This window comes from Streptomonospora salina, from assembly GCF_014204715.1.
GTDB classification, from domain to species: domain Bacteria; phylum Actinomycetota; class Actinomycetes; order Streptosporangiales; family Streptosporangiaceae; genus Streptomonospora; species Streptomonospora salina.
In genome coordinates this window covers 165,995-280,643 of sequence record NZ_JACHLY010000002.1, presented here as the reverse complement: position 1 = coordinate 280,643, position 114,649 = coordinate 165,995, and the positions used below count along the sequence as shown (strand labels likewise).

Sequence of the window (114,649 nt, the reverse complement as noted above, 5' to 3'; positions counted from 1 at the left end):
GCGTTCTTGGCCCGCTCCCGACTTCGTCCGCCTGCCCGGAAACGGCGGCCCGCTCCGCGTCCACGACACCGTCACCGGCGCCGTCCGCCCTCTCGACCCCGGTCCCACCGCCCGGATGTACGTCTGCGGGATCACTCCCTACGACGCCGCCCACATCGGCCACGCTTTCACCTATCTCACGTTCGACCTGGTGCAGCGCGTGCTCCGCGACTCCGGCCATCGTGTCGACTACGTGCAGAACGTCACCGACGTCGACGACCCGCTGCTGGAGCGCGCCCGCGACAACGGCGAGGACTGGCGGGAGCTGGCCGAGCGCGAGATCGGCGTCTTCCGCGACGACATGGCGGCGATGCGGATCCTGCCGCCCCGCGCCTTCGTCGGCGTCGTCGAGTCGGTGCAGCTCATCGCCGATTTCGTCGACCGCATCCGCGCCGCCGGCGCCGCTTACGAGCTCGACGGCGACATCTACTTCTCGGTCGGCGAGGCCGAACGGTTCGGCGAGGTCAGCGGCCTGGGGCGGGAGGCGATGCTGGAGCTGTTCCCCGAACGCGGCGGCGACCCCCGGCGGCCCGGAAAGAAGGATCCGCTGGATTGGCTGCTGTGGCGCGCGGAGCGCCCCGGCGAGCCGGCATGGGACACCCGGCTGGGGCGCGGCCGCCCCGGCTGGCACGTCGAGTGCAGCGCCATCTCGCTGACCGAGCTGGGTGCGGGCTTCGATCTCAACGGCGGCGGCGACGATCTGGTCTTCCCCCACCACGAGATGGGCGCCGCCGAAGCGCGCTGCGCCACCGGGACCGGCCCGCACTCGCGCGCGTACATGCACGTGGGCATGGTCGGGCTCGACGGCGAGAAGATGTCGAAATCGCGCGGAAATCTGGTCTTCTCCTCCCGGCTGCGCGAACAGGGGGTGGACCCGATGGCCGTGCGCACGGCCATGCTGCCGCACCACTACCGCACCGCCTGGCAGTGGAGCGACGAGGTGCTGCAGCAGGGCGCCCGGCGGCTGGAGCGCTGGCGCGCCGCCGCCGACCTGGAATCCGGCCCGGACGCGGGTCCGGCGTTGGAGCGTGTCCGTGCGGCCCTGGCCGAGGACTTGGACACCGCGGCGGCGGTGTCGGCTCTGGACGCGTGGGCCGACAGCGCACTGGCCGGCGGGGGCGCCGACCCGGCCGCACCGGCGCTGATGCGCGACATCGCCGACACCCTGCTGGGTGTGCGGCTGTAAGGGGGTCTGCGGCGCAGAGCCCGGTCGGCGGCGGCCTGCGGACGGGTCGGCGCCGGCCGCTCGGCGCGGCGGACTGCGCCGGATCGGTTCCGCACCGGGGCGGCCGGAAGCGGACGCGCTGGCCGTGTGCGTCACGGAAGCGGCCGTGTCCGTGGTGTGATGGTGGCTATGACCACCCCCACACAGCAGAGTCCCGCAGCAGCCCTCGTCCAGGCGTTCGTCGCGACCGGGGACGGCCTCGCCGACCGCGCCGACCTCGCGGCGTTCCTGCGCAAGCACCGGTTGGCGGCCGAGGGGTCCATCCCCATCACGATGGCCGATTTCGAGGAGGCCGTCTCGCTGCGCGACGCGTTTGCCGCGCAGCTGCTCCGTGCCGGGGGAGCCGGGTACGACGACGAGGCGATCGCGCGGGGCCAGCGCATCCTCGACGGTCTGCGGGTGACCGTGCGGCTGGAGCCGCCGGAGGACCCGCTGGAGCTGCTCGCGCCCGCCGTCGTCGACGAGGTCCGCCGCGGCCTGGCACGCATCGCGGCGGCCTGGGCGGCGGTGCTGGCCACGGGAGAGTGGCGCGGAATCCGGGTCTGAACGCGGGCCGCGGCACGCCCGAACCGGCGCTTCGCGCGGGCGGCCCCTGCCGCGGCGGCCGCCGTGCGGCAGTGGGACGGGACTCCCACCGGTGCCGGGCGACGAGCCCTCGCGGCGGCAGGGGGAACCCGCGCTCGAAGGCCGGTCTCAGCCGCGGCCGCGCCGCTTGAGGTAGCGCTCGAACTCGCGGGCGATGGCCTCGCCGGTGGCCTCGGGAAGCTCGGCGGCGTCCTTGGCCTCTTCCAGGCTGCGCACGTAGCCGGCGATGTCCTCGTCCTCGGAGGCCAGTTCGTCGACGCCGCGCTCCCAGGCCCGTGCCTCCTCGGGCAGGTCGCCCATGGGAACGGTGAGATCGAGCACGTCCTCCACCCGCCGCAGCAGCGCCAGGGTGCCCTTGGGGCACGGCGGCTGGGCGACGTAGTGGGGAACCGCCGCCCACAGCGACACCGCATCCAGACCGGCGGAGCCGAAGGCGTCGTGCAGCACACCGAGGATTCCGGTGGGGCCGTCGTAGGAGGTGGGCTCCAGGTGCAGGGAGCCGCGCAGTGCGCTGGGCGAGGTGGTGCCGGTGATCGGTACCGGCCGCGTGTGCGGCGAATCGGCCAGCAGCGCGCCCACCAGGACGATCCGGCGCACGCCGAGCTCGCGGGCGATGGACAGCAGGTCGCCGGCGAACCCCCGCCAGCGCATGTTGGGTTCGGGGCCGCTGACCAGTACGACGTCGTTGCGCGCCCCCTTGGGGCGGGCGATCGATACGCGCGTGGTGGGCCAGGAGATGCCGCGGTGCTCGCCGTCGACGACGGTCCCGCGCGGACGCGAAACCTGGAAGTCGTAGTAGTCGTCGGGCTGCAGCGACAGCAGCTCGTCGGCGTCCCAGGCCGAGGCCAGATGCTCGATGACCGCGCTCGCGGCCTCGCCGGCATCGTTCCAGCCCTCGAACGCGGCAACCATGACAGGCTCGACGAGCTCGGGTGCGCTGTCGAGCTCGGCCACTGACCGCCTCCTCACGTTTCCCGGTCCCGGACGCCGCGTCCTTCGGCGGATCCGGTCCAGTCGTCGGATCTACGGCGCGTGAAGCCCACGCGCCATACAGACCTACCACGCGTGCCTGCGGCGGCGACAGCCGACGGGCCGCCGGTCGCCGCGCCTGCCGCGCAGAGGGCCGCGACCACCCTATGGCTCAGGCCGCGACGGGCATAACCGCGAAGCGCCGCACGTTCATCCCTGACGGGCGCAGCGCCGCTGTGGCCCTGAACACATGCCCTCTGACCTGCGTTTTCGTGTCCGAAATGCCCGATGAGGGGACCCGCACCCGGAAGCGCGAAGCGGACGACACTACAGTTGACGATTATGAGTTCTCGACTCTCCTTCCGTGATGCCCTCGCCCAACGTGTCCTCGTCGCCGACGGCGCAATGGGCACGATGCTTCAGGCCCATGATCTCGACCTCGATGATTTCAGCGGGCTCGAAGGCTGCAACGAGATCCTTAATGTGACTCGGCCGGACGTGGTGCGATCCACGCATGCGGCCTTCTTCGACGTAGGCGTCGACTGTGTCGAGACCAACACCTTCGGCACCAACTACGCCGCGCTCGGAGAATACGACATCCCCGAACGCACCTACGAGCTCGCCGAGGCCGGCGCCCGCCTGGCCCGCGAGGTCGCCGACGAATACACGACACCTGACCATGCCCGCTACGTCCTGGGCGCGGCCGGACCCGGGACCAAACTTCCCTCTCTCGGCCACATCGATTTCGCCACCATCCGCGACTACTACGAACAGTGCCACCGCGGCCTCATCGAGGGCGGCGCCGACGCCATCCTCGTCGAGACCTGCCAGGACGTTCTGCAGACCAAGGCGGCCGTGGTCGGAGCCCAGCGCGCGCGCCGCGCCATGGGCGTCGACATTCCGATCATCGCCCAGGTCACCATCGAAACGACCGGAACCATGCTGCTGGGCTCGGAGATCGGCGCCGCGCTGACCTCCTTGGAGCCGCTCGGCATCGACGTGATCGGCATCAACTGCGCCACCGGCCCCGCCGAGATGAGCGAGCACCTGCGCTACCTGTCCCAGCACGCGCAGGTGCCCATCTCCTGCATGCCCAACGCCGGGCTGCCCGAGCTGGGCAAGGACGGTGCCGTATACCCGCTGCAGCCCAGCGAGCTGGCCGACGCCCACGACTCCTTCACCGGAGAGTTCGGGCTGAACCTCGCCGGCGGCTGCTGCGGCACCACGCCCGAGCACCTGGGCAAGGTCGTCGAACGCGTCGGCGGCCGCGGCGTCAAGGACCGCAAGCCCGTCCACGAAGCGGCTTCGGCCTCGCTGTACCAGTCCATCCCCTTCCGCCAGGACTCCAGCTACCTGGCCGTGGGCGAGCGCACCAACGCCAACGGGTCCAAGAAGTTCCGTGAGGCGATGGTCGAGGAGCGCTACGACGACTGCGTGGAGATCGCTCGCGACCAGATCAGCGACGGCGCCCACATGCTCGACCTCAACGTCGACTACGTCGGCCGCGACGGCACCGTCGACATGCGGGAGCTGGCCTCGCGCCTGGCGACCGCGTCGACGCTGCCGATCATGCTCGACTCCACCGAGCCCAACGTCATCGAGGCCGGTCTGGAGCAGCTCGGCGGCCGCGCGGTCATCAACTCGGTCAACTACGAGGACGGCGACGGCCCCGACGCCAAGATGAAGCGGCTCATGCCGGTCATCAAGGAGCACGGCGCCGCGGTGGTCGGGCTGACCATCGACGAGGACGGCCAGGCCCGCACCGCCGAGTGGAAGGTGCGTGTGGCCAGCCGCCTCATCGACGAGCTCACCGGCGAGTGGGGGATGGACCGCGAGGACATCATCATCGATGCCCTGACCTTCCCGATCGGCACCGGCCAGGACGAGACCCGGCGCGACGGCATCGAGACCATCGACGCCATCCGCGAGATCAACCGGCTCTACCCGGGCGTGCAGACCACCCTGGGCCTGTCCAACCTCTCCTTCGGCCTCAACGCGGCAGCGCGCATCGTGCTGAACTCGGTGTTCCTGCACGAGTGCTCCCAGGTGGGCCTGACCTCGGCGATCGTGCACGCGTCCAAGATCCTGCCGATGAACCGGATCCCGGACGAGCAGCGCGAGGTCGCGCTGGACATGATCTACGACCGGCGCACCGAGGACTACGATCCGCTGTCGAAGTTCCTCGAACTGTTCGAGGGCGTCGACGCCCAGGCGATGAAGGAGTCGCGCGCCGACGCGCTGGCCCAGCTCCCGCTGTGGGAGCGGCTGGAGCGCCGCATCATCGACGGCGAGATGAACGGCATGGACGCCGACCTGGACGAGGCGCTGACCGAGCGCCCGGCCCTGCAGATCGTCAACGACACCCTGCTGGCGGGCATGAAGGTCGTGGGCGACCTGTTCGGCTCCGGCGAGATGCAGTTGCCGTTCGTGCTGAAGTCGGCCGAGTGCATGAAGACCGCCGTGGCCCACCTCGAACCGCACATGGAGAAGTCGGAGGACGACGAGGGCAAGGGCCGCATCGTGCTCGCCACCGTCAAGGGCGACGTGCACGACATCGGCAAGAACCTCGTCGACATCATCCTCTCCAACAACGGCTACGACGTGGTCAACATCGGCATCAAGCAGCCGGTGTCGACCATCCTGGAGACCGCCGAGGAGCAGAAGGCCGACATCATCGGCATGTCCGGCCTGCTGGTGAAGTCCACGGTCATCATGAAGGAGAACCTCGAGGAGATGAACTCCCGGGGGATGTCCGAGAACTACCCGGTGCTGCTGGGCGGCGCTGCGCTGACCCGCTCCTTCGTCGAGGAAGACCTCGCGGACATGTTCGGCGGCGAGGTCCGCTACGCCAAGGACGCCTTCGAAGGCCTGCGCCTGATGGACGCCTTCATGGACTACAAGCGCGGTGTCGAGGGCGCCGAGCTGCCCGAGCTGCGCAAGCGCAAGGTCAAGAGCGGCGCCAAGCTCGATTTCACCGCGCCCGAGGACATGCCGGCGCGCAGCGACGTCGCCACCGACAATCCGGTACCCACCCCGCCGTTCTGGGGCGACCGGATCAGCAAGGGCGTCCCGCTGGCCGACTACACGGCCTACCTGGACGAGCGGGCGACCTTCATGGGCCAGTGGGGCCTCAAGGGCTCCAAGGGCGACGGCCCCAGCTACGACGAGCTGGTCGAGACCGAAGGCCGGCCGCGCATGCGGGCCTGGCTGGACCGCATCCAGACCGACGGGCTGCTCGAAGCCGCCGTGGTCTACGGGTACTTCCCCTGCTACAGCGAGGGCGACGACCTGGTCGTGGTGGACGAGAAGAGCGGTGACGAGCGCGTGCGCTTCAGCTTCCCGCGCCAGCGCCGCGACCGCCACCTGTGCCTGTCGGACTACTACCGGCCCAAGGAGTCCGGTGAGCTCGACGTGCTTCCGCTGCAGGTCGTCACGGTCGGTTCGGCCATCAGCGGCGCCACCCAGGAGCTGTTCGAGAAGAACGCCTACCGCGACTACCTGGAGCTGCACGGGCTCTCGGTGCAGCTGACCGAGGCGCTGGCCGAGTACTGGCACACCCGCATCCGCAAGGAGTTGGGCTTCGCCGGCGAGGACCCCGACGAGCTCGAATCGTTCTTCAAGCTGGGCTACCGCGGCGCCCGCTTCTCGCTGGGCTACGGCGCGTGCCCCGACCTGGAGGACCGCGCGAAGGTGATGAAGCTGCTGCAGCCCGAGCGCGTGGGCGTCAAGCTGTCCGAGGAGTTCCAGCTCGTCCCCGAGCAGGCCACGGACGCGATCGTGGTCCACCACCCGGAGGCGAAGTACTTCAACGTGTGACCCGGTAAGGCCGGTGCCGCTCCCTCGGCGGGGCGCGCCGGTGCTGCGCGGCGCCGCCGGCACGGCAGCGGGATCGCCTCCCGCCCGCCGTGCCGGCGGCGCCGCGTTTTCGTGGAACACCTAGATCGGTGATGGGGGTTTGGTGGCCTGGTCAGTGGTCGTAGGCGATCAGTGACCGCTTGATCGGGGCATCGATCAGCCAGTTGTGCCAGATCGCGGCGTTGAGCGCGCAGATGCGCTGGCAGGTGCGCGCCCAGAGCCCTTCAGTGGTGCGCGCGGCGTGGCGCTCCAGCCCCAGCTGGTTCTTCAGCGTCCAGATGACCGCCTCGATCCGCTGGCGCAGCCACCCGGGAAACGAGGGGTTCTCGGGCTCGTCCGCGCGGGCCGGGCGGAGGAGCGGATGGCCCAGCCCGGCCGCGGCGCTCTCGATGCCGGCCCCGGCGAAGCCCTTGTCGCACACGATCGGGCCCGGCCCCGGTGCGGGCGGCTGGGCGTGGAGCAGGTGCAGGGCCTGCTTGCGTTCGTCCAGCTCCTTGGGGTGGGCCAGGCTGAAGGCGCAGACCGCCCCGTCGGCGGTGGTGACGAGCATGAGCTTGGCGCCCCAGTAGAAGGCGTGGTGGGAGGCGTCGCGGCCGTATCCGGCGATTTCGCCCAGGCCGGAGCGGTTGACCGTGACCCGGGAGGCGCCGCAGCGCAGCGGGGTGCCGTCCATCAGCCGCAGCTTCTCCTGCCAGGTCGGAACCGCCCGGGCCAGCCACATGGAGGCGGCGAGCAGGGCCGGTGCCGCATCGCGCAGGTGGCGGTTGTACTCGGACTGGCCGGGCAGGCGGGGGAAGAGGTGGCCGATCCGGTCGGGTGCGGCGCGCATCCAGTGGCGTTCGGAGTCGCAGCGCAGCAGGGCTTGGGCGATGGCGACGCAGACGAGTTCGGCGTCGGTGAGCAGCCGGGCGGGGCCGCGTTTTCCCGGTTTCCTGCCCGAGGGCAGGACGTGGTCGTCCAGGTGGACGTAGAGTGCGGTGAGAAGGGCGTCCAGGTTCGTGTTCACAGCTTGAGCATGGGCGCCCTTCGTCATGTCCGCAGGAGTTCCGACAAACTCCCATCAACGATCTAGGGGATGCGCCCGATGTGCGGGGCTGGACGCGGATGCAAGACTGGAGGCATGCCGGAACAGTTGCCCATCGCAGGTCCGATGCTGGGAGCCGCACTCACCGTGGTGGGGCTGATCGTCTCGTGGATCCTCTGGCGGCGCCGCGGCGCCGCTTCGGGGCTGCGCGGCGTCGCGTGGTCCCTGCTGCCGCTGGCCGCGGGCCTTATGGGGCTCATGACGATCCTCTGGCGGCTCGTGACCGACCTGGTCGGGTTCTTCGTCTCCCTGGCCTTCAACCCGATCGTGTGGGCCGGCGTCGTCGTGGCGGGCCTGGCGGTCGTGCTGTGGGTGGCGTCGGGTGTCATGCGGGCACGCGGCGTCGGCGTGCGCACCGGCGCCGCAGCCCCTGCGGCCGAACCGGGCCGCGGGGCGGCCGGGTCGGTCGAGTCCGCGGCCGGTGCCGGCGGCGCCGCCGCTGCGGGCGCCCAGGGGGCTGCGGACGCCCAGGGTGCGAAGAAGAAGCAGCAGCAGGCGGGCGGCGACGACGACTTCGGAGACATCGAGGACCTGCTCCGCAAGCACGGGATCGAGTAGCGGCCCCGCCGCTCGGGCGCGGACCGCGCGGCGTGTGCCCGCTCCGCGCCCGGGCGCAGGCGCCCGTGTGCCGCCCGGGCCCGGGCGCGGGCCGGCGTGTGCGCACCGGCGAGTGCGCTCGCCCCCGGTCCCCGCGCGCCGGATGGGCCGGATGGCGCGGTGCGCCGCAGAGCGCTCCGTCCGGGCGCGCCCCGCATGGGGTCGGCGCCGCGCGGCTTCCGCTCCGGCCGGCGGCGGGAAGCGCATCCCGAATCGCCCCGGGTTGCGGCCGCTGAAGTAAATTTTCCCCACGGACGGGATCTATGTCCTTAGTTTCCGTTTATTATGGCTTAAGACTTCGGTTAAGTCCCTGACCTGGGGCGTGGTCGTAGGTGACCGCCGTCTTCCGTTGTACACACACGGTCCCGGCGTGCGCGCGCGGAGTCACGTCACGTCGAGTGACGGATCCGCGGTACTCGCGTCACGATTGGGCTACATCGTCGGATTTTGGACGTTCGGTGTTGTACTGCGGCGTACATTGATCGCCGTGCCGCATTGGACCGGCGGTAACGGTGCATCTGTCCACGTTTTCACGGGTCCAGCGGAGAACTCTGCTACACGGGCTCGCGGGGCATCCTCCGCGGTTCGTGCCGGCGCGGAGTCCGGGCGCCTACGCCCACCGGGCGTGTGCGCCTCACGGGTGTGCCGGGTACCTCCGGCATCTCCCGAACGCAGAAGACTGTGCCGCCGTACAGGGCGGGACTAGTGGGGGAGTAGTGGTGCCATGACCGCGCCGTTGGACGAACCGGGGGCGACCGAGCAGGCTCAGCCCGACGCTGACGCCGAGTCCGGCGGCGTCCGCGACCGCGGACGCTCCCTGGGCCAGATCGCCTGGATGCGGCTGCGCAAGGACCGGGTCGCGATGACCGGAGGCGCGTTCGTCGTCCTGATGGCGGCGGTGGCGCTCTTCGCTCCGCTGATCGTCGGCCTGCTGGGGCAGCCGCCCAACCAGTGGAACCGCGACATGCTCGACCCCGCGCTGGGCACGCCGATCGGCGGCATGGGCGGTATGAGCGGGGACTACCTGTTCGGCGTCGAGCCGGTGACCGGCCGCGACATCTTCAGCCGCATCGTCTACGGCGCCCGCATCTCCATGCTCATCGGGTTCCTGGCCACTCTGGTCTCGGTGGTCCTCGGCACCGTCATGGGCATCATCGCCGGCTACTTCGGCGGCTGGGTCGACTCGCTGATCAGCCGGCTCATGGACATCTTCCTGGCCTTCCCGCTGCTGCTGTTCGCCATGGCCCTGGTGGGCGTGCTGCCCGACGCCGCGTTCGGCCTGGAGGACAACGCGCTGCGCATCGCGATCCTCGTGTTCATCATCGGGTTCTTCAATTGGCCCTACATCGGCCGCATCATCCGCGGCCAGACCCTCAGCCTGCGTGAGCGCGAGTTCGTCGAGGCCTCGCGCAGCCTGGGAGCGGGCAACTTCTACATCCTCCGCAAGGAGCTGCTGCCCAACCTGGTGGCGCCGATCCTCGTGTACTCCACGCTGCTGATCCCCACCAACATCCTCTTCGAAGCCGCCCTGTCCTTCCTCGGTGTCGGCGTCGAGCCGCCCACGGCCACCTGGGGCGGCATGCTCTCCGAAGCGGTCGACTACTACGACTCCGCGCCGAACTTCATGCTCGCCCCCGGACTGGCGATCTTCCTGACGGTGCTGGCGTTCAACCTCTTCGGCGACGGTCTGCGCGATGCGCTCGACCCTCGCACACAGTCCTGACCGACCACGGATCCGCACAGGTGCACCGCACCCGACCGGTGCCCGCACCACCGATCGCGTAGAGAAAGGCAAACGCCAGTGAGTAAGAAATGGCTGGGCCTCGCCGCCGCCGGTACATCGGCGGCGATGCTCCTGACCGCCTGCGGAGGCGGCGGCGGTAACGAGGACGGCGGCAGCGACGTCTCCGTCGACGACTCCGCGATCAGCGGCATCGTCGACGAGAGCACGGAGCAGGGCGGGACCCTCAACTACGCCCACTCCGACCAGTTCGACTCGCTCGACCCCGGCAACACCTACTACGCCGCCAACTGGGACTTCACGCGGTACTTCGCCCGCACCCTGGTGACCTACGAGCAGAAGCCCGGCGAGGCCGGCCTCGAACTCGTCCCCGACCTGGCCACCGACCTCGGCGAGGTCAGCGACGACGGACTCACCTGGACCTACACCCTCAAGGAGGGCCTGAAGTTCCAGGACGGCTCGGACATCACCGCCGAGGACGTCAAGTACGCCATCGCGCGCAGCAACTTCGCCCCCGAGGTCCTCAACAAGGGGCCGAACTACTTCAACACCCACCTCGACGCCGGCGGCTACGAAGGCCCCTACGAGGACGGCAACCTCGACAACTTCTCCGGCATCAGCACCCCTGACGACCGGACCGTCGAGTTCCACCTGAACGAGCCGTTCGCGGAGTTCGACTACCTGGCCGCCTTCCCGCAGACGGCGCCGGTCCCCGCCGACGCCGACACCGGCGACCAGTACCAGACCCAGGTCGTCTCCAGCGGCCCGTACCGGTTCGACGGCGAATGGACTCCCGGCAAGCAGCTCACGCTGGTGCGCAACGAGGAGTACGACCCCGAGACCGACCCCCTGACCCGCAACCGCCCGGACAAGGTCCAGGTGCAGTGGAAGCAGGAGGAGAACGACCGGGACAAGCGCCTGCTCAACGGCGACCTGCACATGGACGTCTCCGGCGTCGGCGTGGAGGCCTCCGCCCGCCAGGACATCCTGCGCGACGACGAGCTGAAGGCCAACGCGGACAACCCGCAGACCGGCTTCCTGCTGTACTTCGCGCTCAACTCCAACGTCGAGCCGTTCGACGACCGGGCCTGCCGCGAGGCCATCCTCTACGGTGCCGACAAGACCGCCATGCAGGGCGCCTGGGGCGGATCCATCGCCGGCGACATCGCCACCAACATGCTGCCGCCCTCGATCCCGGGCTACAAGGACACCGACCCCTACGGCACCGAGGGCCAGACGGGCGACGAGGCCAAGGTCGACGAAAGCCTCGAAGAGTGCGGCATGGCCGACGGCTTCTCCACCAACATCGCCTACCGGTCCGACCGGGACAAGGAGAAGAAGGCCGCCGAGGCCCTGCAGCAGTCCCTGAAGCAGTACGGCATCGACACCGAACTGAAGGGCTACCCGGCCGGCACCTACACCAGCGAGCAGGCGGGCTCGCCCGCGTTCGTCGAGCGTGAAGAGCTGGGCATCCTCGCCTACGGCTGGGGCGCCGACTGGCCCTCCGGCTACGGCTTCCTCCAGCAGATCATGCACGGCGACGCCATCAAGGACGCCGGCAACGCCAACCTCTCCGAGCTGGACGACCCGGAGGTCAACAAGCTGCTGGACCAGGCGGCGACCACGGACGACCCGACCTCCCGCGAGGAGATCTACGCCGACGTCAACGCCCTGGCCATGGACTCGGCCACGTTCCTGCCCTACCTGAACCAGAAGGCGCTGCTCTACCGGCCCGAGGGCCTGAGCAACGTCTACTTCAGCGAGGCGTACAAGATGTACGACTACTCCGCGCTGGGGCTGGAGCAGAACTGACCCTTGATCCGGCCGGGCCCCCGCGCACCAGCGGGGGCCCGGTCCCGGGTCTGTCACCGGTGCGCGACGGCCACAAGCCCGGCCGCACCCCCGGCATTCTCACTCGTAGCAAGGCAGGTGAAGGCTTCGGCCGCCCGCTGTGATCCGATACATTCTCCGCCGCCTGGTCGCGGGCGTCGTCCTCCTGCTCGTGGTCACCATGGTCGTGTTCGCGATCTTCTTCCTGGTGCCGCGCCTGGCCGGCATCGACTCCGACGGGCTGGCGGCCCGCTACGTCGGCAAGTCGCCCAGCCCCGAGGCCATCGCCGCGGTCAAGGAGCGGCTGAACCTCGACGAGCCGATCACCGTGCAGTACGGGGAATTCGTCTCCGGACTCGTGACGGGTACGGAGTACGACAGCGGCACCGACATCATCCACTGCGACGCCCCGTGCTTCGGCTACTCTTTCAAGACCAACACCGAGGTCTGGCCGCAGCTGATGGACCGGTTGCCCGTGACCGGTTCTCTGGCGATCGGCGCCGCCGTGATCTGGGTGCTGGCCGGCGTGTCCATCGGCGTGCTCTCGGCGCTGCGCCGCGGATCCCTGCTCGACCGGGCGGCGATGATCACCGCGCTGGCCGGCGTCTCGCTGCCGATCTTCTTCACCGGCCTGGTGTCACTGGCACTGCTGAGCTACTACTGGCCGATCTTCCCGCCGGGCGGCAGCTACACCGGCATCACCGAGAACCCGCTCGCCTGGGCGCACGGGCTGGTCCTGCCCTGGGTGACCCTGGCGTTCCTCTACGCTGCGATGTACGCGCGGCTGACCCGCGCCGGCATGCTCGACACCATGGGCGAGGACTTCATCCGCACCGCCCGTGCCAAGGGCCTGCCCGAGCGCACGGTGGTCACCAAGCACGGCCTGCGCGCCGCGCTGACCCCGATCATCACCATCTTCGGCCTGGACTTCGGGCTGATGCTGGGCGGGGCGGTGCTCACCGAGAGCACGTTCTCCCTCCCCGGCCTGGGCAAGTTCGCCGTCGACGCCATCCGCGGCAACGACCTGCCGGTGGTCCTGGGAGTCACCCTGCTCACCGCGGCGTTCGTGGTCGTGTGCAACCTGATCGTCGACGTGCTCTACGCCTGGGTCGACCCCCGCGTGCGCGTAGGCGCCTGAGGCAGGGGGAAAGCCATGCCGATTTCCGTGTCCAGCACCGCAAACACGCCCGCAGGGGCCAACCGGACCGAAGGTGAGGCGGCCATGACCGATCCGGTCGTCAGCGTCAAGGATCTGCGGATCACGTTTCCCACCCTGGAGGGGCGGCTCACCGCGGTGGACGGCCTCTCCTTCGACGTCCCCGACGGCGGGGCGGTGGGCATCGTCGGCGAGTCCGGTTCGGGCAAGAGCGCCACGTCCCTGGCGCTGATGGGCCTGCACCGCGGCACCAACGCCGACGTCACCGGCGACATCACCGTCGCCGGCACCAGCATCAACACCGCGAGCGACACCCGGGTCCGCGCCATGCGCGGCAACGACATCGCCATGGTCTTCCAGGACCCGATGTCCTCGCTGCACCCGCAGTACACGATCGGCAACCAGCTGATCGAGGCGCTCAAGGTGCACCGGCCCGGCGCCTCCGCCTCCGACGCCCGGGCCCGCGCCGTCGAATCGCTGGACCGCGTCGGCATCCCCGACGCCGCCAAGCGGATCAACTCCTACCCGCACGAGTTCTCCGGCGGCATGCGCCAGCGCGCGCTGATCGCCATGGGGCTGATGTGCGAACCCACGGTGCTGCTGGCCGACGAGATCACCACCGCCCTGGACGTCACCGTCCAGGCCCAGATCCTCGACCTGCTCGACGACCTGCGCAACGATCTGGGGATGTCGCTGATCCTGGTCAGCCACGACCTCGCGGTGGTGGCCGGGTCGGTCGACGAGGTCCTGGTGATGCAGAACGGCGGCGTCGTCGAACGCGGCGACGTGCGCGACGTCCTGTCCGCGCCCGCGCACCCCTACACCAGGTCGCTGCTCGCCGCGGTCCCGCGAGTGGACGTCTCCCGCGCCCAGCGCCGCGCCCAGGTGCGCGCCGAGCGCCTGGAGCCCGCCTCCGAAGGCCAGGGCGAGCAGGCCCAGCGAGCTCAGCGCGCACGCCGGCGTGCCGACGCGGAGGCGGCCGAGCAGCGCACCGGCGCCACCGCCAAACCGGAGAAGAGCGACGAGGACGCGGCGCTGCTGTCGGTGCGCAACGCCCGCATGCGCTTCAAAGTCCGCGGCGGTCTGCTGGGCGGTGCCAGCGATTTCTACGCCGTCGACGACGTCTCCTTCGACCTGCACCAGGGCGAGACGCTGGGGATCGTGGGCGAGTCCGGATCCGGCAAGAGCACCCTGTCGCGGATGATCACCCGGCTGCTCACCCCCACCTCCGGAGAGATCGCCTTCGAAGGCCGCGACATCACGCGGCTGTCCGAGCGCAAGCTGCGCCCGCTGCGCCGCGACATCCAGATGATCTTCCAGAACCCGTACTCGTCGCTGAATCCCCGCGTCACCATCGGCGACAGCATCGGCGCCGGCCTGCGGGTGCAGGGCGAGACCGACACCAAGCAGATCCAGCGCAAGGTCCAGCAGCTGCTGGAGCGCGTAGGCCTGGAGGCGTCGCACTACAACCGCTTCCCGCACGCGTTCTCCGGCGGCCAGCGCCAGCGCATCGCCATCGCCCGCGCCCTGATCCTGCGGCCCAAGCTGGTCATCTGCGACGAACCGGTATCGGCTCTGGACGTGTCCACCCAGGACCAGGTGCTGCGGCTGCTCGACGAGCTCCAGGACGACTTCGATCTGACCTACATCTTCGTCGCCCACGACCTGGCCGTGGTCCGCCAGGTCAGCGACCGGGTGGCGGTCATGCGCCAGGGCGAGATCGTCGAGCTGGACCACAGCGACACCGTCTACGAGGCGCCCCGGCACGACTACACCCGCGAGCTGCTGACAGCGGCCCCGGTCCTCGACCCGGTCGAAGCCAAGCGGCAACGGGAGCAGCGCGCCGAACGCCGCCGCGCGTCGACCGCGGCATAGGCCGGCCGCACCGGCCGTGACCGTGTGCTCGGCGCCGTCCGCGGCGCCGAGCACACGGCCGCCCGCTACCGGCGGCCGCCCCCGGCGACGGCGTCCCCGTCCTCGGCGCCGGAGCCCGGGCGCAGCAGCGCCTCGGCGGCGATCCACACCGAAGCGACGGTGTGGATCGCGAGGACGATCCCCAGCGGAGGGAACGTCTGCTGCAGGGCCGCGGTGCGTTCGGGATCGCCCACCAGCAGGATCAGTGCGCCCAGGACGCCGGCGCCGACCGCGCACGCCGCTACGCAGCGCAGCCACGCGGCGGCTTCGCGCCGCACGGCCGGTATGCCGCGCTTGGGCGGTCGCGTCGGCGGCGGCCCGCCGGCGAAGCGATGGGCGAAGCGCACGTCGAGCCAGCCGACGACGCTGCTCCCGTAGGCCACGGTGAAACCGAGGTAGAGCGCGCCCAGACCGTGCGAGGAGTCCGCCGTCCCGCCCAGCGCCAGATGCACCGCGATCACCGCCAGCAGTACCAGGTCGACCAGCGGTACCGACACCAGGAGCGCGCTGCTCAGGCGGCTGCGCCGCAGTACGTAGCGGGCGGCGAGCCCGCCTGCCGCGAATATCCAGAACAGCGCTTCGCACGCCAGGATCAGCCCGACGATCACAGCGATCCCCCTTACGCCCGCGCGGGCAGTCGATGTCCCCAGCATCGCGGGCCGCCCCCTCCCCGGGGATCGTCGCGGGTAGGGAGATCCCTGCGACGTTGGATGTACGCATCCGCGGGCCGCACGTGCTGGGATGGAGCCGTGAGAGGACGACCGCCCGGCCGCGAGCTGCTGGACCACCCGCTGCTGGGTGGCCGCGCCTACCTTGGAAGCGCCCTGTGGGCGGGGGCGATGTTCGCGCTGGGACTGCTGCTGTGGGGCGTGGGAGCCTACTTCTGGCGCGACGGCATCGGTCCGCACTGGCTGCTGGCCACCCTGGCCGCCGTCTGCGGTCTGATGCTCTTCCGGCGCACGGCGCCCGGCGCCGTCCTCGGCGCGGCGACACTGGTCCTCGCGGTCGACGCCGCGATCGGCCCCTCCTCCGCTGTGATCATCGTCTACGGCGACGCTCTGTACGCGGCATGCGTGTGGGGCCGGCGCCGATCGGCCGACACGGTGCTGGCCCTGGTCTGCGCGGGCGGGGTGGCGGTGACCGCGTCGCTGGCGGCGGCGCTGATGCTCGGAGCCTTCCGGGGCGGGCTACTGGAGCTCGTCCAGGTGATCGGGCTCTACGTCCTGGTCTTCGCCAGCCCGGTCATCAGCGGCCTGAGCGTACGCGAACACCGTCAGCGCACGGCTTTGGAACGCGAGCGGGCCCGCCAGATCGAGCGGATGGCCGAACTGGACCGGCGCAACGCCGTGACCGAGGAACGCGGCCGGGTGGCCCGCGAGCTGCACGACGTGATCGCCAACCACCTCAGCGCCGTTGCGGTGCAGTCCACCGCCGCCCTGTCGATGCGCGAGGCCGATCCTGCGCGGATGCGCCGAATCCTGGGAGTGATCCGTGACAGCAGCCTGCACGGCCTCACCGACATGCGTGCCATGATCCGGGTGCTGCGCGACGAGGAGGGCGGATCGCACCTGGATGCGGTGACTCCCCGGCTCTCCGACGCCGACCGGTTCTTCGCCGATGCCCGCGAAGCCGGGGTGGAGGTGGAGGTCGCCTGGCCCGACGGCGTGCCGCCGCTGCCTCCGCGCGCCGACGCCGCCGCCTACCGGGTGCTGCAGGAGTCGCTGACCAACGCGCTACGCTACGCCCATCCGAGGCGGGTCGAGGTGGTCGTGGACGTTCGGGCCGGCGATGCGGTCGGACGGGGGAACGGCCGGGAGGACGGGATCGGCGCGGGCGAGACTTCCGGGGGGCGAACGCTGGTCGTGAGCGTGAGCAACGGCGTCGCCGAGGCAGGGGAGGGGGCGACCGGGGTGCTCCACGGACAGGGCGCGGGAGCGGGGCTGACCGGGATGCGCGAGCGGGTGCTGCTGCTCGGCGGACGGTTCAGCGCGGGTCCGGTGGACGCGCGGACGTGGCGGGTGCGGGCCGAGATACCGCTGTCGCCCGCGGAACAGGCGTCCGGCGCCGAGCCGCGTGGGTCGGCCGCGGACGGCGGTGCCGCCCAGGACCCGGGCGGTGCCGGCGCGGCGGAGCGCCCTGCAGGAGCCGAGGACGGTGTGCGGTGATCCGGGTGGTGGTGGCCGAGGACCAGTGGGCGGTGCGCTCGGGCCTGGTGATGATCCTGGACGCCGCCGACGACATCGAGGTCGTCGCCGAGGCCGCCGACGGCGAGGAGGTGGTGGCGGCCGCCCGCCGTACCGGCTGCGATCTGGTGCTGATGGACGTGCGGATGCCGCGCAAGGACGGCATCGCAGCCACGCGCGAACTCGCCGGGTCCGGAACCGACGTCCTCATCTTGACGACCTTCGACCTCGACGAGTACGTCTTCGGCGCGCTGCGTGCCGGAGCCGCGGGTTTCCTGCTCAAGAACATCGAGGCCGACGGCCTGACCGATGCGGTGCGCGTGGTCGCACGCGGCGAGGGCATGATCGCACCGGCCGTGACGCGCCGCCTCATCAGCACGTTCGCCGGAGCCGGAGCCGGAGACGGCGCGGGCATGGGCGCGGGGCAGCCCGGCGCCCGAGCCGCGAGCGGACGCGTCCTGCCCGCCGCCGCGTCGGTGGCCGAGTTGACTCCACGCGAACGCGAGGTGCTGGCCTGGGTGGGCGAAGGGCTGTCCAACCGGCAGCTCGCCCGGCGGCTGGGCATCACCGAACCCACGGCCAAGACCCACGTCAGCCGCATCCTGGCCAAACTGGATCTGCAAAGCCGCGTGCAGGCCGCCATCGCCGCCCAGGAGCTCGGGCTGACCCGCTAGGGGTGCGCGTCCATCGCCGGGTCGGAGCTCTAGGGGCGCAGCGACGCCAGCAGGGAGTCGAGCCCGTCGGTGAACCGGCGCCGCGGGTCCAGCTCGATGCCGCTCAGCGCCGCCGTGTGCGGGAACCGGCCGTCGACCACCGCCGGATCCCGCGCGGGCAGCCCGTTGGCGCGCACTTCGTGGATGACGGCGCCGGTCACATAGGAGTCCAGCGCCGCGGCCGCCTGGACCGCGTCGGCGCCGCCGAGTCCGGCCTCGGCGAACGCGGCGTAGTGCAGTTCACGCGTGCGCAGCGCGGCTTCGGTGTCGGGGCGGCGGTGGATGAACAGCGGCAGCGCCTGGGCGTGATCCAGCAGGGCGCGTCGGTAGTCCAGCGCCCAGGTCCGCAGGCGCTCGTCCCAAGACCTGCTGTCGGAGGGCTCTCCGGCCCCGCCGGCGGCGCCGTCCTCCCCGCCCGGCCCGACCTCCCCGGATTCGGCGTCCGCATCGCCGGGGGAGCCGCCGGAGACGTCGCTGATATGGGCCACGATCGCCTCGAAGAGCTGCTCCTTGCCCAGCGGGAAGTGGTGGTAGATCGCCATGGCCTCGACGTCGAGGGCGTCGCCCAGTCGGCGCATGGTCAGCCGGCGCAGGCCCTGGCCGTCGATGATGCGCAGGGCCTCGGTGATGATGCGGTCGGCGCTGAGGCCGGCGTTGTTTCGGGTCACGTCCGGATCCTAGGATTACTACGTAAAGGCGGCTGTTACTGCATCCTGGCCTCGCCAGGTGATCTCGACCCCTCTAGAGTGGAAGCGCCGACGCCCTCGGCGCGTCCCCTTCGTACACTCAATCGCACATCGGGAGCGAATATGGCCTTGGGACAGCGAAAAGTCGACGACGCCGCGCGCACGCGCCTCGCCGAGGACCGGCACGAAGCCGACCGGCTGCCGGAACTGCTCCGCGCGGTCGCCGGGGCCGAAGAACGGCTCGCCGAGGCACAGCGCGCCGACGCCGGCGTCCAGGAGCTGAACCGCCGCGGCGTGGAGCTGGACACCGCTCTGACCGGGGCGATGCGCGCGGCCTACGCCCAGGAGCGGGTGCTGATCGGCGCGCGCGGCTATTCCGACGGCATCTACCGCCGCAAGCGGCTGGCCACCCGCGACGTCCGCCGCGCGACCGAGACCGCCGAGCGCTTGCTGACCGCTCGCGAACAGCACCGCCTGCACGGGATCGAGCAGGTGCCGCGCGACCCCGCAGCGGTGTGACGATGTGCGCCGCTTGCTTCACGGTGGGACGATCGGGGCAGGCGTTCGCGTGCACGCCGCAGGCACCGCGCAGGTTACAGGGAGTGGGGGGCGAGGATGCCGGACGCGATCCGGATCGACCCGACGTCGAAGGTCCCCCCGTATGAGCAGATACGGGCGGCGGTGGCCAACGCGGCCGCCAACGGCGACTTGCCCGTGGGATACCGGCTGCCGACCGTACGCGCGCTGGCCGAGACCCTGTCGGTGGCCGTGAACACGGTCGCACGCGCCTACCGTGAGCTGGAGCAGGCCGGGGTCGTCGAGACGCGCGGCCGCTCCGGCACCTACATCGCCGCCGGCGGCGACTCACAGCGCGCCGAGGCGGTCGCGGCGGCCCGCAGCTACGCCGACGTCATCGCGAAGCTGGGACTGGACCGCGGCGAAGCGCTGGAGATCGTCCGCGCCGCCCTGCGGAGCCGGGAAGCCGAAGTGTAGCGAGCCGCGCCCGGCTTCGCGGGGCGGGCGACGTACCCCCGGTTGACGACCGGGGCGGGAGGCAGTCGGCGCACGGCCCCCGCAGCGCGTTCCGGATGCGCGAGGGGCGGCTCGTCCTGGCCGAGCAGCAGGTGAAACGGTACGGGTCCGCCCGTCCGCGGTCGGCGGTGAAGCAGGACGCCGCTGCCGCGAGGCGGTCCGCCTGAGCGGGGCCGCCCCATCGGGACGGTGGGAACCCCCTCCTTCAGGAGGGGGAGGACGTCACCTCCGGGTACCGACCACGCTGACGAGGTAGAACAGGAGCGTCCCCACCCAGACGAGGACGAGGCCCGGGGCGCCCATGATGCCGCCGCAGATCGCGCTCAGCGGGATCAAGAAGCACATGGCCACGAGGCCCATGGTCATCCGCGGCGTCCAGCCGTGGTCGCCCTTCTTCTGGGGTGCCGAGCGCGCGTCGGGCCGCGTCGGGCCCACTCCGGCTTCGGCGAGGCGGCGGCCGACCCGTTCGTCGACCGACGCGTCGAGCCGTTCGACGATCGCGGTGGCGATCGCGCCGTCGTACTCGGGGCCGAGTTCGCGTGAAGCCCGTAGCGAGGCGGCGACGTCGGCGGCGGCACCGGTGTCGGCCGCGTGAGCCGGGGAGGCGGGATCGGTCGGGGCGGCGTCGGTTTCGTGGACCATGACCGTATTCTCGCCCCCGCGCGGGCGGCGGTCACCCCCCGCATGGGGATCTCCGGGCAACCTCGGGGGTGACCCCGAGTTCCGGGAACCGGGCGAAGAAGGCGCGAAAAGACCCCGTGCCCGCACGGTGGCGGGCACGGGGTCTGTCGTCCGGGGGCGGATCGGGTGCGGCCGCCGCCCGGTCAGCTCGCGAAGTCGAGCAGCTGCTGGGCCCGGCTGGGGTGGCGCAGCTTCGACAGCGACTGCTTCTCCAGCTGGCGGATACGCTCGCGGGTCAGCCCCAGGTGCTTGCCGATCTCGTCCAAGGTCCGCGGGCGCCCGTCCATCAGCCCGAAGCGCAGCGACATGATCGTCGCCTCGCGCGGTTCGAGGTCGTCCAGTGCGCTGCGGAGCTGGTCGGCCATCAGCTGCCGGTCGACCACCTCGGAGGCCTCCGAGGCGTCGATGTCCTCGATGAGGTCGCCGATGCGGGTCTCGCCGTCCTCGCCGATGGTGGAGTCGAGGCTGATGGGCTGGCGGGTGATCCGCAGCAGTTCCTCGATCTGCGACGGCGACTTGTCCAGCTCCTTGGCCAGCTCTTCCGGCGTGGGTTCGCGGCCCAGAGTCTGGTGCATGTCCCGCTCCAGGCGGCTGACCTTGCTGAGCAGTTCCAGTACGTGCACGGGCAGTCGGATGGTGCGGGCCGAGTCGGCGAAGCCGCGCTGTATGGCCTGGCGGATCCACCACATGGCGTAGGTGGAGAACTTGAAGCCCTTGGTGTAGTCGAACTTCTCCACGGCCCGGATCAGGCCGAGGTTGCCCTCCTGCACGACGTCCAGCAGCGACATTCCGCGGTCGCTGTACTTCTTGGCGACCGAGACCACCAGCCGGAGGTTGGCCTCCAGCATGTGCTGCTTGGCGCGCCGGCCGTCGTCGGCGATCTCGGTGAGGTCCTCGTGGTCCTCTGCGCTGAGCTCCTCGGGGCCGGGAGACTCCTCGAGGGTGCCCAGGCGGTATTCGGCGTAGAGCCCGGCCTCGATCCGTTTGGCGAGGTCGACCTCCTCTTCGGCTGTCAGTAGCTGGCGGCGGCCGATAGCCTTCAGGTAGGTGTGGACGGAGTCGCCCATGGCCGGGGACTGGTCGTCGAGGTCGGCCTCGGGAGCCTCCGGCTCCTGCGTGGGCAGGCTGACGCTGACCTCTTCGGTATCCTCGGATTTGGCCTCGTCGGCCTCGCGGGGTGCGGTGTCCAGCGCCTCCTCAAGCGCTTCGTCCTCGGCGTCGGCGTCGACGGACTCGACCGCTGCGTCGCCGCCCCCGTTGGCGAGCCGCACGCCTGCGTCGGCGAGTTCCCGCAGGATGGAGCGGCCGTCGGCCGGGCTGATGCCCGCAGCGGTGAACGCCGCGCGGAGCTCCGCAAGGGACAGGTGTCCCTGGGAGCGCCCCCGGGTGATCAGCTCGTCCAGTGACGACGCGGACGCGACATCCTTGCCGGCTGCGGTATCCGCCACCGTGGCAGAAGTGGCTAGGGCAGTGCGCGACATGAAGGCACCTCCCTCCCTTCCAAGACGTAAGGCGCGTGGCGGTAGGAGCCCGCCGGTTTCGCACGCCACTATGTCTAACGCGTCAGAGAGTCAAATGTTCCCGGTCTCGATTGGATCTCGCGGGACGTGGTCTAGATCACGCTCCGATGCGGCGTGGGCGGCTCCGGGGAACGGGTATTGGCGTATGGGTGCGCGGCCCTTTCGGCGCGGCCGCACAGCTGCGTCCGCAGGGCCGGTGCCGACCGATCCGCACCGCCCACCTCCTTCGTCGCGAGGGGTTGGATTCGGTGCTTTGGTAGACGCCTGCCCGGCGTGCGAAGTTCCGCCGTTAGCGGATCCGTTACCGAATGATCGCGGTCACCGATCATCCTGCCCGCGGGCGGTCGCGTCAATCGCGCTCGACAGCCTGCCAGCGCAGGGCCGCCAGGTCCGGTTTTCCCGAGGTCAGCAGGGGCAGGCTGGAGCGGATCTCCACCTCCCGCGGCGCCGCGTAGCGGGGCAGGTGCCGCGCCACCCACGTGCGCACCTCCTCCAGCCCGGGCGGGGCCGCCGGGTCGACCGGCACCACCACCGCGGCCACGCGCTCGCCCCACTCGGGGTCGGGGCGGCCCACCACGGCGGCGTCGGCGACCGAGTCCATTCGCATCACCAGTGCGGCGACCTCGGCCGGGACCACCTTGTGCCCGCCGGTGTTGACGACGTCGTCCAGCCGGCCGCGCACCGCGAGCCGCCCCCGGTCGTCGAACCCGCCCAGGTCCCCGGTGCGCAGCCACGGCGCTCCGTCCTCGCCCGACACCAGGGCCTCGGCCGTCGCGCCGGGATCGCGGCGGTAGCCGGCGAAGAGCGTGCGACCGCCCAGCAGGATCCGGCCGTCGTCCTCAAGGCGCACCTGCACGCCCTCCAGCGGCTCGCCGTCGTAGACACAGCCGCCGCAGGTTTCGCTCATGCCGTAGGTGGTGACCACCCGGCCGCCGGCTGCGCGGGCGGCCTCCAGCAGGCCCGGCTGCGCGGCGGCGCCCCCGAGCAGGATCGTGCCGAACGCCGACAGGTCGCAGCCGGCGTCCACGAGCCGGCGCAGCTGGGTGGGCACCAGGGAGACGTGCGGGCGGTGGCGCTGCGCCGCGCGCGCCGCCGCGGCGGGCCCGAAGGGCTCGACCACGGGTTCGGTGCCGGCCGCCAGGGCGCGCACGAGAACGAGGAGCCCGGAGATGTGGGTGTGCGGCAGGACGCACAGCCACCGGTCGCCGTCGGCGGCCCCGATGCGCCGCAGCGAGGCGCGGGCCGAGGCGAGCAGGGCCGGCGCGGGCAGTTCGACGCCTTTGGGCGCACCGGTCGACCCGGAGGTGGCGATGGTCAGGGCGGTGTCCTCGCCGGTGCCGCTGCCGCCGTCCAGGGCCGTCACGCCTTCGGGGGTGCGCAGCGAGGAGGGGCGCATCGCCGCCAGCACGGCCTCCAGACGGGGCCGGGGCAGAGCGGGGTCGAGCGGCAGCAGCGCGGGTCCGCGCTGCTGCAGGGAGTCGTCGAGCAGGTCGGTGAGTTCGGCGGGCTCCACGCCCATCACCGCCTGCAGAGGTCGGTCGGCCACGTCGGCCCAGCCTAGCGCCGCAGCGCGGCCCGTGCGGCTCCGGGCGCGACCGCGGTGGCGGGGTGCGACCGTGTGCGCCGAAGCGATTAGGGTTGGCCTGCGGCGGGTCCGGGCGCGGCGCCGGCCGACCGGACCCCGGCACCAGGCGATGACGCAGCGAAGGAGATGACGGCAGTCGTGAGTGGCGTGGAGTGGCAGAGGTCGGGCGAGTACACCGACATCATCTACGAGACCGCCGAGGGGATCGCCAAGATCACGATCAACCGGCCCGAACGCCACAACGCCTTCCGGCCGCAGACCCTCTTCGAGCTCCAGGACGCCTTCAACGCCGCCCGCGACGACTCCGAGGTCGGTGTGATCATCTTCACCGGGGCCGGGGACCAGGCGTTCTGCTCCGGCGGTGACCAGAAGATCCGCGGCGACGACGGCTACATGGGCGACGACACCGTGGCCCGCCAGGGGATCGGCCGGCTCAACGTGCTGGACCTGCAGGTGCAGATCCGCCGGCTGCCCAAGCCCGTGGTGTGCATGGTCGCCGGCTGGGCCATCGGCGGCGGCAACGTGCTGCAGGTGTGCTGCGATCTGACCGTCGCCGCCGACAACGCGAAGTTCGGCCAGACCGGGCCCAAGGTCGGCTCCTTCGACGGCGGGTACGGATCGTGGCTGCTGGCCCAGACGGTGGGACTGAAGAAGGCGCGCGAGATCTGGTACCTGTGCCGCCAGTACAGCGCAGAAGAGGCGCGCGAGATGGGCATGGCCAACACCGTCGTCCCGCTGGAGCGCCTGGAGGAGGAGACCGTCGCCTGGGCGCGGGAGATGCTGCAGAAGTCCCCGCTGGCCCTGCGCATGGTCAAGGGTGCCATCAACGCGGTCAGCGACGGCGCGGCGGGGATGCAGCAGTTCGCCGGCGACGCCACGATGCTCTACTACATGAGCGACGAGGCCCAGGAGGGCCGCGACGCCTTCAAGGAGAAGCGCAGCCCGGAGTTCGACCGCTTCCCGCGGCGTCCCTGAGGGCGGTCGCGGCCACCGGGCCCGCCGCCGGGCGCGGCGGGCCGTGTGCGGGCCCCGGGCCGGGCCGGCGCACCGCAGCAGGACCACACCCCGCGGGAGGCGGATTGGCCAGCTTGGGCGGCCGGAGCGGCACGGCCGAGGCGCGTGCGTTCGCTATACCGATGCGCACGCGCTTCCGCGGGCTCGACGTGCGCGAAGGCCTGCTGGTGCGCGGCCCCGCGGGCTGGGGCGAATTCTCGCCCTTCCCCGAGTACGGCCCGAGCGAGTGCGCCCGCTGGTGGGCGTCCTGCCGCGAGGCCGCCGACGAGGGATGGCCCGCTCCTGTGCGCGACCGGGTCCCGGTCAACGTCACCGTGCCCGCCGTGGATCCGGAGCGGGCGGCCCGCATCGTGGCCGAGGGCGGGTGCTCCACGGCCAAGGTCAAGGTCGCCGAGGCCGGGCAGGGGCCCGCCGACGACATCGCCCGGGTGGAGGCCGTGCGCAGCGCCATCGGTCCCCGCGGGCGGGTGCGCATCGACGCCAACGGTGCGTGGAGCCCCGACACCGCGGTGCGGATGCTGGCCGCTCTGGAGCGCTTCGATCTGGAGTACGTCGAGCAGCCCTGCGCCACGCTGGAGGAGTTGGCGCAGGTGCGCCGCCGCACCGCGGTTCCCGTCGCCGCCGACGAGTCGATCCGGCGCGCCGAGGATCCGCTGCGTGTGCGTGCCGCCGGCGCCGCCGACATCGTCGTGGTGAAGGTGCAGCCCTTGGGCGGGGTGCGCGCCGCGCTGGAGGTCGCCGAGGCCTGCGGGCTTCCCGTGGTGGTCTCCAGCGCCGTGGAGACCTCAGTGGGGCTGGCCGCCGGCGTCGCGCTGGCCGCCGCCCTGCCCGCCCTGCCCTATGCCTGCGGGCTGGCGACGATGCACCTGCTGGAGGACGACGTGACCGCCGCCCCCCTGCTCGCGCGCGGGGGCACGGTTGCGGTGCGCCGCCCCGGCGTGGACGCCGACCGGATCGCCGCCGTCGAGGCCGACGCGGCCCCGTGGCTGGAGCGGGCCGAAGCGGCCCGCCGCGCCGGGCGCGCCGCCCCGGAGGCCGACCGGGGAGCGAGCGGCGGTTGACCGAGCCTTGGGCATCCGCCGGTGGAACGCGTGAGATCGGGTACGCCTTTCGGTGAGCAGGTCGCGCCGCGTTCGTCGGAGAGGGGGAGGGCGCGCCCCGGTGCGAACAGCCGGCTCCGGCCGCCGAGAACACGGCGATTCCGGTCACACTCGCGGGATCCGTCCGCCGGCGGGGACGGATCCCGCGCCGCGATCCGTTGCAGTGCGGGGACCGGAGGCCGCGGGCGCTACGTCCCGTTCCGCCGGGCGCCGGCGGGACCCGAGCGCCGAACGGCGGTTCCCGCCGCCGAGGCGGCGGGAGCGGCGGCGGGACACCGAGAGGGGCCGGGGCCGCTGACGGGCCGGCAGATGGACACACCTGACGAACTGAGAGACACCGCATGAACCCGTCTACCGCTCTGGCGCGCGTCCTCGTCGACGAACTGGCCCGGTGCGGGCTGTCCGAGGCCGTCGTCGCGCCGGGGTCGCGCTCCACGCCCCTGGCGCTGGCCCTGGCCGGCCACCCGGACATCCGGGTGCACGTCCGCGTCGACGAGCGGTCGGCTTCCTACCTCGCGGCGGGCCTGGCCCGCGTCCAGCGCCGCCCGGCCGCCCTGGTGTGCACGTCGGGGACCGCCGCGGCCAACTTCCACCCCGCGGTGCTGGAAGCCGACGAGAGCAGTGTTCCGCTGCTGGTGCTCACCGCCGACCGTCCGCCGGAGCTGCGCGGCACCGGCGCCAACCAGACCGTCGACCAGATCGGTCTGTTCGGTTCCGCGGTACGGATGTTCACCGAGGTGGGCACCCCCGATCGGGTTCCGGGCATGGCGGCCTACTGGCGGTCGCTGGCGTGCCGGGCCTGGGGCGCAGCCGAAGGCGCCGACCGCCCCGGCCCCGTGCACCTCAACCTCGCCTTCCGCGATCCCCTGGTGCCCGAGACGCCGCTGCCCGACCCCGGCGACGCGCCGGACGCGGCCGAGAGCGCCGCCCCGCTCCTGGAGGCCGGCGACTGGCCCGACCGGCTGGGCGGGCGCGCGGGCGGCGGCCCGTGGATCGAGTTCCGCCGCGGCCCCGGTGAGCCGGCACCGGTCGAGCTTCCGCCGGTGGAGCGCGGGGTGGTGGTCTGCGGCGACGGCGACTACGACCCGATCCCTCTGCTGGCGCTGGCCGCCGAGACCGGATGGCCGCTGCTGGCCGAACCCACGTCCAACGCGCGCCGCGGCGAGGCGGTCTCGGCCTACCGCCATCTCCTGGCCTCGCCGCGGTTCGTGGCCGAGCACGAGCCCGAGCTCGTCGTCACCGCGGGCCGGCCCGGGCTCTCCCGCCAACTGCTGTCCTACCTGGGCCGCGCGCAGCGCCACATCGCGGTCGGCGCCCCGTGCTCGTTCGCCGACCCCGTGCGTACCGCCACCGACGTCGTTCCGGCCGTGTCCGCCCCCGCCGGCGCCCGGCCCGACACGCCGTGGGCGCGCTCCTGGCAGGAGGCCGAGAAGCGGGCGCGCGCCGCGATCGACGCGGTCCTCGACGCCGACGAGGCGCTCAGCGAAGTCCGCCTCGCCCGCGACCTCGCGGGCCACGCCCCGAACGGTTCGCTGCTGTTCGCCGGATCGAGCATGCCCATCCGCGATCTGGACTCCGCGATGAGCGCCCGCTGCGGTGCGCGCATCCTCGGCAACCGCGGAGCCAGCGGCATCGACGGCACGGTGTCGGCGGCCGTCGGCGCCGCACTGGCCCACAGCAGCGCAGGCGGGGGCGGCGCCTACGCGCTGCTGGGCGACCTGGCGATGCTGCACGACCAGAACGGGCTGGTGCTGGGCCCCGGCGAGCCCCGCCCGGACCTGGCGGTGGTGGCGGTGAACAACGACGGGGGCGGGATCTTCTCCGGCCTGGAGCAGGCGGGCCACCCCCGCTTCGAGCGGCTGTTCGGCACCCCCCACGGCGTCTCGATGGAGCGGATCGCCCAGATGGCCGACGTGCCCTACACCCGTCTGGAATGGGCCTCCGATCTGCCTAAGGCGCTGCTCGGCGAAGGGCTGCGGGTGGTCGAAGTGAGCACCCGGCGGACCGATTCCGCGGCGCTGCGCCGCACCGTGCAGCGGGCGGTCGACGCCGCCCTGCAGGACTGAGCGGCCGGGGCCCGGGCGCGGCAGGCGGCGCGCTGCTGCTAGCTTTGCGGATTATGCGGTATCTGCGCCATATCACCGGCATCAGCACCTGGCGCGACGGCGACGGGCCCGTCGCGCCCGCGTCGTTGCGCAGCGAGGGCTTCGTGCACGCCTCGCCGGACGACGCCACCGTGCTGGCCGTCGCCAACGCCGTCTACGCCGACGCCGCCGAACCCCAGCTCGTGCTCATCGTCGACACCGAACTGCTCGACGCCGAGGTGCGGTGGGAGGCCGCGGAGCCGGCCCCGCCCCCGGGCGTGGCCGACGACGCCCGGTTCCCGCACATCTACGGGCCCGTCCCCCGCGCTGCGGTGGCGGGCGTGCGCTACCTGCGCCGCGACCCCGGAGGCGTGTTCGTCTCGGTCGAGGAGCGCGGTTCCACAGCCGAGCTGCTCGATCTGCTGCCCCACCCCGAAGGCGGCTGGTACCGCCAGACGTGGACGGCCGGCGCGGCGGTGCGCCCCGAGGGCTATCCCGGCGAACGCTCCACCGCGACCGGTATCCACTTCCTGCTCAATCCGGGAGAGTACTCGCGCTGGCACCGGGTCCGCTCCGACGAGATGTGGGTCTTCAACCGCGGGGGGCCGCTGGAACTGGCCCTGGGCGGCGTCGGCGAGCGCCCCGAGGAGGAGGCGCGCCTGATCCTGGGCCCCGACCTGGAGGACGGCCGGCGGCTGCAGGGCCTGGTTCCCGCCGGCACCTGGCAGGCCGCCCGCCCGCTGACCGCGCGGGAGGTACTGGTCAGCTGCTTCGTGTCACCGGGATTCGACTTCGCCGACTTCGAGGCCGTGGACTAGAACGGCGCCGTTGCAGCGGGACCCGGCGGCGGGGCGCGCCGGGCGCCCGGCCGGGTCGTGGACCTTCCGGCTCAGTCGGTCAGGGCTTCGCGCATGACCCGCAGTTTCGCGTCGGCTTCGGCCACCTCGGCGTCGGGGTCGGAGCCGGCGACGATGCCGCAGCCGGCGAACAGCCGGGCGCGCGGGCCGCGCACGTGGGCGCAGCGCAGAGCGATGGCCCACTCGCCGTTTCCGGAACCGTCGATCCAGCCCACCGGGCCGGCGTAGCGGCCGCGGTCCATGCCCTCCAGATCGCCGATCAGCTCCATGGCCGCGGTCGTGGGGGTGCCGCCGACGGCCGCTGTGGGGTGCATGGCCGCCACCACGTCCAGGGTCGAGGCGCCCGGCCGCAGTCGGGCGCGGGCGCGGGAGGCCAGGTGCTGGACGTTGGCCAGCCGCAGCAGGCCGGGCCGTTCGGGCGCCTCGACCGTGGCGCACAGCGGTGCGAGTGTGGCACGCAGCGAGTCGATGGCGTAGCGGTGCTCCTCGCGGTCCTTGGCCGAGGATTCGAGCTCGTCCGCCAGGCGCGCGTCCTCCTCGGGCGTGGCGCCGCGCGGGCGGGTTCCGGCCAGCACGAGCGAGGCGACCTCGTCGCCGTGGCGGCGCAGCAGCAGCTCCGGGGTGGCGCCGACCATGCCGTCCACCGCGAAGGTGTAGCAGTCGGGGTAGTCGCGGCCCAGCCGCGTCAGCAGCGTCCGGGGGTCGATGCCGCTGCGGGCCTCGGCGACGACGTCGCGGGCCATGACCACCTTGTCCAGCTGCCCGGCGCGGATGCGCTCGACGGCCGCACCCACCGCATCCCGCCACGCGCCGGCGGAGAGCGATCCGGTGCGCCACGTCAGTGGACCCACGGGCGCGGGGGGCGGCGCGGCGCCGCCGGTGTCGGGAGGCGGTTCGCCGGCGGGGGCGATGGTGGTGAGCCAGGAGCGCCCCCACCGGCGGCCTACGACCACACGCGGCACGACGAGCACCGATCCCGGCGAGCGGGCGTCGAACGAGAAACCGCCGAAGGCGACCAGGCCGGTTCCGGGAAGTCCCACCGCGTCGCCGGTTCCGGCTCCGGCCGCCAACCGCTCCAGGGCCGCCGACGCCGTCGAGAAGCGCCCGGTGCCCCGCGGCGCCTCTTCGGCGGCCAATTCCACGCGAACCGCTTCGCCCCAGCCGACCAGGCCTTCGCCGCCGCGCAGCCAGGCCGTCGGGGCGGTCGGCGGCAGGTGCGCGATCAGATCGGGCGCCGCGTCCAGCGGCACGGTGCGCACGTTCAGGGGCGGCAGCTCATCCAGGGCGGCGGTCACAACCGATCATCCTAAAAGCCGGCACGCCCTGCCCCGACCGGGGTGCGGCGTCGCCTCGGCGCTGCGGCCGGTTTCACCCGTGCCGTCCCGCGGGTGCGGTGCGAACCGGCACGGCCGTGTTCATCCGGAACGGACCCACAGGCCACCGCGCCCCCGTATTCTTGTCTGCACTGCATAAAAAGGGAGTGACGGGGAGGTAAACCGACAAATGCGACGGTTGCTGCTGAGTGTCGCGGCCATGGCCGCGACAGCGCCGCTGCTGGGAGCCTGCGTCCCGTGGTCGGACCCCGGATCCGGAGACGGTGCCGACGATCCCCGAACGCACGCCGCCATGCCCGCCCCCGGCCAGTGCGACACCGACCCCGCCGCCCCCAAGCGGCAGATGCGCGGCGCGTGGTTCACCACTGTCCGCAACATCGACTGGCCCTCCGAACCCGGCCTCGACGCCCGGGAACAGCAGAGCGAACTGGACGACCTGCTCGACCGCGCCGCCGGGCTGGGCCTCAACAGCGTGTTTCTGCACGTGCGCCCCACCGCCGACGCCCTCTACGCCTCCGAAAAGGAGCCCTGGGCGCGCTACCTCACCGGCGAGCAGGGCGGCGACCCCGGCTACGACCCGCTGGCCTACGCCGTCGAGCAGGCCCATCGGCGCGGCCTTGAGCTGCATGCCTGGTTCAACCCCTACCGGGTCGGGTGGAAGGACCCCGACCTGGAGAACCTCGCCCCCGAGCACCCCGCCAGGCAGCACCCCGATTGGCTCGTCGAGTACGGCGACGAGGGCTACCTGGACCCCGGCAACCCCGACGTGCGCGCCTGGGTCACCGACGTCGTGCTCGACGTGGTCGAGCGCTACGACGTCGACGGCGTGCACTTCGACGACTACTTCTACCCCTACCCCGGCGACGGCGAAGAGTTCGACGACGACAGCAGCTTCCGCGAGCACGGCGGCGACTTCGACAGCCGCGCCGACTGGCGGCGCCACAACGTCGACGCCCTCGTCGCCGGTATCCACGAGCGCATCCAGCAGACCCGTCCCTGGGTGCGCTTCGGGATCTCCCCCTTCGGTATCTGGCGCAACGCCGACAGCGACCCCGCCGGGTCCGACACCGCCGGGCTGGAGTCCTACAGCGCCCAGTACGCAGACACCCTCACCTGGATCGAGGAGGGCACGGTCGACTACATCGTCCCCCAGCTCTACTGGCAGCGCGGCTTCGACACCGCCGACTACGCCGAGCTCGTGCCCTGGTGGTCCGAGCAGGTCGCCGGAACCGGCGTCGACCTCTACATCGGCCAGGCCGCCTACCGCGTCGGCGACGAGGGCTTCCGCGGCGCGGACGCGCTCTCCCGCCAGCTCGACGTCAACGCCGAGCACGGCGAGGTCGGCGGCGACGTGTACTTCTCCATCAGCGACCTGACCGCGACCGGCCGCGCCGCGGAGGCCATGGCCGCCGTCGGCGACGCGCACTACACGCGGCCGGCGCTGCCACCCGCCTCCGACTCGGCCGGAGAGGCGCCCGATCCGGTCTCGGAGCTGACCGCCGAGCGGGTCGGGCCCGGCCGGGTGGACCTCGCCTGGACCCCGGTCGACGGCGCCCGCTTCTACGCCGTCTACCGGGTGCCCGGCGACGGCGGCGACCCCTGCGACCTGGCCGACGCCGACCACCTGATCGGAACCACCGGAGCGGGCGGCGACGGGCCCGCCTTCACCGACGACGCCCCTGCCGACGGACCGGTCCGCTACCACGTGACGGTGCTGGACGACTACCGCGCCGAGAGCGGTCCCGGTCCGGCGGCCCGGGTCTCGCCGGGCTGATCGGGCCTGCCCGGACGTCCCGTGCCGCGCCCGGCCGCACCGCGCAGGCGCCGGGCGGCGGCCGCCGGCCCCGGGACCTCGTATTCGGCTACGAATTCGGCGCGCCGATGCGTGTTCGGCGTCCGCGCGGTTAGAAACCTGTGAAGAGCGGCGGCCGTTGCGCGCGACCGGCGGCCGCCCGGCCCGTCAGCGGCGAGGAGGGTGCGGTGTCACTGCGTGAGAACGAGCGGCGGATCCTCGCCGAGATCGAGCAGGCGCTGGCCGAGGACGATCCCGACCTCGACGAGCACCTGAAGGGTTTCGGAATCGACGACCCGTCCGACGACGAGGAGGACCGGCCGGGGCGCGGCGTCCTGCTGCTGCTGATCGGCGCGGGAGCCCTGGTGCTGTGCGCCCTGCTGGCCGGGATCTACTTCAGCGCCCCGGTGCAGGGCACCGAACCCGCCGCCCCGGCGTCGTCTCCCGCGGGCCAGGGCGTGCCCGGTGCGGGAGGCGGCTGAGGGGCCGCTGCGGGACGGTGCCCGCGCCCGGAGCCGCGTACCGGCGGCTCCGGTGCGCACGTGGGATCACAGCGCGTCGAGGAACGCCTTCGCCAGCGGCGCCGCCGCCCCCGAGCCGCTGTCGCCGTCCTCCACGACCACGGCGAAGGCAACGTCGTCCTCGTAACCGACGAACCACCCGTGGGCGGGCAGCTCTTCGCCCTCCTCGGCCGTGCCGTACTCGGCGGTGCCGCTTTTGCCGTGGACCTCGCCGGTGAACCCGACGTTCTGGGCGGTGCCCTCGGTGACGACGGCGCGTGTCATGTCGCGCAGGCTCTGGGCGTTGTCGAGCGGCCGGGGCTCGGGCCGCTCGGCCGGCGCGGGGTCGGTCACCAGAAGCGGCGCCCGCCACGACCCGTCGGCCACCGCCGCGGGCAGCGACGCCAGATGCAGCGGCGACGTGAGCACTTGGCCCTGGCCGATGCTGGAGGCGGTGAGCAGGCTGACGCTGTCGGGCTGGGGGAGCGAGGGCTTGAAGACGTCGATCCCGCTCGCGAACCCGGTGTTGAACCCGAAGCGTTCGGCGCTGTCCAGCAGCGACGCCCCGTCGAGGCGGTCGGCGACCTCCTGCACCAGGGCTGTGTTGCACGACGTGGCGAAGGCCTCGGTGACCGACTGGGCCCCATAGGCGGCGTCACCCGCGTTCTTGTAGGTGCGTCCCCCCACGTCGACGGTTTCGGGGCAGGACATCTGCGCGCCCATGCCCATGCCCGAGCTCAGCAGAGCGTGGTAGGAGATGATCTTGAAAATGGACCCCGCCGGGTATTGGCCCTCCAGCGCGCGGTTGAATCCGCCGGGGACGTTGGCCGCAGCCAGCACCTCGCCGGTGGACGGGCGCACCGCCGTGATCGCGGTCGGCTTGGACTGTCCCACGATCGCTTGTGAGGCCGCCGCCTGCACCGCCGGGTCCAGGCTGAGGGTGACGTCCGTGCCGTCGGAGCCGCCGAGGGTCGCCACGGTGGGGGCGTCCTCCGGCAGGTCCGCGGACTCGGTTCCGGTTTCGCCGATGCGGATGGCGGTGGCCGCCTTGCCGGCCAGGCGCTCCTCGTAGGACTGCTGGGCCCCGCTGACGCCCACCGGGTCGCCGGCCTGATACGCCGGTCCCAGGTCTTCCAGGTCTTCTTCGGAGGCCGTGCCGACCTCGCCTACGATCATCTGCACCGACCCCGAGGCGCTGCCGTCGTCGAGGCGGCTGCCGTCGGCGGCGAGCACGTGCCCGCGCTCGCCCCACTGGTTCGTGCGCATCAGGGTCTGGCCGTCGCCGAGGTCGGGGTGTACGGCCGCGGGACTGAAGTCGACCTTCCACTCGCCGTCGGTGTGCACCAGCGGCAGCTCCCCGGAGTAGCTCCACTCGCCGGCGCTGCTCAGGTCGAGGGTCGCGTCGAAAGCGGCGGTGGCGGTTCCGTCGCCTTCTTCTACCGGGCCGGTGCTCACCTGGACCGCGTCGACGCCGAGGTTCTCGTCGAGTCGGCCGAAGACCTCGGCGGGCTCGCCGCCCTCGGCGAGGCCGGCCATGGCCGCGTAGTCCTGGGAGTTCCACGCCTGGGCGTAGGAGGTGACGGTGTCCTCGGGCTGGGGCATGGTCAGCACGTACCAGGAGGCGCCGCCGCCGACGAGAGCGAGGACCACCGCGGCGCCGACGACGCCGACGATCAGGCCCGTGCGCGAGCGGCGCGGCTCGTCGGCCGGGTCGGGGGCGCCGCCGGTGTAGGCGGGCTCGAAGCTCGGGGGGACCGGGGGTCCGCCGTAGTCCCCGCTGTCGCCGCCGGCCGGGGTGGAGGCGGGTACCCGCCCCTCGGATGCGGCGGCCTGGGCGCCGTGGGGAGCACGGGTGTATCCGTCGTCGGCGGGCCGGGCCTGCCCGGCGGAGCCGGGAGCGTGGCCGTAGCCGGGCGTCGTGCTCTGCTCGGGGGCGGTGCTGTGGTCGGGTGCGGGGGGCTGGTGGTTGTGGGGGGAGTGGGTGTGTCCGCCGCCGGTGGAAGCGGCGGGGTCGTCGGGTGTGCCGGTGTGGCCGGGTGCCGTGTTGTGGTCGGGGGCCGGTTCGCGGGGGGTGGCGGCGTTGCCGTGGAGCGGGGTTTCGGGGGCGGCGGGCCGGTGCTCGTCGGGTGCGGCGAAGGGATCGGCGCTCAGAGGCGGTTGGGGCGTGTCGCGCGCGGGGGCGCCGGGAGGCGCGGTGGCGTGGCCGTAGCCGGGCGTCGTGCTCTGCTCGGGGGCGGTGCTGTGGTCGGGTGCGGGGGGCTGGTGGTTGTGGGGGGAGTGGGTGTGTCCGCCGCCGGTGGAAGCGGCGGGGTCGTCGGGTGTGCCGGTGTGGCCGGGTGCCGTGTTGTGGTCGGGGGCCGGTTCGCGGGGGGTGGCGGCGTTGCCGTGGAGCGGGGTTTCGGGGGCGGCGGGCCGGTGCTCGTCGGGTGCGGCGAAGGGATCGGCGCCGGACGGCGGCTGCCCGGGCGCACCGTCGGCTCCCGGCGCCTGCGGAGCGGGAGCCGGGATCGTGTACGGGGAGGAGGGCGAGACGGGCTGCCATCCGGTCGACCCCGGCGCCTGCGCAGCGGGACCGGGAGTGTGGGGCTTCTGCGGCTCGGCGGCGGAGGCCGGCGGACCGCCGGATCCCGGCTCCGGGGCAGGGGCGCTGTACGGCTCCGCGCTCGGCTCGGGGGGACCGGAACGGCCGTCGTACTCGCCGGACGGGGCGGCGGAGGAGGGCTCACCCGGCCCCGAAGGGCGCCGGTCGTCTTCCACGGGGCACGTCCTTCCGAACAACACCGCCCCGCGTTCCTGAGCAGAAGCGCGGGGCGGGGACGAGGGTGGGTGGCCGGTGTGGCGGTCGCCTCTCGGCGCGCGGCACAACGCGGCTCCGAAGTCCGTACGGCCGCCCGGCGAGCGGGCGCCGCACGCGGTATTCCGCGAAGGCAATAGGTGAGGCCCGGGGGACACTTGCTACCACACCGACCACTGGCGACCTTAACCCATCACATCGCCGTCTGTGCCGCAGGGGCGGGAATCGGCGGCGGTAATCCGCGTCACATCGGGCGGGTGCGGCGCCGGATCAGCCGTGCTCGGCCGCGGAGGGCTCCTCGGAGCGCGCGATGCGCGTCATGTCCTCGCGCGTGCGCACCTTGACCCGCTTGCGGTCGCGGTCCGCCCCCAGGGACTCCTCGTGGGCCTCAAGGCGCTGCCATCCCTCCCAGCTGGTGTGGGCCACGCCGCGCTCCTCCAGCAGGCGCAGGAACGCCTCGGGGTCGGGCTCGGCCGCCGGCGCGAGGTCCGCGCGGTCGGCCACCAGGTTGGTGACGGTCTCCAGCGCGTCGCCCTTGGTGTGGCCGATGAGGCCCACCGGTCCGCGCTTGATCCAGCCGGTGGTGTAGACGCCGGCGACGGGCCGCTCGTCGAGGTCGAGTACCCGGCCGCCGTCGTTGGGAACGACGCCGCGCTCGTCGTCGAAAGCGAGGTCGGCCAGCGGGGATCCGAGGTAGCCCACCGCGCGGTAGACGGTCTGCACCTCGTGGTCGATGTATTCGCCGGTGCCGCGGACGTCGCCGTCGCCGGTGAGCTCCATGCGCTCGGTGCGCAGCCCGCACACGCGGTCCTCGCCCACCACTTCGGCGGGCCGGTGCAGAAAGTGCAGGTGCAGCCGCCGCGGCTCGCCGCGCGGGTCGCGGATGGCCCAGTTCTGCAGGATCTTGACGTTGGTCTTGACCTGGTTGGACTCCTCGATCGCGGACATGCTGGCCGCGCACAGGTCGAAGTCCTCGGGGTCGACCACGACCTCCACGCCGGGCTGCTTGTCCAGCTCGCGCAGCTCCATGGGGGTGAATTTGGCCTGGGCGATGCCGCGGCGCGCGAAGACGTGCACGTCGGTGATGTGCTTGGCGGCCAGCGACCGGTGGACGTTGTCGGTGATGTCGGTGCCGAGGAGGTCGTCGGCGTCCTTGGCCAGCATGCGGGCCACGTCCACGGCGACGTTGCCGGCGCCGATCACGGCGGCGGAGGTGCCGTCGACCCGCCATCCGGGGTCGACGTCGGGGTGGCTGTCGTACCAGGAGACGAAGTCGGCGGCGCCGTAGGAGCCGGGCAGGTCGATGCCGGGGACGTCCAGCGGGCGGTCGCGGTCGGATCCGGTGGCGAAGACCACGGCGTCGTAGTGGCGGCGCAGGTCCTCCAGTTTGAGGTCGCGGCCGTACTCGACGTTGCCCACGAAGCGGATCTCGGGCTTTTCCAGCACCTTGTGCAGGGCGTTCTGGATCTGCTTGATGCGCGGGTGGTCGGGTGCCACACCGTAGCGGACCAGGCCGTAGGGGGTGGGCAGGCGGTCGAGCACGTCGATACTGACCGGGGTCCCGGACGCTGCCAGCGTCTCGTCCTTGGTCAGCAGGTCGGCCGCGTAAATACCGGCGGGGCCGGACCCCACGATTCCCACGCGCAGTGGTCGCGTCATTGGCACATCTCCATAAGTCGCGTCTGCTCGGGGCCGCGACGCGATCACCCGGGCACGCTTGACGAGGTTAGGCTAACCTCATTGTTGCTTCCGTGTCTAAAGCCTACTAAACCGACTATGAAGATAGGCAGCCTGCCCCGAGCGGCGCGCACCGGGGGTGCGGCCCGTTCCGGTCCGTATCCGCCCACGTCAGCGGCGGCGTCGGGCCCGTAAGGCGCAACACCGCTGCGCGCCGCACTAAGCCGGGGCGCGGCTGTGGATTACCTCACGCGGGGAGCTGGAGCGGTGCCGGGCGCCGCAGGTGAAGCCGCCGGGATCGCGGCGCTCCGGCGCGATCGGGACCCGGCCGCGGACGGGAACCGGTCCGCAGCCGCGCGCCGCCCCTGCCCGCGGCGGGCGCGCCCGGCGAAGGGCTCAGGATCCGCCCCGGTCGAGCTCGGCCTTGACCGAGGCCGCATAGCGCGGAACCTGCGCCTGTCCCGACAGCCCCCGGACGGCGGCCATGACCGCGTCGGTCGCCGCCCGGCGCGAGCGCGCCTTGCCCTGCTCGCCGATCCAGGGGGACAGATCCACGGGCGGACCCACCCGGATGCCGATACGGCGCAGAGCCGGCACGCGGCGGCCCCGCGGCAGGATCCGGTCGGTGCCCGCCAGTGCCAACGGCACCACCGGTGCGCCCGAAGCCAGGGCCAGCCAGGCGATTCCGGTCTGGCCGCGGTACAGGCGGCCGTCGGGGGAGCGGGTGCCCTCGGGGAAGATCCCGAAGGCGGCGCCCCCGCCGAGGACCTTCCGGCTCTCCTCCATGGCCGCCTGGGAGGTCTGGCCGGGGCTGCGGTCGACGGCGAGCTGGCCGATGGCGCGCAGCGCACGCGCGAACGTGCGCTGGGCGGCGTTGCCTTCGGCGAACAGCTCCCGCTTGGCGATGAAGGTCACCTGCCGCGGCACGGCCACGCCGATGAACAGCGGGTCGATGTTGGACAAGTGGTTGGACGCGAGGATGACCGGCCCTTCGGCGGGAATGTTGTGCATGCCCTCCGTGTGCAGGGGCCAGGCCGCTCGGGCGGCGGGCGCGATCACCGTCTTGGCGGCTGCGTACAGCTCCACGGCTGGTGTCCTCTTTCGAAGCGGGGCGGGCCGGCGCCGGTGCGGGCACGGCGGGGGCGTCGGCGCGGTGCCGACGGCCTGACCTTATCGGTGCCCGGTACCGGACCGCCGAGCGCGGCGCCGTCCGCCCGGCGCACCCCGCCTCTGCCCCGGTGCCGCCGCCTCCCCTTACCATGGGGACCGTGCAGGACGAGGGGGCGAAGGCGAGCGGCGGGGCCGACGATCCGAATCCGAGCGAGCCCGTCTGGAACCCGCCCACCCGTGTGCGCGCCCGCGTGGCCGACCGCCCGCGCCAGCGCGTCGACCTGACGGCACTGTTCGGGCTCTCCTCGGGAGGCTGGGCCTGGAGCATCGCCGTGAAGGCCGCCGTCGCGATGTCGTCGTCCTTCGGACTGGCCGTCCTGCTGTTCGACCCGAGTGTGGCCACCCTGGCCGCCTTGGGCTCGATGACGGTGCTCTACGAGCGCGAGACCCCCTACCGCTACCGGTCGGTCGCGCTCGCACTGGTGGGCCTCGGATTCGTCGCCTGCGTCGCCGTCGGCTCGCTTGCCGCGTTCGACCCGTGGGCGGCGGCGGTGACCATCGGGGTGGTCGCCGGTGTGGTGACCTGGCTGTGCCAGGCCCTGCGCGTGGACAAGCCCGGCCCGCTGTTCTTCGTGCTGGTCTGCGCGATCTCCACCATCGTCCCCGGCGGTCCGGCCGACGTGCCGGTGCACGCGCTGGTCGCCGCGCTGGGCGCGGGCGTGGGGTGGGCCGTTTCGATGGCCGAAGGCCTGATGCGCAGCCGCCACCCCGAGCACCGCGCCGTCGCCGACGCGTTCCGGCAGCTGGCGCTGCTGCTGCGGGCGATCGGCACGCCGCGCCTGGACCACGTCCAGCACGACGCCTCGGTCGCCGTCGCCAACGCCTGGCGCATCGTCCTGCTCAGCCAGACCCGCGGCTACCGCGACAGCCCGCCGGCGGCGCGGCTGCGCGCTCTGCTGCGCTGGGTCTCCGACATCCACCTGGCCGCGACCGACGTCTCGCTTTCGCGGACCGACCGGCTGCCGGCCGTGGCCGCGGACTACGCCGACGCCCTCGCCGCCGCGGTGACCAGACCCGAGCTCACCCCCGACGAAGCCGAGCTGGACGAACTGCGCAAGGGGCTGCGCCCCCGCTCGCTGGAAGGGCGCCTCTACAGCCGGCTCGGCCGGGCCGCGCAAGCGGCGCGCCGCCGCGAGCACGAGCCCGAAGGGCGCGGACTGGCGCTGCACGACACCCCCTACCCGCCGCTGCTGCAGTCGCTGCGCTCCAGCCTGACCGCCGGATCGCTGGTGCGCCCGACCGCGCTGCGCATGGGCATCACCGTGGCCGTGGCGGGGGTCGTCGGACTCGCGCTGGGCATCGAGCGGTTCTACTGGATCTCGATCACCGTCACGGCGGTGCTGCAGGGCGGAAACGTCGTGCTGACGGTGAACCGCTCCCTCCAGCGTGCGTTGGGAACCCTGGTCGGCGTGGTGATCGGTGCGCTGGTGCTGAGCGCGCCGCTGCCGCTGGCCGCCACCGTCCCCATGGCGGCCTGCTTCATGGGTGTCGCCCAGCTCGTGGTGGCGCGCAACTTCTTCTACGCCAGCGTCTTCCTCACCCCGATGGCGCTCGTCCTCGCCCATACGGCCGCACCCCACCCGGTCGAGCAGCTCGCCCAGGCGCGCATCGTCGACACCCTGCTGGGGTCGGTCGCCGCGATGGCCGGCGCCCTGCTGCTGTGGCGGCGCGCCTCCGCGGCGCGGCTGCCGCGGACCATCATCGACGTGCTCGACACCACCCGCACCGTGCTGCTCGCGGTGCTCGACCCCGACGAGGAGCCCGGCCCCGCCCGCACCTACCGGCTCCGCCGGGACCTGCGCTCGGCCCTGGTGAGCCTGCGCGGCGTCTACGACAGCGCGATCGGCGACGTCCCGCGCGCCAACACCACCCGGCCGCTGTGGCCGGTCGTGGTGGCCGCTCAGCGCGCCGGGTACCTGGCGCTGTCGGCACTGGCCCTGGAGAACCCCCCGACCGCGTCCCACATCACCCTGCAGCGGCTCGACCTGGCCTTCGACGAACTGATCTCGGCGCTGCGGGACCGGCGCACGCCGCGCCTGGGCGCGCTGCCCCGGCTGGTGGACTACCCCCGCATCAACATGGAGCTGCGGGCCCTGTCGTCGGCGACGCGCACGGCCGTTGCCCAGGACGCGCGCACCGCCGAGCGCGAGCACGCGCGCCGCGCCCAGCGCGAGCACCGCCGGGCCCAGGAGGAGGTCGACGCCGACCTGTGAACCCGGCGCGGCGGCCGCGGAACCCTGCCGCCGCCGCGCCGCGGACCTCCTACTGCACGATGGCGAAAGCCCGCACCGGGAACGTCGCCATACCCCGGATCTTGACCGGGACGGCGAAGAAGGCGAACCCCGTCTCGGGCAACCGGTCCAGCAGGCACAGGTGCTCGACCACGGGGACGCCCGCGGCCAGCAGCAGCGAGTGCACCGGACGCGCCCCCTGGCTCTGCGGCGACGTGTCGTCGATGTTGACCGAGTCGATGCCCACGAGCGCGGCGCCGGCGTCGACCAGGGCACGCGCCGCGTCGGCGGTCAGGTAGGGGTGCTCGGGCGAGCCGTAGCGCTCGGAGCGCCAGTGCCGGTCCCAGCCGGTGCGCAGCAGCACGGCGCGCCCGGCCACGTCGGCGCCCGTGACGTCCTCGGCCGTGATCGCCCGCTCGTCGCTGTCGCGCCGGTCGATCACCGTGCCCGGCAGGTCGGCGATCTTCTCCAGTTCCAAGTCGGCGAGGTCGGCGCCGTCCCGGTAGCGGTGCGCCGGTGTGTCGAGGTAGGTGCCGGTGTTGGAGACGAGGGAGATCCGGCCGATGGTGAACTCGGTGCCCTGCGCGTAGGTCGCCTGCGACTGTTCGAAGGACAGGTGGTCGTCGATGTCCGGCCCGGGCAGGCCGGGATAGGTGGTCATTCCCGCCGTGATCTGATGGCTGACGTCGACCAGCTGTGTCATGGATCCGCCCTCTTCTCTGCGCGTCCCGGGGTCGCTGCCCCCGGTGCGGGGGCAGAGGTCTAGACCAAACTTTAGCGCCGGAGCCCCGCACGGGGGCCGGCCTCCGCCGGAAAACGCCGCCGCGGCGCGCGGCGCCTCAGCCGGAACCGTCGGCCGAGCGTTCCGGAGCGGACGCGGTCTCGGCCGGCACCAGCGCACGCAGGCGTTTCAGGTCGGCCAGCGCCTCGTCCAGCTGCCCCTCGGCGCGCTCGGCGCGGTGCAGTGCCTGGGCGCGCGCGTCGTCGACGGCGGCCAACCGCGCCGCGGCGTCCTGCTTGGCTTCGCTCAGGGCGTCGGCGGCCGCGGACTGCCGGCGCGCGGATTCGGCCCGGTGGTGCGCGCGTTCCTCCTCCGCGGCGGCGCGGGACCGCTCCAGCGCCTCGGAGGCCCGGTCGCGCTCGCCCGCCAGGGTCTCGACGCGGCCGCGCAGCTCGGCGGCCTCGGCCTCGGCCCGTTCGGCGCCGCGCCGCTCCTCCTCGGCCCGCCGGTCGGCCTCCTCGGCGGCGCGGCGCCGCTCCTCCAGCCGCTCCTGCAGCGCCGCCTCCTCCCGCCGGGCCCGCTCGCGCACCTCGGCCAGCTCGGCCTCGGCCCGCTGCCGCTCGGTCTCGACGCGTTCGGCGGCCGCGCGCTCCGCCGCGTCGACGCGGCGCTGGGCCTCGGCGAGCCCGGCCTCGTACTCCGCACGGGCCGCGTCGCGCTCGGCGCCGGCGCGCTCGGCCTCCCCGGCGGCGCGGTCGCGCTCGGCCAGCGCGTCCCGGCGCCGCGACAGGGCCTCGTCGGCCATGCGCTCGGCCGCGCCCGCAGCCGAGATCGCCGACGCCGCCGCTTCTTCGGCGCCGCCGCGTGCCTGGTCGGCGGCCCGGCGGCGGTTGTCGGCCGCCAACCGGGTCGATTCGGCCTCGGCCACCCGCCGCGCGGCGTCGATCCGCGCCGCCTCGACCTGGGCCTCCACACTGGCCGGATCGGTCATCGTGGCGAAGGCTTCGCGCGCGGTGCCCAGTGTCGCCGCGAGCTGCTCGGCCTGGACCGAGAAGCGGGTCAGCAGGTCCTCGGCGCGCAGGCGCGCCTCGGTGACGGGACCGGCCCCGGCCGACGACGGCGCCTGATCGCCGGGCGCGGGCTCCGCGCGCGCCTCTTCGACCGTGCCTTCGGCCGTCTCCTGCTCCAGCCGCTGGCGCTCCCGCCAGGCCCGCCAGCGGGTGTGCTCGGGCAGGTCGCAGTACTGCGACGGCCTACCGGGCGAGGAACTGCGCGGCACGGGGCGTGCGCAACCGGGGAAATTGCAGGTGTTCGCGTCGCTTGCCACGCAGCCGAGCCTAGCGGCACGGCGCCGCCGGCGCGGTACCCCGGCCGTGCGCGGCGCGGCCGGGGCGGTCTCGTTGACGCGCTCCCCCGGCTGAAGCCGGGGGATTCCGGCCCGCACCGCATCGCGCGGCACGGCCATGGCTTCCCGCTTCATCGACCTGTGCCGACCGTGAGGCCGGTCTCACCCGGTCTCCACGGGCTTTCGAGCCTGACGGCCCCGTTCCCGCCCGTCCGGCGGTACCCGACGCGCACACGTTGCCAGGCGCTGTTTCGCCCTGCGGGCGAATCAGCGTGCCGCGCCCCGCTACGCGGGAGGGTCGGCTACACATCCGCCGTTCACGGCCGAGCACTGCCGACGAAGCGGTAGCGCGTCCCCACCGCCGGGGGAGCGGCGTCGAGCTCGGCCAGATCTTCAGAGGTGAGTTCGACACCGGCCGCCGCGGCGTTCTCGGCGAGGTAGCGCGGGGTCTTGGTGCCGGGGATCGGCACCACGCATCCGGCCTGGGCGCGTGTCCAGGCCAGGGCCACCTGACCGGGGCCTGCGCCGCGTCGCTCGGCGATGCGGCGGATGGCGTCGGTGATCGCCCTGTTGGCGTCCAGCGCGTCGGGCTGGAAGCGCGGGTTGGTGCGGCGCCAGTCGCCGTCGGCGATGTCGTCGGCGCTCCTGAAGCGCCCGGTCAGGAAACCGCGCCCGAGCGGCGCGTAAGCGAGGAAGGCGATGCCGTTCGCTTGGCAGTAGGGCACGACGTCGGCCAGGGCCTCGGGGGTCCACACCGAGAGCTCCGACTGCACCGACGCCACCGGGTGGACCGCCGACGCCCGCTCGATCTCCGCGACCGACACCTCCGAAAGCCCGATGCGCCCCGCCTTGCCCGCGGCGACCGCTTCGGCCATGGCCGCCCAGCTCTCCTCGATCGGCACCTCGGGGTCGACGCGGTGCAGCTGGTAGAGGTCGACCCGGTCGGTGCCCAGCCGGCGCAGGCTCGCGTCGATGCTCGCCCGGACGTGCTCGGGGCGCCCGTCGTTGCGGCGCCCCAAGGGATGGCGCCCGTCGGCGACCAGCCCGACCTTGGTTGCCAGTACCGCCTCGTCGCGCCGGCCGGCGAGCGCCGCGCCCACCAGTTCCTCGTTGGTGCAGGGCCCGTAGACGTCGGCGGTGTCCAGCAGGTTCACTCCGGCGTCGAGGGCCTGGCCGATCACCGCGGCCGAGGCCGCGTCGTCGCGCCCGTGCGGGTCGTAGCCGTGCGACATGCCCATGCACCCCAAGCCGATCGCGCCGACCGCGGGTCCGCCGGTACCGAGTGTGTTCGTGGCGAGCAACGGCCCGCCTCCTTCCGTCAGCCGCACTGCGAGGTCGGTGCTGCGCCGCGGAGCGGCGCCGCGCCCCGAACCCTGCCGCTTGGAGCGCGCTCCAGGGCAAGCGCGGTGCCCCGAACGGTGCGGACCGTCCACGGGCCGCGGTTAGATTCGACGGTATGAGCACCGCGCCGACGCAGGGACTGTCGATCTCCGAAGCCGCCGACCGCACCGGGCTCTCCGCCGACACCCTCCGGTACTACGAGCGCATCGGGCTGATGGACCCCGTTCCGCGTTCGGCGTCGGGCCAGCGGGTCTACGGCGAGGGGGAACTGGACCGCTTGGAGCTGATCAACCGGCTCCGGGACACCGGCATGCCGATCCGGGGGATGCTCGAATACGCCCGGCTCGTCCGCCGGGGACCGGAGGCGGCGGCGCGGCGGCGCGGCATGCTGGTGGAGCACCGGAAGCGGCTGCGTGCGGAGATGGAGCGCACGGAGGAGACCGTGCGCTATCTCGATTACAAGATCGGTGTCTACGACGAACTCCTGGCCGGGGAGGCCGACGACCGGCCCGCGGCCGGGGGCTGAGCGGCGCGGAATCCCGGGCGCGGGGCCTCTCCGCGAACGCCGGGGGCACACGCGCGAGGGCACCGCCCGTCCCGGGCGGTGCCCTCGCGCGTGTGCCGCGGGCCGCTGCGCCCTAGTCGTGGCCGCCGAAGCCGCCGATGCGGCTGACCATCGTCGTCACGAAGGGGCGGAACCCCTCCTGCTCGAAGAACCGGATGTCCTCGGAGCTGGTGGCCAGCGCCGTCAGCTCCAGGTCGTGGATGCCCATGGCGCCGACCTGGCTGCGCAGCTCGTCCAGCAGGCCCGATCCCACGCCCGTGCCGACGTGGTCGGGGAGGACCGCCAGGGTCTGCACGACGGCCACGCGCGAGCCGCGGTCCCAGGAGCCCTGCTGGTTCTCGCGGATCGTCACCATCGCATAGCCCACCGACACGCCCTCGCGCTCGGCCACGACGGCCAGCGTCTCGGGCTCGTGCAGCCACGCCAGGTACTGCGCACGGCGGCGGCGCCAGGACTCGTCGGCGTTCACCCGGGTGATGATGTCCTCGAGGTGCGGTGCCGTGGATTCGTGGCGCTCGTGCAGCGCCGCCCACAGGCCGGCGAGCTCGTCTACGTCGCCGGGGTTCAGGTACCGGAAGCGCAGCGCCGGAACTCCACCGCGCGGTTTGGTCGCCAACGAAGTTTCCATGTTCTTTCCACCCGTTCTCGATGCGTCCGCGCACCCCGGTCTCGCCGAGTCTGCCCCCGTGGCACAGACCGAGCGGCGAGGTGGGCTGTGTTTCGACCGTACGTCCCCGGTGAGCGCAATGCCGCCGCGACACGAGGAAAAGGTGGCAGTGTCGTGACGTTAAAGAAAGATCGTGCGATCTTCACGTCCTGCTCCCTCGTTGGGGCCGCCGGGGAATCCGGAGGGTCGGTGTCCGCGACCGTCCCGGCCGCGGCTACCCCCGGGGCCGCCCGGTCCAACATGGATGGCAGTGTTGGCCCACCGCGGTGGGCGCCCTGCGCGGCGTCCGCCGGCCGTGCGACGAGGAGGCGAACCGCCGTATGAGCGACCCCACTCCCGACCCCGCCCGGGCGGTCGAGCCCGGCCGCACCACCGTGCTCGCCCCCGGCGGCGTCGGCGGGCTGCTAGCCGGAGCGCTCGCCCGCGACGGCCGCGCCGTCACCGTGGTCGCCACCGAACCCACCGCCGCCCGCATCGCCGAGCACGGCCTGCACGTCGACTCCGCCGTACTCGGCCGCTTCCGCGCCGACGTCCCCGCCGTACCGGTCGCCGGCGAACCCGCCGACGTGCTGGTGGTCGCCCCCAAGGCCACGGCGCTGGAGGCGGCTCTCGAGCGCGTCGCTCCGCACCTGGCCGCGGACGCGCTCGTGGTCCCGCTCCTCAACGGCTACGAGCACCTGGACCTGCTGCGGTCGTACTATCCCCGCGCCCACGTGCTGGGGGCCTCCATCCGCGTGGAGTCCACCCGCACCGAACCCGGCCGCATCAGCCAGACCAGCCCGTTCGCCGCGCTGGACATCGCCTACTCCGGTGCGCCGCCCGAGCGGGTGGAGGGCCTGGCCGCGGCGCTGCACTCGGCGGGGCTGCAGGTGCGGCTCAGCGACGACGAAGACGCCGTCCTGTGGCGCAAGTACCAGTTCCTTCTGGCCACCGCGCTGGTGTGCACGCACCATCGCAGCGACCTGGGAACCGCCCGTACCGAGCGCCGCGCCGACATGATCGGCGTCGCCGAGGAGACCGCCGCGGTGGCCGCCGCCGGCGGCATCGACCTGGACACCGCCCATGTCGTGGAGATGTTCGACGCCGCACCGGGCGCCGTCAAACCTTCGATGCTGCGCGACCGCGAGGCCGGACGGCCCATGGAGGTCGACGCGCTGGGCGGTGCGCTGCTGCGTGCGGCTCGGCGGGCGGGTGTCGCCGCGCCCGTCGTGGCGCGCCTGGTGGACGATCTGCTCCGGATCGCGCCGGCGAGCCCGCCCCGGGGGAACTCCCGCGATCGACGCCGTTGAATCACCGTTGGGCCTCCACGGGTTCCGTGGTTGCCGAAGCCATGTCCGGTGGCGTCACTGTCGGTCTCGATGTCCACGGATCGCCGTGAACGAGGCGGAGCGCGTCCCGGTGCCGGGCACCCGGCGAAGCCGCCCGCGCCGCAAGCAGCGGATCAGTGCCGGCCGTCGCCCCGGTGCTGCGTCGTCCGGCCGTGCTCCATCGTCCGCACCTCCCTGGTGTCCATGGATTCGGAAAAACCGCTCACGATGCCCCGCAAAGTGCAGACCCTCGGCAGCGCGGGAAGTGCTGACGGCGGGACAGGACACACGGCTGAGCCTCCTCAGGCCACCGATGCCGCTTCGGCGAGCGGGGGCGGTTCGGTTGGCCAGCAGGAACTCTTTGAGCGGGGGCGGTTTCGATTCGAGGTCGGCGAGGTCGTCGCTGCGGAGGGAATCCGTCCTCGACGTCCCGAAGCTGCCGGCCGCCGAGCGCCGTCGGTGCGGTCCCCCGACGGCAGCCGCGCCCTGACTCGCATCCACCGGGCGGTACTCGTCCTGTGCCGCTTCCGCGGCGGCCCGCTCCCGGAGCACTGCGGCGTACGGCGCCGGCCACCGCGGTGTGTGCTCCGACATAAGCGAGGACGCGCGGCGACGACTGACGGTAGTCGGCTGCGGCGCGGCGGATCGGGTCCGCTGATGCTCCGTGTCCAACGAAGACGCCGGACAGCGGTCATATATCCGGAATCCGGGGTATCTTGCGCGGGTGACGCGAGCCCGCGGATCCGGTGGCGTTGCGTAACCGCTGCTGTTGAATACGGTGGTGCGGTGCCCCGGCCGGGTGTTTCCGGCGGATTACATTGGCGGCATGATCGATGTGCGCCGGTTGCAGCTCCTGCAGGCACTGGGCCGCCACCAGACGGTCGCCGCAGCCGCCGACGCGCTGGGTGTGACCCCCTCGGCGGTCTCCCAGCAGCTGACAGCACTGGCCAAGGACGCCGGAGTCGCCCTCGTCGAACGGCAGGGGCGCAGGTTCATCCTCACCGGTGCCGCCCGCCTGCTCGTCGAGCGCGCCGACGTGATCTTCGCCGAGATGGAGCGCGCCGAAGCCGACCTCGCCGAGTACGCCCAAGGCCGGGTGGGATCGGCCCGTGTCGGCTCCTTCGCCACCGGGATCTGCGACCTCGTCGCCCCGGCGGTCGCCGCCCTGCGCACCACCCGCCCGGGGTGGCGCTTCGAGATCGTGCAGGCCGAACCCGACCGGTCCACCGAGATGCTGCGCTCGGGCGAGCTGGACATCGCCGTCACCATGTCCTCCGACATCCCGCCCAACGCCACCGGCGAATTCCGGCTCGCCCCGGTCATGGTCGAGCCCTTCGACGTGGTCCTGCCCTACCAGCACCCCCTGGCCGCCTGTACCGACCTGGAACTCGGCGCCGACCTCGCCGACGCCCACTGGATCATGTCGCCGCCGGGGTCGCCGTGGTACGACTGCGTGGCCGCGGCCTGCCACCAGGCCGGGTTCCAGCCGCAGGTGGCCCACACCGTCCACGAGTTCAGCGCCGTGTTCGCGCTGGTGCGGGCCGGGCTCGGGGTAGCGCTGATGCCGCGGCTGGGCTGGACCGGGATGCCCGCGCCGCACGTCGTGGTGCGCACGGTGCGCAACACCGCCCGCCGCCACGTCGTCGTCGTGACCCGCGCCGGCTACGACGCGGAGCCGCTGCTGAGCGCGGTGCGCGAGGCGGCGAGCAAGGTTCCGGTGCCCGCGGCGAGCCCGCTGCTGGTTTCGGGGGGCGGCGCGGCCTGAAGCGCCGCGCCGCACGGTCCCCGGGGGTAGGACGCGGAGGCCGGGGCGGGACTCAGCCCGGCGGTGGCTCGGGGTCCCCGGCGACCTCCGCTCCGCCGGAGACCGGCGGCGTCGGTGCGGTGTCGTCCAGTACGCCGCGCGCCTGCTCCCACAGGTAGCGGGCCAGCAGCGTGATCGGGCGCCACGACCACCCGCCGGTGCTGCTGGCCAGCGAGATCCGCCGGGTGCCGCCGAGATCGCCCAGCGGGGAGTGCACCACCCCGCGGCGCGCGGCCGCTGCGAGTTTGGGCATGACGCCCACGCCCATCCCGGCGGCCACGAGCTGCTCGACGACCTCCAGGTTGTCGATGCGGTGCCGGATGCGCGGAGCGAAACCGGCACCGGCGCACATCCGCCGCACCAGCTCGTCCTCGTCGCTGCCGCGGGAGTTGGCGATCCACGAGGACTCGGCCGCCCCGGACAGCCGGCGGCGGGTCATGATGCGGCTTGTGGCCGCCCCGCCCGAGGGCTGGGACAGCAGCAGCGGTTCGGTGCCGATCGGGCGCAGCGTCAGTGTGCCGGGGAACCGCCGCGGCACCAGGCTGTAGTCGTAGACCAGGCCGAGGTCGACCGTGCCCGACTGGAGCAGCTCCAGTGCCTCGTCGGGCTCGTGCTCGATCAGCCGCACGTCGATGCCGGGGTGGTCGGACTGCAGGCGGCGGACCGCCGGCAGCACGATGGGGCCGGCGACGCTGATGAAGCTGACCAGGTCCACCTGGCCCACGGGGGCGCCTTCGCCCGCCAGCTCGGCGCGGGCGGTGTCGGCGCGCGCGAGGATGTCCACCGCGTGGCGGGCCAGCCGGTGCCCTGCCGGGGTCAGGCGCACTCTCCTGCCGTCGGGCACCAGCAGCTGCGTCCCCGCCTCGCGCTCCAGCACCGCGAAGTGCTTGGACACCGCCGAGGTGCCCATCCCGGTCGTCTCCGCGACCGCCGCCATCGTGCCCAGCCGCTCCAGCTCCACCAGCAGCCGCAGCCGTGTCAAATCCATCCACCGAAACTACATGATCGATCCGCCTATGGTCCGTGGACAGAAACAGACGAGGTGAGTGCAATGGTCGGATGATCACCTCCTCCTCGACCGCGGTTCGTGCTGCCCTGGGACGGATACCGCCTGCCGTACTGCTGCTGGCGGGTATGTTCGTGCTGCACACCGGAAGCGCCCTGGCAGTGCGCGCGTTCAGCGAGGCCGGGCCGATGGGTGTGACCTGGCTGCGCCTGCTGTGGGCCGCGCTCATCCTGGCGGCGCTGGGCGGGCGCCCCCTGTGGCGCGCTCTGCGTTCGGCGACCCCGCGGGACCTGGGCGCAGCGGTGATCCTGGGCACGATCAGCGCGGGGATGATGGTGTTCTACTCCGAAGCCACGGCCCGTGTGGACCTGGGCACCGCCACCGCGGTCGAGTTCCTCGGCCCCCTGACGGTGGCCGTACTGGCGCTGCGGCGGCGGCGCGAAGCCGTGTGGATCGCGGCGGCCGTGGGCGGCGTCTTGCTGCTCACCCGTCCCTGGGCGAGCGGAGCCGACCCGGTCGGCGTCGCCCTGGGCCTGTGCGGCGCGGTGTGCGTCGCCCTCTACATCGTGCTCACCCAGCGCGTGGGCAGCACGTTCCGGGCGGTGCACGGGTTGGCGGTGGCGATGGCCGTCGGCGCCGCCGTCACCGCCCCGCTGGGCGTCCCGCAGGTCCTGGCCGCGCCCGATCCGGCCGGAGTGCTCGGCATCACCCTGGCGATCGCGGTGCTGTTCCCCCTGATCCCGTTCCTGCTGGAGATGGTGGTGCTGCAGCGTATGAGCCGCACCGCCTTCTCCACCTTCGCCAGCCTCGAACCCGCCGTCAGTCTGGCCATGGGTATGGCCGTCATCGGACAGTCGCCCGTCGGCGTCCAGGTCGGGGGCATGGCGCTGGTGGTGGCCGCCGGGATCGGCGCCGCCCGCGGAGACGGCCGAGCCGTGCGGGACCGCCGGAGCGGACCGGCGGGCGCCCCTCAGGCCCTGGACGGGGCGGCGGCGCCCGCGGTCCCGCCCGCCGGGGGTGCCGCCGACGACACTGCGCGCCGGCACGCACACGCGGGCTGACAGGGCCGCAGGGCTCCCCGCTCGGCGGGGCGCCCCCGCGCTTCTTGTGCACGACCCCGCCCGCCGATGGGCTGCGGCCGCGGCGGTCGTGGCCGCGACCCGTGCCGCGCGCGGTCGCCGCAGCCTCCGCGCGGTTCGCGGCCCGCTCCGGATGCAATAAAGTCACACACAATCATGGGTACGGAAACCGATCTCGATCTCGAACTCCTGCGCGCCTACGAGCCGATCCTCGTGTTCACCCGCGGCGAGCTCTTCTTCCCCGCCGACGTCGAAGCCTACGTGGGCTGCTGCAGCCTGTGGTGCGAGGACGGCGACGGCAAAGAGTACGAGTGCGTCCCCGCGGGCGAACTCACCCTCGACCGCCTCGCCGGCGCCGAACACGAACTGCCCGGCCGCGACAAGCACCTGCGCTTCGTGCAGGAGGCGTCCTTGCGCGCCGAAGCCCGCCGGCACCGCCGCTCCGCCCGCCGCGTCATCCCCCGCAGCGGCAGGCTGGCCGCCGTCGGCGTGCTCGGCCGCGTCGTCGACATCCTGATGAAGCTCTCCCTGCTCATCCGCGGCGCCGTCCCCGGCGGAGTCGCCGCCGCGGCCGCCACCCGCTACCGCGACCGGGTCGGCGGCGGCGCTGACCGCCCGGCCAGCTACTACGGCCGCGTGGTGCGCGAAGGCGGCTACACCGCGCTGCAGTACTGGTTCTTCTACGCCATGAACGACTGGCGTTCCACCTACGGCGGCGTCAACGACCACGAGGCCGATTGGGAGAAGGTCACCGTCTACCTCGTGGACGACCCCGACGACGGTCCCCGCCCCGCCTGGGTGGGCGCCTCCTCCCACGAGTACTACGGCGACGACCTGCGCCGCAGCTGGGACGATCCCCAGCTGCACCGGGAAGGCGACCACCCCGTGGTCTACGTCGGCGCGGGCTCCCACTCCCACCAGATGCTTCCCGGCGACTACCTCATCCAGGTCGACCCCGCGGTGCTGCGCGGCATCGTGCGCCTGTGGCGCAAGCTGACCCTGCGGCTGTTCGGCAGCGACAGCGCCATCGTCCGGCACGGCATCGGCGTTCCCTTCGTCGACTACGCCCGCGGCGACGGCGTGCGGGTGGGCCCGGGAGGCGACCGCGAGTGGTACGCCCACGCCGTCGACGGCGACACCCCCTGGGTGCGCGGCTTCCGCGGCCTCTGGGGACGCGACACCGGCGACTTCTTCGAAGGCGAGCGCGCGCCCAGCGGCCCCCGCTACGAGCGCGACGGGACCGTGCGCTGGTCCTGGGCCGACCCGCTGGCCTGGGTGGGCCTGCAGAAGGTCTCGCCCACCGAGCAGGACCGGCGCGCCGAACTCGCCGCGCACGTGGGCGATCTGGACGAGCGCATCGCCGAGGCCGACAGCGACATCGTCCGGCGCCGGGACGCTCTGCGCCGGCTGTCGGCCGCCCGCATCGTGCTCGGCCACCAGAGCCACTCCCGGACCCGCGCCGCAGAGCACGACGAGCGCGTCCGCACCGACGAGCGCGAACTGGCGAGCGTCTACCGCAAGCGCGCCCTCATGGCCGACGAGCGCGACACCTGCCGCCAGGCCCTGGACAGCGATCGGCCCATCGTCCCCGCACCCGCCGAACACCTGGTGCAGCCGCACCTGCCCTACGCCTCGGGCGAGCAGAACACCACCCGGTTCCTGCACGCGTGGGCGGCGCTGAGCACCCCGCTGCTCATCTTCGCTCTCGGCGGCATGCTGCTGCTGCGCAGCGATTACACCGCGCCGGCCATGATCGGCGTCGTGCTGGTCTTCGCCATGGTCGACGCCATCGCCCGGCGCAGGTTCACCGCTTTTCTGACCGGCATCGCGATCGTGCTGGTGATCCTGGCGGTGATCGCCGGGATCATCGCGGCCTTCGCCGTCGCCTGGCGCATCGCCCTGCTGGTTCCCACGGCGCTGGTCGTGATCGCGCTGCTGTGGGTCAACCTGCGCGACCTCATCCGCGGCTGAGCCGACCGGCGGGGCCCGCGGACCCCGCCGGGTCCGGAATTCATTCCAGGCCCGAGGCGCGGACGGTGATGTTCAGCCGCCCCCGCTCCATGCCGATACCGGCCGGGGCCGTGCCCGGCCGGGTGCGCGGCACGCCGTGGTAGGCCATGCGGGCCGGGCCGCCGAACACGAACAGGTCGCCGCTGGCCAGTTCCACGTCGGTATAGGGGCGGGTGCGGGTCCGGGTGTTGCCGAACCGGAAGACGCAGGTGTCGCCCAGGCTCAGTGACACCACCGGCACGTCGGCCTGCTCGTCGCGGTCCTGGTGCATGCCCATTCTGGCGTCGGCGTCGTAGAAGTTCACCAGGGCCACGTCGTGGGGCGGGTCGGCGGGCCCGGGCGGCGCCCCGAACGCGGCTTCCACACCCGCACGGGCGAGCTCGCCCAGGATCGGCGGGAACGGCGGAACCGGCGCGCCGTCCGGCAGGGTGCGCGAATAGCGGTAGGGCTCCCAGAACCACCCCAGGGCGGTCATGCGTACACTCATCACGCCCCCGCGCGGCATGCGGTGCCGCACCATCCCCCCGGCGCCGCGCGACCATGCGCGGCACCGCCGGACCAGATCGCGCTGGGCGCCGACACTCAGCCATCCCGGCAGGTGCACCGCACCCGGAGCGACGGTGACGGGTTCGGCCCCGAACAGCGGCTCGCTCATCGCCGACCACGCCTCCGCGCGCAGATACCGGACCTCGTCCACGGCGGACGCGCCGCCGCGGTGCGCACCCGGCGCACCGGTGCGCCGGGTGCGCGGGTCGTCTCGGAGCCGTCCACGCACTCCATCGCACCACGGCGCACGTATACCGGGCAACGCGCCGACCCCCGCCGCGGCGGCGCGGGTAGCATGGAACCGCATCGCGTACCTGAGCGGAACCGGGAGGCGGGGCCGATGGCGGGCCGACCTCCCGGTACGGTGTGCAACCGCGTTCTCGCTTCTGCCGCGGTCCCGTCCCGGTATGCGGCCGGCGCCGCGTGCCCCGCTCACGTCGATGACGAGGGGTTGGCCCATGGCCCAACGCAAGCCGCTGGCGTGGCTTCCCGGAATCCGGGGCACCCAGGAGCACCGCAGCAGGACCGCCCGGCCGCGACCGCCGGAGCACTCCATGGACCCCAGGACCGACGACGACGGCACCGCGCCGCCGGTGCAGGACAGCGTCATCGACGCCGCCATCTACGTCGGCGGCCGGCGCCGGGAGTCCCCGCAGCAGCTGCGGGACCTCGCCGAGCTGCACCGCCGCACCCCCGACGACGAGGGCGCCATGGCCTGGATCGGGCTGCTGCGCCCGTCCAGCTCCCAGCTGTTGGCCGCCGCCGAGGAGTTCGGACTGCACGATCTGGCCGTCGAGGACGCCATCGTCGCCCACCAGCGGCCCAAGCTGGAGCGCTACGGCGACACTCTCTTCGTCGTCCTCAAATCCGCCCTCTACCTGGACGCCAGAGAGGAGGTGCGCTTCGGGGAGCTGCACCTGTTCATGGGCCGGCATTTCGTGCTCACCGTCCGCCACGACCAGGCCCCCGACCTCTCGGCGGTGCGCGGGCGTCTGGAGGAGAACCCCGATCTGCTCGAACGCGGGCCCGAAGCGGTGCTCTACGCCGTCCTCGACGCCGTCGTCGACGGCTACGCGCCGGTCGTGGCGGGGCTGCAGAACGACATCGACGAGATCGAGACCCAGGTCTTCGACGGCGACGCGGCGGTGTCGCGGCGCATCTACGAGCTTTCCCGCGAGGTCATCGAGTTCCAGCGCGCAGTCCGCCCGCTCCTGCCCGTACTCCGTTCGCTCAACGAGGCCTTCGACGAGTTCGGCACCGACGAGGAGATGCGCCGCTACCTGCGCGACGTCGCCGACCACGCCACCACCGTGGCCGAGCGTGTCGACGGCTTCCGGGACATGCTGCAGAGCATCCTCACCGTCAACGCCACCCTCGTCAGCGAAGCCCAGAACGAGGAGATGCGCCGCGTCACCGAGGCCAGCTACCGCCAGGGCGAACACGTCAAGAAGATCTCCGCGTGGGCGGCCATCCTGTTCGCCCCGAGCCTGGTGGGCAGCATCTACGGGATGAACTTCGCCCGCATGCCCGAGCTCGGCTGGGCGCTGGGATACCCGCTGGCGCTGCTGGTGATGGCGGGTATCAGCGTGACGCTCTACGCGGTCTTCAAGTGGCGCCACTGGATGTGACGGCCGGGCGTCGCCCGGACACCGGTCCCGGTTCGCCGCGCCTGCGGACTCCGGCGGTGATCGCGGTCCCACACAGCGTTACGGTTGGGGTGCCGGGCAAGCGGGTTGGACGGGGGCGGGATGACCGCGAGCGATGCCGAGAGCCGCGATCTGCTGCGGCTGCTGACCGGGCCGTGGCTGGCCGACGCCGTAGCCGCGGCGGTGCGGCTGGGCGTGATCGACCGGCTGGGCCGCGGCCCGGCCGCGGCCGGTGACCTCGCCGGCGAACTGTCGCTGGCCCCCGACCCGCTGCTGCGCCTGCTGCGGTTGCTGGCCGGATTGGAGGTGCTGGAGGAGCGCGGCGACGGCTTCGCTCTGGCGCCGGCAGGCGAGCTGCTGCGCAGCGGGCACCCCTCGTCGATGCGCGACCTGGCACTGCTCTACCGCAGCGACTTCTTCGCCGCCGCCTGGCGCGGACTGACCGATGCGGTACGCACCGGCGAGCAGGCCTTCGAAGCCGTCCACGGCCGCGACGTCTACACCCACCTCGCCGAGCACCCCGGTGACGCCGCGCTCTTCGACGCCGGCATGGCGGCGGGCGGGTCGCCGGCCGACGCTCTGCCCGAGGTCTACGACTTCTCCCGGGCCCGGCACGTGGCCGACATCGGCGGCGGCGACGGGAGCCGGCTCGCCGGGCTGCTGGACGCCGACGCCGCTCTGCGCGGAACTCTGCAGGAACGCCCCCAGGCCCTGGCCGGCGCACGCGAGCGGCTGGCGCCCCACATCGACCGGGGCCGCTGCACCTTGGCGGGCGCCGACTTCCTCGACGAGGTCGCCGCCGGCGCCGACGTCTACGTGCTCTCCCGGGTGCTGCACAACTGGGACGACGACTCCTGCCGGCGCATCCTCGCCAACTGCGCGGCGGCGATGGGCCCCGCCGCCCACCTGCTGATCGTCGAGCGGGTCATGCCCGACGACCGGAACCCGTGGCTGTCGCGGGCCTTCGACGTACACATGATGGTCATGACCGCGGGCCGGGAGCGCACCGCCGGCGAGTACGAGGCCCTGCTGCGCCCGGCGGGTCTGCACACCCTGGAGGTGCGCGGGCTCGCCGCGGAAATGGGGGTGCTGGTGGCGGCTGCGCTGTGACCGGCGGCGAGCCGGCCCCGGCTGTTGCCGGCAGGGACCCGGGACACGCGGTCCCCGGCTGCAAGGGGGCTTGAGGTCATGGGGACACGCGCGGACTGGCCCGGGTCCGTGCCGGCAACTTCCAGTAGTGTGGCCGATCCCGGTGGAATAAGCGAGGTAAGCCGCACACGCCCGGGTCGTGCGATCGCCCGGGGGCGCGGGCGCCGCCGGGCCGACGGCGCTGTGCAGCGGCCCTCAGCGGGCCTGCAGCGCGTCCAGCGCGACGGCCATGGCGATGATCAGCCGGCGGTCGACGTTGGGGTCGGGGATCTGAACGGTGTAGCGGTCGCGTACACCGAAGCGCTTGTCGACGCTGAAGATCGGGTACTGGCCCGCATGGAAGTCGAAGTGGTACGGGACGATCTGCGCCGCGTCGATGAAGCGGCGCAGAACGGCCAGGACCTGGCTGCGCTCCTGGCCGGTGGCGGTGAGCAGGCCGGGCTGCTCCAGGTGCCACGTCGAGCGCAGCAGCGACTGCTTGAAGTCCTTGCGGAAGTTGCCGATCGGCTGCCCGTTGTGGTCGGTGACGTCGTAGGTCGCGCCCAGGTCGACGACCTGGCGGGCCTTGAAGCCCAGGAGCGGGTACTGCTTGCTGTCGTCGGTGTAGAGCGTCACCTGCTCTTTGAAGGCCATGCGCTTCTGCTGGGCGAAGGCGAGCAGTTCGCCCTCGGTGCCGTCGGGCAGCAGAGCCCGCACTTCGTACTGGTTGACCATCATGCGGATCCGCTGGCGCACAGCGAGCTGGGTCAGCGACTGCAACTGGTTCATCGGGCGTCCTCGGAGGAATCGACGAAGGGATGGGTAAAGGCAGGGGGCGGGTCCGGATGATCCTAGCGGGAGCGGCGGCGCTTCGGCGCCGCCGGGCGGCCCCCGCATCGATCGGCCGGAACCGGTCCGACGTGCGATCGGGGCCCGCCGGTTCCGAACGCCTCCCGATTCCCTCAGCCGACCGAGGTGATCTCGGCCACGGACGCGCGCAGCCGCGTGCGCGTGTCGGCGGGCAGCGGGGCCGAGCCGGTCTCGGCGGAGGCGGCCTCCTGCCCTTCCTCGCTGAGCACGTAGTCGAGGAAGGCGCGCACGCGCTCGGCCTCGCGCTCGGTCCCGTACCGCATGCAGGCGACCTCGTAGGTCACCAGCACGATCGGGTAGGTGCCCGATTCGGTGGTGCCGTGGTCCAGCTCCAGGGCGTGGTCGTGCTCCGTCCCGCCTTCGCGCTCGGGTGAGGACTCCACCACCCGCGACGCCGAATCCGGGGACACGTCCACGAATTCGCCGCCCACACCCACGGACACGGTCGCCATGTCGGCGGTGTGCGAGGCCTCGACGTAGCCGATCGTTCCCGAGCCGGCTTCGACCGCCTCGGAGATGCCGCTGTTGCCCTGCGCGGCCTCGACGGGTTCGATCGGCCACGTGCCGCCGGTGTCGTGCGGCCACGCGTCGCCGGCCGCCGCGGTGAGGTAGCCCGTGAAGTTCTCGGTGGTGCCGGAGTCGTCGGCGCGCGAGACCGGGGTGATGCGCAGGTCGGGCAGCTCCGCGTCGGGATTGTGCTCGGCGATCTCGGGGTCGTTCCAGTGGGTGATGTCCTGGTTGAAGATCCGGGCGAGGGTCTCGGGCGGCAGATTCAGCGCGTCGACGCCCTCCAGGTCGAAAATCACGGCGATGGGCACGACGTAGCCGGGGATGTTGACGGCGGGGGAGCCGTCGGCGCAGCGCCGGCGCGCCTGCTCGTGCTCCTGCTCGTCCAGTGCGGCGTCGGACCCGGCGAAGTCCACCGCGGATTCGAGGAACTGGCTGCGGCCCGCGCCCGAGCCCACCGAGTCGTAGAGCACGAGCGAGTCCGAGCACGCCAGCTGATAGCCCGCGATCCAGGTGTACATGGCGTTCTCCTGGGCGCTGGAGCCCGCCGCCGAGACGCTGCCGCCGAAGCAGGCGATGTCCTCGGGGGCGGCGGGCGGCTCCTGGCCCGCTCGGAGCGCGTCGTCGCTGCCGCAGGCACTCGTCAGCGCCAGCACGCCGACGAGGGCGGCCGTGGACAGGGTGCGGTGGCCGGGCGGGGTCACGGGTCTGTCATTCCCCTTTGTGTGCGAGCGGCAACCCTGGGTGGAACGCAGGGTTCGTGCGGAAACGGAACATGGCGGCGGGATAGCCGGATTCCGCCTAGAAGGTATCGCGACGTGCGCAGTCGTCGCTGCGGGGAGGGGGCGGAAACCGGCCGCTGCCGTAGTCCGGGCGGCGCCGGCCGTCGTGGACCCGGGCGCCACGGCGCCGGCGCGGCCCGCCGTCTAGCGGGGCCGCCGCTGCCCGATGCGGGTGAGCACGGCGCGCAGCCCCAATTCGTAACCGGCCGGACCGCAGCCGGCGATGTAGCCCTCCGACACCGGGGCCGTCACCGAGGTGTGCCGGAACTCCTCGCGCGCGTAGACGTTGGAGATGTGCACCTCGACGCAGGGCACCTCCACCGCGTCGATCGCGTCGCGCAGCGCGATGCTGTAGTGGGCGAAGGCGCCCGGGTTGAACACGACGCCGTCCAGATGGCGCGCCCGGTGGACGTGCTCGACGAGCTCGCCCTCGTGGTTGCTCTGCGCGCACTCCACCCCGGCGCCCAGCTCGGCGCCCAGGGCCTGGACGCGCCGCTCGACCTCGGCCAGGGTCACCGACCCGTACTGGTGCGGGTCGCGGCTTCCCAGCAGGTTGAGGTTGGGCCCGTTCAGCAGGAGTACGCGGGGGCCGGAACCGGATGCGGCCATCGGGGAGGGGCCCTTTCGTCGAAGCGGCGGCGGTCGCGGACTCCTCGATCCTAGTGCGTGCGCCCGGAACGGCGGACAGCGCACCGCCGCCGCGCCCGGCCCGCCGCACCGGGGCGGGGATCCGGGCCTGCCGGGACGGCGCGGAACCGGTGGTTCAACACCGTTTGCGCAGGGCAGATCACACTCCGATGGACCCCTACCGCCCGACCTCCACCTATCGGCTGCAGCTCGGTCCGGGACTCACCCTGGACCGGGCCGCCGACCTCGTCGACTACCTGGACCGGCTCGGGGCCGGCGCCGCCTACCTGTCGCCGATCCTCACCGCCGCGCCCGGTTCCACGCACGGCTACGACGTCGCCGACCCCGCGTCGGTATCGGCGGTACTGGGCGGCGACCCGGGCCGCCGCACGCTGGTGCAGCGGCTGCACGGACGCGGCATGGGCGCGGTGGTCGACATCGTGCCCAACCACATGTCGGTCGCGGCGCCGGCCGCCAATCCCTGGTGGTGGGACGTGCTGCGCAGCGGGCGGGACTCCTCCTGCGCCCGCTTCTTCGACGTCGACTGGTCGGCCGGTCCCCTCGAACTGCCCGTGCTCGCCGACGACGGCGACGGGGGAGCCGGCGCCCTGGAGCGCCTCGGCGTCGCCGACGACTGCCTGACCTACGAGGACCTGCGCTTCCCGCTCGCGCCGGGAACCTACAGCCCCGGCGACCCCCCGGACCGGGTGCACGGGCGCCAGCACTACCGGCTGGTGTCCTGGCGCCGCGGCCGCCACCGCCTCTCCTACCGCCGCTTCTTCGACGTCACCGGCCTGGCAGCCGTCCGCGTGGAGGACCCCGACGTCTTCGCCGCCGCCCACGCCGAGATCCTGCGCTGGGCCGAACGGGGCGAGCTGGACGGCCTGCGGGTGGACCACCCCGACGGGCTCAGCGACCCGGGCGGCTACCTGCGCCGGCTGCGCGCGGCCTTCGACGGCTGGATCGTCGCCGAGAAGATCCTCGAACCCGGCGAGGCGCTGCCGGCGTCGTGGCCGGTGGACGGCACCACCGGCTACGACGCGCTGCGCGAGGTCTGCGGACTGTTCGTGGACCCCGCCGGTGAAAGCGCCCTCACCGAGCTCGCCGCGTCGCTGGGCGCCCCCACCGACACCGCCGCCGTGCAGACCGAGTCGCGCCGGTTCGCGGCCCGCGAACCGCTCGCGCCCGAGGTGCGCCGCATCGCGGCGCTGACCGGCACCGCCGACCGGGAGGCGGCCGAGGCCGCCGTCGCCGAACTGCTCGCCTCGTTCGGCGCCTACCGCAGCTACCTGCCCGAAGGCCGGGCCGTGTGGGACCGGGCCGTGGAGCGCGCCCGGGCCGCGCGCCCCGACCTCGCCGCCGTACTCGACGCCGTCGACGAAACCGTCCGTGCCGACCCCGCCGGCGAGCTCGCCGTGCGCATCCAGCAGACCAGCGGCATGGTCATGGCCAAAGGCACCGAGGACACCGCCTTCTACCGCGCCACCCGTTTCGTCGCCCTCAACGAAGTCGGCGGCGACCCCGCCCGTTTCGGCGTCGGCCCGGCCGAGTTCCACTCCTGCTGCACCCGCCGCGAGGCCGCCCGGCCCGCCACCATGACCGCGCTGTCCACCCACGACACCAAGCGTTCGGAGGACGTGCGCGCCCGCCTGGCGGTGCTCAGCGAGATCCCCGAGGAATTCGCCGCAGCCGTGCACCGCTGGCGCGCCGCCTGCGGGATCGGCGACCCCGCCCTGGACCTGCTCGCCTGGCAGAGCCTGGTGGGCACCTGGCCCGTCAGCGCAGCCCGGATGCGCGACTACCTGCTCAAGGCGGCCCGGGAGCAGAAGGAGCGCACCGGCTGGATCGACGGCGACCCCGGCTTCGAAGCCGAGGTCGCCGCCTGGCCCGAACGGGTGCTCTCGGCCGAGGACCTGTGCGCCGACGTCGCCGCCTTCGCCGCCCGGATCCGCGCCGCGGGGTGGAGCAACTCCCTGGGCCAGAAGCTGCTGCACCTGGCCGGGCCCGGCGTACCCGACCTCTACCAGGGCTCGGAGCTGTGGGACCTGTCCCTGGTCGACCCCGACAACCGGCGCCCCGTCGACTTCACCTGCCGCCAGACCCACCTGGAGCGCCTGGAACGCGGCCGGCGCCCCGACGTCGACGCCACCGGCGAAGCCAAGCTGCACGTGGTCCGCACCGCGCTGCACCTGCGCCGCGGCCGCGACCTGCGCGGCTACCTGCCGCTGGAGGCCGCGGGCCCGGCGGCCGGCCACGCCGTCGCCTTCGCCCGCGGCCCCCGCCGCGACGTGGTCGCCGTCGCCACCCGGCTGCCGGTGGGGCTGGCCGCCGCCGGCGGATGGGGCGACACGAGCCTGCCGCTGCCGGGCGGCAGCGGCCCCTGGACCGACGCCCTCACCGGCCGGGTGCTGCTGCCCCAGCGCACCGACGGATACTGCGGCCCGCCCCTGGCCGACCTGCTGGACCGCTACCCCGTCGCCCTGCTCGTCCGCGACTGACCGCCGCCGACCCGCCGGGACGCGCGCCGCCGGCCGCCCGCGGCCGCGCCGCCGCCCGCGACGCCGTAAGCTGAGCACCCATGGCCTCCACCGACGACCGTCCCGCCGTCCTCGATCGGCTGCGGATGCCCGGACCGGTGCTGAAGGCGCTGGCCTGCCCCGTGTGCGGCGCCGCCCTCGGACCCTCCGGCAACGCGCTGGCCTGCGCCGCCGGCCACCGCTTCGACGTCGCCCGCGAGGGCTACGCCGGGCTGCTCACCGGCCACGGCACCGCCGGCACCGGCGACACCAAAGACATGGTGCGGGCCCGGAAGGAGTTCCAGGACGCCGGCCACTACGCGCCCCTGGCCGCGCACGTGGCCGAGGCCGCGGCGCCGCACCTGGCCGCCGGCGGACTGGCGGCCGACGCCGGCGCCGGGACCGGCTACTACCTCGCCGCGGTGCTGGAGCAGGCGCACCGGGCCTGCGGGCTGTCGCTGGACGTGTCGAAGTTCGCGCTGCGCCGCGCCGCCCGCGCCCACCCCCGCGCCGGCGCCGCCGCCTGCGACACCTGGCGCGGGCTGCCGCTGCGCACGGGCGCGGCCGATGTGCTGCTGAACGTGTTCGCGCCGCGCCGGGCCGCCGAGTTCCGCCGCGTGCTCGCCGACGACGGCGCGCTGATCGTCGTCACCCCCACCGCCCACCACCTGCGGGACCTGGTCGCCGCGCTCGGCCTGGTCACCGTCGACGCCGACAAACCGGAGCGCCTTCAGGAGAGCCTCGGCGGGCACTTCACCCGCGAGCGCACCCGGGAGCTGGAGGTCGGGCTGTCGCTGACGCCCGGCGAGGCCGCCGCACTCGTGGCCATGGGACCCAGCGCCCGCCACGTGGAACCCGAGCGGATCGCCGAGCGCGTGGCCGCCCTCGGCACACCCGTCACGGCGCGCGCATCCTTCGCCGTCACGGTCTACAGCCCGGCCTGACCGGCTGTGCCGTCCCGGCGCGTGAGCCCGCAGCGGCCCGGGTAGGACCCGCCGCGTGGACGAGGACGGGGGACGGCGGTTCGACGTCTGGGCACCGGAGTGCACCAGGGTCGACCTGCGCATCGGGGGCCACGACCGCGCCATGCGGCCGGGCGCCGGCGGCTGGTGGCACCTGCGCGTGCCCGGGGCCCGCCCCGGGGACGACTACGCCTTCGTCCTCGACGGATCCGGCGAGCCGCTGCCCGACCCCCGCTCGCTGCGCCAACCCCGCGGCGTGCACGGCCCCTCCCGCGTCTACGACCACGCCGACTTCGCCTGGACCGACACCGATTGGCGCGGGCGGGCGCTGCCCGGATGCGTCGTCTACGAGCTGCACATCGGCACCTTCACCCCCGAGGGCACCTTCGACGCCGCGATCGGGCGCCTGGACCACCTCACCGGTCTCGGCGCCGATCTCGTGCAACTGATGCCCGTCAACGCCTTCGGCGGCGCCGGCCACGGCTGGGGCTACGACGGGGTGCTGTGGGGCGCGGTGCACGAACCCTACGGCGGCCCCGACGGCCTGAAACGCTTCGTCGACGCCTGCCACCGCCGCGGCCTGGGCGTGCTGCTCGACGTCGTCTACAACCACCTCGGTCCCGACGGCGCCTACCTGCCGCGCTTCGGCCCCTACTTCACCGGCGACACCGCCTGGGGCCCCTCGCTCAATCTGGACGGGCCCGGATCCGACGAGGTCCGCCGCTACGTGGTCGACAACGCCCTGGGCTGGCTGCGCGGCTTCCACCTCGACGGCCTGCGCCTGGACGCCGTGCACGCGCTGCACGACTCCCGCGCCCGTCCCCTGCTCGCCGAGCTCTCCGCCGAAGCCGACGCGCTGGCCGCCGGTCTGGGCCGCCCGCTCGCGCTGATCGCCGAGTCCGACCGCAACGACCCCGCCACCGTCACCTCCCGCGACGCCGGCGGGTACGGGCTCACCGCGCAGTGGTGCGACGACATCCACCACGCCCTGCACACGGCCCTCACCGGCGAAGGCCACGGCTACTACGCCGACTTCACCGCGCCCGATGCGCTGCCGTCCGCGCTGGCCCGCGCCTTCTTCCACGACGGCGGCTACTCCGCCTTCCGGGGGCGCAGCCACGGCGCCCCCGTCGACACCGCCCGCATCCCCGGCCACCGCTTCCTCGCCTACCTGCAGAACCACGACCAGATCGGCAACCGCGCCGCCGGCGACCGCATGGCCGCCACCGTTCCGCGCGGGCTGCTCGCCTGCGGAGCGGCACTCGTGCTGTGCTCGCCGTACACGCCGATGGTGTTCATGGGCGAGGAGTGGGCGGCCTCGACCCCGTGGCCGTTCTTCGCCTCCTTCACCGACCCGGGCCTGGCCGAGGGGGTGCGCGCGGGCCGCCGCCGCGAGTTCGCCTCCCACGGCTGGGACGGATCCGGCGTGCCCGACCCCCTCGACCCGCGCACCCGCGAACGCGCGGTGCTGTGCTGGGACGAGCGCGAAAGCCCGCCGCACCGGGAGATCCTGGAGACCTACCGTGCCCTGGTCGCGCTGCGCCGGGCCCGCCCCGAGCTCGCCGACCCCCGCCTGGACCGGTTCCGCGTCGACGCCGAGCCCGACGGGCGCGTCCTGGTACTGCACCGCGGGCGGCTGCGCGTGGCCTGCAACCTGCGCGCCGAGGCGGCAGAGATCGGTCTGGACCCGCCCGCCGGCCGGGTGCTGCTGTGCTCGGCCGCCGCCGAAGCCGACGGCGCGCGCCTGCGCCTGCCCGCGGAGTCCTTCGCCGTCGTCGAAACCGCCGAGCCGCCGGGTGAGCCCGCGAGCCGGGCGGCTCGGCACGCTCGGCGGGGATAGAGTGCCCATTCGGCATACCGCCGCGGTCGCCGGCGCGGCCCGCGGCGGCTCGCCGGCCGGCCGCAGCCACTGTGGAGGAACCCGCTCATGAGCCCGTCGATCGCCACCAATACCAGCGTCTCCCGCGCGGAGCTGCTCGACTTCGTCCGACCCCGGCACCGGGCGGTGCTGATCACCCGCCGCGCCGACGGCGAGCCGCAGGCCTCGCCGGTCACCTGCGGCGTCGACGGCCAGGGGCGCATCGTCGTGTCCACCTACCCCGAGCGGGCCAAGACCCGCAACGCCGCGCGCGATCCCGCCGTGAGCGCCGTGGTGCTCTCCGAGGAGTTCGACGGCCCCTGGGTGCAGGTCTACGGCACCGCCGAAGTGCTCGCTGGCGAGGACGCCGTGGAGCCGCTCGTGGAGTACTTCCGGGCGATCTCGGGCGAGCACCCCGACTGGGACGAGTACCGCGGCGCCATGCGCACCCAGGGCAAGGCGCTGCTGCGCATCACGCCCGAGCGCTGGGGCCCCGTGGCCACCGGCGGCTTCCCGCCCCGCCTGGCCTGAGACCGGCGGTGCGGCGCGGGCCCGCGCCGCACCGCCTACTCGACGATCAGCACTTCCAGCGTGCGCGGGCCGTGCACGCCTTCGACCCGGTCGAGTTCGATGTCGCTGGTGGCCGAAGGGCCGCTGATCCAGGTCAGCGGGCGCCGCGGATCCAGGCGCGGCAGAGCCTGGGGCACCCCGGCCACGACCTGGTCGGCGCGCACGACGCACAGGTGGTAGTCGGGGATCAGCGTGAGCGCACGCCGGCCCTGGGCCCGGCCCGCGTCCAACACGATGGTGCCGGTCTCGGCGATCGCCGCAGCGCACCCGGTGACCACGCCGTCCATTCCGTCCAGGTCGGCCACGCCGAGGCCCGTGTCGCGCACCACGTCCCGCTCGGTGTGGGCGAACCACTCGCCGGGTGCGTCGGCGGGCGCGGCGACGCGGTATGCGCCGCGCCGCGCCAGGGCCCGAGCGAGCTCGCCGGCCAGGTCAGCGGGCGTGGTGCGGTGCACCAGCGCCTGGTAGTCCTCCAGCCGGTCGACCAGCAGCCCGACGGCCTCGCCCTGGTCGTGGTCGGGGGCGTAGCCGCGCGGGACGTCCACGTCCTGCGGCGTCTCGTCGCGGGGGACGTCGGTCAGGGCCGCGCGCACCCGTGCCAGGACCCGTTCGCGGGAGCCGCTCATCGCCGACCGCCTTCCTGCGCGTCCGGTCCGTGCTCGCCGCCTCCGGGATCGGGGGCCTGCTCCGCGCCCTCGCGGCGCCACCAGGAGCGGAACGACTCCGCGGGGATGTCGGGGATGTCGCGGGTGTCGGTCCAGGCCGAGGCCGGACCGGGCATGCGCCGCGGCATGAACGAGCGTGCCGCCGACGCCGCACGCTGGGCCGTGTCCAGCCGGCGCTCGCCGCCCATCACCCACCCGGCCACGCCCATGGCCGCCTTCTCCGCGCGGTGCCCCGGCTGCGAGACGACCTCCTCGCGCAGGTGCACCAGCACCTCGGGGATGTCGATGGCCACCGGGCACACGTCGTAGCAGGCCCCGCACAGCGACGACGCGTACGGCAGGGACGCCTCGGTCTCCGAAGCGGTTCCGCGCAGCTGCGGCGTCAGGATCGCGCCGATCGGGCCGGGATAGACCGAGCCGTAGGCGTGGCCCCCGGTGCGCTCGTAGACCGGGCAGGTGTTCAGGCACGCCGAGCAGCGGATGCAGCGCAGCGCCTGGCGCCCCACCGTGTCGGCGAGGACGTCGGTGCGGCCGTTGTCCAGCAGCACCACGTGGAACTCCTGGGGGCCGTCGCCGGGCGTGACCCCGGTCCAGGTGGAGGTGTAGGGGTTCATCCGCTCTCCGGTGGACGAGCGCGGCAGCAGCTGCAGGAACACCTCCAGGTCCGACCAGGTCGGCACGATCTTCTCGATGCCCACCACCGAGATCAGCGTCTGCGGCAGTGTCAGGCACATCCGCCCGTTGCCTTCCGACTCCAGCACCACCATCGAGCCGCTGTCGGCCACGGCGAAGTTGGCGCCCGAGATCGCCACCTTCGTGTCGAGGAACCGTTCGCGCAGGTGGACCCGGGCGGCTTCGGCCAGTGCGCGGGGGTCGTCGCTGAGCTCCTCGGGAGCGGGTACGCCCCACGACGCCATGCGGTCGCGGAAGATCTCGCGGATCTCGGCGCGGTTGCGGTGGATGGCCGGCACCAGGATGTGGGAGGGCAGGTCGTCGCTGAGCTGGACGATCAGCTCGGCCAGGTCGGTTTCGTAGGCGGTGATCCCGGCCTGGGCCAGCGCCTCGTTCAGCTCGATCTCCTGGGTGGCCATCGACTTGACCTTGACCACGTCCGATTCGCCGGTGGCTTGCACCAGGCCGGTGACGATCTCGTTGGCCTCGGCGGCGTCGGCCGCCCAGTGCACCGTGCCCCCGGCGGCGGTGACGGACTCCTCCAGCTGCTCCAGGTAGGTGTCGAGATGGCGCAGCGTGCGGTCCTTGACCGCCTTGCCCGCCTGGCGGAGGTCGGACCAGTCGTCGAGTTCGGAGACCGCGGATTCGCGTTTGCCGCGGATCGTGTCGGTCGCCAGACGCAGGTTGTGGCGCATCTGGGAGTTTTCGGTGGCGCTCTTGGCGGCTTCGGGGAAGGGCGGCATCCCCATGAACGTCGCGTGGCCGGCGGCGCGCCCGCCGGAGGGCGGCGCGGAGCCGGAGGCGTGGCCGCGGGAGTGGTCGGGGCTCATAGGACGGCCGGCTCCTGTTCGGTCGAGGCGAGGATCTCGGCGAGGTGGAGGGTCTTCATTCCGGTGCGCTGGCGGCGAAGGGTGCCGCCGATGTGCATGAGGCAGGAGTTGTCGACCGCGCACAGCACTTCGGCTCCGGTCGCCACGGCGTGGCGCGCCTTGTCGGCGCCCATGGCGGCCGAGACGTCGGCGTTCTTCATCGCGAAGGTGCCGCCGAACCCGCAGCACTCGGTCGCGCTCTCCAACTCGCGCAGGTCGATGCCGCGGACGTTGCTCAGCAGCCGGTAGGGGCGCTCGCCCAGCTTGAGCAGCCGCAGGCCGTGGCAGGTGGGGTGGTAGGCGACCGTGTGCGGGAAGTAGGCCCCCACGTCGGTCACGCCGAGGACGTCGACCAGCAGCTCCGACAGGTCGTACACGCGCGGTGCCACCGCCGCCACGGCGCGGTCGAGCCGGCTGCCGTCCTCGCCCAGCCGCGGGTAGTTGTCGCGCACCATGGCCGCGCACGATCCCGAGGGCGCCAGGACGGCGTCGGCGTCGGCGAAGGTCTCGACGAACCGGACCGCCAGCTTCTGCGCCTCGCGCCGGTAGCCGCTGTTGTAGTGCATCTGGCCGCAGCACGTCTGCGACTCCGGGAACACCACCTCGTGGCCGAGCCGGTGCAGTAGGCGCACGACCGCCTGCCCCGTGCGGGGGTACAGGGTGTCGTTCACGCACGTGACGAACAACGCGATCCGCATGCGCTCCCTCGATTCCGGCTCCGGCCTCCGCGGCGCGGTCGGCGTCCGGTCCGGGCCGACCCCTCCGGACGACGGGCGGGGCCGACCCGCACGCGGTCGGCGGCGCCGCCAGTGGTCGGATTTCTTTTCGTCTGCAGTAGGGGCTCGGTCTCCGAGTGTCCCCGGATACCGGTGCGGACCTGGGGGAATGTGATGTCCGAACCGCCCGATTGGTCCGACCACTTCTACGTGGAGGGTGCCGAGGATGTCAAGATGGGCACCGCGCCGCAGGTATCACCCCGTCGGCGCCCGCGGTCCCGCACCGGCGCCGCGGCACGATCGCACCACCACGGAAGGCAGGCATGGCGAGCACGCCCGACCGCGCCGAGGCGCCCGGCGACGGCGCCGTTTCCGCCGAACGCCTGCCGGTGACCCGGCGGGCCATCGACCACGTCAAGGCCATGATCGCCGACGGGCGGCTGCAACCGGGCGACCGCCTGCCCACCGAGCGCGACCTGGCGGCCGGCCTCGGCGTCTCCCGCAGCTCCATGCGCGAGGCCATCCGGGCCCTGACGACCCTGGGCGTGCTGGAGGCCCGGCACGGCGCCGGGGTCTACGTCACCCGGCTGCGCCCCGGCAACCTGCTGGAGACCTTCTCCGTCCTCGCCGAGGTCTCCCAGGGCGAGACGCTCATCGAGGTGCTGCAGGTGCGCCGGATGCTGGAGCCCGCCGCGACGGCCCTGGCCGCGGCCCGCGCCGACGACGCACAGCTGGACCGGATCGCCGGCATCCTGGAGCGCATCGGCTCCGGCGAGAGCGAAGGGGAGACGGTCGCCGCCGACCTGTCCTTCCACCAGGCGATCGTGGAGATCACCGGCAACGCCACCCTGGTCGCCGTCAACGACGGGCTGTCTTCGCGCACCTTCAACGCCCGCGTCTGGCACGGCCACCGCGAGGCCGGACTCAGCGCCCGGCTGCGTGAGGACCACGAGCGCATCTACCAGGCGCTGCGTGACCGCGACCCCGACGCGGCCCGCGCCGCGGCCACCACCCACGTCATGGAGGTCGAACGCTGGCTGCGCGGCCACCTCGGCCCGGACACCGCCTGACCGCCCCGGTAGATCACATCGATCTTGTAGCTACGGTCACAGGAAACCGGTTTCACTCACCGTAGCTACAAGATCGGCAGGGACGGGCGGGCGTCCCGCCTACGCGCCGCCGCGCCAGACCTGCAATCCCGCGAACGACTGGGACACCGGCATCAGCTCGATCGTGTTGACGTTGACGTGCGCGGGCTGGGCGACCACCCAGTGCACCGTCTCGGCGACGTCTCCGGGTCCCAGCGGCTCGGTTCCCTCGTAGACCTTCTGCGCGCGCTCCCGGTCGCCGTCGAAGCGCACCTCGGAGAACTCCGTGCCGCCCGCCAGCCCGGGCTCGACGTCGGTCACCCGCACCCCGGTGCCGTGCAGGTCGGCCCGCAGGTTCAGGCTGAACTGGCGCAGGAACGCCTTGGTCGCCCCGTAGACGTTGCCGCCGGCATAGGGGTGGTTGGCCGCCGTGGAGCCGATGTTGACGATGTGGCCGCGCCCGCGCTCGACCATGCCCGGCAGCAGCGCGCGCGTCGCGTACATGGCCCCCTTGCAGTTGGTGTCGACCATCCGTTCCCAGTCGTCGAGATCGGCCTCGGCCGCACCCGCCATGCCCTTGGCCAGCCCGGCGTTGTTGACCAGCACGTCCACCTCGGCGAATTCAGCCGGCAGGCCCTCGACCGCCGCGGCCACCGCCGCCCGGTCGCGCACGTCCAGCTCCAGCGGATGCACGTTGGACCCCAGCTCCTCGGCCAGGCCGGCCAGGCGCTCGCCGCGCCGGGCCGCGGCCACCACGCGCACGCCCGATCCCGCGAAGCGGCGCGCGATCTCGGCGCCGAACCCGGTGCTGGCGCCCGTCACGAATGCTGTAGAAAACTCCATGGGCCCGAGACTAGCGACCGCGGACCCGGACCGCGCGGGCCCGCCGGACCGGCGCGGCCCGCCGGGCGCCCCGAGCGCCCCGAGCGCCCTGGCCCGGTGCGCGTGCCGCGGGCCCCGCCTCACAGGTCGATGCCCACGATGTCCTCCGGGCGCACCGGCACGTGCGTCAGCGCCGGCGCGCATGCCGGCGGTGGACCCGGTCGGATTCGCGGTCATCGGTTCTGCTCCCGGTCGAGGATCCTGCGGTGCGCGCGGCGGCCGGCCGCCGCCGCGGACTCGGCGGAGACGGTGCGCAGCTCGCCGCGCTCCACGACGGCGGCGCCGCCCACCATGAGGTGCTCCAACGGCGGCTGCGGGCCGAACACCAGCGCCACCACGGGGTCCTCGATCGCGTCGTAGCCGAAGCCGTCCACCCGCCACAGCGCGACGTCGGCGAGCTTTCCGGACTCCAGCGACCCCAGTTCCGCGGAGCGGCCCAGACAGCGGGCGCCGCCGAGGGTGGCCATGTGCAGGGCCCGGCGGGCAGTGAGCGCACGCGGTCCGCTGCGGGAACGCGCCATCAGCACCGCCTGGCGCATCTCGTCGGCCAGCCCGCTCAGTTCACTGGAGGCCGGACCGTCCCCCAGCCCCACCGGCACCCCCGCCTCGAGCAGTTCGGGGGTGCGGCACACGCCCGCGCCCAGGCGCGCGTTGGAGCTGGGGCAGTGCGCCGCCCCCGTTCCGGTCGCCGCCACCCGTCCGATCGCCTCGTCGGAGAGGTGGACCGCGTGCGCGAACCACACGTCGGTGCCCAGCCAGCCCAGCTCCTGGGCGTAGCCCGCCGGTGTGGTGCCGAATTCGGCAAGGCACTGCTCCTGTTCGTCGACGGTCTCGGCGAGGTGGGTGTGCAGCCGCACCCCTTGGCGCGGGCGAGCTCGGCGGAGGCCGCCATGAGCGCGCGGCTGACGGTGAACGGCGAGCACGGAGCCACGGCCACCCGCGTCATCGCGTCGAAGGAGGGGTCGTGGTGGGCGTCGACGGCCGCCTCCGTCGCCGCGAGCGCGTCCTGTGTGGACTCGGTCACGGCATCGGGCGGCAGGCCGCCCGCCGAACGCCCCCGGTCCATCGACCCGCGGGCCGGATCCAGCCGGATCCCGACCGCACGCGCCGCCTCCACCTCGGCTGCGGCCGTCGCGGCGGGTTCGCGCGGGAACACGTAGTGGTGGTCGGAGCAGGTGGTGCAGCCCGACAGCGCCAACCAGGCGGTGCCGGCGGTGGCGGTCTCGGAAACCGTGCGCGCGTCCAGGCCGCTCCACAGCGCATAGGAGCCCGTCAGCCACTCGAACAGGGTGGCGTCGGCGAACATCCCCGGCCCCGCGCCAGCGCAGGAGCGCGGTCGGCGAGGTGCTCGACGAGCTCGGTGTAGGCCGCACCTGCGCCCAGGCGCAGGTACCCGCCGTCGGTACCGCGCTGCGCCAGTTCCGGGATCCGGCTCAGATCCAGCAGCGTACCGGGCCGGCGCCGGTCGAAGTTCAGCTCCACCATGACGTCGGTGCCGCCCATGATCGGTACGGCCCCGGGTCGGCGCTTTTGGCCTCCAGCGCGTCCCGGAAGGTCGCAGGGCTCAGAAACTCCATCGGCGTCCCCGTCGGAGGTCGGTCGGCTACCGGGAGGCTGCGTCGAACCGCCGCCGTGCGCGGCGTATACAGCATTAGACCGCCCGGCGCCGCCGGCGGCCAGCCCGCGATGCCATGAACCGCACCCGCGAACGCCTTCCGCTGTTCGTCGTTTCCTACAACCGCGCCGGTGGGTTAGCGTGTCCGCTACGCGGAGCCGGGGTGAGACCACTGCGCGGAGTTGTGCGACACGAGCAGGGGGAGCGCCGATGCGCATCAGCGATCTGGTCGCCGCCGGGCATCTGCGGCTGCGGTACCTCGCCGGCGGCGAACACGCCGACCGGGAGATCGCCCGCGTCTACACCACCGACCTGCTCCACCCCCAGCGCTACCTGAGCGGCGGTGAACTGGTGCTGACCGGGCTGATGTGGCGCCGCGGTCCCGAAGACAGCGACACGTTCGTGCGCGGCCTGACCGGGTCCGGCGCGGCGGCTCTGGGCGCCGGCGCCGCCCTGGGCGCCGCCCCCGCCGACCTGGTGGAGGCCTGCCGGCGCCACGACCTCCCGCTGATCGAAGTGCCGGCCGAGACCTCGTTCGGCGCCGTCGCCGAAGAGGTCCAGCGGGCGCACACCGGCGCCCTGCTCGCCGGCATCGCCCAATCCCGCGAGCGCCACCGGCGCCTCATGGCCGAACTGGCCGCCGGAGCCGACTTCGCCGGCGTCTTCTCCGCCGCCGCCGAACAGGCGGGCCTGGTGTGCCGGGTGGTGTCCAGCACCGGACGGGCGGTAGCCGAAACCGGGCAGCAGCCGCCGCGCGCCGAGCGGGAGCGCATCGCCGAGCAGGCGCTGCGCCGCCCCCGTCGCCACACCGCCGACCTGGCGACCGAGGGCGGTCCCAAGCGCCGGATGACCCTGGTCCCGGTGGGAGCGCGCGGGTCTCAGCCGCTGGACGGCTGGGTGCTGGCGGTCGAGGGCGAGACCGGTGCCCGGACCGAAGACGGCGGGGACCCGGTGGAGGAGCTGGCGGCGCTGGCCGGTCTGGCGCGCAGCCTCGCCGAGCAGCGGGCCGCCGACGGCGCCCGACACGCCCACGGGCTGCCGCGGCTGCTGGCCGACCGGCGCTTCGACGAGGCCGCCGCCCTGCTGCAGGTCTCGGGCTCGCCCGACGAACAGGAGCGAGCCCGCGCCCGCTACGCCGTGGTCAGCGCCGCTCTGCTGCCCGAGCCCGCCGACCCGGACGTGGCACGGCGGGTGCTGGGGGAACTGGTGGCGGACCTTCCGGCGACCGCGGTGGCCTCCGACGGGGCGGCGATGGCCGTCGTCGCGGTCGCCGGCCCTGCGCAACCTCCGGCCGACGCCCCGGAGCGGCGGCCGGGGGAGGGCGCTGCCGGCGGTGCGGACGTCGACGCCGGCGCCCAGGCGCTGCGCGAGGAGGTCGCCCGGCGCGCGGGGGTACTGGAGGCGGGGCTGGGCGATCATCGCCTGGCCGTCGGGGTCAGTGCTGCGGTGCCCGGCGTCGCCGCCCTGCGGGGCGCGGTCGCCGAGGCCGACGACGCCCGCCGCCTGGCCCGGTTGCGCGGCGGCCGCTCCCGCGTTGCCGCCGGAACCGAGCTCGGCTCCCACGAACTCCTGCTGGCCTCGGTGCCCGAGGAGGTCCGCGCCTCGTACCGCGACCGGCTGCTGGGTCCGCTGGTGGACTACGACCGCACGCACCGCTCGGATCTGGTGGCTACCCTGGACCGGTTTCTGTCCTACTCGGGATCCTGGCAGCGCTGCGCCACGGCGATGCACGTGCACGTCAACACTCTGCGCTACCGCATCGGCCGCGTCGAGGAACTCACCGGCCGCGACCTGGCCAGCCTGCAGAGCCGGGTCGATTTCTACCTCGCGCTGAAGCTGCACCGCTAGGGCGCGGGGCCCGACGACCGGCGCGCGCCGCCCGACTGTCGCCGGCGGCCGCTACCGTCGCGGCATGACCGGAAACGACCTGGCGGCGGGCGGGCGGGTGCGCGGCGCCGCGCTCGCCGAACGGGATATGCGCGCGCAGCTGAGCCGCGAGCCCCCGACCCCGCGGGAATTCGCCGAGTGCGACTTCACCGGTGCCGACCTGCGCGAGACGAACCTCGTCGACGCGGTCTTCACCGACTGCCGCATGGACGGCGCGCGGTTGGACGGGGCCGCGCTGGACGGCGCCCGCTTCACGGGCGGTACCGCGGCGGGCGCGCGTTTCGCCGGTGCCGAGTGCATCGGCGCCTCCTTCGAACGCACCGACCTCGCCAACACCGAGTGGGCCCGCGCCGTGCTCACCGAGTCCGTCTTCACCGCGTGCCGGATGACCGGCGCGGGGATGGGCGGCGTGCGGGGCATCGGCTACTCCTTCTTGCGCTGCAACCTGATGCTGGCGCGGCTGAAGGGCGCGGGGCTGCGCGGGCAGGAGATCACCGGGGTGCGCTTGGATGAAGCCGACCTGTCCGAGGCCGACCTGCGGGACACGGTCTGGCGGGACAGTCGGCTGAGCGGCGCCGATCTGACCGGGGCCGACTTCGGCGGCGCCGACCTGACCGGCGCCGACCTCGGTGAGATCGACCTGGCCGACGCCGGAGTGCTGCGCGGAGCCACGGTTTCGCCGCAGCAGGCCGACATGCTGCTGGCCGGACTCGGCATCCAGGTCCAGGCCGGTGCAAAGCGGGACGGGGACCGCGCCGGCTGAGCGCCCGGGCCGCCGCGGGGACGTGTGCGGACCGGCACACGCCGGCCGGCGGCCCGGTCAGTGCCGGGGTCGCCGGCCGGTTCGGATGCCGTGTGGTGCCGCGGGCGGTGCCGGCCGGCACCGCCCGCCTCCGATCATCGTGTGTGCCCCCGCGCCGCCGTCAGCGCGAAGATGCCCGTCGCCGCCAGTCCGGTGACCAGCATGACCACGACCATGCTCGTCATCGTGGTCCCGCCGTGCAGCCCGGCGGTGGAGGCGAGGCTGCCGCCGATGGCGAACTGCAGCGTCCCCAGCAGCGCCGAGGCGCTGCCGGCCGAGGAGGACGGCTGGCTGACGATCGCCAGCGTCGTGGCGTTGGGCGAGATCAGGCCGGTGCAGAACATCATCACGAACAGCACCGCCGTCACCGTGACCAGGTCGGTCCGGCCGTACATGTGCAGCGCCAGAAGCAGCCCCACCGAGGCCACTGCGCCCACCAGGCCGATGAGCAGGCGCCGGGTGGTGTGCATCCTGCCGATCAGTGCGGCGTTGACCTGGTTGCCCAGGATCATGCCGAGCGTGTTGATGCCGAAGATCAGGCTGAACTGCTGGGGGGTCGCCCCGAACTCCTCCTGGGAGACGAAGGAGAACGCCGAGATGTAGGTGAAGGTCATGGCGAAGCTCAGCGCCATGGTCAGTGCCGCGCCGATGAAGCGCGGGTCGACCACCAGGCGCAGGAAGTGCCGCACCATCTGCTTGGGGTCCTGGCGGACGCGGTCCCGGGCGGGCAGGCTCTCGGGCAGGCCGAAGTAGACCAGTGCGAAGCCGGCCAGGCCCGCGGCGCCCAGCACCGCGAAGATCAGCTGCCAGGGGCCCAGGAGCAGCAGTTGCCCTCCCAGCAGCGGACCGAGCATCGGTGCCAGACCGACCAGCAGCACCAGCCGGGAGAAGAATTTGGCGGCGGAGTCGCCGTCGAAGGTGTCGCGCACGACGGCGCGCGAGACGACCATTCCGGCCGCCGCCGCCAGTCCTTGCACGAAGCGCACCGCGGTGAACACTTCGGCCGTCTGCACGACCATGCACAGCAGTGAGGTGGCGGCGAAGACCCCGATCCCCACCAGCAGCGGCGCGCGGCGGCCGAGCTGGTCGCTGAGCGGGCCGATGATCAGCTGGCCCAGCGCCAGGCCGACCATGACCGCGGTGAGCGTGAGCTGGATCTGGGATTCGGGGGCGTCGAGGTCGGCCGCGATCTGCGGGAACGCGGGCAGGTACAGGTCGGTGGCCAGGGAGCTCGTCGCCGAGAGGACTCCCAGGATGAACACGAGCAGGGCGACCGACCGGCGGGGACGGTCGGCCCGGGGACTCGGCGTCTGTGGCGCGGCGTGGCTCCGAAGACGCGGGCGCACAGCGGTAAGGTTCACTCGGACTCCAGCAGGCATGGCGAAGGAAGACACCGCGGTGGACGGGTGTCGGCGGCGGCACCGTGCGGCCGCGGGAGGGCCGGTGCTCGGACGCGCAACAGGGCGGTCCGCAGGACGGGACCGGCTGATCCTCGCCGGGGGCGGCAGAGCCCCCGTCGCGGGACACCGAGCGCTGCAACACGGGCACCCGTTTACGAAATCCCCATATGCCATTTATCTGGCCGTGATGTGAGTTACGGTGCCGAAGCTCCTTGTATGCGGCGTTTCCGTCGGATGTGAGCGCGCACACGGAGCGGGCACCGACGGGTGAATCCTTGGCCGCGGGGATGCATGATCGCGACGCTCGCGGATAGCCGCCTTCGTACACGCGCAGGGAAGAGTCGAGGGCCTCTTCCGCGTGGGGGTTGTCCGCTACGCGCGGGGCACCCCGCCGCCCCGGACGGGAGTACGCGCCACGCGGAAACCGTCCCAGGCCGGAGCCTCGCGGTCTTCGGGGGAGCCGCAGGCGCCGGGCCGCCACAGGGGCGGCACGGGACGGGTACCGGCGCCGCCGGGCGCGCTGCCCGCCCGCCCGCAGGATCGACACGCGAGCATTCGGGCGCGTAGCCCGTGCGTCCGTTCCGGACGGCCTCGCACGGGACCCGCGAAGCCGTCGTGCACCGCCGGTACCGGAAGAGGCCGCGCACGCGAAAGGCGTGCGGCCGCCGCTGACCCCGGCGGTCGCACGCCCGGTCGGGGGCCGGGCCGGGAGGAGCGCCCGGCCCCCGCGGAACAGGGCGGTCGGTCAGGAGCCGTCGAGGGCGTCGTCGATCGCCGCCATCAAACTGCCCTGAGCGTCGTCGCCGTCCAGGGACCAGGCCATGATCCCGCCCAGCCCCTGTTCACGGGCCCAGGCGACCTTCTGCCGCATGGCGGTGGGGTCGTCGTAGGTCCACCAGGTCGAACCGTCGTACAGCCAGGCGGTGCCGGCCTCCTCGTCGCGGTGGAGCGTGAATCCGCTGAGGTCCGTGAGGTTCTTGTAGTCGTCGATGCCGTCCTCGTAAGGACCCGGCGCCGCGCCGTCGGCGGGCTGGTGCAACCCGTCGCCGTCGGGGCCGGGGGAGACCCCGGTCCAGCCGCGGCCGTAGAAGGGGACGCCCATCACCAGGTCGGCCGGGTCGGCGCCGCGGTCGATGTAGGCCTGGATCGTCTCCTGCATGCTGTAGGTGTCCGGCCCGGGATCGCCGGGGATCGGCGTCAGGTTGGACTGGTGGTTGGCGGTGTCCTCCCAGCCGCCGTGGAAGTCGTAGCCCTGCACGGTGACGAAGTCGAAGTCGTCCATCAGCGGCCCCACCTCGTAGCCGGCCTCGATCTTGCCGGGGTCGGCCGCCATGAAGGAACTCAGTTCGTAGTCGCGGCCGTTCTCGGCGCCGAGGGCGTCGATCTGGTCGCGGAACTCCTGCACCAGGGCGGTGAAGTTCTCCTTGTCCTGCGGGCGGAAGGTGTTGTCGGGGTGGCCCGCCGACGCCGGCCACTCCCAGTCCAGGTCGATGCCGTCGAACACGCCCGCGGCGGCCCCGGTGCCCCCGGCGCCGTCGATCACCGGCAGGTTGCCGCGCAGGTACATGTCGACGCAGGAGCTGACCAGCCGCTCGCGGGACTCGGCGGTCAGCGCGGCGTCGGAGAGGTTCTTCGACCAGGTCCATCCGCCCAGCGAGACGAGTACCTTGAGGCCGGGGTGGGCGGCCTTGAGCTCGCGCAGCTGGTTGAAGTTGCCGCGCAGCGGCTGGTCCCAGGTGTCGCCCTCGCCGTCGACGCTCTCGGCGGCGGCGAAGGACTTGCCGTAGTCGGCGTAGGCGTCGCCTTCGCCGGGCTGGTTGGCCATGAAGCACTGGCCGTCGGCGGAGACGTTGGCGAAGGCGTAGTTGACGTGGGTCAGCTTCTCGGCCGTCCCGCTGGTGTCCATGTCCTGGACCTGGTAATCGCGGTCGTAGATGCCCCATTGGGTGAAGTAGCCGACCCGGCGGTCGCCGCCCGGCCCGGGATCGGGGCCGGGGTCGGTGCCGCCGTCGTCGGCCGCGGTGCGCACGGTCACCGGGGCCGCGGCGTCCGAGCGGTTGCCGGCCGCGTCGTAGGCGCGCACCGAGAACGCGTACTCGGTGTCGGGCTGAAGTCCGCCGACGGTGGTGGAGGTCGCGGTGCCGGTGGTCGCGACCGCGACCTCGCCCTCGCGCAGCACCTCGTAACCGGCGACGCCGACGTCGTCGGTGGCGGCGTCCCAGGCCAGTGTCGCGCTGTCGGCGGTCTGCCCGGTGCTGTTCAGGCCGCCGGGCGCCGAGGGCGCCTCGGTGTCGTCGGAGGGCGCTCCGCCCGAGCACGGCGCGTCGTCGAGCGTGCAGGTCGCGGGTTTGGTGGCGGTCACGCCGTCGGAGAAGGAGCCGTTGAATCCGATGCCGTAGCTGCCTCCGGCGGGCACCGGTGCGCCCCAGCTCGGCGGGGTGACGGTGTAGGTGCCGCCGGATTCGGTGACGTCGGCGTTCCAGATGCTGGTCAGCGAGGCGCCGTCGGGGAGGGTGAACTCCAGCGTCCAGTCTTGCAGGGCGCTGTCGCCGTCGTTGATGACGGTGAACTGGCCGCTGTACCCGGATTCCCAGGTCTGGCCTTCGGTGTAGACGACGGTGGCGTCGGAGGCGTCGGCCGCCGCGGGCGCTGCCGACATCGGGCTCGCCGCGAGGACGGCGGCGAAGGCGGCTGCGGCCGCCGGTCTGATGCGGGGGGTTTTCACGTGCGTTCGCTCCTATTTCGCCGAACGGGGCGGGGGGATGGGGTCCGGTCGCCGAGCGGGCCGTGGGTCGCTCGGCGACCGGCGCGTCTGCGGCGGCGGGGCGCCGGGCAGGGTCGGGGGTCGGCCGCAGCGGTGGTGCGGCGGTGCGCGCGGGCGGCCGGGGCGGGGTGCAGGGTCGCTCATCGGGGGTCCCGTCGGTGTCCGCCGTATTTTTAGGAAACTTAACTATTAGTTTTTTGCGAGGCAATGGGGGCGGTTTCCGCGGAACGGCGGCCGGCGCGCCGGAGCGGCGTCCGGACCGGTCGATGATCAGGTCAGGTACGGGGCGCCGGACGCCGCAGGACCGAGCTGTCCGAATCCGGCCACACGCTCGCCTTGACGGATCCGCCTGGGGGCGAGTAAAGCGCGGTCGTGCGGGGCGGGGCCGGGCGCATCAGCCCTGCTGCCCGGTGCCGGCGCCCAGGTGGTCGCGGAACCAGGCCATCGCCGTTCCGGTCACCTGCTCCAGCGCACCCGGCTCCTCGAAGAGGTGGGTGGCGTCGGGAACCACGTGGACGTCGTGGAGGACGTGCAGGTGCTGGGCCGCCTCGAACGAGGCCCGCACGACGGGCTCGTCGTCGCTGCCCGCGATCATCAGCACCGGAGCGTGCACGTCGGCGAGGCGGTCCTCGGCCAGGTCCACCCGGCCGCCCCGCGCGACCACCGCGCCGACGCGCTGCGGGCGCTCGGCCGCGGCCCGCAGCGCCGCCGCGGCCCCCGTGCTCGCCCCGAACAGCCCCACGTCCAGCCCGGCCGTTCGGGAGTCCGCACCCAGCCAGTCGATCGCCGCCGCCAGCCGGCGCGTCAGCAACCCGATGTCGAAGCGCAGCTCCCGCGTCACCGCGTCGACGCGTCCCTCGTCCTCGGTGAGCAGGTCGATGAGCAGCGTGGCCGATCCCGCCTTGGCGAGCGCGTCGGCCACCTCCCGGTTGCGGGGGCTGTGCCGCGAACTTCCGCTGCCGTGGGCGAACAGCACCACCCCCGTCGCGTCTGTCGGCACCGTCAGATCGCCCGGCAGGACGGCGTCGCCGTCATCCACCGCGACACTGCGCACGTCCATGTCCGGTCCTTTCCGGCCGCGTCGTCGCACCGTCGGCCGCGTGTCCTCGGGCCCGCTACCTGGACACGACCGCGGCAAACCCGGGTCCGGGACGCCCCGGCGGCGCCGGGTTTGGCACTCGCCGATCTCGGTAGCGGACCGGACAGACCCGGGCCCGCCACCCCGAGCGGAAGAGGTGCTGTGACCATGCCGACCCAGACGGAAGAGTTCCTGCGCAGCCATCCGCGCGGCGTCGGCGTCGCCGACGTCGACCTGCTCAAGACCACGGTGGAGCGGCTGACCGCCTGCTCCCAGTCCTGTACGGCCTGCGCCGACGCCTGCCTGGGCGAGCCCGACGCGGCCGGGCTCGTGGCCTGCGTACGGCTCAACCTCGATTGCGCCGACATCTGCTCCGCAGCCGAGCGCGTACTCACCCGGCGCACCGCCCCCGATCCCGAGCTGCACCGCGGCCTACTGGAGACCGCGATCCTCTATACCGGGGCCTGCGCCCGCGAATGCGAACGCCACGCCGGCGAGCACGAGCACTGCCGCCTGTGCGCCGACCGGTGCCGGTTGGCCGAGGACGCGTGCCGGCAGTTCCTGACCCACGTCCAGGAACAACTGCACTAGCCCGGGGCCGCCCGCGCGGCCGACGAGGTCACGCCGGGCATGCCGGCGACTCCGGCAGCGGGGTACGGCCGTCCGTACCCCGCCCCGGGACGGGGATCGCAGGGCGCGCAGCGCCCGCACCGCGCGTTCACGTGTTGCCGTGGCTCCCGCTGACCATGGCGAGTACCGACGCGGGGTCGCGCTCCACCGCCAGATCACCCAGTGACACCACACCCACGGGGCGGCCGCCGTCGACCACCGGCAGTCGGCGCACCGCGTTGCTGCGCATGATGTGCACGGCGTCGTCGACGTCGTCGCGCGGCCCCACGACCGCCGGATGCTCGCTCACCGCGTTGCGGGCGGTGGAGCGCGCGCAGTCCGCGCCGTCGGCGACGCAGCGCACCACGATGTCGCGGTCGGTCAGTATGCCCAGCACCGAATCGCCGTCGGTCACCAGAACGTCGCCGATGTCCTTGTCGCGCATGATCACGGCTGCCTCGTGCAGCGTCGTCTCCGGCGGGACGGTGTAGGGCGGCTGCGTCATGATCTCGTGGATCTGCTCGGCCATCGCAATACTCCCGGGTCGGCTGTCCGAGGACAGCATCCGTCTGCGCGGCCCGCGGGCGGCCGGGCGCTCGGCGATGAGCCGCAACGGCGGCCGCGAGCGGGCCGCAGCCTTCCTCGCCCGCACCACTACCGCCGGCTCTCGGTGTCAAACCCGGCCGAGCCGGACGCGGCCCGGAATCCGGAGCACCGCCGCGCGCAGCGCCGCAGCACCGCACGCACCGGGTGACGAGCCACGAGGGCCGCAACCGGCTCTGCACCGTTCACGGCGCTGCTGTTCGCGACTCCGCTGTTCGCCGGGTTCGCGAACGTGGTCGTGCCGCTGCGGATCGGCGCTCCCGACGCGGTCTTTCCGGATGAACGCCGTCAGCCGCCGGCTGTCTGCAGCGGTCCGGGCGGGGCGGGCCGGCGAAGAGGGGGCGCCCGCGAGACCGGGACGGACGGCCTCGCGGGCGCGGTCGCGGGCCCGGCGAAAACTCGTCGGCGCCCCCGGCCCCGGCGCAGGACCGCCCGTCCACATTTGGTTGAGGATTGAACGATCCGCGCGGTGCATAGTGTAGTGGCGCACCGCCCCGGCTGCGTCCAGCGCCGCGCACGCCCCGGCGGGGTGGGGTCCGACCGCAGCGCCAGGCCGGGCACGACCGTTCCCGGCGGGTGCGCAGGCCCCCGTCGGGCGCTGTCACTGCTTGGTGGCGTGCTCCGGACGCACCGAGATCACGACCCGCTCCTCGTCCGGCGCCGCCCAGGGGTAGCGTTCCTCGTCGAGGTAGCGCTGGGCCAGACGGTCGATGAAGGCGTTCCCGCCGTCCTCCTCCACCGACTCCACCCGGCCGCGGATCTCGATGTAGCGGTACGGGTCGTCGGGGTCCTGCACCGACATCGCGATGCGGTCGTCGCGCAGCAGATTGCGGTACTTCTGCCGGGCGCGGGTCTGGCTGAAGCGCACGTGCGCGCCGTCCCAGTCGATCCACACCGGATTGGCCTGCGGCTCGCCGCGCGGCCCCAGCGTCGCCACGTGCGCGAAGCTGCGCTTGTAGAGGATGTCCTCGCGGTCGGCGGGGATCGTGCCCATGCTGTTCCTTTCAGAGGCGGGTTTGCGCCTTCTACCCGCTATCACACGGCGACTCGCCCAAACGTCGCGGCGATCGGCGCCCGTGCCGCCGGAATCGCGCCTTTCGCGGGGGCGGTCGGGCGTGGTCCGCCCACGCCCGACCGGCTGTTTCGCCGCCGAGGGACCGGGTAGCAGCGGCCCCGAGGAAAACGCGGCGCCGCGGTGCGCTCTGGCAATGCAACCGCCGCCGGGACGAGAACGCGGCGAACGGAGTGATGTTCCATGTCCGCTGAGCGGAACGCGCCGCCGATCGAGGGCTATGAGGGATTGCCGGTCGGAACCCTGCAGCATCGGGTCCGCGCACTGACAGAGGAGCAGATGCGCGATCTGATCGCCTATGAGCGCGAGCACGCCGACCGGCCCAACGTGCTGGAGATCCTCACGTCGCGACTCACCGAGCTGGAGAACGGCGCCGAGCCCACGGAGGGCGACCAGAGCTTCCATCCGGAGACCCCGGAGGCACCCCAGGGCGGCTCCGACGTCAGCCCGCGGGGCCAGGGACCGCGCCCCAAAGGCGACTACCAGCCCGGAAGTGCGTGAGGGCGCGGTGCCCGATCCCCGTACCGGCGTTCCCGAACGGACCGGTGCCCCATTCCACGAGGAGGTCCATACATGACACACGACTTTCCTCCGGGAGGCGGAGGCGGTTACGACCCGCGCTCCTTCGAAGAGTTCCTCGCGCGCTTCTTCGGACCCGGCGGCCAACGCCGCGCCTCGAACCGCGTCGACCTGTCCAAGCTCATGGACACCCCGTCGCGCGAGGTCGTGTCCGAGGCGATCGCCCGCGCGTCGCAGAACGACGGCACCGACCTGGGCGCCGCGCACCTGCTCTGGGCGGTGCTGCGCTACGAACCGGCCCGTGAGCTGGTCCAGCGCACCGGTGCCGACCCCGACGCGCTGGTCAAAGGCGCCGAGAGCGAGGCCGAGCGCACTCCCCAGGCCGGGCCGGGCATTCCGGCGCTGACACCGGCGGCCAAGCGGACCCTGCTCGACGCCCACCAGATCGCGCGGGCGATGGGCCGGCCCTTCATCGCGCCCGAGCACATGCTCTTCGCGCTGGCGGTCAACGGCGAATCGCGCATGGGCCGCATGCTGTCCGAGGCCGGCGTCACCCCCGATTCGCTGCAGGCCGCGGCGAGTTCGGGGCCCACGTCGGCCGCCGCGAGCGGTCAGGGCGGCGCCCCCGCCCAGCAGCAGCAACAGCAGCAGAGCACAACACCCAACCTCGACGAGTTCGGTACCGACATCACCGCTCTGGCCTCCGAAGGCCGCCTGGACCCGGTGATGGGCCGCGAATCGGAGGTCGAGCAGACCATCGAGGTGCTGGCGCGCCGCCGCAAGAACAATCCCGTGCTCATCGGCGATCCCGGCGTGGGCAAGACCGCCATCGTCGAGGGCATCGCCCAGCGCATCTCCGACGGCGACGTCCCCGACACCCTCAGCGGGCGCCGGCTCGTCCAGCTCGACCTGGCCGGCGTGGTGGCGGGCACCCGCTATCGCGGCGACTTCGAGGAGCGGGTCCGCAACATCGTCGAAGAGATCCGCAACGACGACAAACTGCTGATCTTCATCGACGAACTGCACACCGTCGTGGGCGCGGGCGGCGCCGAGGGCGCCATGAGCGCAGGGAACATGCTCAAACCCGCGCTGGCCCGCGGCGAGCTGCACATGATCGGCGCCACGACACTCGACGAGTACCGGCAGAACGTCGAAAAGGACGCGGCGCTGGAGCGCCGCTTCCAGCCGGTACTGGTCTCCGAGCCCAGCGTCGAGGACACCGTGGAGATCCTGCGCGGTCTGCGCGACCGCTACGAGGCCCACCACCAGGTGCGCTTCAGCGACAGCGGCCTGGTGTCCGCCGCCGAGCTCTCCGACCGCTACATCTCCGACCGGTTCCTGCCGGACAAGGCCATCGACCTCGTCGACCAGGCGGGCGCGCGGGTGCGGCTGCGCCACAAGCGCCCCAGCGTCGACGTCCGCGAGCTCGAGGAGCAGCTGCGCCGGCTGGAGGCGCGCAAGGAGCAGGCGGTGCACGACGAGGACTACGAAGCCGCCTCCCAGGCCCGCGACGAAGTCAACCGGACCCGCGACTCCATCGCCGAGGCGCGCGACTCCGGTCCCGAGCAGGTGCCCGAAGTCACCGTCGAGGACGTCGCCGAGGTCGTCTCGCGGATCACCTCGATCCCGGTGTCCCAGCTCACCCAGGAGGAGCGTGAGCGGCTCACCGGACTGGAGGAGCGCCTGCACGCCCGCGTCGTCGGCCAGGAAGAGGCCGTCACCGCGGTCTCGGAGGCGGTGCGGCGTTCGCGTGCCGGGCTCGCTTCGGCCGAGCAGCCGATCGGCAGCTTCCTGTTCCTGGGGCCGACCGGCGTCGGTAAGACCGAGCTGGCGCGGGCGCTGGCGGAGGCGCTGTTCGGCTCCCAGGAGCAGATGATCCGGTTCGACATGAGCGAGTTCCAGGAGCGCCACACCTCGGCGCGCCTGGTGGGGGCGCCCCCGGGCTACGTCGGCTACGAGGAGGCCGGCCAGCTCACCGAGGCGGTGCGGCGCGCGCCGTACTCGGTCGTGCTGCTCGACGAGATCGAGAAGGCCCACCCCGACATCTTCAACCTGCTGCTGCAACTGCTCGACGACGGCCGGCTGACCGACGGGCAGGGCCGCACCGTGGACTTCCGCAACACCGTGGTCATCATGACCAGCAACCTGGGGTCGGAGTTCATCACGGGCGGAGGCCCCATCGGCTTCATCGGTTCGGGGGAGGGCGAGCGCGAACGCGCTACCCGGGAGCGCATCATGGCCCGGCTCCAGGACGAGTTCCGGCCCGAGTTCCTCAACCGCGTCGACGAGATCATCGTGTTCTCCCAGCTCACCGACGAACAGCTGGCGGAGATCACCCGGTTGCTGCTGGATGAGACCGCGCGCCGGCTGCACGCCCAGGACATCGGCATCGACTTCACCGACGACGCCGTGCGCTGGCTGGCCTCCACCGGACACCAGCCCGAATTCGGCGCCCGCCCGCTGGCGCGCACCATCCAGCGCAGCGTCGGCAACCCGCTGTCGTCCAAGATCCTCAGCGGGGAACTCGCCTCGGGCGACCGCGTCACCGTGGCGGCCGGCGACCGGGGGCTGGAGTTCGGCGTCGACAGCAGCGCCCGTCCGCCGGCGGCGGGCACCGAGTCCGAGTCCGGCTGACCGGCTGACCGGACCGGCCGGGCGCGAGCCGACCGAGCGCGGCATCGCCGGGCCGACGGGCAGCGGGGGCGCTCGAACCGCTGCCGTCCCGCGGGCGTCCGCGCGGCAGGCCGGCCGCGCGGAGCCGCCGCCGACCGACGCACGGGATCCGCCGGAGCACCCGCGCCGGCGGATCCGGGCGCGACGTGCCCGAGCGCTACCGCCACAGGCCCGTCGGTCTGCCACCCGCTGCGCACGTGGCAGCGCAGTGGCGTCCGGGCGCCGGTCGCGGGGAAGCCGCGGGGCCGGGCCGATGCCGCCGGGTGCATGGACCGGCGGGTCGGGGCCGTCACCACGACGTGCCGGGCTCGTTGCCGCGCCGCCGTGCGCCCCCGGCCCTCGGGGCGAGCCACCCGGCCCCCGAGACTGCCGACCACGGGGTGTGGCGCTCGCGCGGCGGGTCGTCGACCCAGCCGCACCCGGCGGGGGAGCGGCGCCGCACACCGCTGTCGGCGGCGGCCGCCGCAGGCACGGGAATCGGCCGGCGGCAGCCCGCCGGCCGTGGACCCGCGCCGGTTGCGCTACGCGGCGGAGTGCGGGGATGGGCCTGCCCACGCGGTTCCGTGCGGTGGCCGCGCGCTTCGACGAGCCCGCCCTGCGCTGCGAGGCCGCGGGCCGGATCGACGTGATCGACATCCGGCTGCGCGGCCCGCAGCGACACCTTCGTGAACGGGCCCTAGACGTCGGGTACGAGCTGCTTGCGCAGCTTGGCCAGCGACGCCGAGAGGGTCCGCGACACGTGCATCTGCGACAGGCCCACGATCTGGGCGATCTCGGCCTGGGTCTTGTTCCCGGCGAAACGCAGGAGCACGATCCTGCGGTCGCGTGCGGAGAGCGTGGCCAGGGCCGGGCGCAGCGACGCCCGGTCGGCGGCGGTCTCCAGGGCGTGGTCTTCCTCGCCGAGCGTGTCGCCCAGCGTCTTGTCCTCTTCCTCGGTCCCGTAGGGGACGTCGAGGGACAGCGCGCTGTAGGCCGAGGAGGCGTCGATCAGTTCGAGCGTGTCGTCGACGCTCATCTCCAGCCGCTCGGCGATCTCGGCGACCGTGGGCGAGCGTCCGTTCTCCTGGGCGAACGCCGAGGTCACGCGATTGAGCTCGGGGCGCTTCTCCTGGTATTTGCGCGGCACCCGGATCGCCCATGTGCGGTCCCGGAAGTGGCGTTTGACCTCGCCCGTCATCATCGGCAGCGCGTAGGAGATGAACTCCTTGCCGTAGTCGGGCTTGAAGTCGCGGATCGCCTGGACCAGGCCGACGGTCACGACCTGGCGCAGGTCCTCCTCCGGCTCGCCGCGGTTGCGGTAGCGGCGGGCGATGCGGCGTACGACCGGCGTGTGCAGATCCACCAGGTTCCGATAGATCTCGTCGCGCTCGGCCGGCGTCGTCTCGGCGCTCTTGAGCCGGTCGAACAGTTCGCGGGTGCGGGCGTAATAGGTTTCGTCGGTTCTGCTGTCCCCACTGGCACTGCGCGGACGCGGTACTGCGGTCTCTCGTTCGCGGAGCGTGCTCGATGTGCTCATCGTCAACGTCCTCGCTGCGATCAAAGCGGACCGCCGACCACTCGCTCCCGGATCGTTCGGCGCGTTGTGCACCGCGCCGATGATGTGGCTCCCCCGTGGTGTGCGGTGGGTCACCGCAGCGGGGGCCGGGACGCGTGTGATGGCGTCATCAGGCCGCGCTTTCGGACCTCCTGCACAACACGTTGACCATATCGATATATGCGCGAGCAGGCCACCCCGGCCCTGTCCGCTTCCGCCCAGTTTTGCGGGAAATTAACGCGTGCGATTGGAAATAGCCAGGGTAGAGGGGGTCTCAGCTGTCATCGGTATGTTTATCGGAAATCTCATGCAAGGAATTTCCGGGAGTCCTGCGCGGCGTTTCTAAAGGGCACGTAAGCGGAGCCTTCGACGATCCGGAAACGTCGGCGCTTCGGCGCGGCGGTCCGGGGGCGCCTGCGCACCCCCGGCCGCACCGTGGGGCCCCGAAGACGGCGTCAGACGGGAGGCGCGGTGGGATCCTCGCCGGAGAGGGCGATCTTCTCGGCGAGTTCGGCGAGCTTGACGTTGCGGTTCTGCGAGGCGCCGCGCAGCCGCTCCCAGGCCTGCTCGGCGGTCATGTGGTGGCGCTCCATCAGGATGCCCTGCGCTTGCCCGATCGTCTCGCGGGTGTCCAGGGCACGGCTCAGATTGGCGATGCGCCGGTTGGCGGCCAGCGCCGATGCGGCCTGGGCGGAGTAGATCACCCCCACCTCGTGGGCGTCCTGGTCGAACGCCTGGGGGCGGGCCGCGTACAGGATGAGTACGCCCAGGGTCTCGCGCGCGGTGAACAGCCGGAAGCTCAGCAGGCTGCCGATATCCAGTTTGGCGGCCTCGGCGGCGTACTTCGGCCAGCGCGACGCCGCGGTGAGGTCGGGCAGGTACACGTAGGTGCCTTTGCGCATCGAGCCGAGGGCGGGCCCTTCACCCAGCTGCAGCTGCAGCGCGTCGCTGCGGCGCACGATGTCGTGGGTGCATGCCGGGGTCTGCAGCCTGCTGCGCGGCTCCAGCAGGCTCACCCCCGCGTAGTCGCATCCGGGAACCGTCGTCACCGCGAGGTCGGCGATCCGCTGCAGCGTCGCGAGCACGTCCGGCTCGGCGAACAGGGACCGCACGACCTCGGCGAATCCTTCGGGTGGGGGAGAGTGGTCCCTGTTGAGCATCGCACGCCCTCCTGCGCCGTTCTGCGAGCTCCGACTCGCATCGCCTCCGCTGCCGCGAAGCCAGCGCACAGCACAAGGCGCGCCCGGTCCGGTCACCGGATGGCTTCGGAGTGCGGGAACCGAGGTGCGGCCGACGCGGCCGACGCGGCCGACGAGGCTTCCCGGTAGAACGTGAGTATTGCCCGCGCCGCTCACCTGTGTCAACGACTGTACCCGACACGCGGGGCCGTTCCCGGGAGGGCAGGCGGGTCGCCCGCGCCGGGGCGGGGCACGCACACGCGCCGGCGCCCGGTCCGCGCGGACCGGGCGCCGGGGTGCGCTGCGGCCGGGGCCGCCGAGCGTCACTCGTCGTGGAAGGCGAACTCCTCAGGTCCGGGCCGCTCGAACTCGGGCTCGGTGATCTCCCCGCCGGCGTTGTCGGTGATCCGCGCCTCCTGCAGGGTTTCGGGCGCCTCTCCGGCCCGGAACTGAAGGACCTGCGCGCCCGAGTATCCGCCGTGGTCGTCCTCGATCGCGGCGAAGGGGACCAGGCCCGGACCGGTCAGGTCCTGCTCGTGCACGGCATCGATCAGCGACTGGCGGGTCGGGTCGTCACCGGCCTCCATCAGGCTCTTGCCCATCAGAGTGGCCTGGAGCATCCCGTAGATCGTGGTGTTGGTCATCGGGGTGTCGCCCTCGCCGTACTCGTCGTAGATCTGCGAGTACAGCTGGACCCACGGGTCGTCCTGCATGGTGACCGAGGGGAAGTAGCCGGTGTAGATCATGCCGTCCAGCATCTCCTCGGCCGGCAGGTCGTCCTGGCCGGCGTCGGCGGCGAACTCCGACAGCAGCCCTTGCAGCGTGGCGCTGTCGGCGCCGATGGTGCTCATCACGAACTGCGGCTCGTAGCCGATGCTGGCCGACTCCAGCATCGCCAGCGCGCTGAAGGCGGGGATGCAGGAGCAGACCACGACGTCGGCGCCGGCGTCCTGCAGCGCCGAGATCTGCGGTCCCACATCGGTGTTTCCGGAGTCGTAGGACTCCACCGCCACCCGCTGGTCGCCCAGGTACTGCTCCAGGCCGGTCTCGGAGTCGCGCCCCACGTCGTCGTTCTGGTGCAGGTAGCCGACCTTGGCGTCGGGCATGTTCTCGGCGATGTACTGCCCCTGGATCTTGGCCTCCTTGGTGTAGTCCACCTGGAAGCCGTAGGTCAGGGGGTACTCCTCGGGCTGGTTCCACTGCAGAGCGCCCGAGGAGACGAACAGGTCGGGCACGCCCTCGTCGTCGAGGAAGTCGGTGACCTTGGAGTGGGTGGGCGTGCCCAGGCCACTCATCATCGCGAAGATCTCCTCGTCGTGCACCAGTTCGCGGGTGACCTCGATGGTGCGCGCCGGGTCGTAGGCGTCGTCCTTGACCACGTAGTCGATCTGGCGGCCGTTGATGCCGCCGTTGTCGTTGATGTGGTCGAACACGGCCCTGGCGCCGTTCGAGATGTGGATGTAGCCGGGTGCGGCGGGTCCGGTCAGCGGCTGGTGCGAGCCGATCGTGATGCTGTCGTCGGTGACGCCGGGTGCGACGTCCAGGTCGGCGCCGGCGCCGTCCTGCGTTTCTCCGGCGCCTCCGCAGGAGGTGGCCAACAGGGCCGCCGCCATCAGGGCGGCGGCCGGGGCGATGCGTGATCTCATGCTCTCTCCCGGGCGGTGGATCGGGGATGGGGATGCGGGCGAACAGCGGGGTGGGACGGTCAGCGCCCGCGGCGGACCGAACCGGCGAGGCTGCTCGCCATCCCGTGCAGGCCGCGCGGCCAGACGAGGATGATCAGGATGAGCAGCACGCCGAAGAACACGATGGGCAGGTTGTTGGCGACGTTGGAGTCCAGCGACAGGGCGTGGGCGAGATCCTCGCCCCACAGCTCGATGTAGACCAGGGCCACGGCGCCGAAGAACGCGCCCCACATGCTGCCCAGCCCGCCCAGTACCAGGGCTGCGAGCAGACTGAGCGACAGCGTCACCCCGAAGGAGCTGGGTGTGGCCGTGCCGAGCAGATAGGCCTGGCACGCGCCGGCCAGCCCGCCGGCGCCCGCGCTGATGACGAAGGCGATCACCTTGGTGCGGCCCACCGGGATTCCGGCCAGGCCCGCCGCCGATTCGTCGTCGCGCAGCGCACGCATTCGCCGGCCGAGGCGCCCGGCGCTGATCGTGGCCAGCACGACCAGGCCGATCAGCGTCGTCAGCCACACCGCGGCGGCCTGCCACTGGGTGTCGGTGACGACCCCGGCCAGCGAGGCCGGAGCGCCGCGGGTGGAGAACGCCAGCCCGTTGCTGCCGCCGAGCAGCTCGGGGTAGCGCACCGTCAGCGAGGGCAGTCCCACGGCCAGCGCCAGCGTGGCGCCGGCGAGGTAGGGCCCGTGCAGTCGCGCCGTGGCCGCGCCCACCAGGAGTCCGGCTCCGCAGCTGAGCACGACCGTGATGATCATGTTCAGCCACAGCGGCAGCGCCGGCTGGTTCAGCACCAGCAGGGCCACGGTGTAGGCGCCGATGAACATGAACGCGCCGTGGCCCAGCGAGATCTGTCCGCTGTAGCCGATCAGCAGCTGCAGGCCGGCGATGGCCAGCATGTAGTAGCCCACGCTGCCGATGCGCAGGTCGGCGGTAGGGCCGGTGACCGAGGTCAGCGCCACGATCGCGGCGAACGCGGCGACGGCAGCCAGCGGGAACCGCACCAGCGCCGGCAGCGCCCGCCACCGGTCGCCGAGAGTGGGCGCGGGGGCGGCGCCTCCGGGCCCGCCGTCCCGGCTCGTGGACTCGTGGTCGCTCAGCGAGACCATCACTACACCTTTCGCGCGGTCGGGCGGGAGAAGAGGCCGTCCGGCCGGATGCTCAGCACCACGACGAGGATGGCCAGCGCCGCCAGCGTGGTCAGCTCCGGACCGGCGTAGCCGGAGACGTAGGACATGCCCAGGCCGAGGAGGACGCCGCCGGCCAGCGCGCCGAACGGATTCTCCAGGCCGCCCACGACCGCGGCGGCGATCGCGAAGATGAACACCTCGTCGAGCACGTTGGGGAAGATGAACGGCGGGGCCGCCAGCATTCCGGCCAGCGCGCCGATCACCGAGGCGATGGCCCAGCCGGCGGTGAGCATCAGCCCCACCCGCACGCCGCTGAGCCGGGCCGCCTCCGGGCGGAAGGCCGCGGCGCGCATCCGCAGCCCCAGCGGGGTGAAGCGGTAGAGCCCGAAGAGCAGCAGCGCGGCGGTGCCCACCGAGCCCAGCGCGAACCAGTCGGCAGCCGAGAACCGGCCGCGGTAGTCCATCGGGTAGCCGAAGGAGTGCGGCTCGTTGGTCCAGATCATGCCCGCCAGGCCCTGCAGCACGAGCAGCAGGCCCAGCGTGACGATGATGGCGTTGAGCGGGGAGCGCCCGTGCACCGGGCGGATCAGCAGCCGCTCGGTGGCCGCGCCCAGCACCAGGCCGGTCGCCAGCGCCGCGCCGAATCCCAGCCAGTAGCTGCCGGTGGCCTGCGACACCGTGTAGGCGATGTAGACCGAGATCAGCGCCAGCGCCGGCTGCGCGAAGTTCACCACGCGGGTCGCCTGGTAGATGATGACCAGCGACAGTGCCAGCGCCGCGTAGACCGCCCCCTGGGACAGTCCGTTGAGTGTCAGGTCGATGAATTGGTCCACGGTTTCCCCTCTTAGAAGCCCAGGTAGGCGTGGCGCATGCGGTCGTCGGCCAGAAGCCGCCGGGAGGAGTCCTGCATGACGACCTCCCCCTGGTTGAGCACGAAGCCGTGGTCGGTGATCGACAGCGCGCTGCGGGCGTTCTGCTCCACCAGCACCACCGTCAGGTCGCGGTCGGCGCGCAGCTGCAGCAGCATGTCCATGATCTGGCGGGTGACCAGGGGCGCCAGGCCCAGTGAGGGCTCGTCCAGCAGCAGCACCCGGGGGTCGGCCATCAGCGCCCGTCCGATCGCCAGCATCTGGCGCTCGCCGCCCGAGAGCGTGGCCGCCGGACGCGCGAGGCGCTCGCGCAGCGGCGGGAACAGCTCGACCACCTCGGCGGTGCGCGCCGCGCGCCGGCGCCGGCCCGCGCGCCAGAGCCCGCCCAGGCGCAGGTTCTCCTCCACCGTCAGTTCGGCGATCACGCCCCCGCCTTCGGGCACGTGCACCAGGCCGTGGTGGACGTGGCGCTCGGCGGGGATCCGCGTGATGTCGGTCCCCCCGAGCAGGACGCGGCCGGCGTCGGCGCGTTTGAGGCCGCTGATCGTGCGCAGCAGCGTCGTCTTACCGGCCCCGTTGGCGCCCAGCACCGCGCAGATGCCGCCCCGGGGCACGGTCATGCTCACCGCGTTGAGCGCCGCGACGGCGCCGTAGGTCGCGGTGAGCCCCTCCACGGCCAGAATCGGCTGTTCAGCCATCGGTGCCCACCTCCTCTGCGTCGCCCAGGTAGGCCTCGGCCACCGCGGGGTCGGACCGGATGCGGTCGGGCGGCCCTGCGGCGATGACCTCGCCGAAGTTGAGCACCACGATGTGGTCGCACACGCCCATCACCAGGTCCATGTGGTGTTCGACCAGCAGGACCCCCATGCGGGAGCGGAAGGATCCGATCGCCGCGGCCAGGGAGTCCATGTCCGCGCCCGACAGGCCGCTGGCGGGCTCGTCCAGCAGCAGCAGCTCGGGTTCGGCGACCACCGCGCGGGCCAGGGCCACGCGCTTCTGTACGCCGAAGGGCAGGGTGCCGGGCATCGCGTGGGCGGCGTGGGCGGCGCCGAACTCCTCCAGCGCCGCCATGGCCCGTTCGCGCAGCCGCCGTTCGTCGGAGTGGTAGCGGCCCAGGCCGGTGAGCATGGCTCCGGCGCCGCCGCGGGCCAGCCGGTCGGCGCCGACCATGACGTTGTCCAGCGCCGACAGTCCGGGGAACAGGTTGAGCCCCTGCAGTGTGCGGGCGATGCCCAAGTCGGCGAGGTGGTGGGGGCGGTGCCGGCGCAGTGCGCGGCCCTTCCAGGAGACCGTGCCGCGCTGCGGGCCGATGACTCCGGAGACGGCGTTGAACAGCGTCGTCTTCCCGGCGCCGTTGGGCCCGATGAGCCCGACGACGCTGCCGGGCGCCACCGAAAGGGCCACGTCGTTGAGCGCGGTCAGGCCGCCGAAGCGCACGGTGATCCCCTCGGCGGCGAGTAAGGGGGCCGGCGTGGTGGTGGTCATCTGCTCTGCTTTCCGTGCCGGGCCGGTCTCGTCTGCGGCGATACCGACCAGTTGGCATGTAGGGGGCATTCGTCGGCCGTCGTCGGAGGCGACGGCGTGTCGCGGGGTCGGGGACGGGGCGGGCCGGTGCTCCCGGGAGAGCGCCGGAGCGGGGCCGCGGGTTCTCAGCGGAACATGCGGGCCAGATCCACTCGGGAGCGGATGTTGAGTTTGCGGAAGATCCCGCGTAAGTGGTGTTCGACCGTGCGCGGGCTGATGAACATGTGCGCCGCCACTTCGCGGTTGGTGGCGCCTTCGGCGACCAGCAGCGCGATCTGGTGCTGCTGGGCGGTCAGACCGTGGTCCTCGGCGTCGGCGCGGTCGTGGTGCTCGGCCGCGGGCTCGGGATCGCCGATGGCGCGCAGCTCGCCGCGGGCCTGTTCGACCCAGAGCCGGGCGCCGATCCACTCGAAGGTCTCCAGCGCCTCGCGCAGGTGTTCGCGGGCGCGTCCGGGAAAGCGGTTGCGGCGCAGCGTCGTGCCGTACAGCAGCGCCGTGCGAGCCCGCTCGACGTCGTCGTCGCCGCAGGCCCGGTGCAGCCGCAAGGCCTCTTCGAAGTGGTCGGCGGCGTCCTCGGGCGCCGCCAGCAGCCCGCGGCAGCGCGCCGCGACCGCCAGGCTGCTGAGACTGCCGGTGGCCTCGGCCCAGTCGGCGTAGGGAGCCAGGGCCGCCTGGCCGCGCCCGTGCTCGCCGATGCGGGCGCAGGCTTCGACGAAGACCGGAGCCGTCATCAGCCGCATGGTGGGATGGCCGTAGCCCGGGCCGGCGTGGTTGAGCACCCGCAGCCGGGAGAACGCGCCGTGCGCGTCGCCCTGGGCCAGTTCCAGCAGGGCCAGGGCCCACGAACTCAGCGCGCTCGGCAGCCCCAGGCTGTTCTCGCAGGACTGCTCGGCCACGGCGCGGGCGCGCTCGTGGCAGGTCTCGGCGTCGCCCTGGATGGCGGCGAGCAGGCACAGCGCTGCCAGATGGTGGGTGGCGCAGTTGTCCTGGTCGGTCTCGCGAGCCAGCCGCAGGCCCGTCATGCAGTTGCCGATGCCCGAGGGGAACCGGCCGCTCCAGAACTCCGAGTAGACCAGGAACTCCAACGCCTGGGGCACCGCCGCCAGCGCGCCGCGCCGCCGCGCGACCGACACCGCACGGGTGGCCAGCGCGTGCACCAGCGGGGCGTCGCCCAGCCGCAGGCCGGCGATGCTCGCCCAGATCAGCTCGGTCGGAGTGTCGACCTCCTCTGCCAGGTCGACGGCCTGGCGCAGCGGGCCCTCCGCGGCCGCGTAATCGCCGGCGAAGGAGAGCGCGCAGCCCTCCATGAACGCGAACGCTAGCCGCATGGCCGGCGGGTCGTTGTCGCGGGCCAGCGGGGCCAGCCGGCGGGCGGCCGCGGCGTGGCGCACCGGGTCGCCGGCGAAGGACGCCGCGTCGGCGGCGCGCATCAGCGAACGTACGGCCAGCTCGCGGTCGTGGGGCACGAGATGCTCGGCGGTGGCCAGCAGCGTGTCCGCGGTGTCGATCGCGTTGCCCTCGCGCAGCCGGATCTGTCCGCGGATCAGCTCCAGAACGCCGGCCTGGCGCGGGGTCACCGCGTCGGGCTCGGCGCGCTCCAGCAGTTCCGAGGCGCGCCCGGGCATGCCCGACAGCCACGCGTCCTGGGCGGCCGTGGACAGCCGGCAGGCCCGCAGCCGGGGGATCGGGGTGAGCTCGGCCGCCTGCTCCAGCGCGGCCGAGGCCACCGAGTGTCCGTTGAGCTCCTTGGCGGTGTCGGCGGCCGCGGCCAGTTCGGCCGCCAACTCGGAGTCGGGGCCTTCGGCCGCCGCGGCGCGGTGGTCGGCATAGCGGGAGGGCTCGCGCTCGGGGTCGATCGCGCGCGCCAGCCGGGCGTGGGCGGCGCGCCGGCGCACGACCGGCGCGGCCTGGTAGACGGCGGTGCGCAGCAGCGGGTCGGCGAAAAGCACCTGTGCGCCGTCGACGCGCACCAGGCCCGCGTTCTCGGCCGGTTCGAGGTCGCCCACGGTCGTTTCCGCCCGCCCCGCCGCGCGCACCAGATCGTCGGCACCGGAGTGGGGATCGGCCGCGGCCAGCAGCAGCAGGTGGCGCGTGGGTTCGGGCAGAGCCTCCAGGCGCGCGGCGTAGGCGCCGCGCAGTCGGGTGGGCAGCGCGAGGGTGCGCGGCAGCGGCCGGGCGCCCGACAGCTGGTCGCGGGACAGCCCCGCGGCGAAACCGCGCACGGCCAGGGGGTTGCCGTGGCCGGCGCGCACCAGATCGGCGCGCACGCCTGCGGCGATCCCCCCGGGCGCGGCGTCGCCGAGTACCTCGCTGATGGCGGTGTCGGGAAGCGGGCTCAGCGTCACGGCCGGGATACCGGGCACGGCGGGCTTGGGCGCGTCGTCGCGGGCGGCGAAGACCATCGCCACCGGGTCGGTGCCCAGCCGGCGCGCGGCGAAGGACAGCGCGTCCAGCGAGGCCGGGTCCATCAGATGCGCGTCGTCGACGCAGACCAGCAGGGGAGCGGAGTGGCCCAGCAGGCACAGCAGCCGCAGCACGCCGATGGACAGGGGGAAGCGGTCGCTCTCGGCGACGTGGCCGCTCTCCAGCGCCTGTTCGAGGGCCGCGGCCTGCTGCGCGGGCAGTTCGCCGATGCGCTCGGCGACCGGGCGCAGCAGCCGCTGCAGTCCGGCGTAGGGCATGGCGGCCTCGGATTCGGCGCCGGCGGAGCCGAGGACCGTCGCGCCCTTGAGGACCACGGACTCCTGCGGCGGCCGGGAGTGGTGGGCCTGCGGGGTGCGCGCGACCTCGCACGCGTGGTCCAGCAGCGCGGTCTTGCCGATTCCGGGGCCGCCGCCGACCAGCAGCGCGGCGCCCTGACCGGAGCGCGCGCCGTCCAGGGCGTCGGTGAGCATCCGCTGTTCCGCCTCGCGGCCCCGGAGGCGCGTTCCGGGGGGCGGCGGGTGGTTTCCACTGGGCACGCACTCAACGTACACAGGACGTGGATCACGCCGACAGGTGGTGCGGGACACACTGGTGATTTCCCTGATACCCCGCCGCGTGATGCGCGCGGCGGCGCTGGTGGCAGAGGGGGCCCGTGCGCGCGGCGGCGGTGTGGCGGGCGGGTGCGGGGTCCGGGCCCCCGCGGTGGGTGCCCATCCGCGCAGCGTACAAACCGAACGGTCGGTCTCCGCGGGTGACCGCGGCCCTTCGGGCGGGGGTACGCTCGCACGGGGATCCGCACCCGAATACGTGTTCGATTTTCGGCGCGATTCGGGTATGCTGTACATCACACCGGCCGCCCCGGGGCAGTCCCGCGGCGCACACCGCGACACCGCGTGCGGGTGCCCCGTCCGGAAGCGCCCGCCCGGCGGCCATCGGCGTGCCACAGCACTTACTTCACGGGGCGATCACTATGTACCTCCTGGTCATCGGGACTCGAAAAGGACTGTTCACCGCGACCGCCGCCGACGGCGACCGCCGCACGTGGCACGTGCGCGGTCCGCACCGCCTGGACAGCGAGGACTACGCCAACACCGCCGGCGTCTACGCGGTCGGCGTCGACCCCCGCACGCGCCGGATCCTCGCCGGCGCCGAAAGCTCCCACTTCGGGCCCAGCGTGTGGTACAGCGACGACCTGGGGGAGAGCTGGAACGAGCCCGAGCGGGCGCCGATCGCCTTCCCGGAGGACACCGACGCCTCCTTCGCCCGTGCCTGGCAGTTCGCCTTCGGCGACGATCCCGGTACCGTCTACGCCGGCGTCGAACCCAGCGCCCTGTTCCGCTCCGGCGACGGCGGCGAGAGTTTCGAGCTCGTGCGCGGGCTGTGGGACCACCCCCACCGCGGCGACTGGTGGCCCGGCGCGGGCGGCGCCGCGATCCACACGGTGATCCCCGGCCGGGTCAGCGCCGAGGGCACCGACCCCCGCGCCATGACCGTGGCCATGTCCACCGGCGGCGTCTACCAGACCCGCGACGGCGGAGCCGCCTGGACCCCGGCCAACCGCGGCATCAGCGCGGTCTTCCTGCCTGAGGACGCCCCCGAATACGGCCAGTGCGTGCACAAGGTCGCCGTCGGCAGCGACGGCGAGTTCTACGCCCAGAACCACCACGGCGTCTTCCGCAGCAGCGACCCCGCCGCGGGATGGACCTCCATCGCCGACGGGCTGCCCACCGACTTCGGGTTCTCCTATGTGACCCACCCGCACGTGCCCGGGACCGGCTACGTGTTCCCGGTCGTCAGCCAGGTCTGCCACCTGCCGCCCGACGGTCACCTCGCGGTCTACCGCACCGAGGACGCGGGCGCGACGTGGCGGCCCTCCGTCGAAGGGCTGCCCGCGGACCCCTATTACGGGATCGTGTTGCGCGACGGCGCCTGTACCGACGGCGCCGACGACCCCGGCTTCTACTTCGGCACCCGCAGCGGCGACGTCTTCTGCACCGTCGACTCCAGCGGCGAGTGGTCCCGGGTGGCCGCCCACCTGCCCGACGTCCTGTCCCTGCGCGCAGTGGAGGTCTGAACCGATGGCTGTGACCGTCCTGTTGCCGCACGTCCTGCAGTCCGACGCCGGGGGAGCCGCCCGGGTCGACATCGCCCCCGCTGCCGGGGTTCCCGCGGGGACGGCGCCGGCCCCGGAACCCCCGGCCCCACCCGCGGGCGCCGGCGGGGAGCCGGCCACCCTGCGCGCCGTCCTCGACGAACTCGCCCGCCGCCATCCCGGCCTCGACCGCCGCCTCCGCGACGAGCGGGGGCGGTTGCGCCGCTACGTCAACGTCTTCGTGGGCTCCGACGAGTGCCGCGCCGTCGGCGGCCTCGACACGCCGGTTCCCGACGGAGCCGAAGTCCGCATCCTGCCCTCGGTCGCCGGCGGCTGAGCACGGAAGCGTTCTCGGCGCGCGGCGGCTGCGGTCGGGGAACCGACGTCCGCCGCCGCGCGCGAACCGTCACGCCCGCTCGTGCGCGGAGGCCGCCCCGCCTCCGGAGCCGCGGGCGAAGCCGTCCCAGGCGGCCATCGCCGTGTCGACGACCGCATCTGCCTGCTCCAGCGTGAACCCGTCGCGTGCCTGGATCGACAGTCCGTGCAGCACGGTCAGGTAATAGTCGGCCACATCCTCCGGATCGGCCGACGACGACAGCTCTCCTTCCCGCACACCGCGGCGGAGCCGGGCTACGACGTTGGCGCGGTCGCCCGCCCGGCATGCCGCGAGGTAGCGGCCGACCCCCTCGTTGGCGGCCGTGAGGTTCATGCCGGCCAGGACCACCATGCATCCGCGCGGTGTGGACGGGTCGACGTAGGCGGCGGCGTTCTCCCGCAGCATCGTCTCGATCGCCTCCCGCGCGGTGGGGCCGGCGGCCAAGGCCTCTTCGCTCGCCGCGCTGTCGGAGTTGTAGAGCTCCACGGCCTCGCGGAAGACCTGCTCCTTGGAGCCGAAGGCCGCGTACAGGCTCGTCGCGGTGATCCCCATCGCCGAGGTGAGCGCGCTGAGCGAGGTCCCCTCGTAGCCGTGTTCCCAGAACAGCACCATCGCCGTGCGCAGCGCGGCGGTCCTGTCGAACCGGCGTGGCCGTCCCCGTGCCGGCATGGCGCTCCTTTCGCGCTCCGTTGACGCCCTCGCGCCCCCATGCTACCAATTATGTAGCAATCGATGCAGAAAAAGGAGCGACCATGGGCGTCCTGGACGGAAAAGCAGCGCTGGTCACCGGAGGCGGCAAAGGCATCGGTGCGGCGATCGCCGAGCGTCTGGCGCACGAGGGCGCCGACGTGGCGCTCACCTTCAACACCTCGGAACATCCCGCGAAGCAGGTGGTCGCCCGTATCGAGGCGGCGGGCCGCACGGGCGCGGCCCTCCAGGCGGATATGGCCGATCCCTCCGCCGCCGGCGCCGTCGTCGACCGGGCGGCCGCGACCCTCGGCCGCATCGACATCCTGGTCAACAACGCCGGCGTCTTCCCCTACGGCCGGATCGACGAGCTGACGCTGGACGACTACGAGGCCACCACGGCCCTCCACCTGCGCGCCGTCTTCATCGCGGTCAAACGGGTACTGGGGCACATGCCCGACGGCGGCCGGATCGTCAGCATCGGCAGCAACCTCGCCGAGCACGTTCCCGGCCCGGGGATCAGCCTCTATTCGCTCAGCAAGTCCGGACTGATCGGCTTCACCAAGGGCCTCGCCCGCGACCTCGGCCCGCGGGGCATCACCGCCAACGTCGTGCATCCCGGTTCGACCGACACGGATATGAACCCTGCCGACGGCGAGGGTGCCGAGGAGCAGCGTGCGCAGACGGCGCTGGGCAGATACGGCGATGCCACCGAGATCGCCGCCGCCGTCGCACACGTGGCAGCCCCGGAATCGGGATTCGTCACCGGCACCGCGGTCACCGTGGACGGCGGCGCCAACTCCTAGCGCTCCCGAGCGCCTGGTGCCCGTGGAGGACGAGGCCGCGACACGCCCAGCGACAGGCGGGACCGTGCGGCGGCCCCGCAGGAGAGGACGGATATGGCCTGGGCAGTCCTGATCGCGGCCGGTCTGCTGGAGATCGTGTGGTCGGTCGCGCTCGACGAGGCGCACGGGTTGACCGAACTGTGGCCGTCGGTGATCGGTATCGGCACCGCGCTGCTCAGTCTCGCGCTGCTGAGCCGCGCGCTGCGCAGCCTTCCGATGGGCACGGCCTACGCCGCGTGGGTGGGTATCGGCGCGGTCGGCGTGGCGGCGGTGGGCACGCTCGTGTTGGGGGAGCCGTTCACCTGGACCAGAGCGGTCTGTATCGGCCTCATCATCGCGGGTGTGGTCGGGCTGAACGCCGAAGACGGGGCGTCGCCGCGGCCCGATCGGGCCGGCGGCGAGGCGGGGCGGGCCGCGTGAGCCCGGAGGTGTCGGCGGCGTGGGCCGTGCTCGTCGCCGCCGGCCTGCTGGAGACGGTCTGGGCACTGGCGCTCACGAGGGCCCAGGGGTGCACGCGGCCGCTGTGGGCGGTGGCGGGCATCGCGGTGGCGGCGCTCAGCCTGGGGTTGCTGAGCCATGCGTTGCGCACGCTGCCCGTGGGGACCGCCTATGCGGTGTGGGTCGGTATCGGCGCCCTGAGCGTGGCCGCAAGCGGGATGGTCTTCCTCGGCGAGCCCGTCTCGCGGCGCCGGCTGGCGTGTTTGGGGATGATCGTCGCCGGCGTGGTGGGGTTGAGCCTCGCCGGGGACGGGTGAGGCCGCTGCGATCGCGGCGCCGGCCGCAGCGGCGACGGCGGTCCGCACCGGTCAGGCGATGTAGACCGCGGCGCCTTCGCGACGGGCCCGGAGCGCGCCCGTGAGCCGGGGCGCCAGCGCGGGATGCAGCATTCCGGGAGCCGCGTCGGGCTCGACGAACGCGTAGTCGTCGAGTTCCTCCTCCTGCAGGGTGACCGGCACGTCCGAGCCGACCGTGCCGCAGTCGAAGACGAACGACAGGAACGGCTTGGGCCGTGCGCCGCGCGGCGCGCTCCACTGCAGTGCCAGTAACGTGCCGGCGGTGCGGTCCAGCCCCACCTCCTCGGCGACCTCGCGCTCGCAGGCCAGGTGCGGCGCCTCGCCGTCTTCGACGATGCCGCCGGGCAGCGTCCAGTGGTCGCGGTAGTTGGGATCGACCATCAACACGCGTCCGGACTCGTCGGTGATCAGTCCGAAAGCGGCCAGGTAGGCCGTGGGCAACGTGGCGAACCACTGCTCGGGAGGAAGGAATCGCGCCATGCCCCGCAGCCTAGGCCGCGGCGGCGCAGCGGGCGGAGCCGCCCCCGCGGCGGGCTCCGGACTCTCGGCCGGCCCCGGAGGCTTCCACTCCCGAACTATTTGATCTACGTTGTAAAGATGTCAGGTTCTCAGGCAACAAGAACGTGCACTGGATCCGTGCCGCCGCGGTGGCAACCGGAGCATTCCCGACCCCGCTGTCCCGGAGCGGCGTCCTCCCCCGGCTGCGGGAATGCTTCCTCCCGGCCCTGAAGGACCGGGGTTCCTCGCCCCATCAGACTGAACGCGCGGTGCGGGCGCGGACCCGCCCCCGCACCGGCCGCCCCGTCGGTCCGACGGCGGCGCGATCGGCGGCGCGCCCGCGGAGCACGGCCTCCGAGGCGGCCGAGGGCCGCCCCGGTGCCGCTACGATCGCTAGTGGGAACCCATCGACAGCGGGAATGCGGAGGTACGGACGTGGGTCCGTTGGAGCACGGCGATCCCGAGCGCATCGGCCGGTACCGGCTGATCGGGCGGTTGGGCGCCGGAGGCATGGGTCAGGTGTACTTCGGGCGCTCGGCGGGAGGCCGACCGGTCGCGGTGAAGCGCATCCATCCCCACTTGGCCACCGACACCTCCTTCCGCGAGCGCTTCGCCCGGGAAGTCACCGCCGCACGCCAGGTCAGCGGCGCCTTCACCGCGCCGGTCATCGACGCCGCCCCCGACGACGGGGTGCCGTGGCTGGTCACGTCCTATGTACCGTCGCTGCCCCTGGACGCCGCCGTGCGCACGCACGGCGGCCTGCCCGAGCACACGCTGCGCGTGCTGGCCGCCGGCCTGGCCGAGGCCCTGGGCGAGATCCACCGCGTGGGGCTGATCCACCGCGACCTCAAGCCCGGAAACGTGCTGCTGGCCGAGGACGGGCCCCGCGTCATCGACTTCGGGATCGCCCGCGCCAGCGAAGGCACCTCCGCGACCCAGTCCGTCATCGGCACGCCGGGGTTCATGTCCCCCGAGCAGATCCAGGGCGACCACCTCACCACGGGAAGCGACGTGTTCGCCTTCGGCGCCGTACTGGTCTATGCGGCCGGCGGTGTCGGACCGTTCGGCGAGGGCGCCATGCCCACCCTGGTCATGCGCGTCATGCAGCACGATCCCGACCTGTCGGCCGTCCCCGCCCGGCTGCAGCGCCTCGTGTCGGCCTGCCTGGCCAAGGACGCGCAGTACCGGCCCGCACCCGGCCAGCTCCTCGACGCGCTCGGCGACATCCCCGTCGGTGAGTCCTGGCTGCCCGCCGATGTCATGCGCGGCGTGCGCGACGAGGTCGCCAGGACCAACGCCGCCCTCAGCGGCACGGACACCACCGCCGGGGGCGCTGACGCGAGCGGCGCGACGTCGGTGCTGGGCGGGGCCGCGGCCGGGGCCGCCGCGGGTGTCGCGCCCGGCGACCAGGACCCCACGCGGGCCGCCGGCCAGGGCGGCGCCGACGCCACCTCGGTCATGGGGGCCGGTACCGGTACGGACCCGCGCACGTCCCCGACCCCGCCGCCCTATCACCCCGAGGGCGGGCAGGCCGATCCGGCCGGGGCGACTCGGGCCTACGGGGGGCAGGCGCCGCCCACCGCCGCTTACGGATCCGGATCCCGGCAGGCGCCGCCCACCGCCGCGATGCCTCCGGCGCGCGACGACTCCTACGACAGCATGTACCGGGGATCCGGGGGTTCGGGCGAGGCCGACCGGCACCGCCAGGAGGAGCAGCGCCGGCGGGAAGAGCAGCGCCGGCAGGAGGAGCAGCAGCAGCGCGAGGAGCAGCGCCGCCGGCAGGAGGCCGAGCGCGCGCACCGCGAGCGGGTACGCGCCGAGCAGGAGGCGGCCCGGCGCGCCCAGGCCGGCGCCCGCCAGGCCGAGCAGCCCGGCCTGTGGGGCTTCGCCAAGCTGCTGCCGCTGCTGATCATCCCGATCATCCAGATCCCGTTGGGTACCGGTGTGTCCTATGCCTGGCAGTGGTTCACCACCGAGTCGGGAATGTGGAACGGCACCGCCTGGCTCTACCCCGGGATCTTCACCGTCGACGGGTTCTTCCACGCGCTGTTCCTGGGCTATTTCCTGCTGAACAACGTCGTGGGCGCGGAGTTTCTGATCCGCTCGCTGCGCACCGGCTACGTGGTCGGTGCGATGCTGGCCGTCGCGGTCATCGCCGGCACGAACGGGATGCTCTTCTACTACGGCTTCTGGGGCTGATCCGCGCAGGGCGCGCGGCGTCGGTTCCGCGCGGCGCTACGGTCCCCGGTCACCGGGGACCGTAGCGCGCCGCGGCCGCGTGCAGGTAGTCGGCCAGCGACGTACGCAGCTCGGCGGGTTCCAGCACCTCGATCTCGGGGCCGTAGGCGGCGAACTCCGTGGTGGCCACGGCCACCGACTCGACGTAGAGCTCGGCCTCGCACCAGCCGTCGGGTCCGGGCCGGGCGCCCTCGGCGCCCGCGGCGGTAATGGGGGAGGACAGTGCCTGCACCAGTTCCAGGCCGCGCCGGCTCAGCCGGACGCGGGTGCGCAGCCGGTGCCGGCTCTGCTCGAACTCGCGCGACCACTCCGCCCAGCTGGAGGCGAGGTCGAAGTCCGCCGGCCGCTCGAAGACCTCCGCGCGCACCTGCACCCCGCGTACCCGCGAGACGCGGAACGTGCGCGGGCGCGGCGCGGACGGCCGGCGGGAGCGCTCCTCCGGACCGGGGTGGGCCAGCGCCAGGAAGTACCAGGTACCGCCTTTGAGTACGAGGCCCAGCGGGTCGAGCCGGCGCCGCACCTCGGTCCGGTCCCAGCGGCGGTAGTCGACGTCGACGGTGTGCTGGTCCCACACGGCCCCGGCGATCGCGCTCAGGTGCGGGACGTCCTCGGCGGTGCGCCACCAGCCCGGGGCGTCCAGGTGGAAGCGCGACCGGACGCGTTCGGCGCGCTCGCGCAGCTCCTGGGGGAGCGCGGCCAGCAGTTTGAGGTCGGCCGCCGCCATCTCGGCGCCCAGTCCCAACTGCGCGGCGGCATCGGGCACGCCGGACAGGAACAGCGACCCGGCCTCCCCGGATGTCAGCCCGGTCAGCCGGGTGCGGTAGCCGTCGACGAGCCGGTAGCCGCCGCCGGAGCCGCGGTCGGCGTATAGCGGGATGCCGGCGGCGCTGAGCGCCTCGGTGTCGCGGTAGACCGTCCGCTCGGAGACCTCCAGTGCCGACGCCAGCTCCGCCGCTGTCATCCGCCCGCGGTTCTGCAGCAGCAGCACCAGCGTGACGAGTCGGCTCGCACGCATGCCCCGAGTATGCAGGACGGCGCCGACCGGACATGCCGGAACCGGGAGCGGTCTCAGCCGCCCAGGGCCTCCTGCAGGGACCCGTAGGCGGGCTTGGGCGCGTAGTCCTCGTCGAAGGGCAGCGCCGCCCCCCGGCCCGGGAACCACGACGGGATCCAGGAGTCGGCGTCGCCGATGCCCCACACGGTGATCCCTGTGCAGCCGCTGACCCGCAGGCAGTTCTCCACCACCGTGCGGTAGTCGCGGGCCTGGACGCGCAGCTCCTCCTCGTCGGCCGGCACCTCGACACTGATGTCCAGCTCGGTGACGGTGACCTCCAGGCCCAGGTCGGTGAAGCGGCGCATGTTGGCGACCATGTCCTCGGGCACGGTTCCGGCGTGGAAATGGCTCTGCAGCCCGATGCCGTGCAGCGGTGCGCCCTGCTCCAGCAGCGACGCGGCCAGCTCGTACAGCGCGTCGCTCTTGGGGTTGCGCCCTTCGACGTTGAACTCGTTGATGTAGAGCCGGGCGTCGGGGTCGGCTTCATGGGCCGTGTGCAGCGCCTCGGCGATGTAGTCCGCGCCCAGGGTGTCCAGCCACAGGTTGGGGCGCAGCTCGCCGCCGCTGTCGCGGAAGGGTTCGTTGATGACGTCCCAGGCGTAGACGCGACCCGCGAAGTGCTCGCCGACCACCGTGTCGATGTGGTCGCGCATGATCGAGCGCAGTTCCTCGGGGCCGAAGTCGCCCTCGGCCAGCCACTCGGGGTTCTGCTGGTGCCACAGCAGCGTGTGTCCGCGCATCGCCTGGTCGTGCTCGTCGGCGAACGCGGTCAGGGTGTCGGCGGTGGAGAAGTCGTACTCGCCGCGCTCGGGCTGCAGCGTGTTCCACTTCATCACGTTCTGCGCCGTCACGGATCCGTACTGCTCGGCGACCAGCGCCCGGTAGTCGGGGGCGTCTTCCAGCAGGTACGGGTTGACGGCGGCGCCGATGCGGACGCCCTGCTCGGCGGCGAGGTCGCGCAGCGGGACGCCGCCCGCCTCGGTGGGTCCGGCGGCCGCCCGTACGGCGGCGACACCCAGTACGGCGACCAGCAGCGCGGCGGCGCCGATGGCCGCGGCGTGCCGCTTGCGGGGGCGCGACTTCGCCATGGTGCCGCCTCTTTCGGTCCGATACATGCCGCCGGCGCGTCCGGGCCGGGCGCGCCACGGGCGCCGCGTCCTCGGCGCGTGGCCCCATGGTCCCAGCCGGGTTCTGCCACGGTAGCCGCCGTGGCCGGTTGCGGCCGCCGCTCCGCGCCGTGCGCGGCGGCGCCGCGGCGGGGGCGCCCGTGCCCGCTCGCCGCGGCCCGTGCCCGGGCGAGCTGTTGGTTTCAGGATGCGGCGGCGCGCTCACAGGCGGGGGGACCAGACGATGAGGCGCCCGACGATCAACGACATCGCGAGGGCGGCGGGGGTGTCCGAAGGCGCGGTATCGGCCGCGCTCAACGGTCGGCCCGGGGTGTCCGACACGACGCGCGGCCGAATCCTGCAGCTCGCCGGGCAGCTGGGCCGGGTGCCCAGCAGCGCCGCCCGCGCCCTGTCCGACGGCCGCGGCGGCGCCATCGGCCTCGTCATCGACAGACCCGCCCTGGGGCTGGGCGTCGAAACGTTCTTCATGCGCTTCATCGCCGGTATCCAGGAGGAACCGGCCGAGGGTGAGACTGCGCTCATGCTGCAGTCGGTCGAAGCGACCGCGCCGGAGCTGACCACCTACAAGCGGTGGCACGCCGAGCGCCGCGTGGACGGGGCGCTGATGGTCGACCTGCGCCGCGGCGCCCCGCGCGTGGGCGCCCTGCCCGAGATGGGACTGCCGGCGGTGGTCGTGGGCGGCCCCGAGGGCACCGGAGGCCTGCCGTGCGTATGGTCCGACGACGGCGGGAGCATGCGCCGGGCGGTGGAGTACCTCGCGGGCCTGGGCCACCGGCGGATCGGGCGCGTGGCCGGGCCGCAGGACCTCGTACACACCGGCGTGCGCACCGCGGCGCTGGTCCAGGCCGCGCGCGAGCGCGGACTGGAGCCGCCCCCGGTCCTGCACTCCGACTACAGCGGCGAGAGCGGGGCCCGCACCGCCCGCGCGCTCCTCGACGGCCCCGCGCCGCCGACCGCGCTGATCTACGACAACGACCTCATGGCGGTCGCGGGGCTGGGGGCCGCCCAGGAGCTGGGCTTCTCCGTTCCGGACGGGTTGTCGGTCGTGGCCGGGGACGACTCGCCGCTGTGCCAGGCGGTGCGGCCCGCGCTCACGGCGATCCGCCGGGACCTGCCCGAGTACGGCCGGCTGGCGGCCTCGCTGCTGCTGGAGGCGATCGCCTCAGGCGCCTCGCGCCGGGTTCCGACGTCGCCGGGCGAGCTGGTTCTCCGCGCCAGCACGGCGCCGCCGCCACCGGGCTGAGGACCCGGGCCGGTGTGCGCCCCTCGACCGGGTGATGCGACCTGCGGTTTCTGCTTTTCGCGTTTGTTTCGGTATGTGACCTCTTGGTGTCTCATGGCGATCGTGTTACATTCGTCACTGCATGGGAGCGCTCCCAATCCGGGGAGTGCGGGTGGCCGACCGTGGACGCGCACGACCCGAAGGGAGTACACCCCGTGGGCCGAGGACCTCGTCTGAGTAGCCGCCGGGCCGCTCCGGCCGCATCCCCCGGAGCGGTTCCCCGCCCGGGTTCCGCAGCCGCGCCGCCGATACCGCGCGGCGCCGGTCCGCCGCGGCACCGGTAGGCCTCCCCGACCGCCGCACCGGCGGGGCGCACCGCCGCGCCGCCGCCGATTCCCGCTACGCCGCCGACGGTGTCCGAGCACCGCCCGGCCCCGGAGCCGGGCGGACACGCCCCGGCCACCGATCCGCCACCGGACCGAATCGCGACTGGGAGGACGAGCCATGCCGAACGCGCGCCGCGCCCGGCTGCGCCGACCGGTCCGATCCGGCGGTGCAGCTCCCCGCTGCCGCCCCCCTGACGGCGCGCCGGGGGCGCGGGGGCGGCGGGCGCAATCGGCGCCGGCCCCGCGCCGGCGCCCGGCGCCGCCGCCGGGCGGTTCCGGGCGGATCCCCTGCGCCCGGACACGCTCGCGCCTCCGCGCCCCGGCGCGTCCCCCCGATCCCTGGGACCGGCCGCATCACTACCACTGCGGCCTCGTGCGGCCGGTTCCAGGCCTGCATCCGGCGGCGGCCCCGCAGCCGCCGCGACACGGTCCTCCCCGGATACGGCGCCCTTCCGCCCCTTGAGGGCGCCGCCGCGACGAGGGGCGGGGCGGCTGCGGCCCCGCCCCTCGTTCGCGTACCGGAACCGCCGCCCCGAGTCCGGGCCCGCGGCGGGCGTACCGGCTCCGCCCGTGCGCGGCCCGCCCCGGGGCGTCAGCGGGGCCGGGACCCAGCCGTGCTTTGGCGGACCACGAGGTTGGTGGCCAGGTCCAGGCGCAGGTTGGGCGGCTGCTGGCCGCGGCTGAGCAGCAGCGCCAACCGGGTGGCCTCTTCGGCCATCTCGGTGAGGGGCTGGCGCACCGTCGTCAGCGGCGGCCCCACCCAGCGCGCCACGGGAAGGTCGTCGTAGCCCACGACGCTGAGGTCCTCGGGGATGCGCACGCCCAGCTCGCGCGCCGCCTCGTACAGCCCCATCGCCTGCAGGTCGCTGCCGGCGAAGACGGCCGTGGGCGGATCCGGAGAGGTCAGCAGGTCGCGGCCGTGGCTGTGGCCGCCCTCGATGTGGAAGTCGCCCGAGCGGATCAGATCGTGGTCCACCGGCAGCCCGGCCGAGTCCAGCGCCGAGCGGTAGCCGTCGATGCGCGCCCGGCTGCACAGCACGTCGGTGGGGCCGCCGATCACGGCGATGCGCTCGTGGCCGAGCTCGATGAGGTGCCGGGTGGCCACCAGGCCGCCGTTCCAGTTGGCCGAGCCGATCGAGGGGACGTCCTCCTCGGTGTCGCCCGTGGGGTCGACCACCACGAACGGGATGCTGCGCGCGGTCAGCCGCGCCTGCTGGTCGGGCGCCAGATCGGAGAAGACCAGGATCGCGGCCGTGGACTGGCGGCCCAGCACCGCCTCGACCCACGCGTCGCGCGGAGTCTGCTCGCCGCCGGACTCCGACAGCACGACGCTGAGGCCTTCGGAGCGGGCGATGCGCTCCACACCGCGGATGACCTCTATGGCCCACGCGCTGTCCAGCTCGTGGAAGACCAGATCGATGGTGGGTGAACGGCCCGCGCCGGGGCCGCGCCGCCGGCGGTAGCCGTGCCGGTGGATCAGCTCCTCGACGCGCGCGCGGGTTTCGGGCGCGACGTCGGCGCGTCCGTTGAGGACCTTGGAGACCGTCGGCACGGACACCCCCGCAGCCTCCGCAATTTTCGAGATCGTCACGGGTTCGGATCCGGCGGGGCCGTGGGGCGGCGGTGCGGGTTCTGCTGTCACAAGCACGCATTTTACTGGGCGTCGGGCGGCGGTGACGCGGGGGGAGGGTGATGAACTTCTCGTGGAGTATTGACGGTCTTTGTGGCAGGGCCGTAAATTCTGGCAGCACGCGTTGCGATAACGTATCCGATAGTTTCGATAAGGACGTGGCCATGATTCCCCACAGGGCCGGCGCCGCTGGCGCTTTCGCGCTGCTCCTGTTCGCCACTACCGCCTGCGGAGGAGGCTCCGGCGATTCCGGAGGATCCGGCGGCGACGGTGAGCTGAACGTGATGATGTACCAGGACTCGCTCGCGGTGGTGCAGAAGAACGCCGCCGAGCGGTTCAACGAGAACCACGAGGACGTCGAGGCCGTGGTCAACGAGGTGCCCGGCGACGGGTACGAGGACAAGCTGCGCACGGTCATGGGATCGGGCCAGTCCCCCGACATGTTCTTCAACTGGGGCGGCGGCAGCATCGAGGCCTACGTCGACCAGGAGATGCTCCTGCCCCTGGGTGCCACGCTCCAGGAGAACCCCGAGATGGAAGAGGCCTTCATCCCCTCCATCCTCGAGGCGGGCAAGGTCAACGACACCCAGTACGGCATCCCGCTGCGCGGGACCCAGCCGGTCATGCTCTTCTTCAACGAGCAGGTGTTCGAGGACGCCGGCGCCGAGCCGCCCGAGACGTGGCAGGACCTGCTCGACCTCGTCGACACCTTCAAGGACGAGGGCGTGACGCCCTTCGCGCTCGGCGGAGCCACCCCCTGGACCGAGCAGATGTGGATGCAGTACCTGGTCGACCGCCAGGGCGGCTACGAGGTCTTCCAGCGCATTCAGAACGGCGACTCGGAGGGCTGGCGCGACCCGGCCGTGCTCGAAGCCGCCGAGACGGTGCAGGACCTGGTCGACCGCGGCGCCTTCGGCGACAACTACGCCTCGGTGAGCTATGAGGAAGGCGGGGCATCGGCCCTGCTGTCCGAGGGCAAGGCCGCCATGCACCTCATGGGCTCCTGGGAGTACTCCACCCAGCTGGCCGACGCCGAGGAGTTCGCCAAGGAGGACCTGGGCTACGCCGCCTTCCCCGCCATGCCCGACGGCGACGGCGCCCCCCAGGCCGTCGTGGGCAACCCGACCAACTTCTTCTCCGTCACCGACGACGGCGACAGCGAAGCCGAGGTCGACTTCCTCAAGCAGACCTACACCGACGAGTACGTCCAGGACATGGTCGAAAACGGCGAGGTTCCCACCACCGACAACTCCGAGGAGATGATCGAGGAGCACTCGCCCAACCCCGACTTCGCCACCTTCCAGTACCGGATGGTCCGCGACGCGCCCACCTTCCAGCTCTCCTGGGACCAGGCGCTGGACCGGTCGGTGGCCGAGCCGATGGTGACCGAGATCGAGAGGCTCTTCAACAAGCAGGTCACCCCCGAGGAGTTCGTCGACAACGTGGCGGCCCTGCAGTGAGTGTCGTTTCGCCGAACCGGGACGGACGCCCCGCGTCGACTCGGTCCCGGGCGCGCGCCGCCGCCGGCGGCGCGCGCCCGGGCGCGCCGAAGGCCGGGCGCCCCAGCGCCTGGTGGGGGCTTCCCGCGCTGCTGTTCTTCTCGCTGTTCGCCGTGCTGCCCATGGTGCTGGTCGTCTACCTGTCGCTGACCAGCTGGGGCGGCCTGGGATCGCCCGAGTTCATCGGGTTCGAGAACTGGGCCCGCCTCGCGGGCGATCCCGTGATGCACCAGGCGATCATGCTGACCCTGCTGCTGACCTTCGGCAGCTGGGCCACGCAGACGCCGGTCGCGATGCTGCTGGGTGTGTGGGCCGCAGGCCGCCAGCGCAACCGGGCGGTGCTCTCGGCGATCTTCTTCGTGCCGCTGCTGCTGTCCTCGGCCGCCATCGCCATCATCTGGCGGGCGCTGCTGGACCCCAACTTCGGTCCACTCGCCCAGATCGGTCCCATGATCGGGATACCCGGTCTGGACGTCCTCAGCAGCGAGTCCGGGGCCTTCCTCGTGATCCTGTTCGTGAGCGGCTGGCAGTTCATTCCGCTGCACACCCTGCTGTACCAGGGCGGAGCCCGCCAGATCCCCGAGTCGCTGTACCAGGCCGCCGAGATCGACGGCGCCGGCCGCTACCGCTCGTTCTGGCACATCACCCTGCCCCAGCTGCGCAACACGGTCACGACGTCGTCGGTGCTGATGCTCGTGGGGTCGCTGACCTACTTCGACACGGTCCTGATCATCACCGGCGGCGGCCCCGGCCACGCCACGACGATCGTGCCGTTCCTGATGTATGAAGCCGGATTCGAGAACTACCAGTACGGCTACGCGAGCGCCGTCGCGTGCGTGCTCGTCGCCGTGGCCACCCTCGCCTCGCTGCTGATGGTGCGCTTCACCGGATTCGGCTCGATGCGCAGTACCCGGGAGGGGATGTGACCGCGACCTCTCCGGCACCCGCCGGCCAGAAGACACCGAGCACGGGCTCCGGCCCGGGCGCACCGGGCCGCCGCAGGCGCCTGCGCAGCTGGCGCCAGCGCCCCAACCCGGTCGCCGGGCTGGGCGCGTTCGCCTGGCTGCTGGTGGTGGGCGTGCCGCTGTACGCCCTGCTGGCGGCCACGTTCCAGCAGACCTCGGAATACCGGTCCGCAGGGCCGCTGAGCATCCCGACCGATCCGACCCTGGACAACTACGCCCGGGCCATCGACAACGGTCTGCTCGGTTTCGTGCTCAACACGGCCATCGTGACCGCGGTGGTGGTCGCCATCGTGGTCGCCCTCGCGGTCACGGCCGGCTACGCCATCGTGCGCACCCGCTCCCTGCTGACCAACACGCTGTTCCGGGCGTTCCTGCTGGGGCTGGCCATCCCCAACCAGGCGGTGATCATCCCGGTCTATCTGATCATCATCGAGATGGGCCTGTACGACTCGCTGCTGGCCATCATGCTGCCGACCGCGGCTTTCGCACTGCCGGTGTGCATCCTGATCCTGACCGGATCCATGCGCGACATCTCCGACGACCTCTACGAGGCCATGGAGCTGGACGGCGCCGGGTCGGTACGCATGTTCTTCCGCCTGGTCGTCCCGCTCTCCCGGTCCGGCATCAGCACCATCGCGATCTACGCCGCGCTGCAGGCCTGGAACGGGTTCCTGTTCCCGCTGATCATGACCCAGTCCCCGGAGAAGCGGGTGATCACGCTGGGCCTGTTCGAGTTCCAGGGGCAGTACCGGGTCGACATCCCGGGGCTGCTGGCCGCCGTCGTGCTGGCGACGGTCCCCCTGTTCATCGTCTACCTGATCGCTCGCCGATCCCTGGTCAGCGGAATGATGGGCGTCGGCGGAAAGTAGCCGGCGCGCCTGCCCCCCACCGGAACCGACAGCCACTGGAGCCCCGCGTGCGCGGGGCTCCACAATGAAGAAGGACGGTATATGTCGCCCCATTCCAACCCCGCCCCCTGGCAGGACGCCGCGCGTCCGGCCGCCGAACGGGCGGGCGAGGTTCTCCGCCTCATGTCCTTAGAGGAGAAGATCGCCCAGCTCTACGGGGTCTGGGTGGGCGCCGACGGATCCGGTGAGGGGGTCGCCCCCCACCAGCACGACCTGGCCGAGGAGCCGCCCGACTGGGAGGGCGTCATCTCCCGCGGGCTCGGCCACCTCACCCGCCCGTTCGGCACCGCCCCCGTCGACCCGGCCATGGGGGTGCAGGCGCTGGCCAACTCCCAGAAGGAGATCGCCGCCGCCAACCGGTTCGCCATCCCCGCGATCGCCCACGAGGAGTGCCTCTCGGGCTTCGCCGCATGGCAGGCCACCGTCTACCCGACACCGCTGGCCTGGGGCGCCGCATTCGACCCCGACCTCGTCGAGGAGATGGCCGCCCAGATCGGCTCTTCGATGCGGCGCGTCGGCGTGCACCAGGGGCTGTCCCCGGTCCTGGACGTCTCGCGCGACTCCCGCTGGGGCCGCACCGAGGAGACGATCGGCGAGGACCCCTACCTCGTCGGCACCGTGGCCACCGCCTATGTGCGCGGACTGCAGTCCTCCGGCGTCGTCGCCACCCTCAAGCACTTCGCCGGGTACTCGGCCTCGCGGGCCGGGCGCAACCTCGCCCCGGTCTCGGCGGGCACGCGGGAGTTCGCCGACCTGCTGCTGCCGCCGTTCGAGATGGCGGTGGCGCTGGGCGGCGCCAGGTCGGTCATGCCCTCCTACACGGCCAACGACGGCGTCCCCGCCACGGCCGACCCCGGACTGCTCACCCGCCTGCTGCGCGAGGACTGGGGATTCTCCGGAACCGTGGTCTCGGACTACTTCGCGGTGACGTTCCTGGAGACGCTGCACGGCACCGCCGGCTCGGCCGGCGACGCCGCCGCAGCGGCGCTGGACGCCGGCGTCGACATCGAGCTGCCGACACTGCGCTGCTACGGCGCGCCGCTGGCCGAAGAGGTGCGCCGGGGGCGGGTGTCCGAAGAAGCCGTGGACCGCGCCGCGCTGCGGGTGCTCACCCAGAAGTGCGAACTGGGGCTGCTCGACGCCGACTGGTCGCCGTTCCCCGCCGAAGGCGCCGGCGGGACCGGGGCGGGGGCCGACGTCGACATCGACCTGGACCCGCCCGAGCACCGCGACCTGGCTCGCCGCCTCGCCGAGGAGTCGGTGGTGCTGCTGGCCAATCCCGCCGGTGCGCTGCCGCTGGCGGGCGCGGCCCGCACGGCCGTGGTGGGGCCGCTCGCCGGATCCACCGAGGGCATGTTGGGCTGCTACTCCTTCCCCGCCCACGTCGGCCCCTCCCATCCCGACACCGGGATCGGCATCGAGGTGCCCACGCTGCTGGAGGCGCTGCGCGCCGAGCTTCCCGGAACCGAACTCGACCACCGGGGCGGGTGCGGCGTCGACGATCCCGACACCTCCGGCATCGCCGACGCCGTCGCCGCCGCCGAGGCCGCCGACGTGTGCGTGGCGGTGGTGGGCGACCGGGCCGGGCTCTTCGGCCGGGGCACCTCCGGCGAGGGCTGCGACGTCGCCGATCTGCGGCTGCCCGGGGTCCAGCGGCAGCTGGTGGAGGCGCTGCTGGAGACCGGCACCCCGGTGGTGCTGGTCGTGATGAGCGGGCGCCCCTACGGGCTGGAGGACCTGGCCGAGCGGTCGGCGGCCGCGGTGCAGGCGTTCTTCCCCGGCGAAGAGGGCGGCCGGGCGGTCGCCGGCGTGCTGGCCGGGCGGGTCAATCCCAGCGGGCGGCTGCCCGTGGGGGTGCCGCGGGAGGTCGGTGCCCAGCCCGTGTCCTACCTGGCTCCCGCCCTGGGGCGGCGCAGCGAGGTCAGCTCGGTCGACCCGACGGCGCTCTACCCCTTCGGCCACGGCCTGTCCTACACCTCCTTCGCGTGGACGGACTTCCGGGCCCAGGCCCGCCCCGCGGCCGCGGGCGACCCGGCCGCCACCGCCACCGACGGCTCCTTCACCGTGGGCTGCACGGTGCGCAATACGGGAGCGCGCGCCGGCGCCGAGGTCGTCCAGGTCTACCTGGGCGATCCGGTCGCCCGGGTGAGCCGGCCGGTGCGCAGCCTCATCGGCTACGCGCGGGTGGAGCTGCAGCCGGGCCAGGAACGGCGGGTGGAGTTCGCGGTGGCGGCCGATCTGGCGGCCTACACCGGGCCCGACGGGCGCCGCGTGGTCGAGGCCGGCGACCTCGACCTCTCCCTGGCCGCTTCGAGCGAGGACATCCGCCACACCGCGCGGGTGCGTCTGGAAGGCCCGACCCGGGAGGTGGACCACACTCGCCACCTGGTGAGCGAGGCTGCGATGGGCGATTAGGCCCGCGCAGACCCGGCGGGCCCCGGCCGGATCCGCAGCGGCGGTCGCAACCGCCGCTGCGGATCCGGCCTTTTTCGTGCTCGGAGCGCTGGGGCCGCGGGCGCCGGGGAGCGGACCTGCCCCGGCTGCGCCGAGGACGGCAGGGAAACCGAGCACGGCCTGGTCGACGCGGGCGGGGACCACGCGGTGGGCTGCTTCAGCGTGGCCGGGTAGGAGCCCGCCCCGACGGGCGGTGCGGCCCGGCGGGGATCCGGCGGGTGCGGCCCGCCCCGCCCCGACGGGCCGCCCGGAGCCGGCCCCTCGGCCCGCGGGCGGGCTACACGGGTGCGGATGCCCCTTCGGGCGCAGGCGTCGCGGCGCCCGCCGGGAGGAACAATCCCGGTATGGAGCTGATCACCGATGCCGACGCCGCCGCCGCCGAAGCGCGCCTGGCCGGACTCGCCCTGCGCACCGCGTCGGTCCCGTGCGAATGGGCGCCGGGCGAGCTGTGGCTCAAACCGGAGAACCTGCAGCCGGTGGGCGCCTTCAAGATCCGCGGAGCGGGCAACGCGCTCGCCCGCCTCGACCCGCAGCTGCGCAGCGCCGGGGTGATCACGCATTCCTCGGGCAACCACGGCCAGGCTCTGGCCTATGCCGCCCGCTCCTACGGCGTCGCCTGCACGGTGGTGGTTCCCGAAGGGGCTCCCCGCGTCAAAGTGGCCGCCATGCACGGATTCGGCGCCGAGACCGTGACCGTCGCCGGCGATCGCCGCGCCGAGACGGCCCGCGAGCTCGCCGGCAAGCACGGGCTCACCCTGGTGCCGCCCTTCGATCACCGCGACGTCATCGCCGGGCAGGCGACCGTGGGCACCGAGATCGCCGCGGACCTCCCCGGGGTCGAGACGGTGCTGGTCCCGGTGGGCGGGGGAGGGCTGGCCGCGGGCGTGGCCACGGCGATCGGGGCCCGGTGCCCGCGGGCCCGTGTGGTCGGCGTCGAACCCGAACTCGCCGCCGACGCCAAGCAGAGCCTGCAACGCGGCCGACTCACCCCCTGGCCCGACGAGCTCACCCGGCGCACCATGGCCGACGGTGTGCGGGTGGGGCCCTCCCAGCTGACGTTCGCGCATCTGAAGGCGCGGCTCGACGGCATCGTGACGGTCGGCGAGGAGGAGATCTTCGCGGCCGTGGGTGCCCTGGCGCGCCGCGCCCACCTGGTCGCCGAGCCCAGCGGTGCGGTGGCCGCCGCGGCCCACCTCGCCGGGCGCGGCCCCGGCGGGCGCACGGTCGCGGTGGTCTCGGGCGGCAACGTCGACGCCGACCTGCTGGCGCGGGCGGTCACCGCCGCCGGATGAGGCCCGGCGCCGGGCGGTTCACACGGGCTCGTGCTCGCGGCGCCGTCCGGCGGACGCGTCGGTGTCGCACCCCGCGCCGTCCGCGCCGTCCGCGCAGGTGCCGGGTGCGGCCGCGGGCCGCGGCGCCCCGTGGGGCGCGGGGATCCCGGCCCGCTCGTCCAAGCGGTCTTCGACCGCCTGGTAGGCGATGTAGACGGCTCCGCCGAGCAGGACCAGCGCGATCCCGCCGAGCACGACCAGGAGCCCGGTCGCCATCAGTCCGGTGTCGACCATCCGGATCACCTTCCGCTGCGGATCGGGGCGCGGACCGCTATCTGCGTCGATCGTAATCACTGTTCACCGAAGTGATTCGCGTTCCCGAACGTGATCCCGGCCATAGAGCCGCCCGCCGCGGTCCCACCGCTTCCGGGGCGAGGGGCCGCCGGGGACGTGTGCCCGCCGTGCCCCGCACCCGTTCAGCGGCGCCGGGGCGTGCTCGGGAGGGAAGGCGCGGCCCCGGGGGCCGCGGCCGCGCCCGGCCGCCCG

92 protein-coding genes and 1 pseudogene (1 of these 93 only partly in view) are annotated in these 114,649 nt (G+C 73.2%); 48 read left to right on the top strand and 45 right to left on the bottom strand.

The window, feature by feature from the left end:
- Both mshC and HNR25_RS24190 read left to right on the top strand, forming a co-directional pair.
- A protein-coding gene (gene mshC, locus HNR25_RS24195; RefSeq protein WP_184640204.1) for a cysteine--1-D-myo-inosityl 2-amino-2-deoxy-alpha-D-glucopyranoside ligase crosses the window boundary here: on the top strand, window positions 1–1,225 show its 3' portion. The gene continues 2 nt to the left of window position 1, outside the view; only the last 1,225 of its 1,227 coding nucleotides appear in the window; only part of the start codon is in view: it crosses the left edge, with 1 base visible at window position 1; the stop codon is at window positions 1,223–1,225.
- Between the two features lie 168 nt (window positions 1,226–1,393).
- The gene (locus tag HNR25_RS24190) at window positions 1,394–1,810 is read left to right on the top strand and encodes an ABATE domain-containing protein (protein ID WP_184640202.1); all 417 of its coding nucleotides are present in this window, start codon (window positions 1,394–1,396) and stop codon (window positions 1,808–1,810) included.
- Window positions 1,811–1,957: 147 nt separating this feature from the next.
- On the opposite strand, the gene HNR25_RS24185 is transcribed toward HNR25_RS24190, so the two are convergent.
- A complete protein-coding gene (locus HNR25_RS24185; protein WP_184640200.1) occupies window positions 1,958–2,803 on the bottom strand; it encodes a PAC2 family protein in 846 nt (281 codons plus the stop codon).
- Window positions 2,804–3,160: 357 nt separating this feature from the next.
- On the opposite strand from HNR25_RS24185, the gene metH reads away from it, so the two are divergent.
- Window positions 3,161–6,634, top strand: coding sequence for a methionine synthase (gene metH / locus HNR25_RS24180; protein ID WP_184640198.1), 3,474 nt, complete (start codon window positions 3,161–3,163; stop codon window positions 6,632–6,634).
- A gap of 151 nt (window positions 6,635–6,785) precedes the next feature.
- On the opposite strand, the gene HNR25_RS24175 is transcribed toward metH, so the two are convergent.
- Window positions 6,786–7,679 (bottom strand): hypothetical protein, encoded by an 894-nt coding sequence (locus HNR25_RS24175; RefSeq protein WP_184632745.1) that lies wholly within the window; start codon window positions 7,677–7,679, stop codon window positions 6,786–6,788.
- A gap of 114 nt (window positions 7,680–7,793) precedes the next feature.
- On the opposite strand from HNR25_RS24175, the gene HNR25_RS24170 reads away from it, so the two are divergent.
- The 5 genes from HNR25_RS24170 (at window position 7,794) to HNR25_RS24150 (ending at window position 14,956) form a co-directional block, all read left to right on the top strand.
- Window positions 7,794–8,315, top strand: a complete 522-nt coding sequence (locus HNR25_RS24170; RefSeq protein ID WP_246464755.1) for a cellulose synthase — start codon at window positions 7,794–7,796, stop codon at window positions 8,313–8,315.
- A gap of 763 nt (window positions 8,316–9,078) precedes the next feature.
- On the top strand, window positions 9,079–10,077 hold the full coding sequence (locus HNR25_RS24165; RefSeq protein WP_184640196.1) for an ABC transporter permease: 999 nt from the start codon (window positions 9,079–9,081) through the stop codon (window positions 10,075–10,077).
- 78 nt (window positions 10,078–10,155) lie between these two features.
- A complete protein-coding gene (locus tag HNR25_RS24160; RefSeq protein ID WP_184640194.1) occupies window positions 10,156–11,907 on the top strand; it encodes an ABC transporter substrate-binding protein in 1,752 nt (583 codons plus the stop codon).
- 139 nt (window positions 11,908–12,046) lie between these two features.
- Entirely contained in the window at window positions 12,047–13,063 is a 1,017-nt protein-coding gene (locus HNR25_RS24155; RefSeq protein WP_184640192.1) for an ABC transporter permease, read from the top strand.
- 84 nt (window positions 13,064–13,147) lie between these two features.
- A complete protein-coding gene (locus HNR25_RS24150) occupies window positions 13,148–14,956 on the top strand; it encodes a dipeptide ABC transporter ATP-binding protein (protein ID WP_184640189.1) in 1,809 nt (602 codons plus the stop codon).
- A 65-nt stretch (window positions 14,957–15,021) separates the two neighbouring features.
- Here HNR25_RS24150 and HNR25_RS24145 read toward each other — a convergent pair whose 3' ends face one another.
- The gene (locus HNR25_RS24145; RefSeq protein ID WP_184640187.1) at window positions 15,022–15,603 is read right to left on the bottom strand and encodes a hypothetical protein; all 582 of its coding nucleotides are present in this window, start codon (window positions 15,601–15,603) and stop codon (window positions 15,022–15,024) included.
- Window positions 15,604–15,744: 141 nt separating this feature from the next.
- Between HNR25_RS24145 and HNR25_RS24140 the strand changes: the two genes are divergently transcribed.
- Complete coding sequence (locus HNR25_RS24140) at window positions 15,745–17,160, top strand: sensor histidine kinase (protein ID WP_312862765.1); 1,416 nt, start codon at window positions 15,745–15,747, stop codon at window positions 17,158–17,160.
- Window positions 17,157–17,852: a response regulator gene (locus tag HNR25_RS24135; RefSeq protein WP_184640183.1), complete on the top strand. Its 696-nt coding sequence runs from the start codon at window positions 17,157–17,159 to the stop codon at window positions 17,850–17,852. Before HNR25_RS24140 ends, HNR25_RS24135 begins: the two co-directional genes overlap by 4 nt.
- A gap of 29 nt (window positions 17,853–17,881) precedes the next feature.
- Here the strand turns inward: HNR25_RS24135 and HNR25_RS24130 are convergent, their stop codons facing one another.
- Complete coding sequence (locus tag HNR25_RS24130) at window positions 17,882–18,559, bottom strand: TetR/AcrR family transcriptional regulator (RefSeq protein ID WP_184640181.1); 678 nt, start codon at window positions 18,557–18,559, stop codon at window positions 17,882–17,884.
- Window positions 18,560–18,700: 141 nt separating this feature from the next.
- On the opposite strand from HNR25_RS24130, the gene HNR25_RS24125 reads away from it, so the two are divergent.
- A complete protein-coding gene (locus tag HNR25_RS24125) occupies window positions 18,701–19,096 on the top strand; it encodes a hypothetical protein (RefSeq protein WP_184640178.1) in 396 nt (131 codons plus the stop codon).
- A 96-nt stretch (window positions 19,097–19,192) separates the two neighbouring features.
- Window positions 19,193–19,570 carry a GntR family transcriptional regulator gene (locus HNR25_RS24120; RefSeq protein WP_184640176.1) on the top strand — a complete coding sequence of 126 codons (378 nt, stop codon included), beginning with the start codon at window positions 19,193–19,195 and terminating at the stop codon, window positions 19,568–19,570.
- 261 nt (window positions 19,571–19,831) lie between these two features.
- Here HNR25_RS24120 and HNR25_RS24115 read toward each other — a convergent pair whose 3' ends face one another.
- From HNR25_RS24115 to HNR25_RS24105, 3 genes are all read right to left on the bottom strand, one after another.
- The gene (locus HNR25_RS24115; RefSeq protein WP_184640174.1) at window positions 19,832–20,251 is read right to left on the bottom strand and encodes a hypothetical protein; all 420 of its coding nucleotides are present in this window, start codon (window positions 20,249–20,251) and stop codon (window positions 19,832–19,834) included.
- A gap of 182 nt (window positions 20,252–20,433) precedes the next feature.
- Entirely contained in the window at window positions 20,434–21,771 is a 1,338-nt protein-coding gene (locus HNR25_RS24110) for an RNA polymerase sigma factor (protein WP_184640172.1), read from the bottom strand.
- A 388-nt stretch (window positions 21,772–22,159) separates the two neighbouring features.
- On the bottom strand, window positions 22,160–23,329 hold the full coding sequence (locus HNR25_RS24105) for an AMP-binding protein (RefSeq protein WP_184640580.1): 1,170 nt from the start codon (window positions 23,327–23,329) through the stop codon (window positions 22,160–22,162).
- Between the two features lie 192 nt (window positions 23,330–23,521).
- On the opposite strand from HNR25_RS24105, the gene menB reads away from it, so the two are divergent.
- The 4 genes from menB (at window position 23,522) to HNR25_RS24085 (ending at window position 28,411) form a co-directional block, all read left to right on the top strand.
- Complete coding sequence (gene menB, locus HNR25_RS24100) at window positions 23,522–24,370, top strand: 1,4-dihydroxy-2-naphthoyl-CoA synthase (protein WP_184640170.1); 849 nt, start codon at window positions 23,522–23,524, stop codon at window positions 24,368–24,370.
- A gap of 104 nt (window positions 24,371–24,474) precedes the next feature.
- Window positions 24,475–25,470, top strand: coding sequence for an o-succinylbenzoate synthase (locus HNR25_RS24095; protein WP_376767560.1), 996 nt, complete (start codon window positions 24,475–24,477; stop codon window positions 25,468–25,470).
- A gap of 380 nt (window positions 25,471–25,850) precedes the next feature.
- Window positions 25,851–27,575 carry a 2-succinyl-5-enolpyruvyl-6-hydroxy-3-cyclohexene-1-carboxylic-acid synthase gene (gene menD / locus HNR25_RS24090; RefSeq protein WP_184640166.1) on the top strand — a complete coding sequence of 575 codons (1,725 nt, stop codon included), beginning with the start codon at window positions 25,851–25,853 and terminating at the stop codon, window positions 27,573–27,575.
- 53 nt (window positions 27,576–27,628) lie between these two features.
- On the top strand, window positions 27,629–28,411 hold the full coding sequence (locus tag HNR25_RS24085) for a cupin domain-containing protein (RefSeq protein ID WP_184640164.1): 783 nt from the start codon (window positions 27,629–27,631) through the stop codon (window positions 28,409–28,411).
- A 71-nt stretch (window positions 28,412–28,482) separates the two neighbouring features.
- On the opposite strand, the gene HNR25_RS24080 is transcribed toward HNR25_RS24085, so the two are convergent.
- Window positions 28,483–29,745: an isochorismate synthase gene (locus HNR25_RS24080; protein WP_184640162.1), complete on the bottom strand. Its 1,263-nt coding sequence runs from the start codon at window positions 29,743–29,745 to the stop codon at window positions 28,483–28,485.
- A 208-nt stretch (window positions 29,746–29,953) separates the two neighbouring features.
- On the opposite strand from HNR25_RS24080, the gene HNR25_RS24075 reads away from it, so the two are divergent.
- On the top strand, window positions 29,954–31,558 hold the full coding sequence (locus tag HNR25_RS24075; RefSeq protein ID WP_184640160.1) for a glycoside hydrolase family 10-like protein: 1,605 nt from the start codon (window positions 29,954–29,956) through the stop codon (window positions 31,556–31,558).
- A gap of 206 nt (window positions 31,559–31,764) precedes the next feature.
- Window positions 31,765–32,058 carry a DUF3040 domain-containing protein gene (locus tag HNR25_RS24070; protein WP_184640158.1) on the top strand — a complete coding sequence of 98 codons (294 nt, stop codon included), beginning with the start codon at window positions 31,765–31,767 and terminating at the stop codon, window positions 32,056–32,058.
- A gap of 66 nt (window positions 32,059–32,124) precedes the next feature.
- On the opposite strand, the gene HNR25_RS26970 is transcribed toward HNR25_RS24070, so the two are convergent.
- The 3 genes from HNR25_RS26970 to HNR25_RS24055 form a co-directional block, all read right to left on the bottom strand.
- Window positions 32,125–34,833, bottom strand: coding sequence for a penicillin-binding transpeptidase domain-containing protein (locus tag HNR25_RS26970; RefSeq protein ID WP_184640156.1), 2,709 nt, complete (start codon window positions 34,831–34,833; stop codon window positions 32,125–32,127).
- A 307-nt stretch (window positions 34,834–35,140) separates the two neighbouring features.
- Window positions 35,141–36,511: an FAD-dependent oxidoreductase gene (locus tag HNR25_RS24060; protein WP_184640579.1), complete on the bottom strand. Its 1,371-nt coding sequence runs from the start codon at window positions 36,509–36,511 to the stop codon at window positions 35,141–35,143.
- Between the two features lie 432 nt (window positions 36,512–36,943).
- Window positions 36,944–37,633 (bottom strand): lysophospholipid acyltransferase family protein, encoded by a 690-nt coding sequence (locus HNR25_RS24055; RefSeq protein ID WP_184640154.1) that lies wholly within the window; start codon window positions 37,631–37,633, stop codon window positions 36,944–36,946.
- A 173-nt stretch (window positions 37,634–37,806) separates the two neighbouring features.
- Between HNR25_RS24055 and HNR25_RS24050 the strand changes: the two genes are divergently transcribed.
- Window positions 37,807–39,930 (top strand): FUSC family protein, encoded by a 2,124-nt coding sequence (locus HNR25_RS24050; protein ID WP_184640152.1) that lies wholly within the window; start codon window positions 37,807–37,809, stop codon window positions 39,928–39,930.
- A 49-nt stretch (window positions 39,931–39,979) separates the two neighbouring features.
- Here the strand turns inward: HNR25_RS24050 and HNR25_RS24045 are convergent, their stop codons facing one another.
- The 3 genes from HNR25_RS24045 to HNR25_RS24035 all read right to left on the bottom strand — a co-directional run bounded on the left by HNR25_RS24045 (window position 39,980) and on the right by HNR25_RS24035 (window position 43,315).
- On the bottom strand, window positions 39,980–40,651 hold the full coding sequence (locus HNR25_RS24045; RefSeq protein WP_184640151.1) for a cyclase family protein: 672 nt from the start codon (window positions 40,649–40,651) through the stop codon (window positions 39,980–39,982).
- A 136-nt stretch (window positions 40,652–40,787) separates the two neighbouring features.
- Window positions 40,788–41,996: a coiled-coil domain-containing protein gene (locus HNR25_RS24040; RefSeq protein ID WP_184640149.1), complete on the bottom strand. Its 1,209-nt coding sequence runs from the start codon at window positions 41,994–41,996 to the stop codon at window positions 40,788–40,790.
- Between the two features lie 335 nt (window positions 41,997–42,331).
- The gene (locus HNR25_RS24035) at window positions 42,332–43,315 is read right to left on the bottom strand and encodes an aldo/keto reductase (RefSeq protein WP_281387818.1); all 984 of its coding nucleotides are present in this window, start codon (window positions 43,313–43,315) and stop codon (window positions 42,332–42,334) included.
- Window positions 43,316–43,470: 155 nt separating this feature from the next.
- On the opposite strand from HNR25_RS24035, the gene HNR25_RS24030 reads away from it, so the two are divergent.
- Window positions 43,471–43,881 (top strand): MerR family transcriptional regulator, encoded by a 411-nt coding sequence (locus HNR25_RS24030; protein WP_184640147.1) that lies wholly within the window; start codon window positions 43,471–43,473, stop codon window positions 43,879–43,881.
- Window positions 43,882–43,993: 112 nt separating this feature from the next.
- Here HNR25_RS24030 and HNR25_RS24025 read toward each other — a convergent pair whose 3' ends face one another.
- Complete coding sequence (locus HNR25_RS24025) at window positions 43,994–44,548, bottom strand: GNAT family N-acetyltransferase (protein WP_184640145.1); 555 nt, start codon at window positions 44,546–44,548, stop codon at window positions 43,994–43,996.
- A 359-nt stretch (window positions 44,549–44,907) separates the two neighbouring features.
- On the opposite strand from HNR25_RS24025, the gene HNR25_RS24020 reads away from it, so the two are divergent.
- Both HNR25_RS24020 and HNR25_RS24015 read left to right on the top strand, forming a co-directional pair.
- The gene (locus HNR25_RS24020) at window positions 44,908–45,876 is read left to right on the top strand and encodes a ketopantoate reductase family protein (RefSeq protein ID WP_184640143.1); all 969 of its coding nucleotides are present in this window, start codon (window positions 44,908–44,910) and stop codon (window positions 45,874–45,876) included.
- Between the two features lie 844 nt (window positions 45,877–46,720).
- Window positions 46,721–47,659: a LysR family transcriptional regulator gene (locus HNR25_RS24015; protein ID WP_184640141.1), complete on the top strand. Its 939-nt coding sequence runs from the start codon at window positions 46,721–46,723 to the stop codon at window positions 47,657–47,659.
- A gap of 52 nt (window positions 47,660–47,711) precedes the next feature.
- Here the strand turns inward: HNR25_RS24015 and HNR25_RS24010 are convergent, their stop codons facing one another.
- Window positions 47,712–48,686 (bottom strand): LysR substrate-binding domain-containing protein, encoded by a 975-nt coding sequence (locus HNR25_RS24010; protein WP_184640139.1) that lies wholly within the window; start codon window positions 48,684–48,686, stop codon window positions 47,712–47,714.
- Window positions 48,687–48,757: 71 nt separating this feature from the next.
- On the opposite strand from HNR25_RS24010, the gene HNR25_RS24005 reads away from it, so the two are divergent.
- Window positions 48,758–49,765, top strand: coding sequence for an EamA family transporter (locus HNR25_RS24005; RefSeq protein ID WP_184640137.1), 1,008 nt, complete (start codon window positions 48,758–48,760; stop codon window positions 49,763–49,765).
- A 174-nt stretch (window positions 49,766–49,939) separates the two neighbouring features.
- Window positions 49,940–51,754 (top strand): hypothetical protein, encoded by a 1,815-nt coding sequence (locus HNR25_RS24000; RefSeq protein WP_184640135.1) that lies wholly within the window; start codon window positions 49,940–49,942, stop codon window positions 51,752–51,754.
- A 40-nt stretch (window positions 51,755–51,794) separates the two neighbouring features.
- Here the strand turns inward: HNR25_RS24000 and HNR25_RS23995 are convergent, their stop codons facing one another.
- The gene (locus HNR25_RS23995; protein ID WP_184640575.1) at window positions 51,795–52,448 is read right to left on the bottom strand and encodes an alpha-ketoglutarate-dependent dioxygenase AlkB family protein; all 654 of its coding nucleotides are present in this window, start codon (window positions 52,446–52,448) and stop codon (window positions 51,795–51,797) included.
- 349 nt (window positions 52,449–52,797) lie between these two features.
- Between HNR25_RS23995 and HNR25_RS23990 the strand changes: the two genes are divergently transcribed.
- Both HNR25_RS23990 and HNR25_RS23985 read left to right on the top strand, forming a co-directional pair.
- On the top strand, window positions 52,798–53,967 hold the full coding sequence (locus HNR25_RS23990; protein WP_184640133.1) for a magnesium and cobalt transport protein CorA: 1,170 nt from the start codon (window positions 52,798–52,800) through the stop codon (window positions 53,965–53,967).
- Window positions 53,968–54,087: 120 nt separating this feature from the next.
- Window positions 54,088–55,095 (top strand): methyltransferase, encoded by a 1,008-nt coding sequence (locus HNR25_RS23985; protein ID WP_184640131.1) that lies wholly within the window; start codon window positions 54,088–54,090, stop codon window positions 55,093–55,095.
- 234 nt (window positions 55,096–55,329) lie between these two features.
- On the opposite strand, the gene HNR25_RS23980 is transcribed toward HNR25_RS23985, so the two are convergent.
- The 3 genes from HNR25_RS23980 to aroQ form a co-directional block, all read right to left on the bottom strand.
- Complete coding sequence (locus HNR25_RS23980) at window positions 55,330–55,902, bottom strand: LURP-one-related family protein (RefSeq protein ID WP_184640129.1); 573 nt, start codon at window positions 55,900–55,902, stop codon at window positions 55,330–55,332.
- 173 nt (window positions 55,903–56,075) lie between these two features.
- Window positions 56,076–57,194 (bottom strand): phosphate ABC transporter substrate-binding protein PstS, encoded by a 1,119-nt coding sequence (gene pstS, locus HNR25_RS23975; RefSeq protein WP_184640127.1) that lies wholly within the window; start codon window positions 57,192–57,194, stop codon window positions 56,076–56,078.
- A gap of 222 nt (window positions 57,195–57,416) precedes the next feature.
- The gene (gene aroQ / locus HNR25_RS23970) at window positions 57,417–57,881 is read right to left on the bottom strand and encodes a type II 3-dehydroquinate dehydratase (protein WP_184640125.1); all 465 of its coding nucleotides are present in this window, start codon (window positions 57,879–57,881) and stop codon (window positions 57,417–57,419) included.
- A 188-nt stretch (window positions 57,882–58,069) separates the two neighbouring features.
- On the opposite strand from aroQ, the gene treY reads away from it, so the two are divergent.
- The 4 genes from treY (at window position 58,070) to HNR25_RS23950 (ending at window position 63,766) form a co-directional block, all read left to right on the top strand.
- The gene (gene treY / locus HNR25_RS23965; protein ID WP_184640123.1) at window positions 58,070–60,397 is read left to right on the top strand and encodes a malto-oligosyltrehalose synthase; all 2,328 of its coding nucleotides are present in this window, start codon (window positions 58,070–58,072) and stop codon (window positions 60,395–60,397) included.
- 80 nt (window positions 60,398–60,477) lie between these two features.
- Complete coding sequence (locus tag HNR25_RS23960) at window positions 60,478–61,359, top strand: putative RNA methyltransferase (protein WP_246464754.1); 882 nt, start codon at window positions 60,478–60,480, stop codon at window positions 61,357–61,359.
- Between the two features lie 55 nt (window positions 61,360–61,414).
- Window positions 61,415–63,217 (top strand): malto-oligosyltrehalose trehalohydrolase, encoded by a 1,803-nt coding sequence (treZ, locus tag HNR25_RS23955; RefSeq protein WP_184640121.1) that lies wholly within the window; start codon window positions 61,415–61,417, stop codon window positions 63,215–63,217.
- An 87-nt stretch (window positions 63,218–63,304) separates the two neighbouring features.
- Complete coding sequence (locus tag HNR25_RS23950) at window positions 63,305–63,766, top strand: PPOX class F420-dependent oxidoreductase (RefSeq protein ID WP_184640119.1); 462 nt, start codon at window positions 63,305–63,307, stop codon at window positions 63,764–63,766.
- A gap of 35 nt (window positions 63,767–63,801) precedes the next feature.
- Here the strand turns inward: HNR25_RS23950 and HNR25_RS23945 are convergent, their stop codons facing one another.
- The 3 genes from HNR25_RS23945 to HNR25_RS23935 all read right to left on the bottom strand — a co-directional run bounded on the left by HNR25_RS23945 (window position 63,802) and on the right by HNR25_RS23935 (window position 66,709).
- Entirely contained in the window at window positions 63,802–64,431 is a 630-nt protein-coding gene (locus tag HNR25_RS23945) for a LutC/YkgG family protein (RefSeq protein ID WP_184640117.1), read from the bottom strand.
- Window positions 64,428–65,885, bottom strand: a complete 1,458-nt coding sequence (locus HNR25_RS23940; protein WP_184640571.1) for a LutB/LldF family L-lactate oxidation iron-sulfur protein — start codon at window positions 65,883–65,885, stop codon at window positions 64,428–64,430. The genes HNR25_RS23945 and HNR25_RS23940 overlap by 4 nt, the downstream gene beginning before the upstream one ends.
- A gap of 83 nt (window positions 65,886–65,968) precedes the next feature.
- Window positions 65,969–66,709, bottom strand: coding sequence for a (Fe-S)-binding protein (locus HNR25_RS23935; RefSeq protein WP_184640115.1), 741 nt, complete (start codon window positions 66,707–66,709; stop codon window positions 65,969–65,971).
- Between the two features lie 341 nt (window positions 66,710–67,050).
- Between HNR25_RS23935 and HNR25_RS23930 the strand changes: the two genes are divergently transcribed.
- On the top strand, window positions 67,051–67,797 hold the full coding sequence (locus HNR25_RS23930) for a FadR/GntR family transcriptional regulator (RefSeq protein WP_184640113.1): 747 nt from the start codon (window positions 67,051–67,053) through the stop codon (window positions 67,795–67,797).
- A gap of 99 nt (window positions 67,798–67,896) precedes the next feature.
- Here the strand turns inward: HNR25_RS23930 and HNR25_RS23925 are convergent, their stop codons facing one another.
- The 3 genes and pseudogenes from HNR25_RS23925 to HNR25_RS23915 form a co-directional block, all read right to left on the bottom strand.
- Window positions 67,897–68,658: an SDR family NAD(P)-dependent oxidoreductase gene (locus HNR25_RS23925; protein ID WP_184640111.1), complete on the bottom strand. Its 762-nt coding sequence runs from the start codon at window positions 68,656–68,658 to the stop codon at window positions 67,897–67,899.
- A 212-nt stretch (window positions 68,659–68,870) separates the two neighbouring features.
- A pseudogene (locus HNR25_RS23920) lies at window positions 68,871–70,015 on the bottom strand (amidohydrolase family protein); the annotation flags it as partial.
- Window positions 69,970–70,182 (bottom strand): FAD binding domain-containing protein, encoded by a 213-nt coding sequence (locus HNR25_RS23915; RefSeq protein ID WP_246464786.1) that lies wholly within the window; start codon window positions 70,180–70,182, stop codon window positions 69,970–69,972. The pseudogene HNR25_RS23920 and the gene HNR25_RS23915, both read right to left, overlap by 46 nt.
- 340 nt (window positions 70,183–70,522) lie before the next feature.
- On the opposite strand from HNR25_RS23915, the gene HNR25_RS23910 reads away from it, so the two are divergent.
- Both HNR25_RS23910 and HNR25_RS23905 read left to right on the top strand, forming a co-directional pair.
- Window positions 70,523–72,160, top strand: a complete 1,638-nt coding sequence (locus HNR25_RS23910; RefSeq protein ID WP_184640107.1) for a PucR family transcriptional regulator — start codon at window positions 70,523–70,525, stop codon at window positions 72,158–72,160.
- Between the two features lie 64 nt (window positions 72,161–72,224).
- Window positions 72,225–72,962: a pentapeptide repeat-containing protein gene (locus tag HNR25_RS23905; protein WP_184640105.1), complete on the top strand. Its 738-nt coding sequence runs from the start codon at window positions 72,225–72,227 to the stop codon at window positions 72,960–72,962.
- A gap of 134 nt (window positions 72,963–73,096) precedes the next feature.
- Here HNR25_RS23905 and HNR25_RS23900 read toward each other — a convergent pair whose 3' ends face one another.
- From HNR25_RS23900 to HNR25_RS23890, 3 genes are all read right to left on the bottom strand, one after another.
- Window positions 73,097–74,362 carry a multidrug effflux MFS transporter gene (locus HNR25_RS23900; protein ID WP_312862764.1) on the bottom strand — a complete coding sequence of 422 codons (1,266 nt, stop codon included), beginning with the start codon at window positions 74,360–74,362 and terminating at the stop codon, window positions 73,097–73,099.
- A gap of 784 nt (window positions 74,363–75,146) precedes the next feature.
- Window positions 75,147–77,060 carry a glycoside hydrolase family 18 chitinase gene (locus tag HNR25_RS23895; protein WP_184640569.1) on the bottom strand — a complete coding sequence of 638 codons (1,914 nt, stop codon included), beginning with the start codon at window positions 77,058–77,060 and terminating at the stop codon, window positions 75,147–75,149.
- Between the two features lie 499 nt (window positions 77,061–77,559).
- Complete coding sequence (locus HNR25_RS23890) at window positions 77,560–78,225, bottom strand: dienelactone hydrolase family protein (RefSeq protein ID WP_184640101.1); 666 nt, start codon at window positions 78,223–78,225, stop codon at window positions 77,560–77,562.
- A 186-nt stretch (window positions 78,226–78,411) separates the two neighbouring features.
- Here HNR25_RS23890 and HNR25_RS23885 point away from each other — a divergent pair, with 186 nt between their 5' ends.
- Complete coding sequence (locus HNR25_RS23885) at window positions 78,412–78,834, top strand: four-helix bundle copper-binding protein (protein WP_184640099.1); 423 nt, start codon at window positions 78,412–78,414, stop codon at window positions 78,832–78,834.
- 127 nt (window positions 78,835–78,961) lie between these two features.
- On the opposite strand, the gene HNR25_RS23880 is transcribed toward HNR25_RS23885, so the two are convergent.
- Both HNR25_RS23880 and HNR25_RS23875 read right to left on the bottom strand, forming a co-directional pair.
- Complete coding sequence (locus HNR25_RS23880; protein ID WP_184640098.1) at window positions 78,962–79,381, bottom strand: CBS domain-containing protein; 420 nt, start codon at window positions 79,379–79,381, stop codon at window positions 78,962–78,964.
- 675 nt (window positions 79,382–80,056) lie between these two features.
- Window positions 80,057–80,449: a PPOX class F420-dependent oxidoreductase gene (locus HNR25_RS23875; protein ID WP_184640096.1), complete on the bottom strand. Its 393-nt coding sequence runs from the start codon at window positions 80,447–80,449 to the stop codon at window positions 80,057–80,059.
- Between the two features lie 261 nt (window positions 80,450–80,710).
- On the opposite strand from HNR25_RS23875, the gene HNR25_RS23870 reads away from it, so the two are divergent.
- Both HNR25_RS23870 and HNR25_RS23865 read left to right on the top strand, forming a co-directional pair.
- A complete protein-coding gene (locus HNR25_RS23870) occupies window positions 80,711–81,028 on the top strand; it encodes a DUF8129 domain-containing protein (protein ID WP_184640094.1) in 318 nt (105 codons plus the stop codon).
- Between the two features lie 72 nt (window positions 81,029–81,100).
- Window positions 81,101–83,680 carry an ATP-dependent Clp protease ATP-binding subunit gene (locus HNR25_RS23865; RefSeq protein ID WP_184640092.1) on the top strand — a complete coding sequence of 860 codons (2,580 nt, stop codon included), beginning with the start codon at window positions 81,101–81,103 and terminating at the stop codon, window positions 83,678–83,680.
- Window positions 83,681–84,395: 715 nt separating this feature from the next.
- Here the strand turns inward: HNR25_RS23865 and HNR25_RS23860 are convergent.
- The 8 genes from HNR25_RS23860 to HNR25_RS23825 all read right to left on the bottom strand — a co-directional run bounded on the left by HNR25_RS23860 (window position 84,396) and on the right by HNR25_RS23825 (window position 94,593).
- The gene (locus HNR25_RS23860; RefSeq protein ID WP_184640090.1) at window positions 84,396–85,235 is read right to left on the bottom strand and encodes a SigB/SigF/SigG family RNA polymerase sigma factor; all 840 of its coding nucleotides are present in this window, start codon (window positions 85,233–85,235) and stop codon (window positions 84,396–84,398) included.
- Window positions 85,236–85,708: 473 nt separating this feature from the next.
- Entirely contained in the window at window positions 85,709–86,413 is a 705-nt protein-coding gene (locus HNR25_RS23855; protein ID WP_184640088.1) for a GAF and ANTAR domain-containing protein, read from the bottom strand.
- Between the two features lie 341 nt (window positions 86,414–86,754).
- Window positions 86,755–88,077 carry an ABC transporter substrate-binding protein gene (locus HNR25_RS23850; RefSeq protein ID WP_184640086.1) on the bottom strand — a complete coding sequence of 441 codons (1,323 nt, stop codon included), beginning with the start codon at window positions 88,075–88,077 and terminating at the stop codon, window positions 86,755–86,757.
- 59 nt (window positions 88,078–88,136) lie between these two features.
- Window positions 88,137–89,219 (bottom strand): branched-chain amino acid ABC transporter permease, encoded by a 1,083-nt coding sequence (locus HNR25_RS23845; protein ID WP_184640084.1) that lies wholly within the window; start codon window positions 89,217–89,219, stop codon window positions 88,137–88,139.
- Window positions 89,220–89,221: 2 nt separating this feature from the next.
- On the bottom strand, window positions 89,222–90,073 hold the full coding sequence (locus HNR25_RS23840) for a branched-chain amino acid ABC transporter permease (protein WP_184640082.1): 852 nt from the start codon (window positions 90,071–90,073) through the stop codon (window positions 89,222–89,224).
- A gap of 11 nt (window positions 90,074–90,084) precedes the next feature.
- A complete protein-coding gene (locus HNR25_RS23835; protein ID WP_184640080.1) occupies window positions 90,085–90,807 on the bottom strand; it encodes an ABC transporter ATP-binding protein in 723 nt (240 codons plus the stop codon).
- On the bottom strand, window positions 90,800–91,594 hold the full coding sequence (locus tag HNR25_RS23830; RefSeq protein ID WP_184640078.1) for an ABC transporter ATP-binding protein: 795 nt from the start codon (window positions 91,592–91,594) through the stop codon (window positions 90,800–90,802). The genes HNR25_RS23835 and HNR25_RS23830 overlap by 8 nt, the downstream gene beginning before the upstream one ends.
- Window positions 91,595–91,758: 164 nt before the next feature.
- A complete protein-coding gene (locus HNR25_RS23825) occupies window positions 91,759–94,593 on the bottom strand; it encodes a helix-turn-helix transcriptional regulator (RefSeq protein WP_312862763.1) in 2,835 nt (944 codons plus the stop codon).
- Window positions 94,594–95,027: 434 nt separating this feature from the next.
- On the opposite strand from HNR25_RS23825, the gene HNR25_RS23820 reads away from it, so the two are divergent.
- On the top strand, window positions 95,028–96,131 hold the full coding sequence (locus HNR25_RS23820; protein ID WP_184640074.1) for a WD40/YVTN/BNR-like repeat-containing protein: 1,104 nt from the start codon (window positions 95,028–95,030) through the stop codon (window positions 96,129–96,131).
- A gap of 4 nt (window positions 96,132–96,135) precedes the next feature.
- A complete protein-coding gene (locus tag HNR25_RS23815; RefSeq protein WP_184640072.1) occupies window positions 96,136–96,486 on the top strand; it encodes a MoaD/ThiS family protein in 351 nt (116 codons plus the stop codon).
- A gap of 69 nt (window positions 96,487–96,555) precedes the next feature.
- On the opposite strand, the gene HNR25_RS23810 is transcribed toward HNR25_RS23815, so the two are convergent.
- Entirely contained in the window at window positions 96,556–97,194 is a 639-nt protein-coding gene (locus HNR25_RS23810) for a TetR/AcrR family transcriptional regulator (protein WP_184640070.1), read from the bottom strand.
- A gap of 83 nt (window positions 97,195–97,277) precedes the next feature.
- Between HNR25_RS23810 and HNR25_RS23805 the strand changes: the two genes are divergently transcribed.
- From HNR25_RS23805 to HNR25_RS23795, 3 genes are all read left to right on the top strand, one after another.
- Window positions 97,278–98,018 (top strand): SDR family NAD(P)-dependent oxidoreductase, encoded by a 741-nt coding sequence (locus HNR25_RS23805; protein ID WP_184640068.1) that lies wholly within the window; start codon window positions 97,278–97,280, stop codon window positions 98,016–98,018.
- Between the two features lie 93 nt (window positions 98,019–98,111).
- Entirely contained in the window at window positions 98,112–98,477 is a 366-nt protein-coding gene (locus HNR25_RS23800; RefSeq protein WP_184640066.1) for a DMT family transporter, read from the top strand.
- Window positions 98,474–98,812, top strand: a complete 339-nt coding sequence (locus HNR25_RS23795) for a DMT family transporter (RefSeq protein WP_312862762.1) — start codon at window positions 98,474–98,476, stop codon at window positions 98,810–98,812. Before HNR25_RS23800 ends, HNR25_RS23795 begins: the two co-directional genes overlap by 4 nt.
- Before the next feature lie 51 nt (window positions 98,813–98,863).
- Here HNR25_RS23795 and HNR25_RS23790 read toward each other — a convergent pair whose 3' ends face one another.
- Window positions 98,864–99,331, bottom strand: coding sequence for an NUDIX domain-containing protein (locus HNR25_RS23790; RefSeq protein WP_184640064.1), 468 nt, complete (start codon window positions 99,329–99,331; stop codon window positions 98,864–98,866).
- A 453-nt stretch (window positions 99,332–99,784) separates the two neighbouring features.
- Here HNR25_RS23790 and HNR25_RS23785 point away from each other — a divergent pair, with 453 nt between their 5' ends.
- Complete coding sequence (locus HNR25_RS23785; RefSeq protein ID WP_184640062.1) at window positions 99,785–101,548, top strand: serine/threonine protein kinase; 1,764 nt, start codon at window positions 99,785–99,787, stop codon at window positions 101,546–101,548.
- 49 nt (window positions 101,549–101,597) lie between these two features.
- On the opposite strand, the gene HNR25_RS23780 is transcribed toward HNR25_RS23785, so the two are convergent.
- Entirely contained in the window at window positions 101,598–102,602 is a 1,005-nt protein-coding gene (locus tag HNR25_RS23780) for a helix-turn-helix transcriptional regulator (RefSeq protein WP_184640060.1), read from the bottom strand.
- Between the two features lie 53 nt (window positions 102,603–102,655).
- Window positions 102,656–103,729, bottom strand: coding sequence for an endo-1,4-beta-xylanase (locus HNR25_RS23775; RefSeq protein ID WP_184640058.1), 1,074 nt, complete (start codon window positions 103,727–103,729; stop codon window positions 102,656–102,658).
- Between the two features lie 262 nt (window positions 103,730–103,991).
- On the opposite strand from HNR25_RS23775, the gene HNR25_RS23770 reads away from it, so the two are divergent.
- Window positions 103,992–105,011, top strand: a complete 1,020-nt coding sequence (locus HNR25_RS23770; RefSeq protein WP_184640056.1) for a LacI family DNA-binding transcriptional regulator — start codon at window positions 103,992–103,994, stop codon at window positions 105,009–105,011.
- Between the two features lie 957 nt (window positions 105,012–105,968).
- On the opposite strand, the gene HNR25_RS23765 is transcribed toward HNR25_RS23770, so the two are convergent.
- The gene (locus HNR25_RS23765) at window positions 105,969–106,967 is read right to left on the bottom strand and encodes a LacI family DNA-binding transcriptional regulator (protein WP_312862787.1); all 999 of its coding nucleotides are present in this window, start codon (window positions 106,965–106,967) and stop codon (window positions 105,969–105,971) included.
- Between the two features lie 203 nt (window positions 106,968–107,170).
- On the opposite strand from HNR25_RS23765, the gene HNR25_RS23760 reads away from it, so the two are divergent.
- The 5 genes from HNR25_RS23760 (at window position 107,171) to HNR25_RS23740 (ending at window position 114,124) form a co-directional block, all read left to right on the top strand.
- The gene (locus HNR25_RS23760) at window positions 107,171–108,466 is read left to right on the top strand and encodes an ABC transporter substrate-binding protein (protein ID WP_184640052.1); all 1,296 of its coding nucleotides are present in this window, start codon (window positions 107,171–107,173) and stop codon (window positions 108,464–108,466) included.
- Window positions 108,463–109,431: a carbohydrate ABC transporter permease gene (locus HNR25_RS23755; protein ID WP_312862761.1), complete on the top strand. Its 969-nt coding sequence runs from the start codon at window positions 108,463–108,465 to the stop codon at window positions 109,429–109,431. Before HNR25_RS23760 ends, HNR25_RS23755 begins: the two co-directional genes overlap by 4 nt.
- Window positions 109,428–110,339, top strand: a complete 912-nt coding sequence (locus tag HNR25_RS23750; protein WP_184640050.1) for a carbohydrate ABC transporter permease — start codon at window positions 109,428–109,430, stop codon at window positions 110,337–110,339. Before HNR25_RS23755 ends, HNR25_RS23750 begins: the two co-directional genes overlap by 4 nt.
- An 81-nt stretch (window positions 110,340–110,420) precedes the next feature.
- On the top strand, window positions 110,421–112,793 hold the full coding sequence (locus tag HNR25_RS23745) for a beta-xylosidase/alpha-l-arabinosidase (RefSeq protein WP_184640048.1): 2,373 nt from the start codon (window positions 110,421–110,423) through the stop codon (window positions 112,791–112,793).
- 383 nt (window positions 112,794–113,176) lie between these two features.
- On the top strand, window positions 113,177–114,124 hold the full coding sequence (locus tag HNR25_RS23740; protein WP_184640045.1) for a threonine ammonia-lyase: 948 nt from the start codon (window positions 113,177–113,179) through the stop codon (window positions 114,122–114,124).
- Between the two features lie 18 nt (window positions 114,125–114,142).
- Here the strand turns inward: HNR25_RS23740 and HNR25_RS23735 are convergent, their stop codons facing one another.
- Window positions 114,143–114,397, bottom strand: coding sequence for a hypothetical protein (locus tag HNR25_RS23735; RefSeq protein WP_184640043.1), 255 nt, complete (start codon window positions 114,395–114,397; stop codon window positions 114,143–114,145).
- Window positions 114,398–114,649 lie beyond the last annotated feature (252 nt).

What these genes read in the sequence shown, in the direction of transcription:
- HNR25_RS24085 (WP_184640164.1), top strand. Translation starts at nt 27,629, where the DNA reads ATGCGGTATCTGCGCCATATCACCGGCATCAGCACCTGGCGCGACGGC.
- HNR25_RS23810 (WP_184640070.1), bottom strand. Translation starts at nt 97,194, where the DNA reads ATGCCGGCACGGGGACGGCCACGCCGGTTCGACAGGACCGCCGCGCTG.
- HNR25_RS23780 (WP_184640060.1), bottom strand. Translation starts at nt 102,602, where the DNA reads ATGCGTGCGAGCCGACTCGTCACGCTGGTGCTGCTGCTGCAGAACCGC.
- HNR25_RS24115 (WP_184640174.1), bottom strand. Translation starts at nt 20,251, where the DNA reads ATGGTCCACGAAACCGACGCCGCCCCGACCGATCCCGCCTCCCCGGCT.
- HNR25_RS23890 (WP_184640101.1), bottom strand. Translation starts at nt 78,225, where the DNA reads ATGGACGTGCGCAGTGTCGCGGTGGATGACGGCGACGCCGTCCTGCCG.
- HNR25_RS23995 (WP_184640575.1), bottom strand. Translation starts at nt 52,448, where the DNA reads ATGAGCGAGCCGCTGTTCGGGGCCGAACCCGTCACCGTCGCTCCGGGT.
- HNR25_RS23915 (WP_246464786.1), bottom strand. Translation starts at nt 70,182, where the DNA reads ATGGTGGAGCTGAACTTCGACCGGCGCCGGCCCGGTACGCTGCTGGAT.
- HNR25_RS23880 (WP_184640098.1), bottom strand. Translation starts at nt 79,381, where the DNA reads ATGGCCGAGCAGATCCACGAGATCATGACGCAGCCGCCCTACACCGTC.
- HNR25_RS23745 (WP_184640048.1), top strand. Translation starts at nt 110,421, where the DNA reads ATGTCGCCCCATTCCAACCCCGCCCCCTGGCAGGACGCCGCGCGTCCG.
- HNR25_RS24050 (WP_184640152.1), top strand. Translation starts at nt 37,807, where the DNA reads ATGGGGACCGTGCAGGACGAGGGGGCGAAGGCGAGCGGCGGGGCCGAC.
- HNR25_RS23910 (WP_184640107.1), top strand. Translation starts at nt 70,523, where the DNA reads ATGCGCATCAGCGATCTGGTCGCCGCCGGGCATCTGCGGCTGCGGTAC.
- HNR25_RS23940 (WP_184640571.1), bottom strand. Translation starts at nt 65,885, where the DNA reads ATGCCGCCCTTCCCCGAAGCCGCCAAGAGCGCCACCGAAAACTCCCAG.
- HNR25_RS23850 (WP_184640086.1), bottom strand. Translation starts at nt 88,077, where the DNA reads ATGAGATCACGCATCGCCCCGGCCGCCGCCCTGATGGCGGCGGCCCTG.
- HNR25_RS24015 (WP_184640141.1), top strand. Translation starts at nt 46,721, where the DNA reads ATGATCGATGTGCGCCGGTTGCAGCTCCTGCAGGCACTGGGCCGCCAC.
- HNR25_RS23945 (WP_184640117.1), bottom strand. Translation starts at nt 64,431, where the DNA reads ATGAGCGGCTCCCGCGAACGGGTCCTGGCACGGGTGCGCGCGGCCCTG.
- HNR25_RS24005 (WP_184640137.1), top strand. Translation starts at nt 48,758, where the DNA reads ATGATCACCTCCTCCTCGACCGCGGTTCGTGCTGCCCTGGGACGGATA.
- HNR25_RS23805 (WP_184640068.1), top strand. Translation starts at nt 97,278, where the DNA reads ATGGGCGTCCTGGACGGAAAAGCAGCGCTGGTCACCGGAGGCGGCAAA.
- HNR25_RS24105 (WP_184640580.1), bottom strand. Translation starts at nt 23,329, where the DNA reads ATGGGCGTGGAGCCCGCCGAACTCACCGACCTGCTCGACGACTCCCTG.
- HNR25_RS23820 (WP_184640074.1), top strand. Translation starts at nt 95,028, where the DNA reads ATGTACCTCCTGGTCATCGGGACTCGAAAAGGACTGTTCACCGCGACC.
- HNR25_RS23960 (WP_246464754.1), top strand. Translation starts at nt 60,478, where the DNA reads ATGGCCTCCACCGACGACCGTCCCGCCGTCCTCGATCGGCTGCGGATG.
- HNR25_RS23925 (WP_184640111.1), bottom strand. Translation starts at nt 68,658, where the DNA reads ATGGAGTTTTCTACAGCATTCGTGACGGGCGCCAGCACCGGGTTCGGC.
- HNR25_RS23885 (WP_184640099.1), top strand. Translation starts at nt 78,412, where the DNA reads ATGCCGACCCAGACGGAAGAGTTCCTGCGCAGCCATCCGCGCGGCGTC.
- menD (WP_184640166.1), top strand. Translation starts at nt 25,851, where the DNA reads ATGAACCCGTCTACCGCTCTGGCGCGCGTCCTCGTCGACGAACTGGCC.
- HNR25_RS23815 (WP_184640072.1), top strand. Translation starts at nt 96,136, where the DNA reads ATGGCTGTGACCGTCCTGTTGCCGCACGTCCTGCAGTCCGACGCCGGG.
- HNR25_RS23845 (WP_184640084.1), bottom strand. Translation starts at nt 89,219, where the DNA reads ATGGTCTCGCTGAGCGACCACGAGTCCACGAGCCGGGACGGCGGGCCC.
- HNR25_RS23760 (WP_184640052.1), top strand. Translation starts at nt 107,171, where the DNA reads ATGATTCCCCACAGGGCCGGCGCCGCTGGCGCTTTCGCGCTGCTCCTG.
- HNR25_RS23740 (WP_184640045.1), top strand. Translation starts at nt 113,177, where the DNA reads ATGGAGCTGATCACCGATGCCGACGCCGCCGCCGCCGAAGCGCGCCTG.
- HNR25_RS24010 (WP_184640139.1), bottom strand. Translation starts at nt 48,686, where the DNA reads ATGGATTTGACACGGCTGCGGCTGCTGGTGGAGCTGGAGCGGCTGGGC.
- HNR25_RS23735 (WP_184640043.1), bottom strand. Translation starts at nt 114,397, where the DNA reads ATGGTCGACACCGGACTGATGGCGACCGGGCTCCTGGTCGTGCTCGGC.
- HNR25_RS24075 (WP_184640160.1), top strand. Translation starts at nt 29,954, where the DNA reads ATGCGACGGTTGCTGCTGAGTGTCGCGGCCATGGCCGCGACAGCGCCG.
- HNR25_RS23790 (WP_184640064.1), bottom strand. Translation starts at nt 99,331, where the DNA reads ATGGCGCGATTCCTTCCTCCCGAGCAGTGGTTCGCCACGTTGCCCACG.
- HNR25_RS24120 (WP_184640176.1), top strand. Translation starts at nt 19,193, where the DNA reads ATGCCGGACGCGATCCGGATCGACCCGACGTCGAAGGTCCCCCCGTAT.
- HNR25_RS23830 (WP_184640078.1), bottom strand. Translation starts at nt 91,594, where the DNA reads ATGACCACCACCACGCCGGCCCCCTTACTCGCCGCCGAGGGGATCACC.
- HNR25_RS23770 (WP_184640056.1), top strand. Translation starts at nt 103,992, where the DNA reads ATGAGGCGCCCGACGATCAACGACATCGCGAGGGCGGCGGGGGTGTCC.
- HNR25_RS24000 (WP_184640135.1), top strand. Translation starts at nt 49,940, where the DNA reads ATGGGTACGGAAACCGATCTCGATCTCGAACTCCTGCGCGCCTACGAG.
- HNR25_RS24025 (WP_184640145.1), bottom strand. Translation starts at nt 44,548, where the DNA reads ATGGAAACTTCGTTGGCGACCAAACCGCGCGGTGGAGTTCCGGCGCTG.
- HNR25_RS23930 (WP_184640113.1), top strand. Translation starts at nt 67,051, where the DNA reads ATGGCGAGCACGCCCGACCGCGCCGAGGCGCCCGGCGACGGCGCCGTT.
- HNR25_RS24150 (WP_184640189.1), top strand. Translation starts at nt 13,148, where the DNA reads ATGACCGATCCGGTCGTCAGCGTCAAGGATCTGCGGATCACGTTTCCC.
- HNR25_RS24190 (WP_184640202.1), top strand. Translation starts at nt 1,394, where the DNA reads ATGACCACCCCCACACAGCAGAGTCCCGCAGCAGCCCTCGTCCAGGCG.
- HNR25_RS23905 (WP_184640105.1), top strand. Translation starts at nt 72,225, where the DNA reads ATGACCGGAAACGACCTGGCGGCGGGCGGGCGGGTGCGCGGCGCCGCG.
- HNR25_RS23855 (WP_184640088.1), bottom strand. Translation starts at nt 86,413, where the DNA reads ATGCTCAACAGGGACCACTCTCCCCCACCCGAAGGATTCGCCGAGGTC.
- HNR25_RS23980 (WP_184640129.1), bottom strand. Translation starts at nt 55,902, where the DNA reads ATGAACCAGTTGCAGTCGCTGACCCAGCTCGCTGTGCGCCAGCGGATC.
- treY (WP_184640123.1), top strand. Translation starts at nt 58,070, where the DNA reads ATGGACCCCTACCGCCCGACCTCCACCTATCGGCTGCAGCTCGGTCCG.
- HNR25_RS23835 (WP_184640080.1), bottom strand. Translation starts at nt 90,807, where the DNA reads ATGGCTGAACAGCCGATTCTGGCCGTGGAGGGGCTCACCGCGACCTAC.
- HNR25_RS23870 (WP_184640094.1), top strand. Translation starts at nt 80,711, where the DNA reads ATGTCCGCTGAGCGGAACGCGCCGCCGATCGAGGGCTATGAGGGATTG.
- HNR25_RS23860 (WP_184640090.1), bottom strand. Translation starts at nt 85,235, where the DNA reads ATGAGCACATCGAGCACGCTCCGCGAACGAGAGACCGCAGTACCGCGT.
- menB (WP_184640170.1), top strand. Translation starts at nt 23,522, where the DNA reads ATGACGGCAGTCGTGAGTGGCGTGGAGTGGCAGAGGTCGGGCGAGTAC.
- HNR25_RS23775 (WP_184640058.1), bottom strand. Translation starts at nt 103,729, where the DNA reads ATGGCGAAGTCGCGCCCCCGCAAGCGGCACGCCGCGGCCATCGGCGCC.
- HNR25_RS23990 (WP_184640133.1), top strand. Translation starts at nt 52,798, where the DNA reads ATGGCCCAACGCAAGCCGCTGGCGTGGCTTCCCGGAATCCGGGGCACC.
- HNR25_RS24125 (WP_184640178.1), top strand. Translation starts at nt 18,701, where the DNA reads ATGGCCTTGGGACAGCGAAAAGTCGACGACGCCGCGCGCACGCGCCTC.
- HNR25_RS24165 (WP_184640196.1), top strand. Translation starts at nt 9,079, where the DNA reads ATGACCGCGCCGTTGGACGAACCGGGGGCGACCGAGCAGGCTCAGCCC.
- HNR25_RS24110 (WP_184640172.1), bottom strand. Translation starts at nt 21,771, where the DNA reads ATGTCGCGCACTGCCCTAGCCACTTCTGCCACGGTGGCGGATACCGCA.
- HNR25_RS23800 (WP_184640066.1), top strand. Translation starts at nt 98,112, where the DNA reads ATGGCCTGGGCAGTCCTGATCGCGGCCGGTCTGCTGGAGATCGTGTGG.
- HNR25_RS24020 (WP_184640143.1), top strand. Translation starts at nt 44,908, where the DNA reads ATGAGCGACCCCACTCCCGACCCCGCCCGGGCGGTCGAGCCCGGCCGC.
- HNR25_RS23985 (WP_184640131.1), top strand. Translation starts at nt 54,088, where the DNA reads ATGACCGCGAGCGATGCCGAGAGCCGCGATCTGCTGCGGCTGCTGACC.
- HNR25_RS23895 (WP_184640569.1), bottom strand. Translation starts at nt 77,060, where the DNA reads ATGTCGGCAGCGCCCGCGGCGGCCGACGCCTCCGACGCCACCGTCGTC.
- HNR25_RS24045 (WP_184640151.1), bottom strand. Translation starts at nt 40,651, where the DNA reads ATGACACAGCTGGTCGACGTCAGCCATCAGATCACGGCGGGAATGACC.
- metH (WP_184640198.1), top strand. Translation starts at nt 3,161, where the DNA reads ATGAGTTCTCGACTCTCCTTCCGTGATGCCCTCGCCCAACGTGTCCTC.
- aroQ (WP_184640125.1), bottom strand. Translation starts at nt 57,881, where the DNA reads ATGGCCGCATCCGGTTCCGGCCCCCGCGTACTCCTGCTGAACGGGCCC.
- HNR25_RS23935 (WP_184640115.1), bottom strand. Translation starts at nt 66,709, where the DNA reads ATGCGGATCGCGTTGTTCGTCACGTGCGTGAACGACACCCTGTACCCC.
- HNR25_RS24170 (WP_246464755.1), top strand. Translation starts at nt 7,794, where the DNA reads ATGCCGGAACAGTTGCCCATCGCAGGTCCGATGCTGGGAGCCGCACTC.
- HNR25_RS24030 (WP_184640147.1), top strand. Translation starts at nt 43,471, where the DNA reads ATGAGCACCGCGCCGACGCAGGGACTGTCGATCTCCGAAGCCGCCGAC.
- HNR25_RS23950 (WP_184640119.1), top strand. Translation starts at nt 63,305, where the DNA reads ATGAGCCCGTCGATCGCCACCAATACCAGCGTCTCCCGCGCGGAGCTG.
- HNR25_RS23865 (WP_184640092.1), top strand. Translation starts at nt 81,101, where the DNA reads ATGACACACGACTTTCCTCCGGGAGGCGGAGGCGGTTACGACCCGCGC.
- HNR25_RS23875 (WP_184640096.1), bottom strand. Translation starts at nt 80,449, where the DNA reads ATGGGCACGATCCCCGCCGACCGCGAGGACATCCTCTACAAGCGCAGC.